Source organism: Pedobacter sp. KACC 23697 (assembly GCF_045348445.1).
Classification (GTDB): Bacteria; Bacteroidota; Bacteroidia; order Sphingobacteriales; family Sphingobacteriaceae; genus Pedobacter.
Genome location: NZ_CP157485.1, coordinates 4,037,004 through 4,152,346 on the forward strand (window position 1 = coordinate 4,037,004; position 115,343 = coordinate 4,152,346).

At 38.9% G+C, this 115,343-nt stretch carries 95 protein-coding genes, 4 tRNA genes, 2 rRNA genes and 1 pseudogene (2 of these 102 cut by a window edge); 55 read left to right on the top strand and 47 right to left on the bottom strand.

Translation table 11 applies throughout. From position 1 onward, the window contains the following. The 7 genes from ABEG20_RS16200 to ABEG20_RS16230 all read left to right on the top strand — a co-directional run. A protein-coding gene (locus ABEG20_RS16200) for a TonB-dependent receptor domain-containing protein (RefSeq protein ID WP_406824320.1) crosses the window boundary here: on the top strand, positions 1-125 show its final stretch. 2,314 nt of this gene lie to the left of the window's left edge; only the last 125 of its 2,439 coding nucleotides appear in the window; the start codon falls outside the window, past its left edge; the stop codon is at positions 123-125. A 61-nt stretch (positions 126-186) separates the two neighbouring features. Continuing rightward, positions 187-897 (top strand): DUF4198 domain-containing protein, encoded by a 711-nt coding sequence (locus ABEG20_RS16205; protein WP_406824321.1) that lies wholly within the window; start codon positions 187-189, stop codon positions 895-897. 73 nt (positions 898-970) lie between these two features. Beyond that, positions 971-2,188, top strand: coding sequence for a PepSY-associated TM helix domain-containing protein (locus ABEG20_RS16210; protein WP_406824322.1), 1,218 nt, complete (start codon positions 971-973; stop codon positions 2,186-2,188). A gap of 8 nt (positions 2,189-2,196) precedes the next feature. Then, positions 2,197-3,135 (top strand): DUF6607 family protein, encoded by a 939-nt coding sequence (locus ABEG20_RS16215; RefSeq protein ID WP_406824323.1) that lies wholly within the window; start codon positions 2,197-2,199, stop codon positions 3,133-3,135. 234 nt (positions 3,136-3,369) lie between these two features. Further along, the gene (locus ABEG20_RS16220; protein ID WP_406824324.1) at positions 3,370-4,509 is read left to right on the top strand and encodes a M28 family metallopeptidase; all 1,140 of its coding nucleotides are present in this window, start codon (positions 3,370-3,372) and stop codon (positions 4,507-4,509) included. Positions 4,510-4,679: 170 nt separating this feature from the next. Then, complete coding sequence (locus tag ABEG20_RS16225) at positions 4,680-5,759, top strand: DUF5694 domain-containing protein (RefSeq protein ID WP_406824325.1); 1,080 nt, start codon at positions 4,680-4,682, stop codon at positions 5,757-5,759. 279 nt (positions 5,760-6,038) lie between these two features. Further along, complete coding sequence (locus tag ABEG20_RS16230) at positions 6,039-8,813, top strand: outer membrane beta-barrel protein (protein WP_406824326.1); 2,775 nt, start codon at positions 6,039-6,041, stop codon at positions 8,811-8,813. A 236-nt stretch (positions 8,814-9,049) separates the two neighbouring features. On the opposite strand, the gene ABEG20_RS16235 is transcribed toward ABEG20_RS16230, so the two are convergent. The 3 genes from ABEG20_RS16235 to ABEG20_RS16245 all read right to left on the bottom strand — a co-directional run bounded on the left by ABEG20_RS16235 (position 9,050) and on the right by ABEG20_RS16245 (position 11,697). Then, positions 9,050-9,736 (bottom strand): class I SAM-dependent methyltransferase, encoded by a 687-nt coding sequence (locus tag ABEG20_RS16235; protein ID WP_406824327.1) that lies wholly within the window; start codon positions 9,734-9,736, stop codon positions 9,050-9,052. A 269-nt stretch (positions 9,737-10,005) separates the two neighbouring features. Beyond that, a complete protein-coding gene (locus ABEG20_RS16240; protein WP_406824328.1) occupies positions 10,006-11,406 on the bottom strand; it encodes an MBL fold metallo-hydrolase RNA specificity domain-containing protein in 1,401 nt (466 codons plus the stop codon). A gap of 63 nt (positions 11,407-11,469) precedes the next feature. Then, positions 11,470-11,697, bottom strand: coding sequence for a YtxH domain-containing protein (locus ABEG20_RS16245; RefSeq protein WP_406824329.1), 228 nt, complete (start codon positions 11,695-11,697; stop codon positions 11,470-11,472). 79 nt (positions 11,698-11,776) lie between these two features. Between ABEG20_RS16245 and ABEG20_RS16250 the strand changes: the two genes are divergently transcribed. Next, the gene (locus ABEG20_RS16250; RefSeq protein ID WP_406824330.1) at positions 11,777-12,400 is read left to right on the top strand and encodes an HAD family hydrolase; all 624 of its coding nucleotides are present in this window, start codon (positions 11,777-11,779) and stop codon (positions 12,398-12,400) included. Positions 12,401-12,578: 178 nt separating this feature from the next. Here the strand turns inward: ABEG20_RS16250 and ABEG20_RS16255 are convergent, their stop codons facing one another. Further along, the gene (locus tag ABEG20_RS16255; protein WP_406824331.1) at positions 12,579-14,186 is read right to left on the bottom strand and encodes a DUF6600 domain-containing protein; all 1,608 of its coding nucleotides are present in this window, start codon (positions 14,184-14,186) and stop codon (positions 12,579-12,581) included. A gap of 278 nt (positions 14,187-14,464) precedes the next feature. On the opposite strand from ABEG20_RS16255, the gene ABEG20_RS16260 reads away from it, so the two are divergent. Then, positions 14,465-15,166 carry an SAM-dependent methyltransferase gene (locus ABEG20_RS16260; RefSeq protein WP_406824332.1) on the top strand — a complete coding sequence of 234 codons (702 nt, stop codon included), beginning with the start codon at positions 14,465-14,467 and terminating at the stop codon, positions 15,164-15,166. Positions 15,167-15,357: 191 nt separating this feature from the next. Continuing rightward, positions 15,358-15,537 (top strand): hypothetical protein, encoded by a 180-nt coding sequence (locus ABEG20_RS16265; protein ID WP_406824333.1) that lies wholly within the window; start codon positions 15,358-15,360, stop codon positions 15,535-15,537. 42 nt (positions 15,538-15,579) lie between these two features. Here ABEG20_RS16265 and ABEG20_RS16270 read toward each other — a convergent pair whose 3' ends face one another. After that, positions 15,580-15,873: a phage tail protein gene (locus tag ABEG20_RS16270; protein ID WP_406824334.1), complete on the bottom strand. Its 294-nt coding sequence runs from the start codon at positions 15,871-15,873 to the stop codon at positions 15,580-15,582. 241 nt (positions 15,874-16,114) lie between these two features. On the opposite strand from ABEG20_RS16270, the gene ABEG20_RS16275 reads away from it, so the two are divergent. Then, on the top strand, positions 16,115-16,876 hold the full coding sequence (locus tag ABEG20_RS16275) for a M57 family metalloprotease (RefSeq protein WP_406824335.1): 762 nt from the start codon (positions 16,115-16,117) through the stop codon (positions 16,874-16,876). 78 nt (positions 16,877-16,954) lie between these two features. Here ABEG20_RS16275 and ABEG20_RS16280 read toward each other — a convergent pair whose 3' ends face one another. Continuing rightward, entirely contained in the window at positions 16,955-17,626 is a 672-nt protein-coding gene (locus tag ABEG20_RS16280; protein WP_406824336.1) for an NAD-dependent epimerase/dehydratase family protein, read from the bottom strand. Between the two features lie 90 nt (positions 17,627-17,716). Continuing rightward, positions 17,717-19,852 carry a DPP IV N-terminal domain-containing protein gene (locus ABEG20_RS16285; protein WP_406824337.1) on the bottom strand — a complete coding sequence of 712 codons (2,136 nt, stop codon included), beginning with the start codon at positions 19,850-19,852 and terminating at the stop codon, positions 17,717-17,719. Positions 19,853-20,133: 281 nt separating this feature from the next. Here ABEG20_RS16285 and ABEG20_RS16290 point away from each other — a divergent pair, with 281 nt between their 5' ends. Both ABEG20_RS16290 and ABEG20_RS16295 read left to right on the top strand, forming a co-directional pair. Next, positions 20,134-21,141, top strand: coding sequence for an aldo/keto reductase (locus ABEG20_RS16290; RefSeq protein WP_406824338.1), 1,008 nt, complete (start codon positions 20,134-20,136; stop codon positions 21,139-21,141). 8 nt (positions 21,142-21,149) lie between these two features. Next, the gene (locus ABEG20_RS16295) at positions 21,150-22,037 is read left to right on the top strand and encodes a helix-turn-helix domain-containing protein (protein WP_406824339.1); all 888 of its coding nucleotides are present in this window, start codon (positions 21,150-21,152) and stop codon (positions 22,035-22,037) included. Between the two features lie 84 nt (positions 22,038-22,121). Here ABEG20_RS16295 and ABEG20_RS16300 read toward each other — a convergent pair whose 3' ends face one another. Beyond that, positions 22,122-23,078 (bottom strand): helix-turn-helix transcriptional regulator, encoded by a 957-nt coding sequence (locus ABEG20_RS16300; RefSeq protein WP_406824340.1) that lies wholly within the window; start codon positions 23,076-23,078, stop codon positions 22,122-22,124. 85 nt (positions 23,079-23,163) lie between these two features. Here ABEG20_RS16300 and ABEG20_RS16305 point away from each other — a divergent pair. Next, positions 23,164-24,295, top strand: a pseudogene (locus ABEG20_RS16305) (FAD-dependent oxidoreductase). A gap of 44 nt (positions 24,296-24,339) precedes the next feature. Here ABEG20_RS16305 and ABEG20_RS16310 read toward each other — a convergent pair. The 3 genes from ABEG20_RS16310 to ABEG20_RS16320 all read right to left on the bottom strand — a co-directional run bounded on the left by ABEG20_RS16310 (position 24,340) and on the right by ABEG20_RS16320 (position 26,511). Further along, positions 24,340-24,424 (bottom strand) — tRNA-Ser (locus ABEG20_RS16310). Positions 24,425-24,511: 87 nt separating this feature from the next. Continuing rightward, complete coding sequence (gene pyk / locus ABEG20_RS16315; RefSeq protein WP_406824341.1) at positions 24,512-25,942, bottom strand: pyruvate kinase; 1,431 nt, start codon at positions 25,940-25,942, stop codon at positions 24,512-24,514. Between the two features lie 149 nt (positions 25,943-26,091). Next, positions 26,092-26,511 carry an IPExxxVDY family protein gene (locus ABEG20_RS16320; protein WP_219076898.1) on the bottom strand — a complete coding sequence of 140 codons (420 nt, stop codon included), beginning with the start codon at positions 26,509-26,511 and terminating at the stop codon, positions 26,092-26,094. A 158-nt stretch (positions 26,512-26,669) separates the two neighbouring features. On the opposite strand from ABEG20_RS16320, the gene ABEG20_RS16325 reads away from it, so the two are divergent. The 3 genes from ABEG20_RS16325 (at position 26,670) to rnc (ending at position 29,004) form a co-directional block, all read left to right on the top strand. Continuing rightward, on the top strand, positions 26,670-26,906 hold the full coding sequence (locus ABEG20_RS16325; protein WP_008508386.1) for an acyl carrier protein: 237 nt from the start codon (positions 26,670-26,672) through the stop codon (positions 26,904-26,906). A 21-nt stretch (positions 26,907-26,927) separates the two neighbouring features. Further along, positions 26,928-28,181: a beta-ketoacyl-ACP synthase II gene (gene fabF / locus ABEG20_RS16330; protein ID WP_205057767.1), complete on the top strand. Its 1,254-nt coding sequence runs from the start codon at positions 26,928-26,930 to the stop codon at positions 28,179-28,181. A gap of 94 nt (positions 28,182-28,275) precedes the next feature. Further along, positions 28,276-29,004, top strand: coding sequence for a ribonuclease III (gene rnc / locus ABEG20_RS16335; protein WP_090984249.1), 729 nt, complete (start codon positions 28,276-28,278; stop codon positions 29,002-29,004). A 170-nt stretch (positions 29,005-29,174) separates the two neighbouring features. On the opposite strand, the gene ABEG20_RS16340 is transcribed toward rnc, so the two are convergent. Together ABEG20_RS16340 and ABEG20_RS16345 are read right to left on the bottom strand one after the other, a co-directional pair. After that, entirely contained in the window at positions 29,175-29,885 is a 711-nt protein-coding gene (locus tag ABEG20_RS16340) for a hypothetical protein (protein ID WP_406824342.1), read from the bottom strand. Further along, complete coding sequence (locus tag ABEG20_RS16345; protein ID WP_406824343.1) at positions 29,882-30,607, bottom strand: hypothetical protein; 726 nt, start codon at positions 30,605-30,607, stop codon at positions 29,882-29,884. The genes ABEG20_RS16340 and ABEG20_RS16345 overlap by 4 nt, the downstream gene beginning before the upstream one ends. A 635-nt stretch (positions 30,608-31,242) precedes the next feature. Between ABEG20_RS16345 and ABEG20_RS16350 the strand changes: the two genes are divergently transcribed. The 5 genes from ABEG20_RS16350 to ABEG20_RS16370 all read left to right on the top strand — a co-directional run bounded on the left by ABEG20_RS16350 (position 31,243) and on the right by ABEG20_RS16370 (position 35,581). Next, positions 31,243-32,106 carry a YicC/YloC family endoribonuclease gene (locus ABEG20_RS16350; RefSeq protein ID WP_406824344.1) on the top strand — a complete coding sequence of 288 codons (864 nt, stop codon included), beginning with the start codon at positions 31,243-31,245 and terminating at the stop codon, positions 32,104-32,106. Between the two features lie 58 nt (positions 32,107-32,164). Then, entirely contained in the window at positions 32,165-32,731 is a 567-nt protein-coding gene (gene gmk, locus ABEG20_RS16355) for a guanylate kinase (protein WP_406824345.1), read from the top strand. A gap of 129 nt (positions 32,732-32,860) precedes the next feature. Beyond that, the gene (gene nadD, locus ABEG20_RS16360) at positions 32,861-33,436 is read left to right on the top strand and encodes a nicotinate (nicotinamide) nucleotide adenylyltransferase (RefSeq protein WP_406824346.1); all 576 of its coding nucleotides are present in this window, start codon (positions 32,861-32,863) and stop codon (positions 33,434-33,436) included. A gap of 108 nt (positions 33,437-33,544) precedes the next feature. Further along, positions 33,545-35,245 carry a glycoside hydrolase family 3 protein gene (locus ABEG20_RS16365; protein ID WP_406824347.1) on the top strand — a complete coding sequence of 567 codons (1,701 nt, stop codon included), beginning with the start codon at positions 33,545-33,547 and terminating at the stop codon, positions 35,243-35,245. 126 nt (positions 35,246-35,371) lie between these two features. Then, entirely contained in the window at positions 35,372-35,581 is a 210-nt protein-coding gene (locus ABEG20_RS16370; protein ID WP_187591990.1) for a hypothetical protein, read from the top strand. A gap of 92 nt (positions 35,582-35,673) precedes the next feature. Here the strand turns inward: ABEG20_RS16370 and ABEG20_RS16375 are convergent, their stop codons facing one another. After that, entirely contained in the window at positions 35,674-36,207 is a 534-nt protein-coding gene (locus tag ABEG20_RS16375) for a thioredoxin family protein (protein ID WP_406824348.1), read from the bottom strand. Between the two features lie 242 nt (positions 36,208-36,449). Here ABEG20_RS16375 and ABEG20_RS16380 point away from each other — a divergent pair, with 242 nt between their 5' ends. From ABEG20_RS16380 to ABEG20_RS16425, 10 genes are all read left to right on the top strand, one after another. After that, the gene (locus tag ABEG20_RS16380) at positions 36,450-37,106 is read left to right on the top strand and encodes a TatD family hydrolase (protein ID WP_406824349.1); all 657 of its coding nucleotides are present in this window, start codon (positions 36,450-36,452) and stop codon (positions 37,104-37,106) included. Between the two features lie 46 nt (positions 37,107-37,152). After that, the gene (locus ABEG20_RS16385; protein WP_090982986.1) at positions 37,153-37,944 is read left to right on the top strand and encodes a ThiF family adenylyltransferase; all 792 of its coding nucleotides are present in this window, start codon (positions 37,153-37,155) and stop codon (positions 37,942-37,944) included. Between the two features lie 77 nt (positions 37,945-38,021). Beyond that, complete coding sequence (locus ABEG20_RS16390) at positions 38,022-41,240, top strand: UvrD-helicase domain-containing protein (protein WP_406824350.1); 3,219 nt, start codon at positions 38,022-38,024, stop codon at positions 41,238-41,240. A 7-nt stretch (positions 41,241-41,247) separates the two neighbouring features. Further along, on the top strand, positions 41,248-44,103 hold the full coding sequence (locus tag ABEG20_RS16395) for a PD-(D/E)XK nuclease family protein (RefSeq protein ID WP_406824351.1): 2,856 nt from the start codon (positions 41,248-41,250) through the stop codon (positions 44,101-44,103). 127 nt (positions 44,104-44,230) lie between these two features. Beyond that, positions 44,231-44,671, top strand: a complete 441-nt coding sequence (gene tnpA, locus ABEG20_RS16400; RefSeq protein WP_406824352.1) for an IS200/IS605 family transposase — start codon at positions 44,231-44,233, stop codon at positions 44,669-44,671. 2 nt (positions 44,672-44,673) lie between these two features. After that, complete coding sequence (locus tag ABEG20_RS16405; protein ID WP_406824353.1) at positions 44,674-45,231, top strand: GNAT family N-acetyltransferase; 558 nt, start codon at positions 44,674-44,676, stop codon at positions 45,229-45,231. A 325-nt stretch (positions 45,232-45,556) separates the two neighbouring features. Continuing rightward, positions 45,557-46,543 (top strand): pyruvate dehydrogenase complex E1 component subunit beta, encoded by a 987-nt coding sequence (locus ABEG20_RS16410; protein ID WP_406824354.1) that lies wholly within the window; start codon positions 45,557-45,559, stop codon positions 46,541-46,543. 203 nt (positions 46,544-46,746) lie between these two features. Beyond that, positions 46,747-47,319, top strand: a complete 573-nt coding sequence (locus ABEG20_RS16415; protein WP_406824355.1) for a pentapeptide repeat-containing protein — start codon at positions 46,747-46,749, stop codon at positions 47,317-47,319. 40 nt (positions 47,320-47,359) lie between these two features. After that, the gene (locus ABEG20_RS16420) at positions 47,360-47,734 is read left to right on the top strand and encodes an iron chaperone (RefSeq protein WP_406824356.1); all 375 of its coding nucleotides are present in this window, start codon (positions 47,360-47,362) and stop codon (positions 47,732-47,734) included. A gap of 320 nt (positions 47,735-48,054) precedes the next feature. After that, a complete protein-coding gene (locus tag ABEG20_RS16425; RefSeq protein ID WP_406824357.1) occupies positions 48,055-50,346 on the top strand; it encodes a Tex family protein in 2,292 nt (763 codons plus the stop codon). A gap of 125 nt (positions 50,347-50,471) precedes the next feature. Here the strand turns inward: ABEG20_RS16425 and ABEG20_RS16430 are convergent, their stop codons facing one another. Next, complete coding sequence (locus ABEG20_RS16430) at positions 50,472-50,927, bottom strand: hypothetical protein (RefSeq protein WP_406824358.1); 456 nt, start codon at positions 50,925-50,927, stop codon at positions 50,472-50,474. Between the two features lie 256 nt (positions 50,928-51,183). Then, the gene (locus ABEG20_RS16435) at positions 51,184-52,263 is read right to left on the bottom strand and encodes a mechanosensitive ion channel family protein (protein WP_406824359.1); all 1,080 of its coding nucleotides are present in this window, start codon (positions 52,261-52,263) and stop codon (positions 51,184-51,186) included. Positions 52,264-52,409: 146 nt separating this feature from the next. Here ABEG20_RS16435 and pnuC point away from each other — a divergent pair, with 146 nt between their 5' ends. Then, complete coding sequence (pnuC, locus tag ABEG20_RS16440) at positions 52,410-53,090, top strand: nicotinamide riboside transporter PnuC (protein ID WP_406824360.1); 681 nt, start codon at positions 52,410-52,412, stop codon at positions 53,088-53,090. A gap of 57 nt (positions 53,091-53,147) precedes the next feature. Continuing rightward, positions 53,148-53,681 carry an ORF6N domain-containing protein gene (locus tag ABEG20_RS16445; RefSeq protein WP_406824361.1) on the top strand — a complete coding sequence of 178 codons (534 nt, stop codon included), beginning with the start codon at positions 53,148-53,150 and terminating at the stop codon, positions 53,679-53,681. A gap of 346 nt (positions 53,682-54,027) precedes the next feature. On the opposite strand, the gene ABEG20_RS16450 is transcribed toward ABEG20_RS16445, so the two are convergent. Further along, positions 54,028-55,035, bottom strand: a complete 1,008-nt coding sequence (locus ABEG20_RS16450) for an IS110 family transposase (protein ID WP_406824362.1) — start codon at positions 55,033-55,035, stop codon at positions 54,028-54,030. Positions 55,036-55,469: 434 nt separating this feature from the next. Between ABEG20_RS16450 and rplM the strand changes: the two genes are divergently transcribed. The 9 genes from rplM to frr all read left to right on the top strand — a co-directional run bounded on the left by rplM (position 55,470) and on the right by frr (position 65,183). Then, positions 55,470-55,913, top strand: coding sequence for a 50S ribosomal protein L13 (rplM, locus tag ABEG20_RS16455; protein WP_039481184.1), 444 nt, complete (start codon positions 55,470-55,472; stop codon positions 55,911-55,913). A gap of 3 nt (positions 55,914-55,916) precedes the next feature. Next, on the top strand, positions 55,917-56,303 hold the full coding sequence (gene rpsI / locus ABEG20_RS16460) for a 30S ribosomal protein S9 (protein WP_039481187.1): 387 nt from the start codon (positions 55,917-55,919) through the stop codon (positions 56,301-56,303). 18 nt (positions 56,304-56,321) lie between these two features. Beyond that, a complete protein-coding gene (gene rpsB, locus ABEG20_RS16465; RefSeq protein WP_057931874.1) occupies positions 56,322-57,155 on the top strand; it encodes a 30S ribosomal protein S2 in 834 nt (277 codons plus the stop codon). 129 nt (positions 57,156-57,284) lie between these two features. Continuing rightward, a complete protein-coding gene (gene tsf / locus ABEG20_RS16470; protein WP_406824363.1) occupies positions 57,285-58,130 on the top strand; it encodes a translation elongation factor Ts in 846 nt (281 codons plus the stop codon). A 186-nt stretch (positions 58,131-58,316) separates the two neighbouring features. Beyond that, positions 58,317-59,408 carry an N-acetylglucosamine-6-phosphate deacetylase gene (gene nagA, locus ABEG20_RS16475; RefSeq protein ID WP_406824364.1) on the top strand — a complete coding sequence of 364 codons (1,092 nt, stop codon included), beginning with the start codon at positions 58,317-58,319 and terminating at the stop codon, positions 59,406-59,408. A gap of 10 nt (positions 59,409-59,418) precedes the next feature. Continuing rightward, a complete protein-coding gene (locus ABEG20_RS16480) occupies positions 59,419-60,381 on the top strand; it encodes an MBL fold metallo-hydrolase (protein ID WP_406824365.1) in 963 nt (320 codons plus the stop codon). Positions 60,382-60,436: 55 nt separating this feature from the next. Further along, a complete protein-coding gene (locus ABEG20_RS16485) occupies positions 60,437-63,706 on the top strand; it encodes a carboxypeptidase regulatory-like domain-containing protein (protein WP_406824366.1) in 3,270 nt (1,089 codons plus the stop codon). 169 nt (positions 63,707-63,875) lie between these two features. Further along, entirely contained in the window at positions 63,876-64,580 is a 705-nt protein-coding gene (pyrH, locus tag ABEG20_RS16490) for a UMP kinase (protein WP_335320882.1), read from the top strand. Between the two features lie 39 nt (positions 64,581-64,619). Beyond that, positions 64,620-65,183, top strand: a complete 564-nt coding sequence (gene frr, locus ABEG20_RS16495) for a ribosome recycling factor (protein WP_205057738.1) — start codon at positions 64,620-64,622, stop codon at positions 65,181-65,183. A gap of 58 nt (positions 65,184-65,241) precedes the next feature. Here the strand turns inward: frr and ABEG20_RS16500 are convergent, their stop codons facing one another. From ABEG20_RS16500 to ABEG20_RS16510, 3 genes are all read right to left on the bottom strand, one after another. Then, the gene (locus tag ABEG20_RS16500) at positions 65,242-66,267 is read right to left on the bottom strand and encodes a LacI family DNA-binding transcriptional regulator (protein WP_406824367.1); all 1,026 of its coding nucleotides are present in this window, start codon (positions 66,265-66,267) and stop codon (positions 65,242-65,244) included. Positions 66,268-66,712: 445 nt separating this feature from the next. Then, positions 66,713-66,857: transfer RNA gene (locus tag ABEG20_RS16505), tRNA-Asp, on the bottom strand. 71 nt (positions 66,858-66,928) lie between these two features. Further along, a tRNA-Asp gene (locus tag ABEG20_RS16510) sits at positions 66,929-67,046 on the bottom strand. Between the two features lie 155 nt (positions 67,047-67,201). Here ABEG20_RS16510 and ABEG20_RS16515 point away from each other — a divergent pair. Then, the gene (locus ABEG20_RS16515) at positions 67,202-67,678 is read left to right on the top strand and encodes an Lrp/AsnC ligand binding domain-containing protein (protein WP_025145395.1); all 477 of its coding nucleotides are present in this window, start codon (positions 67,202-67,204) and stop codon (positions 67,676-67,678) included. A gap of 555 nt (positions 67,679-68,233) precedes the next feature. Here the strand turns inward: ABEG20_RS16515 and feoB are convergent. The 6 genes from feoB to gcvH all read right to left on the bottom strand — a co-directional run bounded on the left by feoB (position 68,234) and on the right by gcvH (position 77,509). Then, positions 68,234-70,348 carry a ferrous iron transport protein B gene (feoB, locus tag ABEG20_RS16520; RefSeq protein ID WP_406827400.1) on the bottom strand — a complete coding sequence of 705 codons (2,115 nt, stop codon included), beginning with the start codon at positions 70,346-70,348 and terminating at the stop codon, positions 68,234-68,236. A 5-nt stretch (positions 70,349-70,353) separates the two neighbouring features. Then, positions 70,354-70,569 carry a FeoA family protein gene (locus ABEG20_RS16525; protein ID WP_055913318.1) on the bottom strand — a complete coding sequence of 72 codons (216 nt, stop codon included), beginning with the start codon at positions 70,567-70,569 and terminating at the stop codon, positions 70,354-70,356. A 98-nt stretch (positions 70,570-70,667) separates the two neighbouring features. Then, positions 70,668-73,427 (bottom strand): outer membrane beta-barrel protein, encoded by a 2,760-nt coding sequence (locus tag ABEG20_RS16530; protein ID WP_406824368.1) that lies wholly within the window; start codon positions 73,425-73,427, stop codon positions 70,668-70,670. A 228-nt stretch (positions 73,428-73,655) separates the two neighbouring features. Further along, positions 73,656-76,460, bottom strand: coding sequence for an outer membrane beta-barrel family protein (locus ABEG20_RS16535; protein WP_406824369.1), 2,805 nt, complete (start codon positions 76,458-76,460; stop codon positions 73,656-73,658). A 256-nt stretch (positions 76,461-76,716) separates the two neighbouring features. Continuing rightward, positions 76,717-77,118: a VanZ family protein gene (locus ABEG20_RS16540; RefSeq protein ID WP_406824370.1), complete on the bottom strand. Its 402-nt coding sequence runs from the start codon at positions 77,116-77,118 to the stop codon at positions 76,717-76,719. 10 nt (positions 77,119-77,128) lie between these two features. Further along, positions 77,129-77,509 (bottom strand): glycine cleavage system protein GcvH, encoded by a 381-nt coding sequence (gene gcvH / locus ABEG20_RS16545; RefSeq protein ID WP_406824371.1) that lies wholly within the window; start codon positions 77,507-77,509, stop codon positions 77,129-77,131. Positions 77,510-77,717: 208 nt separating this feature from the next. Between gcvH and ABEG20_RS16550 the strand changes: the two genes are divergently transcribed. Next, positions 77,718-78,134: a hypothetical protein gene (locus tag ABEG20_RS16550; RefSeq protein ID WP_406824372.1), complete on the top strand. Its 417-nt coding sequence runs from the start codon at positions 77,718-77,720 to the stop codon at positions 78,132-78,134. 7 nt (positions 78,135-78,141) lie between these two features. Here ABEG20_RS16550 and sprA read toward each other — a convergent pair whose 3' ends face one another. The 14 genes from sprA to ABEG20_RS16620 form a co-directional block, all read right to left on the bottom strand. Further along, a complete protein-coding gene (gene sprA, locus ABEG20_RS16555) occupies positions 78,142-85,341 on the bottom strand; it encodes a cell surface protein SprA (protein ID WP_406824373.1) in 7,200 nt (2,399 codons plus the stop codon). Between the two features lie 10 nt (positions 85,342-85,351). Then, the gene (gene ruvA, locus ABEG20_RS16560; protein WP_138818825.1) at positions 85,352-85,936 is read right to left on the bottom strand and encodes a Holliday junction branch migration protein RuvA; all 585 of its coding nucleotides are present in this window, start codon (positions 85,934-85,936) and stop codon (positions 85,352-85,354) included. Between the two features lie 6 nt (positions 85,937-85,942). Next, positions 85,943-88,264 carry an NADP-dependent malic enzyme gene (locus ABEG20_RS16565; protein WP_406824374.1) on the bottom strand — a complete coding sequence of 774 codons (2,322 nt, stop codon included), beginning with the start codon at positions 88,262-88,264 and terminating at the stop codon, positions 85,943-85,945. A gap of 271 nt (positions 88,265-88,535) precedes the next feature. Next, a complete protein-coding gene (locus ABEG20_RS16570) occupies positions 88,536-89,240 on the bottom strand; it encodes a hypothetical protein (RefSeq protein WP_406824375.1) in 705 nt (234 codons plus the stop codon). A 441-nt stretch (positions 89,241-89,681) separates the two neighbouring features. Then, a complete protein-coding gene (locus tag ABEG20_RS16575) occupies positions 89,682-91,085 on the bottom strand; it encodes a transglycosylase SLT domain-containing protein (RefSeq protein ID WP_406824376.1) in 1,404 nt (467 codons plus the stop codon). 204 nt (positions 91,086-91,289) lie between these two features. Next, positions 91,290-92,708: an Asp-tRNA(Asn)/Glu-tRNA(Gln) amidotransferase subunit GatA gene (gene gatA, locus ABEG20_RS16580; RefSeq protein WP_406824377.1), complete on the bottom strand. Its 1,419-nt coding sequence runs from the start codon at positions 92,706-92,708 to the stop codon at positions 91,290-91,292. An 18-nt stretch (positions 92,709-92,726) separates the two neighbouring features. After that, on the bottom strand, positions 92,727-92,927 hold the full coding sequence (locus ABEG20_RS16585) for a twin-arginine translocase TatA/TatE family subunit (protein WP_029986031.1): 201 nt from the start codon (positions 92,925-92,927) through the stop codon (positions 92,727-92,729). A 10-nt stretch (positions 92,928-92,937) separates the two neighbouring features. Continuing rightward, entirely contained in the window at positions 92,938-93,264 is a 327-nt protein-coding gene (locus ABEG20_RS16590) for a twin-arginine translocase TatA/TatE family subunit (RefSeq protein ID WP_406824378.1), read from the bottom strand. A gap of 79 nt (positions 93,265-93,343) precedes the next feature. Next, positions 93,344-94,639 carry a murein hydrolase activator EnvC family protein gene (locus tag ABEG20_RS16595; protein ID WP_406824379.1) on the bottom strand — a complete coding sequence of 432 codons (1,296 nt, stop codon included), beginning with the start codon at positions 94,637-94,639 and terminating at the stop codon, positions 93,344-93,346. Between the two features lie 179 nt (positions 94,640-94,818). Beyond that, complete coding sequence (locus ABEG20_RS16600; RefSeq protein WP_406824380.1) at positions 94,819-95,610, bottom strand: DUF4292 domain-containing protein; 792 nt, start codon at positions 95,608-95,610, stop codon at positions 94,819-94,821. Further along, complete coding sequence (locus ABEG20_RS16605; RefSeq protein WP_406824381.1) at positions 95,588-97,285, bottom strand: tetratricopeptide repeat protein; 1,698 nt, start codon at positions 97,283-97,285, stop codon at positions 95,588-95,590. Before ABEG20_RS16605 ends, ABEG20_RS16600 begins: the two co-directional genes overlap by 23 nt. A 33-nt stretch (positions 97,286-97,318) precedes the next feature. Continuing rightward, entirely contained in the window at positions 97,319-97,750 is a 432-nt protein-coding gene (gene dut / locus ABEG20_RS16610; protein ID WP_406824382.1) for a dUTP diphosphatase, read from the bottom strand. Between the two features lie 42 nt (positions 97,751-97,792). Continuing rightward, positions 97,793-99,271 carry a lipopolysaccharide biosynthesis protein gene (locus tag ABEG20_RS16615; protein WP_406824383.1) on the bottom strand — a complete coding sequence of 493 codons (1,479 nt, stop codon included), beginning with the start codon at positions 99,269-99,271 and terminating at the stop codon, positions 97,793-97,795. 69 nt (positions 99,272-99,340) lie between these two features. Continuing rightward, positions 99,341-99,613: an acylphosphatase gene (locus tag ABEG20_RS16620; RefSeq protein ID WP_406824384.1), complete on the bottom strand. Its 273-nt coding sequence runs from the start codon at positions 99,611-99,613 to the stop codon at positions 99,341-99,343. Positions 99,614-99,935: 322 nt separating this feature from the next. Here ABEG20_RS16620 and ABEG20_RS16625 point away from each other — a divergent pair, with 322 nt between their 5' ends. Next, a complete protein-coding gene (locus ABEG20_RS16625; protein ID WP_406824385.1) occupies positions 99,936-100,301 on the top strand; it encodes a hypothetical protein in 366 nt (121 codons plus the stop codon). A 122-nt stretch (positions 100,302-100,423) separates the two neighbouring features. On the opposite strand, the gene ABEG20_RS16630 is transcribed toward ABEG20_RS16625, so the two are convergent. The 3 genes from ABEG20_RS16630 to ABEG20_RS16640 form a co-directional block, all read right to left on the bottom strand. Next, positions 100,424-101,380: an NAD(P)H-dependent flavin oxidoreductase gene (locus ABEG20_RS16630; RefSeq protein WP_406824386.1), complete on the bottom strand. Its 957-nt coding sequence runs from the start codon at positions 101,378-101,380 to the stop codon at positions 100,424-100,426. A 227-nt stretch (positions 101,381-101,607) separates the two neighbouring features. Next, positions 101,608-102,774: an amidohydrolase family protein gene (locus ABEG20_RS16635; RefSeq protein ID WP_406824387.1), complete on the bottom strand. Its 1,167-nt coding sequence runs from the start codon at positions 102,772-102,774 to the stop codon at positions 101,608-101,610. Positions 102,775-102,894: 120 nt separating this feature from the next. Continuing rightward, positions 102,895-102,967: transfer RNA gene (locus tag ABEG20_RS16640), tRNA-Thr, on the bottom strand. A gap of 377 nt (positions 102,968-103,344) precedes the next feature. Here ABEG20_RS16640 and ABEG20_RS16645 point away from each other — a divergent pair. The 4 genes from ABEG20_RS16645 to ABEG20_RS16660 all read left to right on the top strand — a co-directional run bounded on the left by ABEG20_RS16645 (position 103,345) and on the right by ABEG20_RS16660 (position 105,841). Next, positions 103,345-103,659: a hypothetical protein gene (locus ABEG20_RS16645; RefSeq protein WP_090498049.1), complete on the top strand. Its 315-nt coding sequence runs from the start codon at positions 103,345-103,347 to the stop codon at positions 103,657-103,659. A gap of 78 nt (positions 103,660-103,737) precedes the next feature. Then, positions 103,738-104,049, top strand: a complete 312-nt coding sequence (locus ABEG20_RS16650) for a hypothetical protein (protein ID WP_090982910.1) — start codon at positions 103,738-103,740, stop codon at positions 104,047-104,049. A gap of 79 nt (positions 104,050-104,128) precedes the next feature. Beyond that, positions 104,129-104,440 carry a hypothetical protein gene (locus ABEG20_RS16655; RefSeq protein WP_406824388.1) on the top strand — a complete coding sequence of 104 codons (312 nt, stop codon included), beginning with the start codon at positions 104,129-104,131 and terminating at the stop codon, positions 104,438-104,440. A gap of 69 nt (positions 104,441-104,509) precedes the next feature. Further along, the gene (locus tag ABEG20_RS16660; RefSeq protein WP_406824389.1) at positions 104,510-105,841 is read left to right on the top strand and encodes a sigma-54-dependent transcriptional regulator; all 1,332 of its coding nucleotides are present in this window, start codon (positions 104,510-104,512) and stop codon (positions 105,839-105,841) included. Here the strand turns inward: ABEG20_RS16660 and ABEG20_RS16665 are convergent, their stop codons facing one another. Next, positions 105,842-108,319 carry an ATP-binding protein gene (locus ABEG20_RS16665; protein WP_406824390.1) on the bottom strand — a complete coding sequence of 826 codons (2,478 nt, stop codon included), beginning with the start codon at positions 108,317-108,319 and terminating at the stop codon, positions 105,842-105,844. 138 nt (positions 108,320-108,457) lie between these two features. On the opposite strand from ABEG20_RS16665, the gene ABEG20_RS16670 reads away from it, so the two are divergent. The 5 genes from ABEG20_RS16670 to rlmN all read left to right on the top strand — a co-directional run bounded on the left by ABEG20_RS16670 (position 108,458) and on the right by rlmN (position 112,681). After that, positions 108,458-109,147 carry a helix-turn-helix transcriptional regulator gene (locus ABEG20_RS16670; RefSeq protein ID WP_406824391.1) on the top strand — a complete coding sequence of 230 codons (690 nt, stop codon included), beginning with the start codon at positions 108,458-108,460 and terminating at the stop codon, positions 109,145-109,147. A gap of 185 nt (positions 109,148-109,332) precedes the next feature. Next, a complete protein-coding gene (locus ABEG20_RS16675) occupies positions 109,333-109,893 on the top strand; it encodes a DinB family protein (protein ID WP_406824392.1) in 561 nt (186 codons plus the stop codon). 296 nt (positions 109,894-110,189) lie between these two features. Continuing rightward, entirely contained in the window at positions 110,190-110,534 is a 345-nt protein-coding gene (locus tag ABEG20_RS16680; protein ID WP_406824393.1) for an NAD(P)H-dependent oxidoreductase, read from the top strand. 27 nt (positions 110,535-110,561) lie between these two features. Continuing rightward, entirely contained in the window at positions 110,562-111,536 is a 975-nt protein-coding gene (rluF, locus tag ABEG20_RS16685; protein WP_406824394.1) for a 23S rRNA pseudouridine(2604) synthase RluF, read from the top strand. Between the two features lie 89 nt (positions 111,537-111,625). Then, positions 111,626-112,681 carry a 23S rRNA (adenine(2503)-C(2))-methyltransferase RlmN gene (gene rlmN / locus ABEG20_RS16690; protein ID WP_406824395.1) on the top strand — a complete coding sequence of 352 codons (1,056 nt, stop codon included), beginning with the start codon at positions 111,626-111,628 and terminating at the stop codon, positions 112,679-112,681. Here rlmN and ABEG20_RS16695 read toward each other — a convergent pair. The 3 genes from ABEG20_RS16695 to ABEG20_RS16705 all read right to left on the bottom strand — a co-directional run. Then, complete coding sequence (locus ABEG20_RS16695; protein ID WP_406824396.1) at positions 112,659-113,306, bottom strand: hypothetical protein; 648 nt, start codon at positions 113,304-113,306, stop codon at positions 112,659-112,661. The two genes, rlmN and ABEG20_RS16695, sit on opposite strands and share 23 nt — an antisense overlap. 228 nt (positions 113,307-113,534) lie before the next feature. Then, positions 113,535-113,646, bottom strand: a 5S ribosomal RNA gene (gene rrf / locus ABEG20_RS16700). A gap of 127 nt (positions 113,647-113,773) precedes the next feature. Beyond that, positions 113,774-115,343 (bottom strand): 23S ribosomal RNA (locus ABEG20_RS16705) (it continues 1,305 nt past the right edge of the window).

The window sequence follows — 115,343 nt, forward strand, 5'->3', positions numbered from 1 at the left end:
ACCCCAGATTCAGGATCGGTGCCAAAGTAGATAATTTCACCAACCAAAAATACTGGACAGGTTACAGCACAATGAATCCTCAAGACCTGAGAACTTTTACTGGAAGTGTTACTTATAAATTCTAATAATATCCAATCGGGAGTATCTGGATCAGATCAGCTGCTCCCGGTTTTTAAAACCGAAAACATGAAAACTAAAATCGCATTACTGGCATTATCCCTTGCCTTTAGCATCTCGAATGTATTTGCACATGCCTTATGGATTGAAACAGCTTCAACAGGTAAAAAAGGGCAGCCTCAGGAAGTAAAAGTATTCTTCGGAGAATATGAAAGTAACGAACCGGATTCTGCGGCAAAATGGTTCAGCAACCTGAAAGAATTCAAATTGGTTTTAACGTCGCCCAATGGCAATACAAAAGTTTTAACGGTTTCGCCGGATTTACTTTTTTATAAAGCCAGTTTTACACCTGACCAGGAAGGTAATTACAAAATTTCTATTGTGCACGAGGTAGCTGCTATTTATGAAAAAGCAAAAATCGAGTACTATGCTTTTGCCGATGTTGCTGTTGGTACCTCCAAAATCAACACCACTTTTCCGGCCGGGGCTGCTTTAACGATCAGACCAGCCAAACACGTTTTAAAAGTTGGCGAAACGGCCGTTCATGAGGTTATTTACAATAATATGCCTTTCGCAGGCCAGAAATTAACCGTTGTTGGTCCGGATAAGAAAGGTAAACCTGCAGAAACCGATGCGCAGGGCAAATTTTCCTTTACACCAGCTGCAAAAGGAAATTACTTTATGGAAGCTTTTACAGAAGATAAAACACCTGGAAAACTGAACGGAAAGGATTACGAAAAAACATGGCATTTGGTAACCTATACTACCGAAGTTCAATAAACGGATTAACTCATTTTTTTTTACCGATTGGCCATCAAATCTGCCAATTGGTTCTTTTACTCCATACAGCTTAATGTCGCCCAGGAAACCGATACAAAAAAAAACAAATAAATCGCGGATCAGGAGTATCAGCGATTGGCTGCACTTGTGGCTGGGCATTGCTACCGGTCTTGTGGTTTTTCATTTGGGCATTACCGGCTGTATTTTTGCCTTTCAGAAAGAAATTACTGAGTTTATCCATAGAAAAGAATTTTTTGTTCAGGTACCGGCAAATCAAAAAACAATTTCGTTAAGTATATTGAAAGCAACCGCCGAAAAAACGTTGGGCGGAAAGAAAAAGATTACTTTTATATCAAGTTATACCCAGTCCGATCGGGCATGGGAATTTGGGGCTTACAAGCCCGGCAATCCTAAAGCATTTTGGTATTTCGATTCGATAGCTTATTACGACATTGTACTGATTAATCCATATACAGGTAAGGTTACATTAGTCTCCGATTACAGATACGAATTTTTCAGCATCATTAAAATGCTGCATTGGAGTTTTCTCATCAACCATCCCATTGGGCAGCAGGTTATTGGCTGGAGCACCCTTATTTTTGTTTTTCTTTTGATTTCAGGCATGGTAATGTGGTGGCCGAAAAACCTCAAGAAATCAAACTTCGATAAAAGTTTCAAAATCAAATGGAAAGCCAAATTTAAACGCATCAACTATGATATGCACAATGTACTTGGCTTTTATGTGATGACCATTTGTTTAATGCTCGCGTTAACCGGTCTGGTGTGGGCCTTTCAATGGTTCCAGAATACAGTTTATGTAGTGGCATCTGGCAGTACCTTACCTCCAAAAGCAATAGAAGCCCAATCAGATTCGACTAAAACCGTTAAAGCTATTCCTTTTGATGTAGCTTTTGAAACTGCACAAAAGATGTTTAAAAATGCAGAACGCATTGGAATGTCGCCAGCCGAAGGTGGTACAGCAACCATTTATGCAACCGGCTACAAAGGCAAAGAAACTTATTGGGATTTTGATGTTTTGCTTTTCGATCAGTATACCGGCAAATTACTGGCCCGTAAAAAACAAAGCGATAAAAACACAGGTGAGGCCCTTATCGGCATGAATTACGATATCCATGTTGGCGCTATTTTAGGCCTTCCCGGAAAAATAATGGCATTCTTTGCCAGTTTAATTGCTGCAAGTTTGCCTATAACCGGATTTATCATCTGGTGGGGCAAAAAGAAAAAGAAGAAAAATACCGCAGCTGCGGAAAATTACCCACAACCTAATTAATTACAAAAATGAAGTTATTGAACCTAATCTTCGTATTAACCGGTTTAATCACCCTTAATACTTATGCACAAACTAAAATAGATTCTCCAGAAGAAAAATTGGAAAAGGACAGAAAAGCAATAAAATCATTAGCTGGTTTTTATGAAGTGAATTTTAACTACGGTGAAGTTACCGCTCCGGACCCTAATTACAAATTCAGTAAGCCTTACGAAAGCCATGGCAATGAATGGGCCGAAATTATTGTTGATGAACCTAAAAGAATCGTGATCCAGCATATGCTGGCCATTAATGATACCACAGTAATTAAACACTGGCGCCAGGACTGGACTTATGAAGATACAGACATTATGCTTTATACCGAGGGTAATGCTTGGAAAAAAGGAAATTTAACACCAGCCGATGTGAAGGGCAAATGGACGCAGAAAGTTTATCAGGTTGATGATAGTCCGCGGTACCAGGGCTTTGGCACATGGAGCCATATTGGCGGGCATGATTCATGGTCAAGCGAAACCGATTCTCCGCTACCAAGAAGAGAATCAACTGTACGTAAAGATTATAATGTATTAAACCGTGGCAGCAGAATTACCCTTACCAAAAACGGCTGGATGTTTGAGCAGGACAATAAAAAAATTATACGCTCAGCCAGTGGTGATAAACTTTTAGCTATTGAAAAAGGTTACGAGGAATTTACCAAAATAGACCCTGAAACTTTCGCAAATGCACAAAAATGGTGGGCAAGCCAGAGTGCTTACTGGGCTGATGTACGTGGTGTTTGGGCCGATATTATTGGCGCGCAAAGCACATTTAAAATACAAACCGTGGCAAACGGGAAATTGCTTTACGAAACGCTTTTTAGCTTAGGCGATCAATCGATTAAAGAAAAATGGACTGCAAGCCAAAACAAAGAGAAAATTAAAGCAGCTCTACAGCCTTATCTGGTAAAGTAAAAAAAATCAATTTATAATCAATCGTTGATGTTTAACGGCAGAAGCTGTTAAACATCAACCTTCTTTTGTGTTTAAATCTGGCAGGTTTAAATTTAAAAATGTTTGCGCTCGTTTCCAAACAAGTGCATTAATAGCCATATTCTATCGTTTGTAAACGATATATATTCAACGCTCGTTAGAAACGAGCGATAGCGGAGTTCAATCAACAATAACTTTATTTTACTAAATTCCGCCATGAAAAAACTTTGGGCTATTATTTTTTTGTTTTTGGCTATCAACACTTTTGCGCAGGATTCTACCTATACCCGTAATGTGGTAAATACCCTTACCTCAAAAGCATTCTGGGGCAGGGGTTATACCAAAGATGGGATGAAAAAAGCGGCTGATTATATTGTCGATGCCTATCAAAAAATAGGCTTATCGCCAATGGGAACAGCATATAAACAGATGTTTAATTTTCCTGTAAATACTTTCCCCGGGAAAATGAAAGTAAGCATTAATGGCAAAAAACTCATTCCTGGCGAAGATTTCATTATAAATAATGAAAGTCCGGGTGTTAAACAAATATCGAAACTAACTCCGGTTGACAGCCTTAACTACCGCGCTACACCATCACTACAAGTTTTACTAAAAGATAAACTAACCTGGTCTGTAGCTACCGAGGTTGGAGATGTTACCACCATACAGCTTAATAAAAAGCGCTTCGCTGCCATCCCGAAAGAAATCAGCGTAGACATTGAAAACAAGTTTATCCCAAATTTTCAGGCAGCCAACATTTCTGGTTTAGTAAAAGGAACTAAATATCCTGATTCATTGTTCATCATTACCGCACATTATGATCACTTGGGTGGAATGGGGGCAGCTACCTATTTCCCAGGCGCAAACGATAATGCGGCTGGTGTGGCTACTTTACTGAGTCTCGCCAAATACTACGCCGCCAATCCCCAGCCCTACTCTATTGGTTTTATCTGTTTTGCTGGCGAAGAAGCTGGATTATTGGGATCAAGGTATTTTGTAGAAAATCCGCTGGTTCCCTTAGTTAACATAAAATTCCTCATTAACCTTGATTTAGTGGGTACAGGAGCAGCCGGGATGACAGTGGTTAATGCCTCTGTTTACCCTAAAGCCTTTGCACAGCTAAATGCCATTAATAATGAACATCATTATATTACCAAAATCAATCCGAGAGGTAAAGCGGCCAATAGCGATCATTATTTCTTTACTGAAAAAGGTGTACCTGCATTCTTCATTTATACACAGGGTGGTCCCTCTGCCTATCATGATATATTCGATAAACCCGAAACCTTACCACTTACCAAGTATAAAGATCTGTTTAAATTAATCGTTGGCTTTAATCAAAAACTGATGGAATAGCATCATTTCCGGTACGAAAACCCTAAACCGCTATTCAAACACATCATTTTGGATACTCAATCACTAATTCTCCTTTTCTCCGATTGGGATAATATTATAAGCCTTTGGGATAATTAAATTGAGCAGTAAAGCTTGTATCCTCATCTTTGGTTCAACAAAAACGAAACAAAATGATGAGAACTATTCAAAAACTTAGCTTTGCATTATTACTGCTAGTGGCATTTACCATTAAATTGAATGCCCAAAATCAAATCGAAATTGTTATAGTTGGCTCTGCCCACGACAATTCAAAATCGACCCTGAATTTTCAGGCGATAATCGATAAACTTAAAAATTTTAAGCCTGATATGGTTTTTGGCGAATACCTGCCAAAGGATGATTACAGTAAACTGGAAGAAAGTAACTGGGCAAAAGAATTGTTTAAAAAAGAACATGATTATCTGGAAAAATTAAATTCGGAATCCCCTAAAAACATTGATGCACAAATTAAAAAAGACCGGAAAGCACTCGCTAAATTTGCTTACTATCATAAAACAAGAATGAATTTAGCCGTTAATTATGCTAAAAACTGGGATAGAGGAAATGCTGATTATCAGATTTTTGTACTGGAGAACTATATGAAACAGCATTTCGGCAAAGAAGAACTGGCAACCTATACAAAGATGTTTGGCAGTACAGACTCGTTAAAAAAGATAGGTTTCTACAGACCGGGAAGCGAGTACAGCAAAATCTATTTCCCGCTTATTTATCAATTACAACAAGATCGTATTTATAATATGGATTGCCAAACCTATGATAAACCCTGGGGAGCGGCCTGGAGTAAAACAGACTCATTATACAAGATTTTAATCGGCAAAGCAAAAACCGATAGCAGTTCGCAGGAAGCTGCCACAGTTAAAGCCATAGAAAAATACTGGTCTTACAGTAAAGATGAAGCAAAGGTATTTAATGCTGATCCTTACGCAGGGATGAATACGGTAAAATATGGGGTTTTGGATGAGGCCTGGAACTTTTATGGCGGACCCCACTTTTATGGCTACACGGGTTTCCCAACTGAAACGGTAAAAGAGATGATTGCTCAATGGACTTTAAGAAACGAAGGAATGTGTAAAAATATCATCGAGCAGGCAAAAGCGCAAAAAGCAAAAAGGGTTGTAGTAGGTGTTGGCGCATCACACCGGAAGTGGATGGAGGAAATTTTAGCTAAAAACCCAGATGTAAAAATTATTAATTATAACGATCTGCACTAAATTAATAATAATAAGCTCAATCAGCCTCCTTGCCATGCAATGGGGCTTTTTTGTTTTCAAGTTTGTAATTTTTCCGTGGCTATTTGCAAATGCAGGATAATCAACATATTTTTAAACTAAAATATTAGTTATTTAATGCAGCATGCAACTTATAAGGGAATTTTGTGTCAGTCTTTATGAACAAACATCCAATCCATCACATTTTTGGTCCAGTTCATCACATTTATCGATTCCATAAAAAAATAGCCGATAATTTTAGGTTTCTTATTTAAACTGTACATGAAAAAAATCTTACTTTTTATTGCCTTTAGCCTGACAATATTTAACCTGTTTGCACAAAAAAACGGAAGCATTACCGGAATATTAGCCGATAGTGCCAACCACAAAACCACTTTAAATTATGCTACTGTTTCGGTTTATAAAGTTGGCGACAGCATATTAACTACTTATAAACTTTCAGATGATAAAGGCGTGTTTAAAATCAATGGTCTGCCCCCGAATGTAAAATACCGCCTGGTGATAACAGCCTGGCAATATGGAACTTTTAGAAAAGAAGTAGAACTAAGCACAGCCAATCCGGCTTTGAACCTCGGCACCCTTTACCTTTCTACAAAAGCGAATGATTTAAATGAAGTGTTCATTTCTGCAGAGCGCCCTCCGGTAATTGTACGTAAAGATACCATTGAATTTAATGCCGAATCTTTTAAAACCCTGCCATCTGCGGTGGTAGAAGATCTGTTAAAAAAGCTTCCGGGCGTGGCCATCGCGGCCGATGGTTCTATACAAGTTAACGGCAAAACAGTAAGCAGGATTTTAGTAGACGGAAAAGAGTTTTTTGGTGGTGACCAGCAGATTGCAACCAAAAACCTGCCGGCAAATATCATAGATAAGGTACAGGTAGTTGAAGATAAACAGGCTAAAAGACGCGCTCCCGATTTAACTGCAGCTGAAATTCCGCAGATTATCAATTTAAAACTGAAAAAAGCCATTAAAAAAGGTGCCTTCGGTAAACTATATGCCGGAGGAGGCTTAAAAGATTTATATCAGGCAGGTGGATTAATGAACTTTTTCAGGGATACTACGCAGGTAAGTATACTGGCTTATGGAAACAACATCAACCAGCCCGGCTTTAACCCTAATGATGTACAGCGGATAGGTGGATTTAACAGAAGCGGTGTCAACTCTATGATGATGAGTTCCAGCGGTTATTTTGAGTTTAACGGTATCAATTTTGGAGGAAGTAATAATGGTGTTCAAACTTCGTCCGGCGGTGGTTTTAATTTTAATACCATCAATAAAAAAGGGATCAAATTTAATACGCAGTATTTCTTCGGAAAGTCCAATAACCTTTTAGAGAAACTTTCCAACACCAACCAAACCCTTGGCACTGATCGTTTAATTACCAACGCCAATGAAAATACCACATCTCTTATTCTAAAGCATAATATTGGTGGAAAATTAGACTGGCAGATTGACTCGTTAACACAACTAACTATCGAGCCTGCAATGGTATTAAACTCCAATAATTCGATCAGTAAAATTTCTTCGAACAACAGCAATGCAAACAACCAGCTGATCAATACGCTCGAAAATCTGAATGATAGAAACAGTTCCGGTAATAAATATCAGCTAAGGGCCGATTTTAATAAGGATTTTAAAAAGGCCGGAAGATCTTTAAATATTGGCGCCGATATTTCTGCAACACCAAACCCTGTTACCAATTACAATAAAAGCAACAGTATTTTTTACCTCACGCCATCTACTTCAGAAATTGATCAGTTAAGACAAAATAATGTAGATAACTTCAGGTCTTACCTTTATGGCAACTACTCGGAACCGATCAGTAAAAAACTGAAATTTAAAGCCGATATCAATGGAAATATTATTAATAGCGAAAACGCATTAAGTACATTTTACCGTAATCCGGCTAACCAGCTATACGACATGGTGATACCGAATTTATCGCAAACCGTTAAACAAAATGGATTTAAAACCAATACAAACATTAGCCTTGGGTATAAACTTACTAAAGATTTATACCTTCAACCAGGGTTGGTACATAATTATATTTCGTTAAACAACCGTTTCACAAATGGTGCAGATATCGATCAACGTTATCATTTTATGTGGCCGACATTTCAATTAACTTATAAAATATTCCGATTTAATTATACAGCCAGTTTTACAGAGCCTAACGTGAGTTATCTCCAGCCGGTGGCAGACAATACAAATGCACTTTATATCAGAAATGGAAATCCCAATTTATTGCCAGCCCGTATGCAGAGTTTAAGTATGTATATGTATAAATACGACCCTAAAAACCTTATTAATTACAACTTATACGGCTATGGCAATTTCACCAAAAATGGCATAATTAACACTATTACCATCAATAATGGCGTTCAAACGGTTAATCCAATTAATATGAGCGGTATTTATAATTTTCAGGGTGGGGCTAACATTTCAAAAGATTTCCGGAAAGATAAAACGAGCTTAAAGGCTGGGCTAGGTTTCTGGGCTAATTTCGATCATACCCCGGTTATTGTTAACAATATCCTTAGCAATGCCAATGTTTTCTATGTTGGCCCAAATGGTAGCATCAGGTTAAGCTTGAACGATAAAGTAGAAATCAATCAATCGTACTCTATCAATTTAAACCGCAGTAAGTACAACGATAGTTTTTACACCAACATTAGCTACAATACCCATCAGAGTACCTCTGAACTGATTATCCGTTATCCTAAAAAAGTGGTTTTCGAAACGAGTTATGCTTTAACTATCAACGAGCAAAAAATTGCAGGTTATAACAATAATATTAAATTCTGGAATGCCGCGCTGACTTACCTGTTCATGAAAAATGACAGGGCCCAATTAAAATTTTCGGTAAACGATATTTTACAGAGCAACGTACGCAGAACCATCCAGATTACAGGCAACAGTGTTATTGATGCGCAAAGCAATAACCTGGGCAGATATGGGATGCTTACGCTTACTTACAATATCCAAAACTTTGGTCAAAAAGTTGGCGGAAGACAAACGTTTTTTAATTTTTAACTACCTTATCCTGAATGTAGTGAAGAGTTCTTTGCGCAGATTTAGTTTGCTGTCGTCAAAAGATTCTTCACGGCGTTCAGAATGACAGATTAATTTAATCGCTAAATTGAAATAATCACATAGATTGAATGTCATCCTGAGCCTGTCGAAGGACCTGCCTTAATACTGTGTATTTAGTAAGTATTTAAATTGCAATTTTTTAAGATTCTTCACGGCGTTCAGAATGACAGATTAGGTTATTGCGTTAATGTTAGTCTAACCAGATACTGATCTTCGCCATCATCAAAAATCAATTCAGCATTCCATCCTGTTTCTGCCGCAATCTGTTTAATGGTTTCTTCATCTACATAAATCCATTCGAACCAATTGCCTTTTTCGCCTTTATATTCATATTGGTAAGATACCTCGCCATAGTATTGATTTTGTGGTTTAGGCATATCTTCATACAAATAAGCAATATCAGAAGAATCGAAAATAACCTGCCCGTTAGGATTGATGAGGTCTTTTAGTTTAATCAAAAAAGCTTTAAAACCGGACAAAGTTCCTGATAAACCGATACCGTTCATCAGCATGATAATGGTATCGAATTTCTCCTGATAGGTAAAAATATCTTGTACAAATGCTTTTTTTACTCCACGGTCTTTCATAATGTTCACCGCAGCCTCTGAAATATCAATGGCCGTTACATCAATATTAAAGGCTTGCAGAAGTAAAGCATGACTGCCCACACCGGCACCAATATCCAATACCTTACCGGTGCACATATGCAAAGCCTGAAGCTCCAAAACGGGCATATCTTCATCATCACGGAAGAAAAATTCTAACGGCATTTCTTCAGGTTCTCCATAAGAATTATGCAACCATAGCGTATCTGCCCGACCCGTTCTGTAAATATCTGTTAGCGCTTTACCAAAAACATCCATAATGCAAAGATAGCGAAAATGGAAGATGTATAAATTGGATGATGGAAAAGGGATGATGGGAGATGGAAATTTTATGCTGAGGTAATAGGCCCCTGAAAGCGGCGAAAAATGATTAAAAATATCTATGGCAGGGATCTTAATTCATTATCCCCCATTAATGGTCATTTTAAAATTGCTTCTGAATTTGGTCGGGGTTTGCAATCCCTGTAGAAACAGATTTTACAAAAAGGTCTGGCGATAATTCCAGACCAACAGTTTTCATAATAATTTTACTCCAACTCAAATACCTGATGGTATTCTGGTATCGCAACATGTTTAAAACCATGATCTTTTAGTCTCGTAGCGAAATTTTGCTGTAATTCGTACTCCCCATGAACCAGAAACAACTGCTTTACCTTAGCCGGATCCTGACCTGATAGAAAATGTAATAAATCTTCATAATCGCCATGCGCACTCATCGATTTTATGGATTGTACTTCGGCTTTGACTTCATACTCCTGACGGAAAATCTCAACTACTTTCTGTCCGGCAATTAATTTACCACCCAGCGAGTTCGGTTCACAATAACCCACCATTAAGATGGTATTTTTTTGATTACTGATGTTATTTCTAATATGATGTTTCACCCGGCCTGCCTCTGCCATACCTGATGCAGAAATAATCACACAAGGTCGTGGATCAGCATTTAAAGCTTTCGATTCTTCTACGCTTTCGATGAAACGCAAGCCTTTAAAACCAAAGATATCCTGATCTACCTTTAAAATTTCTTTAACCCCATTATTGTATACTTCAGGATGGTTTTTAAGTATTTGAGTTGCCTTTGATGATAAAGGACTGTCTACGTAATAGGGAACATCAGGCAATTTACCTTTCAGTTCTAAACCATTTAGCGCATAAAGGAGTTCCTGTGTACGGCCTACGGCGAACGCTGGAATAATTACCTTACCTTTTTTTTGGTTACAGGTATTATTGATGATCTCCAAAAGCATATTTTCGATCGGATCGAGATCTTTATGCAAGGAATCGCCATAGGTTGATTCCATTAAGATGTAATCTGCCTGATCAAATTGTTGCGGGCTTTTTAGCAGTAAGTCGCCATAACGGCCAACATCGCCGGAAAAAGTAATTTTCGTAGATTTTCCATCTTCTGTAATGGTAAGATGTATGGCCGCACTCCCTAAAATGTGGCCTGCATCTGTAAATTTCAGATGAATTCCCTCCTCAATCTCAAAATCTTCTTCGTACTCCACAATCTTCATCTGTCCAACCGTTTTGGTAACATCATCTTCTGTATAAAGCGCTTCTTCCACTTCTTCGCCTTCGCCAAGATGACGGTTAGCGTATTCGGCATCCTGCATCTGGATTTTAGCAGAATCCATCATTAAAATACGGGCCAGGTCCATCGTGGCTGAAGTACAGAAAATATTCCCTTCAAATCCTTCAGCTACCAATTTTGGCAATAAACCACAATGATCGATATGTGCGTGTGATAAAATGAGATAGGTGATTTTTTTGGCATCAAAACCAAAATAGTCGTTTAATTTATCGGTAACATGCCCCATCCCCTGAAACAAGCCACAATCCAATAAAATCTGGGTACCGTTTTTTAAAGTAATGAGGTGCTTACTCCCCGTAACTGTACGGGCAGCACCATGAAAAGCAATATTCATTAAGATGTTGGTTAGAATATATATAGCATAAAAATGCCGGATATCTCCGGCACTTTCAATTCTTTACGCGTTTATTTCCGCTACTTTATCTTTAACCTTTTCTGCAACGCTTGTGGCTTTATCTGCCAAACCTGCTAATTTATCTTTTGAAGCATCTAAAAGATCAGCAAAAAAATCTGATACTTTATTTTTCAGATCGCTGCTCGAATCTGACGATAATGCTAATGCAATAGTTGCTCCTAATGCTGCTCCGGCTAATACGCCTACTATGATTTTTGTTTCTTTTTTCATGGTCTTATTGATTTACTTAATAAACATATTTAACCCACAGGTGTTTTTATTTTTTTCATCTTACAAAAACTAATCCATAATGAAGCGAATATTTTTTATCGACTTAGACAATACCATTTACTTTACCAGGCAGAACGAAGAACAATTGATGGGTGAATTATATCGTTTCTTAGAAAGCGTGGATTTAGGAATCTGCGAAGAAGATTTTAAACTAGCCAAACAGGAAATGCTGAGGACACCTTTTCTAAAAGTAGCTGAGAAATACCGTTTTAAGGAAGAAACAATGCCTGAAGTAATTTCTTACCTCCAAAACAGATCGGTAACCCAGCCTTTAAAACCGGGTGATGATTACCATTACATCAAAAGCTTGACCGGCAGAAAATTTATTGTAACAGCAGGCTTCCCAAAACAACAGCTGTCTAAAGTAAAAATGCTGGGTATTGCAGATGATTTTGAAGAAGTACACGTGGTAGATGTTTCGGCCACCAATAAGAAAAAAACCTTTGAAATGCTGATCAACCAGCATCAACTTAACCAAGATGATATTTTAATTATTGGCGATGACGCCGAATCGGAAATCAAATTTGGATTGGAACTGGGGATAACCACTTTTTTACTCGACCCCGAAAACCTGCATCCAAATGCAGAAAGCACTTTTAGGGGAAGTGATTTAAGTAGTCTTCATGCGGCAGCAGGGCAGTAATAAAATGAAGATCGTCATCTCGACTGGAACGCAGTGGAATGAAGAGATTTATCTTAATAGATTTAGCTTCGCTGAGCACTACGTGGTTCTCGACTTCGTTGCACTTCGCTCGAAATGACGTTAACTTTATTAGAATTACCGCATAAAAAAGTCCCGATTTTCATCGGGACTTACTATTTTATCCTCTGCCACCTCTTGATGGCCTTCCACCTTCACCACCACCCCTTTGTTGTGGCGCTTCTGATCTTCTTTGTTCCTGTCTCTGTTGCTGCTGCTGAGCTCTTTGTTGTTGTACCTGAGCATCACGTTGTGCCCTTTCTTGTTGTTGCTGCTGGGCTTGTTGTGCACGTTGCTGTTGCATCTGCTCATTACGTTGCTGCTGAACCTGAGCATCACGTTGCGCCCTTTCCTGTTGCTGCTGCTGGGCTTGTTGTGCGCGTTGCTGTTGCATCTGTTCATTACGCTGTTGCTGCATTTGCTCATTACGTTGCGCCCTTTCCTGTTGTTGCTGCTGGGCTTGCTGCGCGCGTTGCTGCTGCATTTGCTCATTTCGCTGTGCCCTTTGTTGTTCCATCTGAACACGTTGATCATCCTGACCTCGCTGTGGCTGCATATCGCGTTGGTTACGTTGTTGATCCATTCCCATGCGGTCTTGATTGCGTTGTTGTCTGATCTGATCTAAACGTTGCCGATCCTGACCACGATTTGCATTATCTTGTCTGTTACCATTATCAATTCCGTTGGTACCGCCACGGCTAATACGTCCGTTTGCATCCCTATTATAAGCCTCGCCCCTATTGTTTGGCTGATTGTTATCCCGGCCTACACCACCATTATTTCTATCAGGCTGCACAACATTACGGTTATCTCTCGATCCAAAACGGTTGTCGTTATTACCTGGATTACCGCCTCTTTGATCGCGATTGCTATACCCCTCGTTTCTTCCGCCCCTGCTAATACCGGCATTGCCTTGCTCAAATCTTCTTGGCGCAGCATTGCGGTTATCTACTACTGCATTACGGTCAGGTCTTGGCCTGTAAATCGATACCTCTCTGCCACCAACCCGGCTTGCACCAGGTCTTGAACTTGCGGCGTAACGATATACGGTTACGTCCCTGTTGGTTGCGCGCCTGATATCTTCAACCCTTGGCCCGCCATAATAACTTCTTCTGTTATACACATAAGTGTTATTGATAATGGTGGTATTGCGGATATATACGTTATTACGACCGTAATCATATCTTGGGAAAGTATTAATATAAATATTTCGCTGAGGGATAAAGTTCCAGCAGAACTCCGGCACCACGTAACGGCGGCCAAAGCTTAAATTGATGCTGATGCTCGGTGCCATAGGCGCCCATCCGTAATAGCCATCACCACTTCTCCAATCTACCCAGGCTGGTCCCCAATTGGTGTCGGGTAACCAGATCCATTGCCGGTAACTGTTAATTACCCAACGACCGTAATGGAAAGGTGCCCAGCCCCAGTCGTAATTAGAAACCCAGGTATTACCATATTCAGTCATTGCCCAGCGTCCGTTGGTATAATAAGGCCGGAATTCACTTTGATCTACGTCCGGGCGCCAAACATAACCATATTGCGGATCCTGTATCCAGGTGCCATAAGGCGAAAGTTCATCATAAAAAGTCTGTAGGGAAATATTGCCGGTACTGTAACCATCAGACTGGTAATCGTTTTGGTAGTCTTGTGCCCTGACAAGGGTTGTGGTTCCGGCAAGGAGCGAAAATAGCCCCAGCACAAGTGCCGTAGATTTCAGTGTTTTCATTTGTGTGTTTATTTTAATAACCTAATGTGTGTGTATCAATTAGAGAACCAAAAATACCAAAGGTTTAATATGCAAGCATAGTTTTTGGATTTTCCCTTGAATATGGCTATACAAGCCATATTTAACTAATATTTAACGTTTTAAGCCAAGTTTAATTGTGCAGAAAATAAGTCAGTTTAAAATAAAATTTGCTACACCTTTGCTTACAGAAGAGATTATATTGCCAGGTCTATCAGCTTTAGAACTTAAATTCTATTTATTGTGTGTATTTTTGTAACATGCAAAAAGGCACTTTATACCTTATTCCCGTACCATTGGCAGAAGAGGTAGCACATAAAACATTTACCCCTTATTTGGTAGACACGATTAACCAGATTGATACCTACATTGTAGAAAATAGTAAAACAGCACGTCGCTTTTTAAAAGAGGCAGGTTTAAAAACCCCACAAAAAGATCTGATTGTACACGATTATGGTAAGCATAACCGAACGGATTTAGGGCAGTTTTTTGTAGAGCTTACTGCGGGAAAAGATGTTGGTTTGATGAGTGAAGCAGGTTGCCCCGGCATTGCCGATCCTGGAGCGGATATTGTTGCAGAAGCACATAAACGCGGTATTAAGGTAATACCATTGGTCGGGCCAAGCTCTATTTTACTGGCCTTAATGGCGTCAGGTTTTAACGGACAAAGTTTCGCTTTTTGGGGTTATTTACCTATTGATAAAGAACAGCGTACCAAGCGGATTAAAGACCTGGATTTATCGGCAAGCCGTTACAAACAAACACAGATTTTTATCGAAACACCTTTCCGCAATAACCAGCTTTTTGAAGAAGTACTGAAAAGCTGTAAACCCAACACACAGGTTTGCATAGCCAGCAACCTCACCGCAGCAGATGAATTTATTAAAACACAAAGTGTTTACAACTGGCGTAAAGAGGAAATAGACCTCCATAAGAAGCCAACAATATTTTTGTTATACTAAGTTTCTTTGATCAAACGTCATTCCCTCGAAGGAGGGAATCTTAAAGCTTACTGCATTAAGATTCCCAATCAAGTTGGGAATGACGGACTACACCAGGGGAATATTAGAATTTGAAAAAATCAAAACATATCCCGCACCAGATTGGTTGTTAATTTAACGTTCTGTAATATTATTCACTAAATTTTATAATTATGAAAAATACGAGCACACCCAAAAACAACCCAACAGTTCAAGGAAGTTCAATAGCAGACCGGGCTAATCATGATGTGAAAACGGATAAAAAAATCCGGGGCATTACTAATGGCGGCGGGCAACGTTCAGACCAGACCTCAAATAAGGACAATCAAAGAAAATACGATAACAAGAAATAAAAAAAGGTGATGATCTTGTAAGATCATCACCTTTTTTTATCCTTAATCCCGAGGATGTGATGGATAGTACCCATCTGTACAAATGATGTATAGGACACCTTCTATTGACGGGAGTTTCGGCAATGCAAAATTTGACATTCCATCGCCACCATACCTTGTTTTAAGGATAGAAAACAACTTTATATTTTTACTGACCGATAGCAACGAGCCGTCACATATCGCAAATCCTTCTGGCGCATAATCACCAGCAAAAAGGCTTATTGCCCCTAGCATTGCATTCATAGCATGTTTATTTAGTTGGGTCAATACTACTAAAAAAAATAAAATGATTTTCATTTTAACCTATCACTGCTGAAAATATACCCTAACCCGCATTAAAGCACATCCTTCAACACCGTAACACATCTATTAAAAAAGGTATTCATGTAAATTATTAAATACAAAAACAGATTTAAACACTTACAATCAACACAGATCAAGTTTTCGTGTAAAATTTATTATTGACCTAAAATTTATGTAACAGGTTCTGTTACATTTGTTTCATCAGCTATTTAAGGATCAACTAACCTCTTTTACAATGAAAAAAAATCTAAAAAAAATCGCGATCGTAGCGATGGTTGCAGTAGTAATTGCTGCATGTAAAAAAAAACAAGAAACATTAACACCAGAACCACGAGAGAGTGTAAAAAATGCCGATAAGGTTTTACAGCACATTAAAAACCTGGGCTTCCCCGCGTCAAGTATTGTAGATAACGGAAATGAATACATCGTTGAAGAAGATATCGTATTTCCGAAGAATATGGAAATTACGGCCAGCAGTGCTGGACCAAAAACAGAGCAATATTATACCGGAAGTATTGTTAACAGCACTAAAAAGCTAAATATCAGGGTTTTTGTAGATGCATCCATGACTTCAATGAGCAGCGAAATTAATAGCGCCCTTGCACAATGGAATGGCGTATCGGGTTCTACACTCCGTTTTAATATTGTAACGGCAGCACCTTATGATATCCTGATCAAAGATGAAAATTTAGGTAATGGTGTTTGCGGCCAGGGCCAATTTCCATCAGGTGGAAGCGCAGGTGCTTTAATTAAAATCAACAAAAGTTATATCGCAGGAAACTCTTTTGCACAACGTGCAAGAACAATATGCCATGAGTTTGGACATTGTATTTCTTTCAGACATACCAATTGGGCTGCGCAGGGTGAATCTACTGCTACAAATGTTCCTGGAGTTACCGGAACAGATAGCCAATCACTGATGAACGGTGGTCAATGTGGATCGGGTGCAACCGTATTATCTCAAAAAGATAAAGACGCAACCGCAGTATTATATTAAAAACCCAAAACAATCATAACCTAAACTAAATCCTTAACCAGTTGAAAATAAGCTCGGGTACTTAAGCAGTACCTGAGCTTATTCTTTAGCTAAAGCAATGATATCTTTACCTTCTAAAGTCCGCCTTTCATCATGATGACTCAAAGTATTGATCATCGCCTGGCCAAGTTCAGCCATCGTACAGAAACCATTTGGATAAATAGCCCTGCCGACCGGAAATAACCAATTGATGTATTTATAAAACTGATGTGCATATTTTTGTCCTTTTAAAGGCTTAATAAATCCAGGACGGAAATTAAAAACTTGTTCGAAAGGTAATTTTGTTAAATCTTTTTCTGTTTTGCCTTTTACCTGTGCCCATCTTAAACGGCCATTTTCATTCGTCCCTCCACCGGAAACATAACAAAAAGTCATACCACTATTGAGCTTGCTCAACGTTTTTGCAACATGCATGGTCAGCATATAAGTCATTTTATAATAGGTTTCCGCATCAACTCCTATCGAAGTAATCCCTAAGCAAAAGAAACAGGCATTATAGCCAGACAACTGACTTTCGATCGCTGATAAATCAAAAAAATCGGAATGAATAATCTCCTTTAATTTTGGATGTGTATAACCACAGGGTTTGCGGTTGATTACTAAAACATGATCAATTTCAGTACTTTTTAAACATTGCATCAATACGCCTTCGCCAACCATTCCGGTTGCACCCGTAATGATTATATTATGCTGATTTCTGGTTTTTCCCATGATTAATTATTTACAGATTAAACCGCCAAGATGTAGCATTGTTTAATCCAATAAATAAAAAGAGCAAACTATTAATTTGCTCTTATAATGTTATCTTGCCGACGGCCCTTTCATCTGATAGTCTTTAGGTGGCTCTGCCCCTAATAGATGTTGAACAAAGTAATCCCAGCGGCGGCGCATCATGTATGGTGAATAAGAACCGTAACCGTGTGCACTATTCGGAAAAATAACCAGATCGAAAGATTTATTGGCCTTTTCTAATGCCTCTACAACTAAAAGTGTATTATATGGCGGCACATTATCGTCCATCATACCGTGTACCAACATCAATTTTCCTTTTAGGTTTTTAGCATAATTCTGGTTAGCCTGCGCTTCATAATCCGAATTTTCTACCAAACCATTGTAACGCTCGCCCCAGTCGTCCTCGTAGTTTCTATTGTCATGATTACCTGATTCGGAAATGCCTACTTTAAAGAAATCCGGGTAACGGAACATTGCCGCAGCCGTCGCAAAACCTCCGCCAGAATGCCCCCAGATACCTACCTTTGTCGTATCAATGGGATATTTTAATGAAAGCTGCCTGATGGCTGCAATCTGATCTGGTAAGGTATTCTCGGCCATATTGCCATAGCTCATATCATGGAAACTTTTAGAACGGTCAGGGTTACTGGTTCCTTCCATTACCACCACAATAAAACCCAATTCGGCCAAAGCCTGGTGATCGCCACGCGAAGCAACGAAAGCCCAGCTGCCTACACTACCGCCCTGCGGACCTGGATAAATATAATCGATAACAGGATATTTCTGGTTGGCATCCATTTTTGCTGGTGTAAAAACCAGACCATAAATATCGGTTTTACCATCTTTGGCTTTCACCGAAACCGGAGTTGGTGCTTTCCAGCCTGTAGCAGCTAACCTGGACACATCTGTTTTTTCTAAAGTATTGATCAGTTTACCACTGATACTTCTTAAAACAGTAACTGCAGGAACATCAGGCTGCGAATAACTATCTACAAAATATTCGAAAGATGGCGAAAATACAACCTGGTGATTGCCAAATTCTGGCGTTAAAAGGGTTAAATTCCTCCCATCGAAACCAATTTTATAGAGGTAACTGAAATAAGGATTACCTTTTTCGCGGCCATTGGCAAAGAAATAAAGTGTACGTGTCTTTTCATCAACCTTGATTAAACGTGTAACCACGAAATCGCCTTTGGTAATCTGGTTTTTTAATTTTCCATTAACAGAATCATATAAATACAGATGCCCCCAGTTATCCCTTTCCGAATACCAGATGATTTCTTTCGATGCAGGCAGATAACGCCAGTTAATCGCACCCTGACCAGATTCAAACTGTGTTTTTACGGTTTCTTCGAAAACTTCCCTTACCACGCCGGTTGTGGCATTAGCAATACGGAATTTTTCATTTTTATGATCTCGGGAAGTAGACACGAATGCCACTTCTGTACCATCAGCTTTCCAATCAATATCATCAAAAGTGCCGCTGCTTGAAATATCATCGCTTAAGGTGGCCCGATGTGGATCTGCAGGAATATTAAGTGAAACTACTTTTGGATTTTCTACATCAATGATTACTCTTCTAATTGTCGCGATCTGTTTATCGCCAGGCAAAGGATATTTCCAGGCTTTTAATGTTGGTGCTCCAACATTGGTTGTTACCAGGTACATATCTTTCGAATTCCGCTGATCTTGCTGAAAAGTAGCTATCTTTTTAGAATCAGGCGACCAACGCAAAATTGGGGCATCACTATGTTTCCAACCTGCATTATCGGTTGCGTAACCATAATCCTTAATGCCGTCAGTAGTTAAACGGGTTAATTTTCCAGTGGCTATATCCTTAACAAAAAGATTATAATCTTTAATCAATATTGTCTTTTTTCCATCAGGAGATAGTACTTCATTCCAGCTAAGCCCACGACGTGAGGAGGTTAAACTGCCTTTATAATCGGTAGTTAATGTTTTCGTTTTCTTTACCGGATCTACCAAAAAAGTCTGCTCAGTGCCATTAACTTTAGTGCTATACCAAAATTTATCACCCTCGAGCCAGTTGGGTTGCAAGCTGGCATGATCAATGTACTTTGCCGTATTGTAGCTCATCAAACTTTCTGCCCTTTCGTAATCTTTAATGGTTAAAGTTTTTTGTTGAGCATTTGCTGTAATGGCCAAAGCACAAGCCGTTACAGTAAACCAATATTTATTCATCATGTTAGTTAATCTTGCGATAAAAATAAGACTGTTTTGGCAAACGATTGGTATTAATCGTGATACAAAATGGCAGGCTTTTATCCCTAGCCTTCTAGCGAGAAGCAAAAAGATAATCAAATTGAACAATCGTTTTTGAACTATATTATTAAAGCGCGATAAGGCTACAGCAATGGCGCTGGTCTTAAAACTTACAAACTTTATAACGATAAATCATTCCTTGATTTGCTTACAAACTTCAGGGATTTGCATACATCAGCTCCATTTAGCTTGCTGATCTTTGGATGATGGAAATAAAACAAATGGCATTGGGCAACCAGGGTTTGGTTGTACCAATAATAGGATTGGGCTGTATGGGTATGACAGGCTTTGAAGAAGGACACATGTATGGCCCTGCAGATGAGCAGGAAGCTATTGCTACCATTCACCGTTCACTCGAACTGGGCGGTAATTTTTTAGATACTGCCGATCTGTACGGACCGCTGAAAAACGAACAACTTATCGCCAAGGCCATCAGCGGTAAACGAGATCAGTATATTCTGGCCACCAAGTTTGGCTGGGAAATCGATGACAACAATAAAGTAACCTGGACCATTAACGGTAAAAAGGATTATGTAAAGAAATCTTTAGAGCGTTCGTTAAAGCATCTGAATACCGATTATATCGATCTGTATTACCTGCACCGCCTGGATAAAAATACGCCGATTGAGGAAACAGTTGAAGCCATGGCAGAACTCGTTGCAGCAGGTAAAGTAGGCTACATAGGCCTGTCAGAAGTATCGTCTGAAACGGTTAGGCGGGCACACGCCGTACACCCGATTACATCTGTACAAAGCGAGTATTCTTTATTTGAGCGGACAGTGGAGGAGCGCGGGGTATTATCCACATTAAACGAGTTGGGTATCGGCTTTGTAGCCTACTCGCCATTGGGCCGTGGTTTTTTATCTGGGCAGATCAAAAGCGTCGATGACCTGCCGGAAAACGATTTCCGCAGGGCGATTCCACGTTTCCAGGGCGAAATGTTTGATAAGAATATCGAATTGGTTAGAGCGATTGAAGCCATGGCCGAAGCAAAAAACATTACCTCTTCGCAACTGGCTTTAGCCTGGATCATGAGCAAGGGTATTTTACCAATTCCGGGAACGAAACGCAGAAAGTACCTGGAACAAAACCTAGCAGCAACCACCATTGAATTAACTGCGTCAGATCTTTCGCAACTGGAAAATATCGTACCATTAGGTACAGATACCGGTGCGCCTTATGATGAGTTTAGTATGGGTTTAATTGATTAAATTTGTTTATGAACGCCATTAACTCCATATCAGCATTTCACCGATTGCTGTCATTGCCAGAACCCCGCCACCCACTGGTGAGTGTAATCAACCTGGCGCAAAGTGTTTTCCTGGAGGATGAAATCTGGAATGGCTTCGTTAACCGCTTTTATTGCGTGGCGCTTAAACGCGAAGCCAAAGGTAAGATCAGGTATGGGCAGCAGCATTATGATTACGACAAAGGCGTATTGAGTTTTACCGCACCCAACCAGGTGCAACAACTAGACCTGCAGAATATGGAATGCGGGTCTGGTTATCTCCTGATCTTCCACCCGGACTTTCTGTTACAGCATACATTGGCAAATAGTATTCATCAATATGGTTTTTTCGATTATGCGGTTAATGAAGCATTGCACCTGTCGGCAGGCGAAGAAGATGACCTGATTACCATCCTCCATAAAATTGATCAGGAATGCCGGCATATTGATAAACATACCCAGGAGATCATTCTTACACAGATCGAGAGCCTCTTAAAATATTCCAACCGTTTTTACGAGCGGCAGTTTTTGACCCGAAAGAATAATAATCTAGCACTTCTGACCAGGTTTGAACAGTTGATAGACGATTACTTTAACAGCGATGTAAATAGTTTACTCACTGTACACCATATTGCGGCAAAGATGAACCTATCGCCAAACTACCTGAGTGATCTGCTTCGGATTCATACCGGGCAAAACACACAACAGCATATTCACGAAAAACTCATTGCGAAAGCCAAAGAAAAACTTTCTACCACTAATCTTTCAGTCAGCGAAATCGCCTATGCCCTCGGCTTTGAACATGCGCAATCTTTCAGTACGTTATTTAAAAAGAAGACCAATTTATCGCCACTGGAGTTTCGCCAGGCTTTTAACTGATCAAAGGGGCAAGAAACAGAATTTGGCTCTTTTTGACTGTTCAGGCTTAGCGGCACAATGGATGATGAGGTTTTGAAATGCATTTTAGTTTGATTTCCTTAGTGAATAATGTTTAGGGTTCATGCCGATGTGCGCTTTAAATATTCTTGAAAAATGGCTGAGGTTTGTAAAACCCAATCGGTAACCAACGGCTGAAACAGATAGCTTGTCCTCGCTCAGCAAAAGAGCGGCTTCCTGCATTCTGAATTGCTGATAGTAACTAAAAATGCTATCGCCAAAAATTTGCCTGAATAAACGTTTCAGTTTAGTTGGGCTCATATGAGCATCAAGTGCGAGTTCTTTAATCACTGGTGGCGTTTCCAAATGTTCAAGGATCTGCTGTTTTACTCGGTAAATGGCTTGTATATCATGATTGTTTAAAGCATGTAATTGTTTTTCATCTCGGTTTTCCAGTTCCATCAACAGCCTGCAAATAAGTTCTTCCGCCTTTACCCGTAAAAAGAAAAGTTTAAATGTTTCATTGGCTGGTCCAGATAGGATTTCATCCACATTTTTTTGTAAAGAAGGATACATGATCTGTTCGAACAAAAGGGGGCGTTTATTCTGCAAAAGACCTTTCAAAACGGATGATTCTTGTGAGCCAGTAAACAAACCTTTTAAATAATTCGCATCAACTTCTATATTAATGGTAGCAGTATTGGTATGGATCGAAATTATGTCATCTGTATTGATACGGCTGGTGCCTATTAAAACCGAGGGACACTTGTGGGGTGACGAAGTTTCTGCTCTGGAGAATATATTTTGAAACTTGAAAAATATCATCTTCTTAGCGGGATTGACATCAGGATTTTGAATAATCACATCTTCATTAAGCTCATAGTTACTAATAAGCATACGTATGTGTTCATTAAAAACAAATCCGGTGCAATATCCGCTGCCAAATTGCGGAGGTATATCTAATCTTGTATTTTTTAGTTGTGTTCCCAATAAACGAGCTAATTTTTTCAGCACATGTGGAACCGTTTGATCTGTATTATTCATAAGGTCTTTTACGACTATTTTTATGTCTAATATAGATAATTTATACTGAATTGACCAAGTAACTTTGTACTATCAATTAAAGGTGATGATACTAAAAGAAAAAAAGGTGGCTATTATAGGCGCAGGGCCAGTTGGCCTCACCATGGCCATATTATTACAGCAAAAAGGCATTCAGGTAACTGTTTACGAAAGAGATAAAGATCCACAAGCCAGGATGGGGCGGTACGCTTGATTTGCACAAAGATTCAGGACAGGAAGTAATGAAAAAAGCCGGTTTACTGGAAAGTTATTACGCCATAGCAAAGCCTATGGGGATAATCATGACAGATGAAAGAGGAAAATTATTATTTACCAAACAGATTACACCTGAAAATCAATACGATAATCCTGAAATAAACAGAAATGACCTCAGAAAAATATTGCTAAACACTTTGAAACAGGATACGGTGGCTTGGGACAGAAAATGTAAAGAACTCAAGGTCTGCAATGAAAAATGGCGTTTACATTTTGAAAATGGAACGTCAGCAACCGCTGACCTTGTTATTGTGGCAAATGGCGGAATGTCTAAAATAAGAACATATGTTACCGATACAGTCGCTGAAAACACCGGAACGTTTATTATACAGGGAGATGTACCTCAACCCGAAATAAGTTGTCCTGAATTTTTCCAATTATGCAATGGTAAAAGATTAATGGCTGCCTACCAGGGCAATTTATTGGTTGCAAACCCAAATAACAATGGTGTATTAACCTATGGTATAATCTTTAAAAAGCCTGAAAATTGGGGTGATGTTCATAAGGGGTTAAATTTTCAGGATAAGGTTAGTATCCGAACATTTCTTTTAGACAGGTTTATGGATTGGAATGAACATTACATACAATTATTTTGCTCAACCTCATCGTTTTGGGGGTTGCCAACGAGAAAATCATCACTGGATAAACCCTGGAAAAAAGACCGTCCGCTGCCGATTACGCTTATCGGAGATGCTGCACATTTAATGCCCCCTTTTGCAGGTCAGGGTGTAAATACCGGGCTAATGGATGCATTAATTTTAGCAGATAATTTAACTGAAGGAAAATTTGAAGCCTTGGAAGATGCTATAAATGACTATGAAGAGCAAATGTTTATTTACGCCAACGAAGCACAACTTGCATCAGTCAGGAACGAAATAGAAATGCATCAGCCAAATTTCACCTTCGAAAAGTTTATCCATTAAGCTAATAAAGATAAAAGGGATAACTTTTCAATCATCCCTTTCAGCGGAGAGGGCGGGATTCGAACCCGCGGTACCTTGCAGTACACACGCTTTCCAAGCGTGCTCGATCGACCACTCTGACACCTCTCCGTATCGGATTGCAAAAATATATTTTTTATTGATAAAAAAAATGCCCCCGGTTAAAAATCGGGAGCATTTCTACCTAAAGATCAGAAATTAATCTATAACTGTAATTTTTAACATATTGGTTTTACCTTTTGCTTCCATCGGAATGGCAGCAGTATTGATGATAATATCACCTTGTTTTACCAATTTTTTGCTTTTTAAGAATTCGTTTACTTCAATAATGGTATTATCGGTACTTTCCCACTTATCATAGTAGAAACCTCTTACCCCCCAAAGTAAACTTACTGCATTTAATAATGCCCTGTTACTGGTAAAAATAAAGGTTAGGGCTTCCGGACGGTGGCTTGAAATTTCAAAAGCAGTATAACCACTTAACGTCATTGACACAATACCTACTGCATTGGTCTGTTTCGCTAAGAAACAAGCCGAATCGCAAATCGCATCGCTTAAGAAAGAAGGCGATTTTGGTTTTAAAAATTTATCAGGATGGAAAGGATAATTGTTCTCTTCAATGTTCTGGATAATTTTTTGCATGGTTTCGATAACGATGAGCGGGAATTCTCCAACTGAAGTTTCACCACTTAACATCACCGCATCAGCACCATCCAAGACAGAGTTGGCCACATCATTCACCTCTGCACGTGTGGGGCGGGGTGTAGTGATCATACTTTCTAACATCTGGGTAGCAACAATTACCGGTTTAGAAGCTGCTCTACATTTCGCAACAATCATTTTCTGCAGCAATGGAACCTCTTCCATCGGACATTCAACACCCAAATCGCCACGGGCAACCATAATACCATCAGTTGCCGCAATAATTTCGTCTATATTGGCAATAGCCTCTGGTTTTTCTATTTTGGCAATTACCCGGGCTGTTTTACCACGCTCAGCAATAATCTTTTTAAGTTCGATAATGTCTTCTGCCTTACGCACAAAAGATAAACCGATCCATTCTACATCGTTCTCTAAAACAAATTCTAAGTTTTCACGGTCTTCCGGCGTTAAAGAAGGGATAGAAACTTTAGTATTTGGCAGGTTAACCCCTTTTCTGGAAGTTAAAATTCCACCATGAACAATCTCACAAACAACTTCGTCTTTTAAATTGGTAGAAATCACTTTCATCTGAAGCTTTCCATCATCCAGAAGTATAATTTCGCCCGCCTGAACATCCTGAGGGAAGTTTTGGTAAGTAATATAAATACGTTCTTCGTTACCAATGCATTCGTTCGTTGTAATTACGGTAGTATTTCCGTTAATCAGGTTAATACCACCTTCTTTTACTAAACCGATACGGATTTTAGGACCTTGTAAATCGGCAAGAATACCAACGTTATATTCGTATTTTTTGTTTAAATCTCGGATGGTATCCAAAACGGCCTGGTGATCTGCTTGTGATCCGTGTGAAAAATTTAGACGGCAAACATCTAAACCTGCGTTAAACATACTATATAATACATCTGGTTTTGCTGATGCAGGCCCAAGCGTGGCAACAATTTTAGTTCTCGAATGAAAAGGTTTCATTTATTAATTGATTTTAGGAATGCAGTTTAAGAAAGCATTAATTATTATCTAAAATAATCAAACTGCATTAAATTTTATATATTTTGTTTTTTTGTTCTTTGTTTGTAACTGCCAAATATAGTGTATTTAATACACCATGTATATAATTTTTATATTACCAAATTTTCACGGCTCTTTAATTTGGCTGGATCTATCTTTGCAGCCACCTGGATATCAGGCAGTTTATTCAATCCGTTAATTAGATAATCCAAATCCTCCTTGTCAATAAATTCTTTAATGATAATAAAAAAATCGACTTTGCTCATCTCCGGAATCAGAAAACCATCGCTGCTTTTATTGCAGATTAAGTAGTATTCGACCTCACCCTGCTCTACAAAAAAATAATATTTGGAAAAAGACCAGGCTGGTTCATCAATATTAAAAAATATTTCGTGGTCCTCTATTTTTTCAAATTGAGTGTTTAGCCGGGTATTAATTTTGTGGCAAAGCACATAGTCTTTTAGGGGGGCTGTGATCGCAATCAGTATAAAATCAAGGTCTAAGGTAAGTTTTAGGTAAGTCTTATTCAAAGCGAAATAAATTATTTACAGAACGAAATTAAAAAACTAATTCTATATTCGCTGTGTTATTGAGATACCAAAATTACATATCGAAATAAAAACATTTGAAAATTGTAAGAATTTATTTTTCTTTGCACAGAATTATTTAACCATTAAATTATAAAATTATGTCTGATATTGCTTCAAGAGTTAAGGCTATTATCGTAGAAAAACTAGGTGTTGACGAAAGCGAAGTTACGCCAGAGGCTTCATTCACTAACGATTTAGGTGCAGATTCTTTAGATACCGTAGAATTGATTATGGAATTTGAAAAAGAATTCAATGTAGCTATTCCTGATGATCAGGCTGAAACCATCGGTACAGTTGGCCAGGCAATTGCTTATTTGGAAAAAAACGTTAAATAGAATTACGCTTTTTCAGTATAAATGGAATTAAAAAGAGTAGTAGTAACAGGGTTGGGTGCGCTCACTCCTATAGGCAATAATGTTCCCGATTTTTGGGAAGGGTTGACTAACGGGGTGAGTGGCGCTGCTCCTATTAAAGGTTTTGATACTGAAAAATTCAAAACCAAATTCGCATGCGAGGTTAAAAATTTTAATCCTGAAGACTTTTTGGAAAAAAAAGAAGCCCGCAAGCTAGATCCGTTTGTACAATATGCTCTGGTAGCAACAGATGAGGCTGTTAAAGATGGTGGGTTTGATTTCGAAAAATTAGATACCAACCGGATTGGCGTAATCTGGGGTGCGGGCATAGGTGGATTGAAAACTTTCCTGGATGAGATTTCTAATTTCGCGAAGGGAGATGGTACGCCAAGATACAATCCATTTTTTATTCCTAAAATGATCGTTGATATTGCTCCGGGCCATATTTCGATCAAATATGGCCTGCGTGGGCCAAATTTTGCAACTGTTTCGGCATGTGCTTCTTCAACAAACGCCATGATTGATGCCTTTAACTACATCCGTTTGGGTATGGCTGATGTTATTATCAGCGGCGGTTCTGAAGCAATTATCAATGAAGCAGGTATGGGTGGTTTTAATGCCATGCATGCATTATCAACACGTAATGAAGATCCGGCAACCGCATCACGCCCTTTTGACAAAGATCGCGATGGTTTTGTAGCTGGTGAAGGTGCAGGAACTATTATTTTAGAAGAACTTGAACACGCTAAAGCAAGAGGTGCAAAAATTTATGCAGAACTTGTTGGCGGTGGAATGAGTGCCGATGCCAATCACATCACAGCACCGCATCCTGAAGGTTTAGGCGCTAGAATGGTAATGACCAATGCACTAAAAGATGCAGGTTTAACAACTGCTGATATAGATTATATCAATGTACACGGTACTTCTACGCCACTTGGCGATATTAGTGAAACCAAAGCCATTGGTACATTATTTGGTGAAGACGCCTATCGTTTAAATATTAGCTCAACCAAATCGATGACTGGCCACCTTTTGGGTGCAGCCGGAGCTATTGAAGCTATTGCAGCAATTCTCGCCGTTAAAAATGATATTGTTCCTCCAACAATCAATCATTTTACAGACGATCCTGCATTTGATCCTAAATTGAATTTTACCTTTAATAAAGCGCAACAACGTACTGTTAGAGCTGCTTTAAGTAATACATTCGGTTTTGGTGGCCATAATGCTTCTGTTATTTTCAAGAAATACGAAGACTAATTACAACAGCACAGGTATATAATTTTGTATGCTAATTAAAAATAGATAACTTAGTTAAATATGCTAATTAGCCGTTAATTGTGTTATTTATTTAATGCCGATATTAAAATTATATAAACTGTATCTTTCTCCTGAAAAGGAGTTTGTTAAAAAGCTGAAAAATATTTTAGGCTTTGTTCCAGGTAATGTAACGCTTTATAAAATGGCGTTCAGACATCGTTCTGCGGCAAAAATTCTAAAAAATGGAAGCAGGAGCAGCAACGAACGCCTGGAATTTTTAGGCGATGCTGTTCTTGGTTCTGTAATTGCAGAGTTGCTCTTTAAACACTATCCGTACAAAGAAGAAGGTTTTTTAACCGAAATGCGTTCAAAGATCGTAAACAGAGCTAATTTAAACCAGTTGGCAAAAAAAATTGGTTTTGATAAGCTTATCCAGTTCGATCAGCGTTCCGTTAGCATCCAAACCAAACATAACTCGATGTTGGGAGATGCTTTTGAAGCTATTGTTGGTGCTATTTACATGGATAAAGGATACAACTTTACCAAAGAGTTTTTATTGCGCAGAATTGTAAAACCGCATATCGATATCCATACCCTTGAACTTACTGAAACCAATTTTAAAAGTAAATTAATTGAGTGGTGCCAGCGCCATGGTAAGGATGTATTATTCGAACTGGCTGAAAATGGCGAAGGTGAAAGCACTAAACTATTTACCATTAGCGCAGTAGTAGAAGGCGAAAAAGTGGGCACTGGAAGAGATTATAATAAGAAAAATGCAGAAAAGCTTGCAGCAGAAAAAGCTTGTGAAATGCTTAGTATTTAGCAGGTAATTAGTTCAATGGTCATTAGTTTATTAGTAACTGCAAATCGCTAACTGAAAATTGTATCTTACTTAATCGGTTAACTAAAATCTAAACTCCAGATTGGATCATAAGCAATTGCCAACTTCAAACTCTAAATTACTTAACGAACTCCAGACTAAGGACGAAAAAACTACTTCCCCTTTCCCAGCGTGTCTGTAAATTTCTTTGAAGATTCTTTAATATACTTGATGTAATCGTAACTGTTCCAGTACTGCGCTTTATCAAAACCAGGACGACAATTGAGCATGTATTTTTCCAAAGTATCGCCTCTTAATTCGGTATTATTTTTAATGATGCTTTGATTAAAGTATACATCAATCTGCGATTGTTTAATTTCATTATCGGCGTACCTGCTAAATCTCCTGGCATTTTTAGGATCAGTGCCAAAAAGATTATATAGCGCATTTAACGGACTAAATATAGCCGACAAAACCGTTGTTTTACCGCCGTTGTAAACCCCCTTATTTTTAAACTCGCGCTTTATTTCATCTAAATCCTGTTTTTTGGTATTTCCTCTAATGGTTACATCATCTAAAGTGGTACTTCCCCTAATCAGATAAACAACCAGATCTTTTTCGCTGTTCACCACAACACGCTGATCGATCAGATCGCGCTTAATAACCAACAGTGTATCACCAATTTTAGCTTTAAGCTGGAACATCCCGATATCATTACTGCCTACCCCTATTCCGGTACGCAGGTTGGTAATTTCAGATAAGGCAATCCTGATATTTGAACCTTTCTCAATAACCACACCTCTGATAATAAATTCTTGGGCCTTTGCGACAAAGCCAATTGAAGTAAAAACGAAAAGTATGATGACAAATTTTAAATTTTTCATTGCGTAGCTATTTTGTGCTTCAGGGTATCAGTATATTTTTTAGCCGACTCTTTAATGTATTTAACCGCGTCATAATTGCTCCAATTAATGGTCATGTTCCGTGTTGGGTAATAATCGAGCAGAAATTTGTCGAGGTCTTTCCCGGTTAATGTGGTATTGTTCGAAACTAAAGTTTTATTAAAAAACTTGTCTACCTCGATCAAACTTAGTTCCTTTTTATAATAACGGTTAAATTTACGCGCTCTTGCTGGTGTTTTCCCAAATAGCTCGTAAAAAAATGTTATTGGGCTACCACCAAGAGGATTTAATAAGATTAACGGCGGTTTGCCAGCAAAGAAAGAACCGTTATGTTTCAAATCACGCTTAATATCTTCCATCTCCTGTTTCCTGGTCTGCCCTTTAACCGTCACCTCCGCTAAAGTTGTACTGCCCCTAACCAAAAAAATAACCAGGTCATCGTCTGTCTTAACAACGACTTTTTGATCAATTAAGTTTTTTTTCTGAATAAGAAGCGTATCGCCAATTTTGGCCTTTAACTGAAACATGCCAATATCATTACTAGTTGTGCCCAATTTACTGTGGGTGTTAGTAACATTAGCCAGGGCAATGCGGACATTAGAACCTTTTTCAACCACCACACCTTTCAGCACAAAATCCTGCGCCTTCAGTTTTAAGCCCATTGTTAAAATGATGAGTAAAAGAATAATTTTCAAATGCTTCATTATGCTAAACGGGCAAGTTAAATGATCAGATAGCGTGGGTTAGCATTCTATTTCGACTGCAAATAGTTTTTGCTGTTTCCTTTTTCCCAACCCTACATCCTGACCAGAAAAACACCAGCTTCATTGATAAAGTTTGAAAACCCTCCTATTTAGAATATTTTGTAAAATTAACATTTGTTAACCTAGCAAACTGTTAAATAACGTTAATCTATGAAAAACTATTGGCTGTTTTATTTACTATTTGGCAATTGTATTCTTTCTGCTTATACCCATAATTTTCCTTTTATCAACAGCATGAAGTTTTTAAGGAGGAAGAAAATCTCTTTTTGTTTTCTAAGTAAGGTCCACTACCTTTAGGTTTAGGAATAGAGTTTTTGCACATATAAGCAACAGCCCCTGCCAAAAGCAGCCATACTTTGTGTCTAAACCTGATCCGATACCCACCGGATGAAATGAAAAGCCCACAGCGCAGCGAGGACTTGTAAGGAAAAGCAGGGCTGCAATCCCCGAAGAAATACTGAACGCTGGTTTTCTAATTATAAAGCTATTTTATCCTACCAGTCTAAGTCTGGGTCTATGACCATTATTATTTCTCCTTTCAGCTTAAAACCCTATCTTTGCGCATGATAAAATCCATGACAGGATACGGCTTAGCAACAGCCGATTATGCAAACGCAAAGTATAGTGTCGAAATCAAATCGCTCAACAGTAAATTCCTGGAGCTGAATTTAAAATATCCTAAAGCTTTTTCTGATAAAGAGTTGATTCTGCGCAACATCTGCAGCAAAGATATCGAACGTGGAAAAGTAAGTTTAAGCATTAATATAGAACGCACCAATGGCGAAGTTACCGGTGCTACCATTAATACAGCTTTATTGAGTCATTACTATCAGCAACTTGTTGCTGTTAACAACGAATTAGGTGCAGACAGTAGCAACTTACTACAAACAGCCTTAACCTTTCCGGATGTAATTAGTTATAAAGAAGAAAGTGTTAGCGACGATGAATGGAACCATCTTTACCAGATTTTTACTGAAGCCCTGGCTAACTTTAACCAATTCAGGGAAGATGAAGGCGCTGTTTTAAAGGCAGATTTAGAACTGCGGATTAAAAATATCCTGTCGTATTTTAAATCGGTAGAAGAACTGGAACCAAAAAGGATTTCGGCCATCCGCGATAAATTTAACCAGTTTTTAGAAGATGCGGTGGGCAAGGTAAATATTGACCAAAACCGTTTTGAGCAGGAATTGATCTATTACATCGATAAAATTGATATTACGGAAGAAAAAACACGTTTAAAAAGCCATTGCGATTATTTCTTACAAACTTTAGCAAGCAAAGAAGCAAACGGAAAAAAAATGGGTTTCATTTCGCAAGAAATAGGAAGAGAAATAAATACCATGGGCGCTAAAGCAAACGATGCGCAGATGCAGCAGTTTGTGGTAGGAATGAAAGAAGAATTAGAAAAGATAAAAGAACAATTACTGAATGTGTTGTAGCGTTAAGCGGAGCGCGATAAGTGCTCAACGCCAGACGCCAATCGCAAAACTTTTAAAAATGCAAGGCAAATTAATCATATTTTCAGCACCATCAGGAGCAGGTAAAACTACCATAGTACATCATTTATTAAAAAAGTTTCCTGAACTGAGCTTTTCTATTTCTGCCACCACGCGTGAGTCGAGAGGTAATGAACAACATGAAAACGATTACTATTTTATCAGTAAAGAAGAGTTTTTACACAAAGTTGCCCATCAGGAATTTGTAGAGTTTGAGGAAGTTTATAATGGTACATTTTACGGCACTTTACGCTCAGAAATAGAACGGATCTGGAATGAAGGTAAACACGTTATTTTCGATATAGATGTTGAAGGTGGCATCCGTTTAAAAAGAAAATATGAAGAAGATGCTTTGGCCATTTTTGTTCAGCCACCTTCATTAGAGGTGCTAAAAGAACGTTTAAGCGGTCGCGGGACAGATAGCCCGGAGAAATTACAGGAACGTTTTGTTAAAGCGGAGAAAGAATTGCTTTACGCAGATAAGTTTGATGTGATTTTAAAAAATTACGATCTGGCTACAGCTTGTGCTGAAGCAGAGCAGTTGGTTGGAGACTTCTTAAAGAAATAAAACCGTCATTGCGAACCGAAGCGATGGGAAAAGAGCAAAAGAGTGAAGCAATCTTTTTGCGAATTAGATTGCTTCGGCTCCCGCAGTCCTGCCTCGCAATGACGATCACAAATACTGAAAACCCTAAACATGAAAACCGGTCTTTTCTTCGGTTCGTATAACCCCATCCATACAGGCCATTTAATTATCGCCAATTATATGGCCAACCATACCGAACTGGATGAAGTATGGCTAGTGGTTTCTCCACATAATCCTTTAAAGGATAAAAGTGGTTTAACCAATATGTACGATCGTTTGGAAATGGCGAAACTGGCTACCGAAAATGCCGAGCATATCCGTGTTAGTGATATCGAATTTGCACTGCCACAGCCTTCCTTTACCATTGATACCCTAACCTATCTCCACGAAAAATATCCTGAAAAGGAATTTGTACTGATCATGGGTGCTGATAACCTCGTTTCTTTAAAAAAATGGAAGAACTATGAGGTGCTGTTAAAAAATTACCATATTTATGTATATCCCCGCCCTGGAGCAGATGTAAGCGAATGGGAAGACCATCCGGCTATTACTTTTACAAATACCCCTTTAATGGAAATATCCTCCACTTTTATACGAAAGGCTATTAAAGAGAAAAAAAATGTGCAGTTTTTCCTTCCAGATAAAGTAATCGACTTTATCGATGGAAAAGGGATGTACCGATCTTAATCGGCAATACTTTTTTAAACCTACTGTATTAAATCGATTACTTGGACGGGTTTTTGTTCAATACTGCTTTGGTTTATTAATTTTGCAGACCTGATACAATAAAAACAAGTGAAAAAAAATCTTTTTATACTCATTTCCCTCTGCGGAGCTGCGTTTTCGGGCAGCGCACAACAAAAATCCTATTTAGAAATGTTAGCCAATCAACCCAAATGGGTCGATTCGGTTTTTAATAAACTAAACCGTAGAGAGCGTATTGCGCAGATGTTCTTTGTTAGGGCACACACCAATCTGGGCCAAAAATATACCGATTCGGTTGGCGAGGTGATAAAAAAAGAACAATTGGGTGGTGTGATCTTTTTTCAGGGTGGCCCGGGCAGGCAGGTTTTAGCCACTAATGCCTATCAGAAACTGAGCAGAGTACCACTTATTATAGCAAACGACGGAGAATGGGGTTTGGGTATGCGTTTAGACAGCACCATTTCTTATCCCTACCAAATGACCTTGGGCGCCATACAAAACAAGGAGTTATTGTATAAAATGGGTTTGGAAGTGGCCAAAGATTATAAGCGGATGGGGATGCAGATGAATCTGGCTCCAGACGCGGATATTAACAATAACCCCAAAAACCCGGTAATCAACTATCGTTCGTTCGGCGAAAACAAATATAATGTGGCAAGTAAAGTTGCATCCTACATGAAAGGTATGCAAGATGGTGGTTTATTAACTACACTGAAACACTTCCCTGGTCATGGCGATACTGATGTAGATTCACATTACGATTTACCACAGCTTACGTTCTCTGCCACACGTTTGGACACTTTAGAGATGTATCCATTTAAAGAACTGATAAAACAAGGCGCATCTGGAGTAATGATTGCACACATGAACATTCCTTCTTTAGATAATACGCCAAATTTACCCTCTACACTCTCCAAGCCTATTGTTACCGGTATTTTAAAGCAGAAACTAGGCTTTAAAGGATTAATCATTTCGGACGCCATGGACATGAAAGGCGTGGTCAAATACTTTAAAAACGGAGAAGCTGATTTGATGGGGATTATTGCAGGTAATGATATCATCGAACTTTCAGAAAACAGCGATCGAGCCATTAAACTGGTGCGTAAAGCAGTAAGGCATAATCGTGTAAGTATGGCTGAGATTGACCAAAGCGTGCGTAAAATATTAACGGCAAAGTATTGGGCCGGTCTGGCCAAACGCGATACTATTGTAACCAAGGGCATTATTGCAGGAGTTAATCGCACTGCAAGCAATGCATTAGTACAGGAACTGGCCAATGCATCAGTAACTTTGCTAAAAGGTAAGGATTATATTAAACGCCTTATCCCGATCAGAAGAACGGCCATTATCAGCATCGGTGTACCTTCGGTTACCACTTTCCAAAAAGAGGTTTCGAAAGGATATTATAACTCTGTTTATTATGTGTTGGATAAAGATGCAAGTGCCGCACAGATTTCGAACATTGCCCGCGAAATCAGCGCATTTGATCAGGTAATTGTCGGCATTCACGATAGCAGGTCAAGACCAGCGAATAACATGCCGCTGAATGCAGGTGTTAAGAATTTTATTAAAGAACTATCGGCTAAAAATGCTGTTTTTGCCTTATTTGCCAATCCATATAACCTGGCGGGCTTATCCGGATTAGAAAACAGCAAAGGTTTAGTAGTAGCCTATCAAAAAGAAGATTTTATGCAAATTTCGGCTGCTGCTGTAATTAATAACCGCATGGTACCTACCGGTAAGTTACCAGTAAGTGTAGCACCGTTTTATAAATTTGGTGAAGGTCTTTAACCTTCCCCAATTTGTCATTCTGAGCGCAGCGAAGAATCTTCGGAAGCCTCAGTCTTTTTTAACTTTAAGCTTTTCCCAAAACAATTTCATACTCAAAACGATTATCTAATATAAAATCTTAAAGTTATGATAGATCCAGAAGACGACAATTATTCGAACGATCCTAACGATGCTTTACGCAGAGAGGATGATGTAGAAAATATCAATGAAATTAGTGGTGATGATACCAGTATCGAACACGATAAAGATCTGCTGGAGCAAGCGGATGAAGCTTCAAGAGCTTCTTATGAGTTAAACCTTGATGATGAGGTAGACGAAGACGAATTAGACGATTAAAAAGAAAGCCTTTCAGATTTAAAAATCCGAAAGGCTTTCTTAATTAGATTCTGCGGTTCGGCCTTAAACCTCATGCCGTCTACCTTAAACCGCTACTTAGCTTTGGCTTTATAAGTTTCAGGATCAACAGCTGCTCTTGTCCACCCTTTTAAAAATGAGGTAATCTTCTTTACATCATGCCCTACTTTCTTTTTACCGTTAGCGCCAACTTCTTCCGTTTCTAAATAGGACGAATTTTCGATGTGCAATACTTTGCCCTTTCCGTCCAAAACTAAGAATACCGGAAAACCAAAACGTTGAGGATAGCCTAAACCAGCCAGAACACTTTCGTTTTTATTTTCAGGACTATAATTAACCAACACCGTTTCAAAATTGTCGTTGATGTATTTTTTCAGCGTTGCTGTGCTATCCACCAGATGATGAAAGGCTATACACCAGGTGCACCAGTTACCGCCAACCTGTAACAGAACATGCTTATTTTCTTTAGCTGCTTTTGCAACCGCAGCGGCAATATCCGCTTTAGCATCGGCCTGTGGGTTGTAAATGTGAACGCCTTCTTTTTTTGACTGGCTAAAAGCCGCGGTCGAAATTAATATAGCAGTCAATAAAATAACTAATTTTTTCATGATTTTCAGAATAATAAACAAAAGTAATAAAGTCTACAGTTTTAATAGATTATTCGCAAATTCTTTACAGAGGAGAAACATTCATTGGTCATTGGTCATTGGTCATTGGTCATTGGTCATTGGTCATTGGTCATTGGTCATTAATGGAATTTGCTTTTTTACAAAAGGTTTAAAACCAATTGCATTTTTCCGTTGTCCATTTTACATCGTCCATTTTACATTTGTCTATCTTTGTATCAGAAATGGATTACCTAGATATACATACCCATAAAGTTTCCACCCAACCTGGCGTAACCAGTATTCAAAGTTTGTCGTTAACCAGTGATATCTTTTTGGCCATGCCTAAAACCAAGCCGATTTCTGTTGGGCTGCATCCCTGGTTTGCAAAAATTGATCATCTCGACCAGCAGATGAAGTATCTTAGTGTCGTGGCCAATCAAACAAATGTGAAACAAATTGGTGAATGTGGTTTAGATCGATTGAGGGGCGAAAACCTGGAGAATCAGCTAATAATTCTGGAAAAACAGATTGAATTGGCAGAAAAGATCAAAAAACCTTTGATTTTGCATTGTGTTAAATGTTTCGCTGAATTAATAGCGATTAAAGATCGGTTAAAAGTTGAAGTACCCATGATCATTCATGGCTTTAATAAAAATGAAGAACTTGGCAAACAACTACTGGACAAGGGATTTCTACTTTCCTTTGGGTTGACTGCCTTGAAGCAAAACTCCGGTGCCGCAAAACTGATTCAAAGTACCGATCATTTTTTTCTGGAAACGGATGACGCTGCTATTTCGATCGGGGAAATTTACCGGGCAGCAGCCATTTTAAAAAAATGTAGTGTAGATGAACTCAAAGCTCGTATTTTTACAGACTGGAATAAACTAAATTTAATATAGCGCTGTCATTCTGAGCCTGTCGAAGAATACAGCTAAATACACAAATATGTCTGATGTTAGCTGGCTTTCGCGCTCTGCCCTGCTTGTTGGTAATGATGGTATAGATAAACTCCAATCAAAACATGTTCTCGTGATCGGTTTAGGTGGCGTGGGTTCTTTTGCCGCCGAATTTATCTGCCGTTCAGGAATTGGAGAAATGACCATTGTTGATGGTGATGTGGTTGATCCGACAAACCGGAACAGGCAGCTACCTGCTTTGGCAACCAATCATGGTGTTAGCAAGGCTGCCATTATGCAGGAACGTTTATTATCCATAAATCCCGAATTAAAACTGCATGTGGTCAATACCTTTCTTACTCCAGAGAAATGCAGGGAAATTTTAGAAGCCGATTTCGATTACATTATGGATTGCATTGATAGTGTAATGCCTAAAATTACACTATTAGGAACGGCATTAGAAAAAAATATTCCCATTGTAAGTTCAATGGGTGCTGGTGGTAAAATGGATCCAACACGATTAAGGATTACATTACTCCCTGATACTTATCAATGTGTTTTTGCCAGTTATGTGCGTAAACGGCTAAATAAACTTGCTAATGCGGCAAAAATAAAAGCTGTTTTCTCCACCGAAGAAATGGATAAAAATTCTATGATCATGACTGATGGGAGCAACTTTAAACGCTCCGCCTATGGTACAGTTTCTTATCTGCCAGCAGCATTTGGCGGGGCATGTGCATCGGTGGTTATCCGCGATTTGCTTGGCCTTCCTATTGAAATGGCCGAACGCCCTGCAAGGATCAGCCATAAAACATTAGCCAAAAAGAAGAAAAAACCGTAAACAGGTGTATTGTTGATATCATGATTTCGGAAAAATTTTAAATTGTTGTAAGTTTAAATTCCGAGAAATATCACATTATGCCCCAGCCCCTCAAAATTCTTCAAGCCTCTGCAGGTTCCGGTAAAACATTCAGTTTAACCGCACATTATCTTACACTGCTATTTAGTGGCGACAATAAATACCGCGAAATTTTGGCCGTAACCTTCACCAATAAAGCCACGGAGGAAATGAAAACCAGGATTTTAGAGGTATTATTAGGATTGGCAAAGGGAAATCCATCAAAAAAAATAGATGACTATCGGAAACTTATCCTGGTTGCCTATCCGATATTAAGTCCGCAGGAATTGCAGTTTAAAGCAGATCAGATATACCGTAAAATCCTGCACGATTACAGCCGTTTTTCGGTGAGCACCATTGATGGTTTTGTTCAAAAAGTAATCCGTGGCTTTGCCTTTGAGTTGGGCCTCAATGCCGATTATAATTTAGAAATGAATTATGACAAGGTGAAAGATGATCTGGTAAATAAACTGGATGAAGCTTTAGATCATAACCAACAGCTTTTACAATGGATTATTGATCTGGCTATCGAACGCATTAGCGATAACAAGAGCTGGAACTATAAATTCGAACTTTATAACCTGATTGGTGAAATATTTTCCGAACGTTTCCAGATTTTTGAAGATGCGGTAAACACGCTTGGTTTAGAAAACATTGATGAACTATTTAAAAAGTACATCAACATTACCAAGGAAGAGATTAAAAATTTCGAAGAAGAACTGGTTTCGCTGGCAACAGAGGCAAATGAAGTTTTAAATGTAATCGGGGTGGAAACCGAGCACCTGAAGGGAAAATCGAGAAGTCCGCTGGCTAAAATTATTCTCGTGGCCAGGGGCGATTTTTCAAAGATCGAACCCATTTTTAACCTGATTGATGAACCCGATGAATGGTTTCAGAAAAATGTAAATTTCCCTGAGGCTTATGATACGGTAAATCCGATACTAAAAAAGTTAAAAACGCATTATGTAGCACATTTACCAAACTATAGTCTGGCTATTGCTTTTAATAAAAATCTGTATTATTTAAGGCTGATGCAGGAGATCGCCATGCTTTTAAAAGAGTACAGGGCCGAAAACGATAACCTGCTGATCAGTGATGCGCAAAAGCTGATTTCGGGAATTACAGAAGATGCCGGAGACAATCCGTCTTTTATCTGGGAAAAAGTTGGCAACCGTTACCGCAATTTTCTGTTCGATGAATTTCAGGATACTTCTACCAGTCAGTGGGGTAGCTTTAAATCCCTGTTAACCAATGCCATGGCCACTCCGAGCCAGGATCTCATTGATCACCTGATTGTTGGCGACACCAAACAATCCATTTACCGCTGGCGCAATGGCGATTGGAACATCTTGCATAAACACGCCAGATTAGATGTTGGTGCAGAAAATGTATTGGAAGAAAGTTTAGCCGAGAATTACCGGAGTGCCGAAAATATCATCACGTTCAATAATTTCCTTTACAAGGCCATTCCCCTAACCTTGCAGAACGAACTGAACGAAAATCTGGCTACCAAACCTGAAAGCATTTCCAAATGGTGGCAAGAACAAAATTACCAACAAATTATTACTGATATTTATAGTGGCTCTACCCAGAACTTTGCGACCAACACCTTAAAAGGTGGAACGATCAAGATTAAAAAGTTTGGTAAAGATCATGCACCAAATGAAACCCGTTTTACCGAAACTGTTTTTAGGGATATTGCATTAGATAATATTGTAGAAGAAATAAATGACCTCAAAAACGAACAGCAATATGCACTAAAAGATATCGCCATTTTGGTCCGATCGAACAGCGAAGCTTTATTAACTGTTAAAAAATTAATGGAGCACAACTTGCCTGTTTTGTCGGGCGATGCGTTATTGATTTCGAACAACCGGGCCATACAGCTCATCATTAACACCTTAAAAGTGCTGATTGGTTTAGAAACGCAAACGGCTCTTTATAAAGCCAATTGTATTGCACTTTATCATTCTTTGCACGAAAAAGATATTGATGCCACTTATTACCTTAACCTCACCAATAGACCACTCCATACACTTACAGCAGTTTTGCCCGTTGTTTTATGCGAAAACTGGCAAAGTTGGCTACAGCTTCCCTTGCCTGAACTGGTAGAGATATTAATTGAAAGTTACGGCTTAAAAAATCTCACCACCAACTTACCTTACCTGCTTGCTTTTAGAGATCTGACAGCCTCTGCTGCAAAACTTGGAGAAAAAGGAATCATTTCATTTTTAACCTGGTGGGAAGAGGATGGTATTAAAAAGTCATTGCCTTCGCCAGAAGGTGCTGATGCTATACAGATTATTACCATTCACAAATCGAAAGGTTTAGCTTTCAGGGCTGTTTTTGTGCCTTTTTGCAATTGGGAAATCAAAGGTAAACCCAATGGTACTTTCTGGGTATCTTCAGAAGAAACGGTTTATAAGGAACTGAAAGGAATTCCTTTGAAATATAATGAAGCATTAGCCGATTCTGCCATTGCAAAGGCTTATTATGAAGAACTGCTTTATAACAATATGGATGCACTGAATATGCTCTATGTAGCCACTACACGATCCAAAGATTATCTCTATATAGCTACAATGGCTAAAAAGGAATTGAAATTATCCAATATGGGCGATGTTATCAATTTCACTTTTGATGAACAGTTTGATGAAAACGGCGTATATGAAATTGTAGATCCTGTAATTATTGAAAGTAAGACGGAAGAATCGAATTTCATAAATTTAAGTAGTTATCCAACCACAACACGCTTATCTGAACTTTACATCCCATCAGAAGACAAACACTTAAAACATCTGGTGAATATTGAAAAATCAGGGAGAAAAGGCTCTTTACTGCACGATATCCTGGCCAGCGCCAGCACACAGAAAGAAGTTGATGATTACACCTCCAACCTGGTTTTGCAGGGCATTATCAAAGAAGAAGAAAAGCAGAAATTAACCTCATCCGCACTTGAAGTATTGGAACACCCTGAGCTTAAAGAGATCTTAGGTAAGGCAAGCGAAAGCATTGTAGAAAAAAATATTATCGATACCAATGGGAAACTGCACCGTCCTGACCGGGTTTTGATCAACAACGATGAGGTGATTATCCTTGACTATAAATTTACCCTGGAGGAAAGCGACAAACACATCGAACAGGTAAATAACTACAGGTTTTTGCTTACTGGAATGGGTTATCAGAATATCAAAACTTATCTTTTTTACGCGGTTAAAGGTAAATTGAAATTAGTATAGTATGCAGATGAAACCATTTTTACAGGAAGTTGCCGAAGATTTAGTTGCCCGGTTTGGAAATCAGCTGGAAAACTGCGCCATCGTTTTCAATAATAAACGACCATCGGCTTATTTACAAAAACACTTTGCCGATATTATCGGCAAACCATTTTTCAGTCCGTCTTTTTTTACCATACAGGAGTTCTTTGCCAGTTCTACCAGTTATAAAATAGCCGATTTTTACCTGCAGTTTTTTACTCTACACAAAATTTATAACCAACTGCTCACAGAAGAAAAGCTGGAAAATATATCAAGTCACAAGTTTTTTCCTTTGGCAAAAATCATATTAAGCGATTTCAACCAGATTGATGCCGACCTGGTAGATGCCGAGAAATTATACCGCGATCTGGAAGATATTTCGGTGATTAATCAGGATTTTGATTATTTAAGCCCGGAGCAATATGAGTTTCTTTCCCAATTCTGGACTTCTTATTCGGAAGGAAAACATAAAAAACAGCAGGAACTGTTTATCAAGATGTGGCGCAGGATGCCTAAGCTTTACCATAAATATCACGCTACGCTTAAAGAGCAGGGCTATTTAACCAATGGCTCGGTTTACCGTTATCTGGCCGATGATATCACCAATCACCAGGAATTTATTTCGAATTTTGATAAGGGTAAGATTATTTTCGTTGGATTTAATGCTTTGAGCAGTGCAGAAGCCAAAATATTTATCCAGTTACAGGAAGCTGGTAAAGCATTGTTTTATTTCGATGCCGACACGTATTATTTAGACGATATTTCGCAGGAAGCAGGTTTATTTCTGCGCAAAAACATCAACCAGCTTGGCCTGAAAAATGAATTTTCAGGAAAGGAAAGTTTATTGAAATCTGCCCGGCATCATGTAAATGTTTTTAAGGTTCAGGGACAATCTGCACAGGCCAAAATTCTGAACAATATCTTAGCAGAAGATTATACCACAGCAGAAACTGTTGGAAAAACAGTTGTAGTTTTGGCAGATGAGAGCCTGTTGATCCCTACCCTGCAAACGATCCCCACTCACCTGAATGGGAAAGAGATTGACCTCAACGTCACAATGGGTTTTGCTTTATCAACCTCCAGTATTTTTGGTTTGGTTGATTTGTGGCTGGCGAGTCAGCTGGAGATTTTGCAACGGGATAAAGTAAGTTACAAAAACGTAGAAGCTTTTTTAACACACCCATTAACAGGCCTTACCCAAAAAATGCGGGATAAAATTTTAACCGCATTGTTGGAAGAAAACCAGGTAGAGATTGATCACAAACGCCTTTTACGTCAAAGCGGGCTTTTTGAGGCTTTTTATAAAAAAATCGACGATCCGCAGCATGTGGTCACCAATTTACTGGATGTTCTGGATTATGTGTTAACCCGGTTATCCAACGCAAAAACACTCAAAAAAATCGATGCAGAATTATTTGTAAAAACCATACAAGAATTAAACAGGCTGCACGATACTTTTAGCAGCCACATCGGCAAAGAAGAAATTCCCTTCGTCATTTACCTCGTTCAAAAATCATTGCAGTCTATTGCAGTACCACTTTCAGGCGACCCTTTGAATGGCATACAGGTAATGGGATTACTTGAAACCCGGAACCTAAATTTCGATAAAGTGGTGATTTTAGGCTTTAATGAAGGTATTATCCCTAAATCATCCATTGGCAATAGTTTTATTCCAGATTCTATACGCCGCGTTTATGGCTTACCGGTTCTGGAAAATCTTGATGCCATTTCAGCCTATATGGTATACCGCCTATTACAGCGGGCCAACAATATCAATTTTGTCTATAATAGCTTAACAGATGAATCTACTTCGGGTGAAGCCAGCAGAATCTTAAAGCAACTGGAGTACGAAAGCGGTTTCGAATTTACTTATAATGAGCTTAATCTGGAAGTAAAAACCGAGCCTTTTAAAGAAGTAAAGATCGAGAAGGCCAACAATGCATTTATCCAGGAAACACTTCAAAAATATCTTGATAAAAAAAAGGTGCTTTCACCTTCTGCACTTACGCAATACATTTCCAATCCGATAGATTTCTTTTTCAATTATATCGCGGGTATTAAAGAGCCTAAAGAGATCAGTGCTGTGGTAGAAGCCAACGAAATCGGCTCCATTCTGCACAAAGTGATGGAATATTTTTACGAGGATTTAAGGTCTGGTGAAATTACTGCAGCGCATATTAAAGAGAAACGCAAACAGATTCCCAAGCTGATACAAAAAGCCTTTAACGCGGTCATGTTCAAAAACCCTGATATGATCATGGAATACAAAGGCATGCAAAAGGTTATTTTATCTATTGTAGAGGCCTATGTAAATATTATTTTAAATCAGGACGAAGCGCAAACTCCATTTACGATTATCAGCCTAGAGCAAAAGGTAGAGGCCGAGATCAGTTTCCCGCTAAGGGGAAAAGAAGCCAGTGTTAAAATTTTTGGTTTTATCGATCGTGTTGATGTTAAGGATGGCGTGACCAAAATTATTGATTATAAAACCGGTAGCGACAAGCTAACTTTTAAAGATGTTCCGGAATTATTTAATTCTGACGGCAAACATATTAATAAAGCGTTAATACAAACCTTATTATACACTTATGCTTACGAACAGTTTTCGGGCAAAAGTTTTGTAGAGCCAAATCTTTATGTGGTAAAAACCATGAGTGCAGATGGCGTTTGGTTTAAATCGGGCAGGCAAAATCTATCAGGAGCCTATTTAGAAGAGATTAAACCAGAATTTCTTGACGAATTAAGGAAAAAACTGACTGAACTTTTTGAAGCCCCGTATTTTGTGGCCAGTAAAGTGGAGGATAACTACAAATATTCTATTTATAAAACTTTATTTGGGAAGTAATTCTCATTGATTGGCTGAAGCCAATGGCAATGAATAGGAAGATATAAATAGATAATTGCATTTCTTCGCAGGCTGCTTTAGCGGACTGCAAAAATTCCTTATATTTAGATTAATCAAACCATGAATTATGTCGTATATAAGAATTTGGGTTCACCTAGTGTTCTCAACCAAGAACCGACATCCCTATTTAACAAAAAACATTCGTTATAAAATTCAAAAGCACATTATGGAAAATTGCAGAGAGAAATCTATTTTTCTACAGGCAATTAATGGGTATACTGAACATATGCACTGCCTAGTATCTTTAGGAAGAGAACAAACTATTGCAAAAGTAGCTCAGCTAATAAAAGGAGAATCCTCATTCTGGATCAATAAAAATATGCTAACAGAAACACCTTTTATGTGGCAAGATGATTATTTCGCTGTATCAGTTAGCGAATCTGGTTTGCAAGCTGTCACCAACTACATCAAAAATCAAGAGCTTCATCATGCAAGAAAATCATTTGAATTTGAAGTCAAAGAGTTTGCAGATAAGTATGGTTTTTCTTTAGAAAAAGATGATCTTTAAAAATGCTAACCTTAAATTTCACAAAATTCCCTGTACTGGAAACCAAACGCTTAATCCTTCGCGAACATGATCTTGCAGACGCCGAAGCGCTCTTTGCCATGCGGACCAACGAAACGGTAATGAAATATATCGACAGGGAAAGACCGGAAGATATTTTTGAAGTCAAAGATTTTATTTCCCGTTTTAGAAATGGTTATGAAAATGGGGATAACCTGGCCTGGGTAATTGCCTTAAAAGATAAGCCCAACCAAATGATTGGCTCGATAGGATATTGGCGCACCGATTTTGCCAACCACCGGGCAGAAATTGGCTATATGTTACATCCTGATTATTGGCGGCAGGGAATTATTTCAGAAGCCTTAAAGCGAACGATCGATTTTGGTTTTAATGATGTTAATCTGCATACCATCAGTGCAAACATCAATGTAGAAAACGACGCTTCAAGACAGATGCTGATCAAACATGGTTTTGTAAAAGAAGCGCGTTTCAAACAAGACTATTATTTTAGGGGCCAGTTTCTGGATAGCGAGATTTATGGATTATTAAATCCGAATCACTAAATCGATTATTCGGTCAAAAAATTTCACAGGATCAATTTAGCTTCGCTAAATAATGGTCGTTGTCGATTTCTTGACACTTGGCTTAGCTGACGATATTTCTGGAGTAGTTATATTTCGGGAAAAGCGTAAGGTTTGATACATTAAGCTAATCAAAAACCCAATTGCCCAATAATATTTCTCCTTACAAAGAATTAACAAAAAATACGCTTAAAAAAACGTTAAATAATCAGCCAAAACACTTATAATTATTACAAAACATAGGCATTTTAGCCTTTGGTTTCAAAGCGATTAATAATTATATTTGCCACCGTTATTAAAATTTACAATGAGAGAAATCCAATTTAGAGAAGCACTACGCGAAGCCATGAGCGAAGAAATGCGTAAAGATGACCGCGTTTTTTTATTAGGTGAAGAAGTAGCAGAATATAACGGGGCATACAAAGTAAGTCAGGGTATGCTTGATGAATTTGGTGCAAAAAGAATTATCGATACCCCTATTGCCGAATTAGGTTTCGCGGGTATTGCAACTGGTGCAGCTACAGCTGGCCTTATTCCAATTGTAGAATTCATGACATTTAACTTCTCTTTAGTTGCGATCGATCAGATTATCAACGGAGCGGCTAAAATTTTATCCATGAGCGGTGGCCAGTTTTCATGCCCTATGGTTTTCCGTGGTCCAACAGGTAATGCAGGCCAGTTAGGTGCACAACACTCTCAAAATTTCGAGAACTGGTACGCTAACACACCAGGTTTAAAAGTGGTGGTTCCGGCTACACCTTATGATGCAAAAGGTTTATTAAAGCAGTCGATAATTGATCCGGATCCTGTTATTTTCATGGAATCGGAAGTAATGTATGGTGATAAAGGCGATGTTCCTGCTGAAGAATATTATATCGAACTTGGTAAAGCCAAAGTAACTAAAGAAGGTACTGATGTCACAATTGTTACTTTTGGTAAAATGTTAACACGTGTGGTAAACCCTGCGGTAGAAGAATTAACCAAAGAAGGAATCAATGTTGAAGTGATCGATTTACGTACCGTACGTCCTATCGATTACGATACCATCATTGCTTCTGTAAAGAAAACGAACCGTTTGGTTGTGGTAGAAGAAGCCTGGCCATTAGCTTCGCTTTCTGGCGAGATTGCCTTTATGGTACAAAAACAAGCATTTGATTATTTAGATGCGCCTGTTTTACGTATCACTTGTGCAGATGTTCCACTTCCATACTCTCCAACTTTAATCGCAGCCAGCTTACCAAATGCTGAACGTGTGGTTAAAGCGGTAAAAGAAGTAATGTACGTTAAAAAATAATTATCTGTCTAAGCATCGTCAAAAGACCAAAACATATAAAATCCTCCGAAGCAATTTGGGGGATTTTTTCATTTTAAACCTCTCAGGTTTAAAAACCAGCGAGGTTATGTTATTCCAAGAGCAAAATGCTCAGGTTAAATAAACCAATAGCAGCGGAAACCAAACTAATGTTTTTATCTTTGCTATGTCTATAAATTTTTCCCATGTCCGAGTACCTAGCCGATCAAACGTTCGAAAAAGCCAATTTTACTATACGTCCTCTTCCAAAAGCAGAATACGAGAACTGTAAATTCATCAATTGCGATTTTTCCGGTTCCGATTTAAGTGGTATGAAATTTTTAGATTGCCAATTCATTTCCTGCAATTTAAGTTTGGCAGGTTTAACCAAAACCTCTTTGATTGATGCGGGTTTTCAGGACTGCAAAATGCTCGGGTTGAGGTTCGATAATTGTCATGATTTCGGCCTGGCATTCAGTTTTAACAATTGCAAACTGGACCATTCGTCTTTTTACAAATTAAAACTGAAGAAAACGTCTTTTAAATCTTCTCAACTCCATGAAGTTGACTTTTCTGAAACCGATTTGGCAAATGCAACTTTTGAGAACTGTGATTTATTAAATGCTACTTTCGATAGGACTATCCTCGAAAAAGCAGATTTAAGAACGGCTTACCATTATTCAATAGATCCGGATAACAACAGGATTAAAAAGGCAAGGTTTTCTAAATCCGGACTTGCAGGACTGTTGCATAAATACGACATCCAGATTAGCGAATAGTTTCTGATAATTTGTAAATTCAGCTTACAAAAAATCAACTATGGAGCAACCTAAGCCAGAAAATATCGATCAGTACATCGCCAACTTTCCATTAGAAACACAAGAACTATTACAGCAAGTCCGCAAAACAATACACAAAGCTGTACCAGAGGCCAAAGAGGTAATCAGCTATGGAATGCCTGCCTTTAAACAAAATAGTGTGCTTGTGTATTTTGCAGCTTATGCAAAACATATCGGTTTTTACCCCACTGGCACTGGGATTGAAGCTTTTAAAGCTGAATTTGCCGATTATAAATGGAGCAAAGGCGCTGTTCAGTTTCCTTTAAATAAGCCTTTACCTTTTGACTTAATTACCAGAATTTCAAAATTTAAAGCAGAAAAGGATTTGGAGAAAACCATACCTAAGAAAAAGTAAGATACCTTATTTTTACCCTTGAAACCTCGATAGCAACAGGAATAAACCCCTGTTTTAGCTATCATACTGAAGATTAACCCACCATATAAAATCTATATAATTGAACAGGAGCATTTTTAAAATACCGCTGGCTGCGAACATAGAAAAAGCTAAAAGATATAGCTGATATTATAAATTCCTTATATCACTTAATCTTTAAAAGCCTGATACGCGAAGCCACTAATTACTCACAAATTTCGGTGGAAAACTTCACGTTAAAAATCATTAAATCCCGCAAATCCTGATTAGCTTTGCTTCTTTTTAATTTTACCCTTTAGGATATGTTAACCCACCATAAAATAATTGCAGCCGAATTAAAAGTTGCAGAAAAACAAGTAACCGCAACCATAAATCTATTAGATGAAGGCGCAACTGTTCCGTTTATTTCCCGGTACCGTAAAGAAGCAACCGGTAGTTTAGACGAGGTTGAGATAGCCGCAATCCGCGACCGGGTTTTGCAGTTGCGCGATCTGGACAAACGCCGCGAAGCGATTTTAAAATCGATGACCGAACTTGGCAAGTTAACACCGGAACTGGAAAAACAGATTAACGAAGCCGAAACCCTTTCACTTCTCGAAGACATTTACCTGCCTTATAAGCCGAAACGTAAAACACGCGCATCGGTTGCAAAAGAAAAGGGATTAGAACCTTTGGCCTTACAGATTTTTGAACAAAGCAGTTTCGACCTGGCTGCTGCAGCCGATAAATTTATCGATACCGAAAAAGGGGTAAACTCGCTGGATGAAGCTTTAGCTGGCGCGAGGGATATTATTGCTGAAATGATTGCTGAAAATGCAGAGGCACGCACCAAAATGAGAACCTATTTTCAGGAAAAAGCAATCTTTAAATCTGAAGTCATCAAAGGAAAAGAAGAAGAGGGTATTAAATATAAAGATTATTTCGAATGGACCGAGCCTGTTAAAACAGCTGCATCGCACCGTGTTTTGGCCATGCGCCGTGGCGAAAAGGAACTCATTTTAAGATTAGATGCACTTCCACCAGCTGAAGAGGCCGTTGCCATATTAGAAAACCAGTTTATTTTAAGCAATAATGCGGCTTCAAAACAGGTGCAGCAGGCTTTGGAAGATGGTTACAAACGATTGCTAGAGCCAGCCATGGAAACTGAGCTTCGGGTTTTCACTAAACAAAAAGCAGATGAAGAGGCCATCCGTGTTTTTGCCGAAAATGCACGTCAATTGTTGTTGGCGGCTCCGATGGGACAAAAAAACGTAATGGCAATAGATCCGGGTTTCCGTACAGGCTGTAAAGTGGTTTGTTTAGATAAACAAGGCCAGCTGTTAGAGAATACTGCAATTTATCCGCATACCGGACAAGGAAATGTAAAAAATGCCGAATTTACGATCCAGCAGCTTTGCGAAAAACACCATATTGAAGCCATAGCCATTGGTAACGGTACCGCAGGAAGAGAAACTGAAGCTTTTGTTCGGGCATTGAATTTACCACACATCACTGTTGTAATGGTTAATGAAAGCGGCGCTTCAATTTATTCAGCATCGGAAGTGGCCAGAGAGGAATTTCCTACACATGACATTACCGTTCGCGGCGCCGTTTCAATTGGTCGCCGTTTAATGGATCCATTGGCCGAACTGGTTAAAATTGATCCAAAGTCTATCGGCGTTGGGCAGTATCAGCATGATGTTGATCAAAATAAATTGCAGGCAAGTTTAGATGATACCGTAATCAGTGCCGTAAATGCGGTAGGAGTAGAATTAAATACCGCCTCCAAACAGATCTTGGCCTACGTTTCTGGTTTAGGACCAACTTTAGCCAAAAACATTGTTGATTACAGGAATACACATGGTGCTTTCAAGAACCGTGAAAGCTTAAAAAAGGTACCCCGGTTGGGCGATAAAGCTTACGAGCAGGCAGCAGGTTTCTTACGTATCCGCAATGCAGAAAATGTTTTGGATACCAGCGGTGTACACCCTGAACGTTATGCCGTAGTGGATAAAATGGCTAAAGACCTGGGCACTACCGTTACTGCGTTAATGAAAGATACACAATTACAAAAGCAGATTAAACTACAGCAATATGTAACAGACGAAATCGGTCTGCCAACATTAACTGATATTTTGAAAGAACTGGCTAAACCCGGACGCGATCCGCGCGAAGAGTTTGAGGCTTTTAGTTTTACCGATGGTATAAATGAGATTTCTGATTTGAGATCGGGGATGAAACTTCCGGGAATTGTAACCAACATTACGAATTTTGGAGCCTTTGTTGATATCGGCGTTCACCAGGATGGCTTAGTGCACACCAGTCAGCTGGCTAACCGTTTTGTCGCTAATCCAAATGATGTAGTAAAAGTGCATCAAAAAGTTGAAGTTACGGTGATGGAAGTTGATGTAGCCCGCAAAAGGATTTCATTATCAATGAAAACTGAAGTTGGTCCGAAGCCGGAGGTACGAAGGGAGTCAAAGGAGCAGAAACCTAAGCAGAATTTCAAATCAAACAATAATAACAAACCAAGCTTCAAGCCGCGTAATGAGCCAAAAGATGCTGATGGCGATTTACAGGAGAAATTGGCAAAGCTGAAAGGGATGTTCAAATAATATATTTTAAAAAGTGAGGCATTAATTTAACCAAATGACGGCTGAAAAGGATTAAATTATGATAGTTACTGAGGCGGCACAAACTTACCCTGTGCCGCCTCAGTGAGAGAAGTAACAAGAGCGTATTAATAATCGAACTGATGGGTATAATCCTTATTCACATCAACCGTAACACCGTCATCGTTGGTGACCACTTTGCCATCTATTTCCGCTTTATAGCTGATCTGATAACTGGCATTAAAGTTAATGCACTGCGCGCTGGCAGTAATTACATCAACAGGCAATACCGTCTCAATTACATAAGTTTTGGTATTTCCCGTAAAATCGTCTTTCCCTAAAGAGATAGCGGCTTCGTTGTTTCTGGTCACACCATTTACCTTCCAGATGGTTTTAGTGCCTTTAGTATCACCACCTACGATGACGAAAGAAACATAGTCGTCAGATGAGTTTACACCATTTGCAGTGATGGTAAATTTTGCGGTTTTACCATTTTTTGAGGGAGTGGTTTCTGAATCTTTTTTGCAAGAGAACAATAACGCTAAAACAAGCGCAAGGGATAGTAATTTTGAAGTTTTTCTCATAAATTTTAGTAATTTTCTTATTGCATGTACCAGAAAAATGCCAAAACCTATAACTATCCTCAAATTACCATATTTCAGGTAAGGACAATTACCTATTTTTAAGTAGTTTTTAATGTGTTTTATCTACTTTAACAGCCGGTACAATAAAAATTGTCCTAATTATTATTGCAAATTACTGATTTTTAAAATCAGATGTTATAAGCTTAGCAGGTACCCCAAAGGGATCAATGAGTTTGCTGTCTTAGATGGTGAAAAACTACAAATGCGTAAACTTATCCCGATATTCCAATCTTTTTTTAGGTAAACTATCAGGATAATCATTCTGAATAAAAGCAATCATGGCTTCCCTCACGTAGCACCTTAAATCAAAAGCCTTGGATGAATTGGAAGCACTCATCAAAAAACGCACTTCGATGGTGCCATCTTTAGTACTGTCGGTAACCTGAACAACATTGACCCGTTTATCCCACAATGGGTTTGCGTTGAGCAATCTGGTTAATTCCTGTCTCATCGGTTCTATCGGAATAGTATAATCAAGATATAAAAAAACTGTCCCAAGCAGATCAGCCGAAACACGTGTCCAGTTTTGGAAAGGCTTTTCGATAAAATAGGTAATTGGCAGGATTAGCCGTCGCTGATCCCAGATATTCACCACTACATAAGTCAGGGTAATTTCCTCTACTTTACCCCACTCACCTTCCACAATCAACACATCATCAATTCTTATGGGCTGGGTAAAGGCAATCTGAAAACCTGCCAATAAATTGCCAAGTGATTTCTGCGCTGCGAAACCTATGATAATCCCCCCTATGCCGACGCCAGTAAGCAACCCCGCTCCGATTTTTCGCATACTTTCAAAACTCAACAAAATAATGGCAACAGTAATCAAAATAATGAGCGAAACAATAAACTTTCGAACAAACTGCAGCTGCGTTCTTATTTTTCGCTCTTTTAGGTTATTTTCTTTGTTTAGATCATACTTCAGATAAAAATAATCCTCCAAAACGTTAATTGTCCGAACCAAAATAAGCGCAAAAACAATGGTTAAGGCAATTTCCATTGCTTTGTTTATTGGAAGACGATAGGTTGGCGCCATCTCCATCAGCGTTAAGGAGAAATTAAGAAACAATAAGGGTATTAAAAAAGCAACAGGTCTGTTTAAGTGCTTTACCGTCGATTTTATAATGATAAAATCCCACCAACGAGAAAGCAGCATAAAAGTTTTGTGAATGATAAACCTGATTAAAATACCTAGAGATACCGCTACCAAACCAATAATGAGGTTCTTAAAAAACAAAGGGATAGGATAACCGAAAATCTGGTCGAGATATTGCATAAACGAAATTTGCTGGTTAGTAATTTTGGCGATTAGCCACTTGACATTTTTATAACAGCTATATTTTTGGATTGTTTGCCATTAGAAAACCAATAGATGAAAATAAATTATTTACATTAGCATTTATACGTTACCCATAAATACACATGGATTTTTTCGATGCCCAAAGTATATTTTTCACCGCTCTAGACTATAAATTGAGTTATTTAGAATTCTTTGCTGTTATTACCGGGATCGTTTCTGTTATATTGTCAGCAAAAGCTAGTGTCTGGAGCTGGCCTATGGGTATCATAAATGTATTTTTATCGGCTTTTCTATATTATCAAAGCCAGCTTTATCCCGATATGTTTTTAATGGTTTTCTTTTTTGTAACCAACATAATGGGTTGGTGGCGTTGGACAAACCCAAAGCCCGAAGAAGAAGATAAAAACAAGGAGCTTAAAATCAGTTTTATGCCACTACGGCAATTTCTGTATTTATTAGCCTTTGGCATTATTGGCACATTATTGATAGGTACATTGGCCAGTCAGCTCCACAATTGGCTTCCCCTATTATTTAATTTGCCCAGTGCTTACCCGTTTATTGATTCATTTATTTTTGTGATGAGCGTGATCACTACTTTTTTAATGATTCAGAAAAGAGTGGAATGCTGGATCATCTGGTTGATTATTGATGTTGTAGCTACATATCTCTATTTCTTAAAAGGAATTAAATTTATGGGAATTGAATATTTCATTTTTACCGTTATTGCAGGCTTTGCGCTATGGAACTGGATTACGGAATACAAGCGTTACAGCCATACCGCACTGACAGCGAAAAATTTATAGCGTTGATTTTGCTCAGACAAAACTATTTTAGTATCTTGAGTGTAAATCCAAAATGATATGACAGCGAAACAAATGCTTCCTATCATCCCTGACAATATTGTAGTTAATAAAATTTACGAGCTGAGAGGCCTACAAGTGATGCTGGATAGTGATTTAGCTGAACTTTATGGTGTAGAGACTAAACGCCTTAATGAGCAAGTTAGCAGAAATCCAGATCGATTTCCTGAAGATTTCATGTTTCAACTTACTGACGAAGAGTGGTTAAACTTGAAGTCGCAATTTGCGACTTCAAGTTGGGGAGGAAGAAGAAAACTTCCTTTTGTTTTTACCGAACATGGCATATTAATGCTTTCGAGTGTATTAAACAGTAAGCAAGCCATTCAAGTGAATATTCAAATTGTAAGGATTTTCTCCCGAATACGGCAATTTGTTGTTGAGAATGGTGAGCTCAAACTAGAAATCGAAGAAATTAAGCAAAAAGTAAGCAATCAGGATAAAAACATCGAACTGGTTTTTACCTATCTGGATAAACTCATTGATCAGAAAACCGGACCAAGAAAAAGGATTGGTTATATGCCTGACGATTTGTAAGAGATAACATTAATATGCACTTTACCCCTAACGTTTAATAATTGTACTAACCGGTTTTCTTTTAACCGGGGTTGCAGCGATATCTTTTTTGTTTTGCCTGGACAAATTAATAGCGCTGAGGCAAGAAATTTGTTAAAGCTTCAAAAAAACAAAAAAGATTTAGCGAAAAGGTACTGTCTTAAAAAGCAAATAAAAGCTTATAAAAATTTAGCTTTTGAGAAGCATTAATTTAAATGCTTTCCATTTGTGAAACAGTGCCATAACTTTACCTTTGTTTTAGTGAAAACTTCCTTCTGGAATTTTATCATGTGTAGCTCTGGATTTTTCTGGAGCTATTATTTTTTTCTCAATAATTGAATTGGGGATTGTATCTCTGCTCATTTTTCCAAAGATGGTACATCATTACCAGCAGTTTCTTTTGCACGGCAACATAGCCTTTCATTTTAAATCCAGTCCGCTCAAAAACTCTTTCATAAAGGCTTTTAAATTGTGGCTGGTCGTCCCTTACCGCGCAAAATGCTGGCATAAACAGAATTCTTCTAATTCGGGAATTCCCCTTTTTTGAATTTTTTGTTTTTCCGATGTGTTTGCCCGATTGGTTTTCTATCACATCGTAACCTGAATATTTTACCAGGGATGCCGAATTTTTAAACAGTGTAAAGCCATTAGTTTCAGCTACGATTACGCAAAAAGATAGCAGGTTAATCCCTTTTATTGCTGTAATGTTTTCGTAATGAAGATTTAAGACCTTGTCTGTTTTAACAAGCTTTTCCATTGCCATCTCCATTTCTGCTACTTGTTGCTCAAGCAGTTTTATCGTTTTGTTCAGTTGTTTTATAACTTCTTTACTTTGGAACTGGGCATGTTTCAGTGCCTCAAGCTGGTTAGCCATAACATTGATAGTCTCTCTTAAGTTTTGATGCTGACGCGTATAGTGCCTGAGTTCATACAGTTTCTCACTGCCGGGAACCCAAGGCTCCAGGTTCTTTTCTGCACCAATTTTAGCAAGGCCTTTGGCATCTATACTGTCATTTTTAGAGTTTGATCCATCTGCCTGTAGGTACTTTTTAGCCTTATTTGGTAATAAAATACTTAACACCAGGCCTTTGGAATGCAGAAGCCACGCAAGCTGTTCATGGTACACACCAGTGGCCTCCATTACGATACGCAGGGGCAGCTCTTCTTTCTGGTGCTGCTTGATCCAGGATAAAAAATCTTTAAAACCAATAGGGTTGTTGGATAATTTACGGCTGGATTTTACAGTTACTTTCTGGCTGCTGTCTATGACCGACAAACAGCAATGAAAATCTTTTTTTGAGACATCAATTCCGATAGAGTACTTTAAATTCAGCATACCTTTAATTATTTAGATAGAAATAATCAATAATCTCTCTTAGTTTTTGCTCATGATATAGATGATCCAAATACAGTGAAATGGTCAATAGGTACTGTTCAAACTTTAAGAAATAAAAAAGGGAGGGTGATCCTTTTACATCAACATCGGTTAATCCCGTGTACAGCCCGACCACAAATTTTTCTCCCTCTTTTGATTATTTTTATTATAAAGGTAAAGATATGAGCCCGACTGGAACAACCCGAAGAGCCACAGGTTTTGTTTTACAAAAAAGCACCAATTAGATTACCACATCGCTGCGCCCTTCGCAATGAATATAATTTTATATCAAAAATTTTCACTCCAACTATTTGATAATAAAAGTATTCTATCTATCTTTGCAGTCCCAAATTTAATGGGAATAATAAATTGTTTAATAAATTAAATACAAGCAAGTGAATACGTTAAGTTACAAAACTGTCTCGGCCAATGCTAAAACTGTAAACAAACAGTGGATTGTTGTTGATGCGGAAGGCGAGATTTTGGGGCGCTTGTCATCGAAGATCGCTATGATCATCCGTGGTAAAAACAAGCCTGAGTACACCCCACACGTAGACTGCGGAGATAACGTTATCGTTATTAATGCAGACAAGGTTAAATTGACAGGAAACAAATTCAGCGAAAAGCAATATGTTTCTTACACTGGTTATCCAGGTGGTCAACGTTTTATTTCTCCTAAGGAGTTAATGGCGAAACACCCTCAACGTGTAATCGAGAAAGCGGTACGTGGTATGTTACCGAAAACTAAATTGGGTAAAAAACTTTACACCAATCTTTTTGTGTATGCTGGTGCAAACCACCCTCATGCAGCTCAATCTCCAAAAACCATTAAACTTTAAGAAATGTCAGTTACTAACACTTCAGGAAGAAGAAAAACAGCTGTTGCACGTATCTACTTAAAAGATGGTGCTGGCGCAATTACCGTTAACGGTAAAGATCACAAAGAATATTTCCCTACTTTACCTTTACAATATATCGTAAACCAAAGTTTAGAAGTTGCTGAACTTGCCGGTCGTTATGATATCACCGTAAACGTACAAGGTGGTGGCGTAAAAGGACAAGCAGAAGCTGTTCGTTTAGCTATTGCTAAAGCGATTGTTGAACTAGATGCGGAGAAAAAACCTGCATTACGTGCTAAAGGCCTAATGACGCGTGATATGCGTATGGTTGAGCGTAAAAAACCAGGACGTGCTAAAGCCCGTAAGAAATTCCAATTCAGTAAACGTTAATCACAGGAGGCAACAACAATGGCAAGAACAACTTATCAAGACTTATTGGATGCAGGTGTACACTTTGGTCACCTTACCCGTAAATGGAATCCAAAAATGGCTCCTTACATTTTCATGGAGCGTAATGGAATTCACATTATAGATTTAAATAAAACTTTAACTAAAACTGAAGAAGCTGCGGCAGCGATTAAACAAATCGTAAAATCAGGTCGTAAAGTATTATTTGTATCAACAAAAAAACAAGCAAAAGGAATCGTAGCTGAACAAGCTAAAAAAGTAAATATGCCTTTCGTAACCGAGCGTTGGTTAGGTGGTATGTTAACGAACTTTGCAACTGTTCGCAAGTCAATCAAAAAGATGTCTAACATCGATAAAATGACTAAAGACGGTACTTATTCGATCTTATCTAAAAAAGAGCGTTTAATGATCCAACGTGAGCGTATTAAATTAGAATCACTTTTAGGTGGTATTGCTGATTTAAACCGTTTACCTGCGGCTTTATTCTTAATCGACGTTAAAAAAGAGCACATCGCGGTAACTGAAGCGTTAAAATTAAACATCCCTACTTTTGCGATGGTTGATACTAACTCTGACCCTTCTAACATCGATTTCCCAATCCCTGCGAATGATGATGCTACAAAATCCATCTCTTTAATTACCGATGTAATTATCAAAGCGATTGAAGAAGGTTTAGACGAGCGTAAACGCGAAAAAGATGACGAAGCAGAAAAAGAAGCAGTAGCCGCTAAAGCTGCAGCTGATGCGCCTGAAGCGAAAGAGCCAAGACGTAAAAAAGCTGCTGAAGCAGAAGTTGAAGCGTCAGCATCAGAAGAAACTAAAACAGAAGAATAGTCATATTTTTTAATTGCAGGTTACTGGTTTCAGGTTTTAAGTTGGCTTAACATGAGTTTAACTTGGCGCTTGTAACTTGTAACCTGTAATTGTTATAACAAGATTGTAAAATTTAAAAAAGGAAATAAAATGTCTACAGTACAAATTACTGCCGCAGATGTAAATAAACTACGCCAACAAACTGGTGCTGGTATGATGGATTGCAAAAAAGCTTTATTAGAAGCTAATGGCGATTTCGAAGCTGCTGTTGATTTATTACGTAAAAAAGGTCAAAAAGTATCTGCTGCCCGTTCTGGTAATGCGACTTCTGAAGGCTTGGTATCAATCGCTGTTTCAGCAGATGGTACTAACGGTAAATTAGTTGCTTTGGCTTGTGAAACTGAACCGGTTTCTAAAGTTGAAGATTTCCGTAATTTAGCTCAGGCTGTTTTAGCGGCTGCAGTTGCCAACAATCCTGCTACTACTGAAGAATTATCAGCAATTACTTTAGAAGATGGACGTACAGTTGCTGAAACCATCACTGAATTAACCGGTAAAATCGGAGAGAAAATCGTTATCCAGGAGTATGCAAATATATCTGGTGAAAAAATCGTTTCTTATATCCACTCTAACGGTAAAATGGGCGTATTAGTAGTATTTGAAGGTGCTAATGGCGCAGATATTACTGAAGCTGGTAAAGATGTTGCGATGCAAATTGCTGCAATGAACCCGGTTGCCGTTGATAAAGACGGTGTTGATCCGGCTACTATCGAACGCGAAATCGAGATTGCTAAAGATGTTATCCGTCAGGAAGGCAAACCAGAAGAAATGGTTGAGAAAATTGCTGCTGGTAAATTAAACAAATTCTATAAAGACAGTACATTATTAAACCAGGAGTTCGTTAAAGACGGTTCTATGGATGTTCGTAAATTTTTAGATAATACGGCTAAAGGTTTAACAGTATCTGCTTTCAAACGCGTACAATTAGGTGCATAAGCATTTATAAAACATATTTAAAAGCCTCAAGAAATTGGGGCTTTTTTTATGCCTTGTAAATCCGGGTAATGAACATCATTCCGGTAGCAATTATCATTTTGGAAATATCAGCTGAATGATAGCCTCTTTATACGGTTACAATATTTAACTTTGAATGTATCGCTAAATCTACTCAAACATTTTAATATGCCTAAAGTAATCCACAATGCATCCTATTTTCAGGACAACATCTTAATAAAAAACCATGACATCGCAATTGATGGTGTGCGCATTTCAGGCATTAGCGAAAGTAACATTAAAGAAAATGTGTCTAAGCTGGTTATACCCGGTTTTATAGACTTACAGATTTATGGTGCAGGCGACAGGTTATTCTCTGCCGATCCAACTATCGAGTCATTAACCATCATGGAAGACGACCTGCTCAAAAAAGGGACTACAGGCTTTTTAGCTTGTATGGCAACAAATTCACCAGAAGTTTTTGATGAGTGCATCAAGGCCGCTAAAGCACATCGATCAAGTGCAAAAAATTGCCTCGGACTACACCTGGAAGGCCCGTTTTTGAATCCAAAACGTTTAGGCGCGCATGTACCTGCATTTGTAAGAAGGGCTTCGCTTGATGAGATTAAAAAACTAATTGATTTTGGAGATGGTGTGATTAAAATGATAACCATTGCCCCAGAGTTACAGGATGAAGAAGTAATTCAATACCTGTTAGATAATGGCGTGGTGGTTTCGCTTGGGCATAGCAATGCGACTTTCGAAGAAGCTACGGTCGCTTATAATAAAGGCATCCAAACCACTACCCACCTTTTTAATGCCATGAGCCCAATCCATCATCGCGAGCCTGGAATACCAACTGCAGTTTTTAGTCATAATAAGGCTGTAGCCAGTATTATCGCCGATGGGCAGCATGTAGATTTTGAAGTGATTAAATTTGCCAAGAAAATATTAAAAGAACGTTTATTTCTTATTACCGATGCCGTAACGACATGTTCAACAGGACCTTATCAACATATAAAAAAAGGAAACAAATTTGTCATGCCCGACGGCACACTATCAGGTTCGTCGCTTACGATGTTAGAAGCTGTTAAAAACTGTGTATTACATTGCGATATCAGTTTAAATGAAGCGATAAAAATGGGAACCTTGTATCCCGCCAGATTAATCGGCATTGAAAACCTGAGCACCAGCATAGAAACCGGGCAACAGGCAAACCTATTGATCATGGATGATCACTTAAATTTAAAAGAGGTTATATTTAAAGGTGAAACGATATAATTCATTTACCATGTTCAAAAAAATATTGTCTATTCTGTTGTTCTTACCATTTTATGCCGTTAATTCCTGGGGACAGCAACCAAATAAAGCTTTTACCATCATACCACTCGGCGTGAAGGGAGGCGATGATGAGAGTAATCTATCCTCTTACATGATCGCACCCCAAGGCAGCACTAAATATATCTGTCTTGATGCAGGTACCATAAATGCCGGCATCCAAAAGGCAATTGATCATAAATCGCTTAAAGGAATAAGTGAAGAAATTCAACGCAAACAGATTAAAGGCTATTTGATTTCACATGCACATTTAGATCATGTAGCAGGTTTAATAATCAATTCGCCCGCAGATACTGCAAAAAACATCTATGGTATCCCTTCCGTACTTAGCATTTTAAGAGATAAATATTTTACCTGGGATGCCTGGGCAAATTTTGCCAATGAGGGTGAAAAACCTCAGTTAAAAAAGTATACTTATTTCCCACTGACAGAAGGTAATACCTATCACCTGGAAGGCACAGAAATGGAAGTAAAAGCTTTTGAACTGAGCCATGGTAATCCTTATAAAAGTACTGCTTTTCTCATCAGCCATGATGATAGCAATGTACTTTATCTGGGAGATACCGGTGCCGATGAAATTGAGCATTCGGATAAACTCCGTAAATTATGGCAAACAATAGCTCCTTTAATTAATTCCGGTAAGTTAAAGGCCATATTCCTGGAGGTGTCTTTCCCGAATGAACAGCCCGACAAACAGTTGTTTGGGCATCTTACACCGAGGCTTTTCTTCAGTGAACTGTCTAAAATTGAAGCTTTAACCAATGAAAAAGCATTTAAGAAAGTTTCGTTTATTGTAACGCATACCAAACCGCCACTTCAATCTGCAGAAAAAGTAAAACAACAATTGATTTCAGGGAATACAAAAGGCTTAAAATTAATCTTCCCTGAACAAGGTAGGCGCCTAACAATTAATTAATATAAACAAAACATAAGCAGCAATATGTCAGTGTATTTTTGTCAAAAAAAGACTGATGAAAAGAATTATATTATTAATAACTGTTGTGTTTGCCATAACCGTTAATGGCTTCGCCCAGGGGGTTACAACGGCATCATTTATTGGTACAGTTAAAGATCAAAAAGGGGTAATACCAGGCGCAACGGTTACTGCGGTGCACATTCCATCGGGCACTAAATACGCAACCCTAACCCGGGCAGATGGCCGGTACAACTTACCAAACGTACGCGTAGGCGGGCCATATACTGTCAAGATAAGCTATATTGGGTACAATGAGTTGGTTAAAGAAAACCTAAATACAACCATTGGAGAAGATTTAAGGGTTGATGCCACATTAACCGAAACATCGCAAAACTTAGCCGATGTTACGGTAAAAGGAACTCAGGATAAAGTGATCAATTCATCCAGAACCGGAGCCAGAGAAACCATTACCCGACAGCAGATTGATAATTTACCGACAATTAGTCGTTCACTATCAGATTTTACCAAATTAACGCCTTCGGCAAATTCTACGACAGTTGGTGGCTTAAGTTTTGGCGGAAGAAGTGGTTCTTATAACAACTTAACAGTTGATGGCGCCTTATTTAACAATTCATTTGGCTTATCAGGCAGTTTAGGCGGTCAGGCTAACTCACAACCGATTTCCCTGGACGCGATTGAGCAGATCCAGGTAGATATTGCTCCTTACGATGTGCGTCAGGGATCTTTTACCGGGGCTGGGATCAATACTATAGTAAAATCAGGAACCAACAATTTTAAAGGTTCTGCCTATTACTACACCAGAGGTACTAATTTAACAGGTTATTCTGCTGGCGTTACTAAAATACCAGTAGTAGATTTTGATTATAACCAACGTGGTTTGAATATTGGGGGACCGATTATTAAAGATAAATTATTCTTTTTTGTATCCGGTGAACAGGAAAGGATCAGTACACCTGCAACATCATTCGTAGCATCCAGACCGGGTATATCTGGTGCCAATGTTTCAGCTGCAGACGCGGCTACATTAGATAAACTATCAAACTATTTAATGAGCAAATACAATTATGCTACAGGTCCGTACGAAAATTATCCCTACAAAACGCAGAGCGACAAAATAACAGCAAAGATAGACTGGAACATCAATGCCAATAATACTTTAAGCGCCAAGTATTTCTATTTAAAGTCGAACAGACAGGTTGTGGCCAGTGGATCGGGCATCCCGGCAGGTTTAAATGGTAGCCGTTCGCCATCTTCAACCTCCATGCCTTACTTCGGGTCGAGTTATACGATTAACAATAACTTTAATATTGGCATAGTAGAGCTAAACACCCGGATTGGGAACAGCATGTCGAACAAATTAACATTGGGTTATTCTGCCTTGAGGGATTTTCGGGCTTCAAATGGCGCTGAATTGCCAATGGTTGATATTGGTAATGGAAACGGTGGTATTTTAACCAGTTTCGGTTATGAGGTTTTTACGGCAAACAACCTGTTAAACTCTGATATCTATCAGTTTTCTGACGATTTCTCCATTTACGCCGGTAAACACGAAATTACCATTGGTACGAGTAACCAGCTAAATAAATTTTTAAACGGCTTTGCTCCGAATTACAACGGTCTGTATTATTTTAAAACTGCTGACGATTTTATGAATAATGCGCCGGCTGTAAGTTATTCATACCGTAATTCTGCATTGGCAGATGGATCATTTCCTTTCGCTAAAATGTCATCGTACAATTTAAGTTTATATGCACAGGATAAATATCAGGTAAGCGATAATTTTAAATTAACTTACGGTATCAGGGCTGATTATACCTATTTCCCTACAAAACTGGATCCTAATCCAAATTTAGCGGCTTTAACCTTCCAGAATGGTTTGCAGGTAGATATCTCCAAATTCCCGAACAAAAAATTATTATTCTCGCCACGCGTAGGCTTCAACTATGATGTTTTTGGTGATAAAACCACACAGTTACGCGGAGGTACAGGAATTTTTACCGGTCAGGTACCTTATGTATGGATCTCTAACCAGGCTTCTAACACCGGAACATTGTTTAGCTCAAGTACCGTTTCAACAGCTGGCGATCCACGTTTGATTTTTAATCCCAACGTAAATGCCAACCGTCCTGCTCCAGGCACTGTAAATGCTAATACGTCATATGAAGTAGATGCCACATCAAAGGATTTTAAATACCCTCAAATCTGGAGAACGAACGTAGCAGTTGATCAGAAGTTACCCATGGGTATTATTGCTACTTTAGAAGCTTCATACACAAAAGATATAAATGCAGTTAATTTTTCGAATGCAGCATTGCCTAACAATTCAACTGGTTTAATTACCCTTCCAGGTATTGAAGGACAACAGCGTTATACTGCAAAATCTACACAAACGGGTAATACAGCAGCAAATCCATCCATATCGCCCTTTATTTATATGCAAAATACCAAAAAAGGCTATTCCTATTTCATCACAGGGCAGTTGCAAAAAGCTTTTTTTAATGGATTTAATGCAAGTGTAGCCTATACTTATAGTCAGTCTAAATCTGTAAATGATGGTGGCTCTACTGCAAGTTCAATCTGGTCGCAAAGGGCAATTGCGGGTGATGCCAATTCAGATGTTTTAGCCAATACTAATTTTATTCAGCCAAACAGGATTATCGCTTCCTTAAGCTATAAAAAAGAGTATTTTAAACATGCAGCTACTACAATTGGCTTAATTTTCGAATCGGCAAATAACGGCGCATTCAGTTACGTTTCATCTGGCGATATCAATAACGACGGTGGCGCAAACGATCTGGTTTATATCCCGAAAAGTCAGGGCGACATCATCCTGGTTCCTGATTTCGCTGGCGATACACGCACTTCAGCCCAGACTTGGAATCAGCTAAATGCTTACATCAGTCAGGATAGTTATTTAAGCAAACACAGAGGCGAATTTGCTAAGAGAAACGGCGCAATCATGTCGTACTTTAAAAGAGCCGATCTGCACGTTGCACAGGATTTCTTCGTTGGCCAGAAAGGGAAAAGAAATACGCTGCAGTTTACACTTGATATCATCAACCTTGGCAATATGTTGAATAGTGATTGGGGCTTATATCAGACACCAAATATTCCATTATCAACTTACAATACCGCAGTATTACTAGCCTTTAAAGGTGTTGATGCTACAACAGGGAAACCTACTTATTCCTTCCCTTATCAGGATAAAGCCAACCTGGTACCATATAGTACCACCTATAAAAACATAACCGATCAGATCTCAAGATGGCAGGCACAATTCGGAGTCCGTTATATCTTTAACTAATAAAGGGATTTTCATTGTATTCGGTGATAAATTAAAATACGATAACGATAGGAGCAATATTTCTACACATTGCTCCTTTTTCTTAAAATCAGTATTTCTATTTAAATATTTACATCAATTATTAAAAACCATAGCCAGGTATTAAAAAATTGTTAATATTTTTGGGGCCATGAAATATAAACGCATCCTACTTAAGCTTAGTGGAGAATCACTAATGGGCGAAAAACAGTATGGTATTGATAATGAACGCGTTAAGCAATACGCTGAAGATATTAAAGCCGTACACGATAAAGGTTTAGAAATCGCAATCGTAATTGGAGGAGGAAATATTTTTAGAGGTCTGAGTGCCGAAAAAAGCGGGATGGACAGGGCACAGGCCGATTACATGGGCATGTTGGCCACGGTCATCAACTCTATGGCCTTGCAAGATGCTTTAGAAAAAGTTGGCATTAAAACCCGCTTACTTACCGCCATTAAAATGGAGCAGATCTGTGAGCCATTTATCCGCAGAAGAGCTGTTCGACATTTAGAAAAAGGCCGCGTGGTTATTTTTGGTGCAGGAACCGGAAACCCGTATTTCACAACTGATTCTGCTGCAGCTTTACGTGCTATAGAAATCAAAGCTGATGTTGTGCTAAAAGGAACGCGTGTTGATGGAATATATACGGCTGATCCTGAAAAAGATCCATTGGCCACTAAATACGAGGAAATTTCTTTTAGAGAAGTGTACGATAAAGGCCTTAATGTAATGGACATGACAGCCTTTACCCTTTGCGAAGAAAACCAATTGCCGATTATTGTGTTTGATATGAACAAACATGGCAATTTCATGAAAATCGCTAGTGGCGAACCTATTGGAACTTTGGTTAAATAAGGAATAAAAATTATTATTTTTGTAGAAATACACACAATTATGAACGACCTCATACAATTACAATTAATGGATGCTCAATCTGCAATGGAGAGAGCTATCGATCATTGTGAATCTGAATTAACTAAAATCAGGGCTGGTAAAGCATCGGCTGGAATGTTGGATGGTATTTTCGTTGATTATTATGGCGCAGCTACAGCATTATCACAGGTAGCCAGTATCAATACGCCTGATGCCAGAACCATTGTTATCCAACCTTGGGAGAAATCACTTTTAACCCCAATAGAAAAAGCTATTCAGGTGGCTAATATTGGTATCAACCCACAAAATGATGGTATTGTAATCCGCCTGGTTGTACCGCCCTTAACAGAAGAACGCAGAAAAGACTTGGTGAGAAAAGTGAAAGAAGAAGCCGAAAGAGGCCGCATTACCGTTCGTAACATCCGTAAAGACGCCAATACCAAAATTCAAAAATTAAAGGGCGAAGGCGTTTCTGACGACGAAATTAAAACAGGTGAAGGCGAAGTGCAAAAATTAACCGATGCTTATATCATCAAAGTTGATAAACATGCCGAAGCTAAAGAAAAAGATGTAATGACAGTTTAACCTGTATAAATTGCAAACAGATCGGGAACGGATTTACATCTATTCCCTTTTTTGTGCCTTATTTCTTTGCACTTGAACCCCTGATGTTTAGGACTGTAGGTAATGATACCTGTGTATTTTCGATAGACTTTCCAGCTTTTTTCAGCTTTTTCAATAAAATCTTCATCACATTTTCTGCAATAGACTCAAGAGGCTGTGCTATAGCCGTAACCGGGGGCTCACAAAATTCGAGTATTTCGAAATCATCAAAAGAAACAACAGCAATGTCTTGGTGAATTTTGACACCTAATTTTCTAAAAGTTCTTAATCCATCCAAACAAATATAGTTAGCGGCAAAAACTACCGCATCAAGCTGCTTATTTGCCTTAAAAAACTCGATCATTTCCTCAATTGATGCTGCAGAGTTTACATATTTAATCTTCTTTACAATTGCTGGCAAGTTATATTTTCCGACAGCATTTTCGTAGCCAGCCAGTCGGTCAACCATTTGTTGCTGAACAGTATCAATGCTTACAAAACCTATATTTTTATAATTATTTTTAATCAGATGCTCAGTGGCTTCATAACAACTGTTATGATTATCGATAATGACATAATCTGTTTTAACATCCTGTACATACCGATCAAACAGTACTACCGGAGCATCAGTCTGAATCAATTTTTTGACTTCTTCCTCCAGTCCCTCAGGTAGGGCCATAATATAACCATCAACATGCCTGTCTTTAAAAATCTGCAGCAGTTCTATTGCTTTTTCAGTATCGTTTCGGGTACTGCTAAAAAGGATTTTATAGCCAAGGCTAGAAGCAATTTCATCAATCCGCCGTGCTATGCCGGCAAAAAAAGGCTCAGAAATATCATCCACCAAGAAACCTATTATTTTTGTTTTACCTGTTCTTAAACTTGTGGCGAGGGCATTAGGCTGATAATTTAATTCAGCCACAAGGTCTAAAACCTTTTTAGTAAGCGATTCGCTAATATTCTTTTCCCTTGCCTTTCCATTAATCACAAAAGACACCGTGGTAATGGAGATATTTAATTGTTTAGCGATATCTTTAATTGAAATGCGTTTCTTGATCACAGGCATAAACGAAAAAATTTGAGGGGTAAGATAACAATATATCACAAATATATGATGGATATGAAAAAACTTAAATTCGTAAGTACTGAACTCTGATAAATGTGCATCTTGAAAAACTTTAAATATGATAAAAACTGAGCCTGTATTACATGAAAACAATCGATATCTTTCCAGCTTTTCTGATCTTTTTCTTTTTACACACTATTTATATGAAGAATAGAGGTAATCCGAAAAATGAGTGATTTAGAAAAACAAATAGCACGCATGATTTATCTGATTAATTACAGATATAAATAATAAGCAATTAAGCGGCCTGTTAAATAGCATCCGCTTTTTAAGTTGCTTCTGGAAATATTGCCATGATGAACGCCAAGAAACAACCGGAAGTTATAAAAAAAGAGCAACCTATCCAGGATTGCTCGATTAACTAACTTATTATTCATAAAAAATGCTGTTGGGGAAGGAGTCGAACCTTCAAGGGGTAGTTAGCTACAGTTCAAAAAATTAATTTGTGGTCAACCCAATAAACTGCGTTTGTCCCATTATTCCCCACCACCGAGACAAGGAGGCGTGTCTGCCAATTTCACCACCCAACATTTCAAAAGTTAACAGTTTTCAATTTCCAATTTTCAGTTTTAAACTGCTAACTGTAAATTGCCAACTGAACTGGCTGTAGGGGAAGGAATCGAACCTTCAAGGAGTGGTTAGTACCGAAAACCGGTATATTCCCATTATTCTCCGCCACCGAGACAAGGAGGTGTGTCTGCCTGTTTCACCACCCTACATTATGTTTGCAATTTTGAAAGAACATTTCCTTTTTGTTAATTGCTTGATACAAATGTAAAGGAACAACCAATACCTTGCAAATATTTTAAACATTTAATTTTATTTTTATAATATTGATAAATTTTACTAAATTCGCTTATCATAATTCAAAAATATGCTTAAAAAAGACAATTCCAATTTAGAAATTGACAACCTCGATATCGATATATTAAAGCAATTGATGCAGGATGCCACGAAACCTTATACAGAAATCGCTAAAGATCTGATTGTTTCTGGCGGAACAATACACGTTAGGATGAAGAAACTGCAGGAAATGGGCATCATTAAGGGCTCTCATCTCATCATAGATCCACAAAAGGCCGGATATGATATTTGCGCCTTTCTAGGTATCTACCTTGAAAAAGGAATACAGTATAAGGATGCGGTTGCGCAATTGAGCAAAATTAAAGAAGTGGTAGAATTACATTATACTACCGGCGCCTACAGCATGTTTGCCAAAATTATATGCAGAGACACCAATCATTTACGCCATGTGTTAAATGAAGAAATACAGGCCGTAAACGGCATACAACGTACAGAAACTTTAATATCACTGGAAGAAAGCATTAAGCGGCAGATTGAACTGGGGTAAGCGGAAAGACTAAAGCGGAGAGATTAGAGGTGAAAGCCATCATCCGTATAATCACACCTGAGTTTGGATGACGGGATATGTATGATATGATAAAAACCTTTAGCGATTTTATTTGAAAATGAACGTTCAGCAGGATTTCGGGAACAGCAGCCCCGTTATCCGCTATAGCCCCGAATTACAATCGGGGGCTGCCGCTGCTACCGGGTTTAGAAACAGAGATTGGTGCAGCTAAGTACCCAGCCAAAAAATAGCTCCACCTGATGGACTACCTAGACCCGATCCTGTAACTATCGGATGGAGTGAACACGAAGCCGCAGGCAAAGTAAAACGGAAAACGAAAAGCAAACTCAAATAACTATATAAGCATTGCTCTCCTAATCTTAATAATCATATTTACAAGGAGCCTTCGACTACATTAAGGTAGACAAGTACCAAAATTACGTTGCTATATAAAGTTATACATTCTACTATAGCGCAGTCTTAAATTTCCTGGAGAGAAATTTATCTTTCAGACTTCTTGACTGCGTTGCACGCCGCTCGAAATGACGGACTTATTTATTTCAGCAGCTGATAAGCAACCAGTGCGGCAACATAAGCCATAGCGGTCATATAAGCCAATTGAATTACGGGCCATTTCCAACCTTTGGTTTCCCGGTAAACAATAGCAACTGTACTCATACATTGCATGGCAAAAGCATAAAAAAGCATCAATGAAATACCTGTAGCAAAAGTGTAAACAGGCAAACCCGTACGGTTATTAACCGAAGCCGACATACGCGCCCGTATAGTTGAGGTATCTTCATCACCACCATCAACACTATAAATGGTTGCCATGGTGCCTACAAAGGCCTCACGGGCAGCAAAAGAGGTAATTAAACCAATACCAATCTTCCAATCGTAACCCAAAGGACGGATGACAGGTTCAATCGCATGACCAAGAATACCCACATAAGAGTTTTCCAACTTCTCGGTAGCGACCAGGGTTTTTAGGTGATCTGTATTTTTTGAAGTATCGGCCAATGCCGTTTCATATTTTTTATCAATGCTTTCAAAGCGGTTTCCAGGTCCGAAAGAAGCCATTACCCAAAGGATGATGGAAATGGCGATAATTACTTTACCAGCCTCAAACACAAAGGTTTTCGATTTCTCGTACATGGTATAGAACACATTTTTCCACCTTGGCATACGGTAAACCGGCAATTCCATGATGAAATACGATCTTTCTTTCGTTTTGATAATAAATTTCATCACCCATGCTACCAGCACCGCAGCAATAATACCCACCAGGTACATCACCATTAGCGCTAAGCCTTGCAGGTTAAAAATACCCAGCACGGTCCGTGAAGGGATAATTAAGGAAATGATTAAAATATATACCGGGAGTCTTGCCGAGCAGCTTACCAACGGTGTAACCATAATGGTAATCATTCTATCCTTCCAGTTTTCAATATTTCTTGCCGCCATGATAGATGGAACAGCACAGGCTAAACCACCGATCATGGGCACTACTGATTTACCGTTAAGTCCAACTTTACTCATTACTTTATCCATCATAAAGGTGACACGGGCCATATACCCAGTATCTTCCAAGATGGATATAAATGCAAAAAGAATCGCAATCTGCGGTATAAAAACAAAAATACCGCCTAAACCTGCAATTACACCATCCAATAACAAATCGGTAAGCATACCTGCCGGTAAATATTCATGTCCAATGCTGGTTATCAAACCAAAACCAGTCTCAATCCACTCCATCGGATAGGATGACCAGGCAAATATCGCATTGAAAATTACAAAGAGGATCAGCAAGAAAATAGCAAATCCCCAAACCTTATGCGTTAAAACAGCATCTAATTTATCACTGAAAGAAAATTTCTTTTCTGTCGCTTGATCAATAACCACATCAGACAATATAGTGCTGAGATGTTTATATCTGGCAATGGTTTCTGCTGCCTGAATTTTAGCAGATTCGAAATGGTGAGATTGTTCAATCCCTTCAATTTCTTCCTGTTCTTTTTCGGTAAAGAAGGTTAAATGCTCGTGTTGATGCAATACCTGCAGCGCATAATAATCGTTCTCGGAATTAAGCTTGGTTTTTATGGCATTAATCGCTTCCGGAGCCAGAAAGTTCACATCTATATCCTGATACTGGGTAGCAATTTTATTGGTATTGGCAATGGCCTGTTTCAGTTTATCGATTCCGATGTTATTTCTTGCTGAAATAGAAACCACCTGGATCCCCAATTTTTCAGACAGTTTATTCAGGTTAATCTCAATCCCCTGCTTGGTAGAAAGATCGATCATATTAAGCGCCAAAATGATCGGAATTCCTAAATCTGCCACCTGAGAATATAAAAGCATGTTTCGCTTTAGATTCGTAGCATCAGCAATGAGTACAATAACATCAGGATGGCTGTTGTTTTTTTTATCGGCAAGCACCTGAAAAACGATGCTTTCATCAGCACTTTTCGGATATAAGCTATATGTTCCGGGTAAATCGATGATCTCTGCTTCTTTATCGTCTGCGAGTTTTGTAAAACCCGTTTTCTTATCCACAGTGATGCCTGGAAAGTTTCCGATTTTTTGATTTAACCCTGTTAAACGATTAAATAAAGTAGATTTACCTGTATTGGGATTACCAACTAATGCAACTTTAATATCCAAACCCAGCTTTTTTATTGAATAATAATAACATCGGCTTCGCTTTTACGCAAGCAAAGCTGATATCCAGCTACACGGATCGCCATAGGATCGCCCAGAGGGGCGAAACGTTCTACTTCTACTACCTCGCCCGGTAAGCAGCCCATTTCCATTAACTTTACAGACATATCTAAATCTGTAAAAGCTACAATTGTTCCCTTTTCTCCTACTTTTAGGTGCGACAGCTTCATGTGCTAAATTTGGCGCAAGTTAACCTTTCTTTAGATTTATTCCAAATAAGATATCCCGGTGTATGATATAAATTATCCAGCTTTTACCGAAAAATGATCTAATTTCGTTGTCTGCCTCCGCCAAAACCATCGCCACCGTTATTAGCACGGCCTCTGCCTCCATCACCGCCTTCTCTAATCATGTTTTTACCGCCCATCCGATTTAAGGAATAGGTAAATGAAAACATGAAATAACGCCGCAATACGTTATAACTTTCATCACGTATAGTGTTATTATTGGCCGTACGGCTTACACCCTGGTTCTCGTTCAGTAAATCATTTACTGCAGCTTTAAAAGTACCACGGTTTTTAAAAAATTGTTTGCTTATGTACGAATTTACCAAAGTAAAGTGGGTATCGAAATCCTCTCCCCTGCCCGTATTCTGATTATAATCTGCATCTACTGACCATCGGATATCGCCCGGAAACATATAGCTGACACTGATATTTGGACTAAAAGTATAATAACGTGTGTTGGAACCGGATTGAACGGAATAGGTAGCCCTATTTATTGAGCCATTTACACCAGCAGTTAAATCGAGTTTATCCAAATTGGAAACCAAACGATAACCGTTGTTAATGGACCAGCTATTGGTGATGTTTTTTAAGGTATTGGTAAAGTTTACATCCCGGTTGTAGTTACCACTGATGTTGATGTGGAAATTAAGCTTATTTTCTGCCATGATGGGCAAACTTAGTGAGGAGGATAATGCCCCGGCATAAACACCATTTACATTTACGGGCAGCACAGCAAATTTACCCTGGTTAACCCCACTTTCGATCAAGCTGCTGCTATTGGCAATTTTGTTGGATGTTTGGGTGAGGTTTACATTTACAAATAAAGATCTGTTTTTGCCAGGCGTAAACGTGTTGTAGGCAATGCGCAAGTTATTGTTGAATTCGGGCCTTAAATCAGGATTTCCCAATGGGATACTTTGTGTATTGGTGTTGTTCGGAATAGGCTGTAACTGCTGTATAGTGGGCTGGTTGGTACTGCCGCGATAATTGAATACCAAACGTTTGCTATTGCTAAAATTATACCTGAACATGGCAGATGGTGTATAGTTAAATACATTCTGTTTTAATATGAATCCCCGGGAAATGTTATCGTTTTTACGATCGGTGTTCTGAACGGCCATCCCCACATTCCAGATGTATTTCTTTGCCGTTTTATTAAAACTGAAACCAGCGGCATTGGTTAAAATGGTATTTTCGTAAACGTTACTCAATGAATCATTCAGTAAATCATAATTTAGCGTAACTGGGTTAAAATCGTAGGTAAAACGCTCAGAGGTATTGTGGTTATAGCCGTTCTGATAATTAAATTCCAGGCTAAGTGTTTTATTTAACGGCTCTGTATAAACCAGCCTGGTATTCTGACTGATAGATTCGCTTTCCTGATCATTGAGTTGGTTGATTATCTTTTCTGTTTTAACATTATCTTTTTCGCGCGTTTCGGGATTGTAATTATAATTATCTGCGTCGTTATTGTTAATGTTGGTGTTAAAGTTCAGCGACAATGTTCTTCCGCGACGTATAAACTTTTTGCGTAATAGCATATTGTTACTGATAGCGGGCGATGTGTTATGGTTGGTTAACCGCTGAGAACCGCTGGTATTATAGGTACCGAAATCGCGGGTATAAATACTGCTGTTTTGGCTTTCATTATTGGTATAACTTAAATTCGGCTGGATGCGCAACGAAGTGAGCGAATCTAGTTTGGTATCGACCATAAAGTTTAAACGGTGGTTTAAACGATTGGAAGTATTGGTCTGGCTATTATTAAAAACGGTGGTTACATCACCCAAAAGATTCTGGGTAACACTGTTTCTTAAAATCAGGTTATCAGATTTGTTAACGAAATAACTGAAATTAATTTCAGTTTGATCGGCATACACATCCGAAAAGTTAACCCCACCGGCTTTGGTATCGGTAATACCGCTACGCCCCCCATTACCACCGCCCAGGCCACCGCCAAAATTTTGCCTGTTCACATTATTAAACTGAGCGACTACACTCAATCGCTTATCCTGATTAAAATGGTTGATATTTGCATTCACATCATAGCGGTCGTTAGAACCATAACCGCCTGTACTGTTCCCGAAATAGCCGTTTTTCTTCTCTTTCTTGGTGGTGATATTTATGATTTTAGTTCTAGAGCCATCATCAATCCCGGTAAACTGTGCCTGATCGGAAAGTTCATCAATAATCTGGATTTTATCGATCATATCGGCAGGGAGGTTTTTAGTGGCCAGCAAGGGATCGTTCCCAAAAAACTCTTTACCATCTACCCTAACTTTGGTAATCGTTTCGCCCTGGGCTTTAACTGTACCGGCCTTATCCACCTCTACACCAGGTAATTTCTTTAATAAATCTTCTACTACAGCATTCTCTACCACTTTAAATGAGCTCGCATTAAACTCAAGGGTATCCTTTTTTACTATAATTGGCGGAATTTCTGCTTTAATATCTACTGTTTGAAGATCAATTGCTCCCCCTTCCAAAACAATATCTGCCAGGGTTACATCTGCCTGATCAGCCGTAATGGTAAAATCTTTAGTGGCATTCTTTAAACCCAAATAAGCGGCATATAATCTGTATTTTCCTGGCTTTAAATTCTTAAAAACAAACTTCCCATCTTCCGAGGTATTTACCGCACCTACCGTACTCGAATCTGACAGATTTTTGAGCGCCAAAGAAGCATAGTCAATTGGTTTTTTATCTGTTGACTGAATAACCCTTCCGCTAACAGAACCCGTTTTCTGGGCATACACGTAAAAAGATGATAAAATAAGTAGGAGCGTAAAAATTTGTTTCATTCGGTTACTTTGGTTTATAACATAGAGACGGCAGACCTTCATAAAGGTTTATTTGCCTTGAGTAACATTTGAAATACATAAATGTCAATTATACATTTAATCCTAAGGTTTGGGTATCGGCCGCTGAGACCGACCGGCAGAAAAAGTTGTAAAACAAAAAAGTCCGGGTTAAAACCGGACTTTTATTATCTTATTGGTGATCGGTGAGCTACCGACCATTGAAAAAGATTACATCCTTGGACGGCCACCACCACCGCCGCCGCGTTGGCCGGGCATCTGCATATCGCCACTCATGTTTCTACCACCAATACGCGTTAACGAATAGGTGAAAGAGAACATATAATAACGCCTCAATACATTGGAAGTTAAATCAACAATTGAAGTGCCTGTAGCGGTCCTGCTCACACCCGTATTTTGGTTAAGTGCATCATTTACTGAAAATTTAAATGTTCCTCTATTTTTAAAAAACTGACGGCTGATGTAAGGATTAAGAATGGTATATTCCTGGTTAAATAAATCACCCCCACCAAAATTTCTGAAATAATCGATATCTATGGCCAACCTGATATTGGCCGGTAGTACATAGCTGACATCAAAACTTGGATTGATGGTATAATACTGTGTATTGGATGATGGTCTCGCAGAAAAAGTAGAGTTGGTATAACTTCCGGTTATGCCTCCTGTTAAATCAAATTTATCAACATTGGTAACCAATTTATAACCGTTTGAAATGGTGTAACTATTGGTTACATTTTTTACCAGATCAGTACTCATTTGATCTGCAATAAAATTCACATTTCTATTATACGAGCCGTTCCCGGAAATATTCAGCGTTAGTTTACGTTCTGCCATTAAGGGTAAAGACCAGGTTGCATTAGCGTTACCAGCATAAACGCCATCCACATTGATATAACTGATCTGTTGAACACCACCTGACAAGGGTATAACCGTATTTCCAATGGCGTTAAATGTTTGGGTAAGGTTTAAACCCGCAAAGAAAAACCGGCCATTTTCGATATTAAAGTTGTTAAAATTAATCCTCAACTGGTTATTGAATGAGGGTTTTAATGACGGATTACCAACATAACGGGTTTGAGCATTGGTATTATCCGGTATCGGCTGGATCTGATCAATAGTTGGCTGGTTGGTTGAGCCACGGTAATTGATGAATAAACGCTTGCGGTTACTAAAATTATACCTGAACTGTGCAGATGGCGTAATATTGATAAAATTCTGGGTACGTTTCAAACCCGTAGTTAAATTGGTATTTACCCTATTGGTCTGTTGAGCAGCTACACCAATATTCCAGTTGTATTTTTTCTCGGTTGTGGTTAAACTTACACCTGCGGCATTGGTTAAAGTACGGTTATTATAGATATTGGAAAATTCATTATCCACTTCATCATACTGCATCGTTAGCGGATTATAGTTAAATACATCCCTTTGCGAATCGCTATTTGAATAACCGTTCTGATAGTTAACCTCCACACTCAGGGTCTTGTTTAGCGGCTCGGTATAAACCAACCTGGTGGTATTATTTATGGAATGGCTGCTCGTATTGTTCAACTGATTGGTAATGGTATCTCTTGTTGTTGTTCCTTCCGTAATTTTATCGTTTCTATAGTTGAGGTTCGTCCCATCGTTATCGTTTATGTTAGTATTTACATTTAATGATAGTGTACGACCCCTCCGTTTAAAGCTCTTTCGGATCAATAAATTATTGCCAATGGTAGGCGTAGCAGCAGTTGTGGTGTTACGCTGGGTACCAATGGTTGTGCCATCATCCAGTATTCTGGTATAGCTATTCAAATTGTTTCCATCAGTTTCAGTATAAGCCAAACTCGGCTGTATTTTAACAGACAAAGATGGGTCGATCTTGGTATCGACCATAAAATTGAACCTATGGTTAAGCCGATCAGAAGTATTATTTATCGCTTCATCAATGTTATTGGTACCACCTGCAAGGTTCTGCGTATTAGAGTTCTGGATAATTTCTGAATTTGCCTTATTAAAGAAATAACTGGCCTGAAACTGGGTACCATCTTTATAAGTGTCAGCAAAGTTTAATCCTGCCGCGTTGGTAGTCGTGATCCCGCCGCTTCCGCCAGAACTACTTCCACCACCGGCGCCAAATCCACCACGGCCACCGCCGCCACCGAAGCCATTACCTACACCTCCGCCCTGTCCAAAGTTCTGCTTGTTCACGTTGTTAAACTGACCGATAAAACTAATCTGCCTGTCTTCATCAAACTTATTTACATTCAGGCTCGCGTCATAACGATCGTTAGAACCATAACCTACGGTACTGTTACCAAAATAGCCGTGTTTCATGCCATTTTTGGTGGTGATGTTCAAAATCTTGTTTCTTGTTCCATCATCAATACCGGTAAACTGGGCCTGTTCAGATAATTCATCGATGACCTGAATCTTATCTACCATATCGGCAGGAAGATTTTTGGTGGCCAGTAACGGATCGTTACCAAAAAATTCTTTACCATCAACCTTTACTTTAGTAATGGTTTCGCCCTGGGCTTTCACGCTACCATCTTTTGCTACCTCCACCCCAGGAACCTTTTTCAGAAGATCCTCTACCACGGCATTTTCACGTACTTTAATGGATTTGGCATCAAACTCTAACGTATCTTTCTTTACCACAATCGGGATCGTAGCAGTTACATTAACCGTATTCAAATCAACACCATCATCACTCATCGCAATTTCGCCAGCATTAACAGCTGCCTTAGCCACCTCTATATCTTTAGTTGCTGTTTTTAAACCTAAAAAGGCTGAATAAATCCTATACTTACCCGGCGCTATGGCTTTAAAAGTAAAACTTCCATCAGGATTGGTTTGACCAGATGCCACAACACTTGAATCTTTTAAACTTTTAATCGCGATTGTTGCAAAATCAACTGGCTTTTTATCTTTTGCGTTAATTACTTTTCCACTTACAGAACCCGTATTTTGCGCATGGGCGAGGTAACCACAAAATAGAAAAACAATAAATATTACAGACTGAACGTTTCTTTTCATCAAAAATTAGATATTATAATAAAACTAAGCTATCAGACTGTAGAAAAACCTAAAGGTTTGTTAAGGTGTGTTAAAAGCTTGGTAACATTTTAAATACAGCCTAAAAAAAATTGTGGGATGAGGAAGGAAAACAGACCAATAGGTAAGTTATTTTTGGGCTGACGGATAGCTTTTGTAATATACTTTCGGGCAATTACAGTTCTTTTTAAAAATACTGCAACCGCTTAAACATATGGCCAGAACCACACAGATGATATTAACTTTTCTTCTCATTGAAATTTAATTTATGGAGCAATACATAACTAAAAACCGCCATTGATGCGCCCAGCATATCGCAGCCAAAATCCCACCATTCTGCAGAGCGGTAGGTAAAAACTTTCCATTGCAGTAACTCTATCCCGCCACCGATTATGGCGTTGATGAGCAAAATTTTAAAAATGGTAAATGTTCTGAAAGCGTAGGTATGCTGATATTTAATCTTGCCAAAAAAGAGCAGGACTGATAAGACAAAGAAAAAGCCCATGTGGGTCATTTTATCAAAGCCTTCGAAGAAAAAGCCACTTTTCCCAACGGAATCGGAAATGTGCATATTACAAAACACCAAAACAACAACTGTCCAGAGAATGGCCCATTTTTGCTGTTTTAGTGTTTCGTACAAAATATCAGAATTAAGCGCCAACCAGTTCCTGGTAAGCTTCTGCTGTTAATAAACCATCAACTTCAGCCGCGTCAGCTAAAGAAACTTTAACCATCCAACCTTTTCCGTAAGGATCAGCATTAACCAATTCTGGATTGTCATTTAATTCAGCATTAACTTCTAATACCGTTCCGGTAATTGGCATGTATAAATCAGACACGGTTTTAACGGCTTCTACAGTACCAAAAACTTCTTCTTTTGCCACTTCGCTACCTACAGTGTTAATGTCAACATAAACAATATCACCTAATTCGCGCTGTGCAAAATCGGTTACGCCAATATAAGCTTCGTTACCTTCAACTCTAACCCACTCGTGGTCTTTAGTGTACTTTAATTCTGATGGAAAATTCATTATTTTATATGTTTTTGAAAATAAGTTATCGATTAAATCACGTTTGCTAAATGTTTATACGATTTCTGCTTCAAAAATACAATTTAGTTTATCCATTCGCAATGGCTGAAAAATTAACTTATCAGAAAAACAAAATGTTTTCATCGGTTTATCAATGGATATTAAACTTAAAAATTTTATGTATATTGAATGATAAATTAACCTCAATATGAAGTCTTCCATTATTTATACTTTAAAAGTATGCATTGCAACGCTGCTTGTTTCTGTTCCGGTAACCATGGCAATCGGTTTCGGCTATATCGGATTCATCATGCTGATTAAGCCCCCAAATTATAATTTCAGTTTTAACCTACCCTTTACCCATTTATTTATCTTTATAACTATAGTTGCTGCGCTTATTACGATAAGTCATCAGCTGAAAGAAAAACAGGGCTATAAAAGCTTTATCAATGACAGGCCGATAGCACATTCAATTATACTATTTCTATTGTTTCTGCTGATCAGCGGAAACATGCATTTCATCAGTTTTGATTACCTGTTGTTCAGCTATGCCCCTATGTTTTTTACGACCTATCTATTTAGCAGAATATTCTCTGCACAAAAAAATAATTCTTTAATTGTTTAGGCTATTTTTAATTCAACGTAAACCTTAAACTAAAACCGAAATTACTGAACGAAGTATTAAAGGTTTGTGAGGTATAAGGCTTTGTAATATTCGAATCGTAAAATAACTTGATATTAAATTTCTGATTCAACACGTAATCTACACTTGGCCTTAAGGTAATATTCTTTGCTCCAGAAGATACTTCAGCCTCGGTTACATCAGCACGGTAAATAACGGTTTTGTTATCACGGATGGCCACATCCAGTTTAAAATCCATATTGTTATCCATTTTCAGGCTTTTGAACCATCCAAACGGGAAGCGGAATTTGTTGGTGCGGTAGCCCAGGCCCAACACCATATTATTTTCTGATAATTGCGCCAACTGACTGTTTGATAAGCTAAGGCCCAACAAACGCGATCGGTTTAATTCGAAAGAAGCGGTGAGGTTATTTTTAAACCGGGTATCAACACCAACCAATGGAGAAAAATATTCAGAAATGGTTACCTGGGCAAACTGATATTCCGGTAAAAAATTATTATTTACATCCCTGCTGCTCACGGCACCATTGGTTTCCTGGTAACGCAACAAAGTATTAAAGCCATTGATATTATAGGTTGAACGATAGCCATGACGGATATCAACAGATGAAAATTTATCAGCAATGAAAGGAATACGGGTTAAGCCGCTATAAGTTAAACTCCAGTTTGGAAGTGGTATTTTAGGGAAAGCATTCATTTTCGTTTTACCGGCATCTTTGCCCGAATAAGCAGCCATAAAAGCAGAAATAATTACATCCTGGCTTTCTTTACTGTAACCATCTGCATAACCGCCGTTAATGCCGCCAGAATTTGGGTTTTCAGCGCCCAGCCTTCTCGAAATAATCATCCTGTTGGCCATAAACTGATTAAATAGTCCAGAAATAATTGTAGCGTTGCTTTCTTTAAATGCTGTACCGAGCGCAATGTACGATACGCTATAATCGCCCGTGGTAATTGCACTCAGATTCTCAAACGACGATACACTGGCCACATACCTAAAATTGGTACTGAAATTTCTGGTTTGTGCTTTGTTTGCTTTTAAAGTAATCCGTAGATCTTTAAAAGGCTCCAGCAAACCGGTAAACTGAAAATCCTCGCGCAGTGTATTTACATATAACTGGTTCTGTAAGGTATCAGTTGTTAACCAGCCATTGCCAAGTGCCATCTCGCGGATATCGCGCTGACTACCAAAAACAAAACCTAAACCTGGTGCACCAGTAGCCCTATCGAGGCCAAAAAACTGCGTTGTTGGCATATAACCCGGCAGGAAAATACCTTTTGTTTGCACAAAACTGGCATTAACATTTTTTAAACTGGTTAAAATATTGATAAAAAAGTTCTTCGCTTTGTTCCCATCCTGATCATTGCCCGCATTTCTGATGAAGCCAAATTTGTTGTATAGCGTAGTCAGGTTTAATGTTGGGTTTACCTGAACTGTTCTACTGTTTTGTACCGTATTGCCCAAATTGATATTCGGATCACGTAAGGTAGAAAGCGGCTCCGTTTGCCAGTTAAAGTTGGTACCATAACGGGTTTTTACGGTCATCCAGTTTAGTCCGGGTATTTTATCAATCGGTAGATTATAGGTAACATTTAAGTTGTGGTTATAATCGGTTGTACGCCCTAAGCGTTTTAGGTTCTGCCAAACGGTATCACGTTTTATGCCATCAATTCTTCCATCAGGTTCATCAATAATCGAATAATTTGTGGCATTAAAATCCAACTGTAACGAACGGGTAAGGTTCCATGCTATACCATAAACACGGCTCATGGTAAAGTTTTTATTAAAAGTAGTACCATATCCACTCTGGTACAGCCCGATGGTATTATTCGGATCGTTATTACGTAGGGTATTTTCTGAATATAAACGGTCTACATCAATCCTGAAATTAATGGCACTTGGGAAAATACTAAAGTTAAAATCCCTTAACAAAGCCAGCATGTTCGATTTTATAATTTTTTCAAAAGGCGCTATTGTTTTGGCCTCTTTTGAATAACTGTACTGTAGCGATGCCCTGTAGGTATTCTGAATGCTGTTTTGATTAATAAAATCGCGATGATTATACTGGGTATAAGCATAACTTGCAGCAAAATTTTCAATATCCCAAAGTTGGGCAGGTTTACTGGTACTGGTACGTTCTTTTCTAACGTTGGTAAAGTTGATGCCCCTTCTAATGGTGTAATCCTGTGCAAAGTTTAAAATAGAATCTTTTTGTTCTTTGGTAGATTGCGATAAGGCATTTTTCAGCTCGATATCCGGTGTCCTCGGATTGTATTGTGGTGTAGAAACCTGTTTAGAGTAACTCACAAACATCGGGATTTTTACCCCAGATTTTTGCGGCAGGAACTTGCCCAATTCCATCGCTGAAGAAACATCGAGCAATACATTGTCTGCACGGTTCCGCTCGCTTACTTTCGAATCGATAGATCCAAAACCAATGGTAGATTTACTTCCGGAAATATTTACATCAGCAAAGTCGGCCAGCTTTAAGTTCAATCTTCCGGTAGCTGCCCAACCGCCTCTTTCATCAAATTCAGTTAATCTTAATTCGTTAAACCAAACCAGTGCATTTTTATCAAGGCCATCATCATTTCGTTCATCATTGGCAGCACGGAGCGGATTTTTAACCCCTACCATGTATACCCTAACCTTGCTCATATCAGGTTGCCCTTTAACAATAATTGTTCTCGTTCCATCGGTATAGGTAAACGGTACATTTGTAGGCCACGGCTGTCCGTTAGCTTGCTTGGCCACGTTACGGGCCAGCTTTGCATTTTGAAAAAGCGTTAGGTTAATGTCCATCCTATTGGCTTCAGGCCAGATGGCATCAGCATCTCTTGTACCTGGATTGGTTACCTTTAACGGAATTACATACTCATAATAATTATCCTGGTTATCGGTCCCGATCCGTAAGAATGCTGCAACATCATTATCATTTAAAATCTGGTTATTAACCGCTTCAGCATGAATAAACATTTCCAAATGTTTGTAAGATCTGAAATCGCTGTAGGCGGTTTTAAATGCCGCTCTACCATAACCGTCTCTTAACGATTTTACGATAACCGATAATGATTGCTCATTTAAACGTGTATCGCCACGATAATTGCTATAGTCACGCTCACGAAGAATACCTGGCGGCGTAACATACGGAATTGGTGAACGTTTTCCGTTTTCTTCGATGTTTACGGTCGAAACTTCAATGGTAGAATTATCAGGCGTAAGTGCAGGTAAAGATGGATCTACAATTACCTGCGAAGCCTGGTTGGCAGCATTAAACTCCCTCCATTCCCCACGGATCAGTTGCAACTTCGCGAAACGCATGATGGCAGTATCCGCAAAATTGGTCATAAACATCCTAAAGAAACGGATCGATTTAAAATCCTGGATACCGCCTACCCGATCTTGATACTGGCTGATCGGAATCCGGAATTGATACCAAGAAACAGCCTGCGTATTTCCATTGGCCAGTTTTACCTGCGAGGTTACTTTATCGGTAATAAAATTCTGCCCAACATTTAAATCTCCCGGACGCATTGAAACTTTATACTGAAAATACTCATCACTTTGCGTCATGTTATTATCGCGGTTGATGTCTTCCCCATCAGGTAATGAAGTAGAAGCAGAGTTTTCAAGTCCCAATTCTTCCTGCGACTGTTGCGAAGTTTTGGAGTTCCCTTCTGTTCCGTTATATTTTTCGTAGCGTTTAAGAATACCTGCATTAATCTGATCTAGTGCCGGTCCCCTGAAATAGGTATAGTTATCTGATGATGGATCGGCATCAAGAGCCGTTGAAGCTGTTGCATTCAGTTGTGATTTAATCTGAGCAATTGCTGCAGCAAATTTGATCTTTTCATCAGCATCTGATAATCCGTCCAAACCTACATCCTGTGCCCTGCGCGAATTGGGATTGTTATCGAAAGCCTGCACAACGGGCTGCAGTTTCGGCACACGCCCCCAAACGGTTTCATCGTATTTGCTCGGATCGTTTGTATCTGGCAAACCATTTTCTAATGATTTTCTACCGTCTTTAAGAATATCTTCTGATATATTACCCAGGTTGAAATAGATATCACCACCGGCTGAATTTGGTTTATAAATAAATGGATCCATTACCCAAAACTCGATAAAGCCAACATTTAAGGCTTCAAAATCGTTGGTTTCGATCTTACGCTGGAAACCGCCCCAACTGTTTCTGGGCTGCAATAAACTACCATCTGGCCTAAAATCAGTGGTACGGAAATTGTAAGGGCCCCTAACCGTTGGATAATAGGCTACATCCAAAGTGGTAATGTTTAGAGCCTGTCCGGTTGCGGTTTCCTTAAATGGAAAAACTTCCTGTTCAATTACCTCTCTTACATAATGATTGGAAAGTTCTGTTCGGTTGCCCCTGATATTGGCAGGCGTGGTAGAAGCTGCCGAATTATAAAAAGTTGGATCGATGTTGTAAAAAGCGATTCTTGCCCGGTTATAACCGTATGATAAATCGTTAGATTTATTAAATTCCGGAAAAAGCTGCGGTGTACCCGATAGCTGCCAGGCTATTGCACTTTTTAAATCGATTACCGATCTGGACGCTTCAAAGTCATCTAAATAACTTACCCCATTTTTACTACCTGCAAAATTCAGCGCCCTTGGGTGACCAGGGATGAGTTGAGCAAATTCGCCATAAAATGTTACACTTGATGGTGCCTTGGTTGAAATGAACGGAAGTTTATCAACCAGTTTTGTTAAAAACCTTGACGGTGAACTATAGTTAATATCTGCTCCCCAAATGGTATTCGAAATCGGTTCTTCGCCAATGTTCACCTTTTGGGTTAAAGGTTTTTCGGTCAGGTTCATGATGGTACCTCCAAGGTTCAGTTTATTGTTTACACGATAATCTAAACGGGTTCCGAAAAGTGAACGTTGCTGCAGACCAAAAGTTTCGCTATTTTCTGTAGTAATCCTAATCGGTTGACCGGATACTAAAAGTGCCTGGTTGATGATGCTTACACGGCCGCCCTGATAATCAACTGTAAAATCTACGCCCTCCGTTAGTGGCATTGTTCCTGCAAAAACCTTTACCGATCCTTCCGGAACATTAATGGCATTTAAGCTGAACTCAGAAGAAATATCAGACTGGTAATTTACCTTAATGGTATACCTGTTCTGGTTTTGAAAAAGCTGCCTGGCGATGGTTTGTGTCGAATCGTAAAGCGCGGTAAAGGTATATTTGTTGATCAATGCCTGCTCGCTCGGCAAAAATTTTGCTGCCAGATCTTTACCAAAGGGTTCGATCACAGGAAAAATAATTCTTCCATTTGCCGGATCGATGGTGATATATCCCGAATTGGTATTGGTAACCAATGAGGTCTGCCCATTGCTACCTACCCCGAACATACTGGCCTGGTTGGCATTGCTTGCCGTAGAATAAGATCCAAAAGCGTTGTTGGCGGCTACAAAATCGAAAACTCCATCTGGTCTCCGCTCATTTTGCTGATTGAGGCGATCGAATTCGGTTAAGGCAATCCACTGCTTATTAGCGGTATTCTGGCCTTCGGTCATTACGGGATTATCCACTCCGGTTTCGTTATCAATGCGGTAAATATCCAGTTTAAAATTCTGACTGCTGATTTGGTACCCACCGATAGAGTAAATATTTTTCATCATCAGATCCCATGTTGGCAGCTGGATCTTGGTCGTTTCGTTCTTTAATAATTTTGCATAAAGCATTTTAGGATTAGCCGCATCAAAAGAAATATCGGTAGAGAACTCACCAACCTGATACTCCACACCATTATAGGTATAGCGATAGGCAACGGCTAATACCTCATCAGCATTTAAAGGGTTGTTTAATGATACATAACCCAGTTGTGGCTGGAAAGTAAATTCGCGATCTGTTAACTTTCTGGCATAAACCAATTTAGCAAAATTATCGGTATTGCTGGTGTTAGCTGGTGTTGTTTGGAAGAAAGAAAGAACTGCATTAGAATTTGTTTGCCTGATGGCACCGCCCTGATAAGCATTTAACTGCGAGATCAGGTTGTTTGATTGTTGTGGGAAACCGGTAGCAGTGGTTCCTGCCGGCAGACCAGAAGTCCCTCCGGTAATTAAATTATTGTTAAAGGGCACATTTTCACCCAAATCCATCAAACCCAGTACATCTCTGGAGTCTGTTGTATTTCCTGCTTTATTGGTAATCCAGACTTCGATTTTGGTAATCTGGATGGGGGAAGTAATAATGGGTGCGTTAGCCAGGTTTTTGTTATAATTATTTCTGAAATATTGCGACAGAAAATAGTGTTTATTGGCTTCATAACTATCAATACTTAATGTAGTGGTATTTTGCTGCGCGCCATTTGTAATTTTAATCTCTCTTGATTGCGACTTTTGTTGTGTGTAAACACTCGTTACGTTTAAACGCCCAAATTTGAGCTGTGTTTTTATACCAAAAAGTGCCTGTGTTCCGGTAATTAATGAGGTATTTAACGGCAGGCTTACATTACCCGCTTCTATTTTTTGAATAATATCGTCTACGCCACCTGTATAATCCAGTTTGATCTGGTTTTCAAAATCAAACTGTGCTTCGGTATTGTAATTACTTTTGATTTTTAGCTTGGTACCAATATTTCCAACCAGATCCATCTGGATCCTTTGGTTAAAATCGAAATTGGTCTGTACCCTTTGCCTTTCGTTAAAAAGAGGGTTTTCATTTTTATTAATCCTACCCAAAAAAGTAAGTTCGGCCTCTCCGCGTGGCTGGATATCAATCGTTGTGCCGCCGAAAAGTTTTTCAAAAGCTTTGCTATTTACCTGGATTTTTGGAATAATGCCCGTGCTTCTGTAATCGCTCACTTCAGCATTGGAAATGCTACGCCAGTTCCCCCTTTTTATTTCGCTGTTTACCAGTCGCTGGTACTCATCAATAGTTAAATATTGGGTATTCAGTACAAAATTTTCACCGATCAGTTCTTTAAGAATATAACGTTTATTCTTGGCATCGTATTCTACAACACGTTTTAAATTACTTGGGGCTGGGTAAAATGGGTTAACTGCAGGATTAAGCCCTAATTGTTCTTTTTCGCGTAAGCTGAAATTATTTTTCGGCTTAATAGTATCCGTTTTGCTTGGAACAACTTGAGAATAAGCAGTTTGATAAGCAATTAAAAAGAGAGGAATGAGAAACAGAAATGTAGATATTCTCTTCAAAGGCGTTAATCTATAAAGTTTTCAAAGCTTGTTTAATTAGTTGCTCTACCGAAAGGCTTCCCTCTGTTACTTTTAATATCTGATCTATAGTTTTTTCGGCGGTTTGTTTGGCGAATCCGAGCATTACCAATGCTGATAACGCTTCATCTTTAACCGTATTGTGTTGAGGCATAGAAATTAATGAATCTGCCCCTTCTTTTTTTAATTTATCTTGCAGTTCTAAAACCAGGCGTTGTGCGGTTTTTGCACCTAAGCCTTTAATCCGCTGTATCAGTGGCAGATCTGCCTTAACAATTGCTGTTTGAATCTCAACCGGTGTGATGGAGGATAAAATCATCCTTCCAGTGTTCGGGCCAATACCCGATACCGAAATTAAATGTAAAAATAAACGGCGTTCGCCTTCATCAGCGAAGCCGTATAAGGTGTGTGCATCTTCTTTTACATGCAGCCAGGTATATAGTTTGCACCTTTCTGCATCGCCCAAAGCGCTGTAAGTATTTAACGAGATGTTTATATGATAGCCTATACCTCCGGCTTCAACCACAACATAAGCCGGGTTTTTAAATGTCAATCTACCATCAATATAGGCGTACATGTAGTGTTACTTTTTAGTTGTTTTCCCAAATATACCTTTTCGTTTCGATGTTGCAATTTCTTCTTTTGCTTGCACATCTACAACAGCTATGGTAACCATATTAACAATTTCGCGTACAGAACTGCCTAATTGAACAATATGAACAGGTTTATTCAGTCCTAAGAGGATCGGACCAACCGCTTCGGCGCCGCCAAGCTCTTGTAACAATTTGTATGCAATGTTTCCTGACTCTAGATTTGGGAAAACTAAAGTGTTGGCCGGAGCATCTGCCAGCGTGCTAAATGGAAAATTATCTTGCAACAGTTCGTTGTTGATGGCAAAGTTCCCCTGCATTTCGCCATCCACAACAATTTCCGGGTGGTTTTTATGAAGCAGTTTTACTGTTTCCCTTACTTTATTCGGGGTTATCCCATCGTTAGAGCCAAAGTTTGAATACGATAATAAGGCAATGCGTGGTTTAATATTAAACTGTTTAACAGATTTATCAATCAACAAGGTGATATCTACCAATTCTTCTGCCGTTGGATCTACGTTTACAGTGGTATCGCCAAAGAAAACAGGACCTTTTTTGGTCATCATCATATACATACCTGCAACGCGTTTAACACCTGGCTCTACACCGATGACCTGAAGGGCAGGTTTAATAGTGGCACCATAATTTTTTGTCAAACCAGAAATCATTGCATCGGCCTCACCAAATTCAACCATCGAAGCACCGTAATAGTTCCGGTCTCTCAATAGTTTTGTGGCATCGCGCATCGAAGAAACCCCTTTGCGCTGGCGTTTTTTGAAAAGTGCTTCTGCATATTGCTGGGTTTTTTCAGGATTCTGCATCTGATCGATGATCTCTACTCCCCCAAGCTCCAAAGCATGCTCATCAATAATCGCTTGTATTTTTTCCCGGTTTCCCAAAAGGATAGGGATGGCAATATTCTCATCTTTTACAATCTGGGCAGCTTTTAAAATTTTATAATTATCAGCCTCTGCAAATACCACCCGTTTAGGATCCATTTTCGCTTTGGTTGTTACCGCTCTCATAATGGCATCATCCAAACCTAAACGTTTTCTTAATTCTTCATTGTAGGCATCCCAATCGGTAATAATTTTTCGGGCCACCCCGCTTTCTATTGCGGCTTTTGCCACAGCAGTTGATACTTCGGTAATTAAACGAAAATCAACAGGCTTTGGAATGATATAATCCCTTCCAAATTTTAAGTTACGTGCATTATAAGCCAGGTTAACTGCTTCCGGAACTGATTTTTTGGCCAGTTCGGCAATTGCCTTAACCGCAGCTATTTTCATGGCTTCGTTAATACTGGTTGCCCGAACATCAAGCGCACCGCGAAAAATATAAGGGAAACCCAGTACGTTGTTTACCTGGTTCGGATAATCAGACCGGCCTGTGGCCATGATCAGATCTTTACGGGTTTTGATGGCCAGCTCGTAGGCAATTTCCGGATTGGGGTTCGCCATGGCGAAAACAATTGGATTTTTGGCCATCCCCAATAACATATCGGGAGAAATCACGTTTGCTGCCGAAAGTCCGATAAAAACATCAGCCCCTTTCATGGCCTCTCCAATATTAGCAATATCTTTTCTGGTGGTGGCGAAACTCATGCGGATATCATCCAGGTCGGTACGGTGGATATCAATTAGCCCATTGATATCAAACATGACCAGGTTCTCTTTTTTAACCCCTAAGCTCAGGTACATTTTAGAGCACGAAACTGCGGCAGCACCCGCTCCGCTCACCACAACCTTGATTTTATCTATTTTCTTTTTCTGGATTTCGCAGGCATTCAATAATGCTGCGCCAGAAATAATGGCTGTTCCATGCTGATCATCGTGCATTACAGGAATATTCATCTCCTGTTTTAAACGTCGCTCGATCTCGAAACACTCCGGAGCCTTAATATCTTCCAGATTAATTCCCCCGAAAGTTGGCTCCAAAGCTTTAACAATTTTTACAAAATCATCTACATTTTCGGTATCCAGTTCCAGATCAAATACATCGATATCAGAAAATATTTTAAATAAAAGGCCTTTGCCTTCCATTACGGGTTTACCGGCTTCGGGACCAATATTGCCCAGGCCTAAAACGGCAGTTCCGTTACTGATTACGGCAACTAAATTACCTTTAGCGGTATATTTATAAACATCCTCTTTATTGTTTGCTATTTTTAAACAAGGCTCTGCAACTCCTGGAGAGTATGCCAGGGTTAAATCCCTTTGCGATGTTGTTGGTTTAGTAGGTACTACTTGTATTTTTCCCGGACGGCCTTGCGAGTGGTAATCCAGCGCATCTTGCTTTCTATTCGTATTACTCATTAAGTAACTTATTAGTGACGGCGCAAAGGTACAATTCTTTTAATTGGCATAAAACAAATATGAGTGTAAAATAGGATAACAGTAAAGATCATCAATCTTTGGAGAAACATTTCTGTAAAAAGTAAATGATTGAGACAGGAAGAATAGTTATAGTTACCTATTAAGATGTATAAAACGAAAGCGAGCTACACTAATCTTAGGGGAGCTCGCTTAATGAAAGGTCTGAATTAAAATTCGGTTTTAATTACTTTAAAGATTTTAATTAAAAATATTATTGTATGGAAAATGGTTCCTGACTGATTCCACGCAAAAAGCCATTATATCTACCATTGTCATATCTTTTTCTTTCTGCGGATTGACCAAAGTCTGTTTGAGCCCAAATTCTATATTGATTTTTCAAACATTGAACATTACCATCTTGTGAAGTAGCATTTTTAATTTGAATCGGATTTGGAGCGGTACCAACATTAACTAACCTCAATCCTTTATCAAGATAGGTATTACCTGAGATAAAGTTTGGATCGCTGGCCGTATAAGGCGAAACATACGAAATTGCGCCGGAGGCATTATTCTGAAATTTAAGAACAAAAGCCCATTCACCTGTAGGAACGTAAGAAAGAGCCAATTCATTTTTATGCAGTGTCCAGTAATAAACACCGTCCTGATATCCGTCCCACCACCCTGCATCGTAAGGTTGATCATTTGTTACTTTGTACCAAAATTCCTCAGCTGCATATTCTGACTTAACAATCGGACTTGTTTTTAGATCATCCGTCATATAATAGGTTGTAGGATTGCATACCGGGTCATCTGTCACTGAATTGGCATTTATATTGCCTTTAATAACGCCACTTTTAACGAGTTGAGATGACTTACCCTCCCCTTCAACTTTTTCATTCTTCTTACACGATTGAATACTAATTGCTGCAGATAATAATGCGGCCATACTTAAGAACATTAATTTTGTTTTTTTCATAGCTTTTTGATTATGTGATATATTTGCCGAATAATAGTGAATAAATTTTAAATTACAAACTAAACATTTAATTTACGACAATTAAAAAAACAAAAAATAACAGCAAATACCACGAAATCGACAACAAACAGACGAAACTAAATACTACAATTTGAAACCTAGTTTACCGGCTACCGCTAACTAAATATCATTACAAGGAAAAATATACTTATGGGAGACATAAGTTCTTTTTTTGAATTTTCTTATACCGATGTAAATGAGCCAATAGATGTAAGAAACAGGAACTGTTGAGAAGCCGAAAGTAAAAAACCTACACTAGTTCGATTGCTATAGTGATTTATAAAGGGATCGAATTACTATCATCAAGTTGCCTGAAATAGATCTTTCTCCTACAGTAGAGTGACGATCAAATTAAATCATTTGGCAGAACAAAATTCTAATCTATCCTTTACTAATTTTCAGCACCATCCCAACCTGCAAACCTGCTTTTGATAAATGGTTATCTCTTCTGATACTTTGAACGGTAGCTCCATCAAATTTTTCTGCAATTTCTGATAAGGTATCGCCCGTTTTCACTTTGTAACTTAAAAACGATGATGGTGCTTTTAATGGTATACGGTTTTTAGCATAAATCTTTAATTTTTGTCCGGGCACCAGCATTTTGCTTTTTAAACCGTTCCAAACTCTTAAATCTTGTACTTCTACACCATATTTATCGGCAACCGTTGTTAAACTTTGTCCTGAGCTTACTTTATGATAAACTACTGTTGATGTAGCTATGCCAATATTCTTTTTCTTTCTTAAATCCCTTACATCATCGGTACTGGCCGCTACCACTTTCATGTCGACATCCACTTCGTGGTTGTTCAGCACATCGTAAATACCTGCGTAATCGATATCCCTTAACTTAGGCATTACAATACGTTTAGGTTCATCATCCGTACCGTTAACAATCTTTTTCTTGTACGACGGGTTTAAGGCCAAAATAGCTTGTTCTTCAATATTAAGCGCTTTGGCCAGGGTAGCTAAAGATACAAACCGGGTAGTTTGCACAGTATCGGTTTTCAAGAACATGCTAGATGCCTGTGCCGTAATCTGGTGTTTGTGGGAATAATTCATCACATAAACCGCAGCAATAAATGCAGGAACATAATTTCTGGTTTCCTTAGGTAAAAACTGTCTGATTACCCAGAAATCCCTCGATCCCGCTTTATCAATAGCCCGGTTCACATTGCCCTTTCCGCAGTTATAAGCGGCAATGGCCAAAAGCCAGTCGCCAAGTTCTTCAAAAGCATCCCTAAAATAAGCTGCCGCAGCATAACTGGCCTGGATTGGGTCTTTGCGTTCATCTACAAAGTTATCCATCTTTAAACCATAGGCCTTGCCCGTGCCGAACATAAACTGCCAGATGCCTGTTGCGCCTACCCTGGAAATAGCATGCGGATTCATCTGCGATTCTACAATAGTCAGGTATTTTATTTCCTGCGGAATGTTATAGTCCTTTAAGGCTTTATCAAAAATCGGGAAGTAATAGCTCGATAAACCGATCATTTTACCGAACATATCTTTACGCTTGGCATAAATATCGATATACTGCTGAACGTATTCGTTGTACGGAAGTGGTACCGTTTTAGCTATAGAATCCAGCCTGAGTTTATAAATAAAGTTTTGCCCCATGCTCAATGGGTTTTCTGAAACAACAGGTACAGCTACGGTATCGGTATTGATAAAGATGTTGTTACGAATCTTTGGCAGGCTATCCAGTTTGAGCGTTTGCTGCGCAGAAGAGAAAGAAACATATCCTAAACAAGCACAAATTGATGCAAAAAGTAATTTTTTAATCATGGGCTATTGGTTCAAATTTTTATTAACCAGGGTTTGTATTCCTACAAACCTTACAGATTTCTTCTTTTTGCCACATAGGAGTTAGTGAAACCTGCGAACCTTCCAGACAATGCCTGGAAAGACAATTAATAAAATGTCACTGCCTTACTTAACGCTAATGCTTTTTTGCATTAAGGTTGCTCGTACTGATCAATGACGATAAAACTATGATAAAAATGCCTGAGAAAAAGCCAGAAGCTTATCTTCCTCAAAATGTTTGGCTGTAAATTGTATACTTAACGGTAAACCTGCCGCATTATTGCCTATTGGCAAAGCGATTGCCGGATTTCCGCTTAAAGAAGGTAGTACGGTAAAAATATCGGCCATGTACATCACCAGTGCATCCTGTAGATGATCACCTATTTTAAAAGCTGCTGTTGGTGCCACCGGAGAAAGGATTAAATCAAAATCCTGAAACAAACCATCCATTTTTTCTCTGATCAACCGACGCACCTGCTGCGCTTTTTGATAATAAGCATCGTAATATCCTGCACTTAAAACAAAAGTACCCAAAAGGATACGACGTTTAACTTCTTCGCCAAAACCTTCGGCGCGTGATAATTTATAAAGTTCATTCAGCGATTTCGCTTCCATATTGCGGTGTCCGTAATGAACGCCATCATAACGTGAAAGATTGGAAGAAGCTTCGGCCGTTGTTAAGATATAGTATGCCGGAACCAGATAATCCAGCAGATCAAAAGAAACATATTCCACAGTATGCCCATCAGCTTCGAGCTGCTCAATTGATTTTAAAATGGCGGATTTAATTTCCGGATCAAGTGCCTCGCTCTCCATCGTCTCCTTTAGTACCGCTACCTTATGTTTTTTACGCTCATTCAACTGAACAGGATAATCAGGCACTGCAAGAGGAGAAACTGTCGAATCGTAATCATCCGCACCGGCTAAAACCTGCAAAAGCAAAGCAGCATCTTCTACAGAAGAGGTAATGGGGCCAACCTGATCGAAAGAGGAAGCATAAGCAATCACACCATATCTTGAAATGCGCCCATAAGTAGGCTTAAGCCCAATCTGTCCGCAAAAAGCAGCCGGTTGTCTTACCGAACCACCGGTATCGGTACCCAGGGCCGACAAACACATATCGGCCTGCACAGCTACAGCCGAACCACCTGAAGAACCTCCTGGAACAAGCTCGGGATTTGCTGCGTTTTTAGCAGCCCCAAAGTATGAGGTTTCATTGGAACCGCCCATCGCAAACTCATCACAGTTTAAACGGCCTATAATAACGGCATCTTCCTGCAATAAACGTTGTACAACTGTAGAAGAATATGGAGATACGAAGCCATCGAGCATTTTGGATGATGCCGTAACGATATGGCCTTCATAACAGATATTATCTTTAATACCAATTACCATCCCTGCAAGTTTACCTGCAGTACCATTTTCTATCTTTTGCTGTACCGCTTTTGCTTGAACTTCTGCCGATAAAAAAAACACCTCATTAAATGCATTGAGGTGTTCATTATTTTCAATTTGCTTAAAATAATAAGCCAATAAATCGGGTAAAGTTAATTGCTTTTGCGAAATAAGGGTTTGAATCTCCTTCAGAGAGCTGTATTTCTTCAAAACTAAAAATTATTGCAATTAAACAGTTTTATCACGGTTAGACGGATCTACCTGATCGCCATCAACACCATCTTTACCATCTTTAAATTCTTTAACACCTTTACCCAAACCTCTCATCAGTTCAGGAATTTTTTTACCACCAAATAATAACAATACCACTACCGCAATAATGATAATTTCTGGTGTTCCAAGCATTGCTGCTATTGTTGTATTTAACATAACTTTTTGTTTAAACTTTTTCTTTGTCGGTTATAATTTTTTCGTCAGCTGGTTTAGTGGCTTCAGGATGCACTGCACCTGGCGTTACCTTTTCATCAACAGGTGTTTCTTCTGTTGGATGATGGCGCTGACTATGGTTTACCGCTGTTTCTTCTGCTTCCTCTTTATCCAGATCCATCGCATTGATATTTCTATGGATTTCACGCTTTACACCATCAGAGGCATCTTTAAACTCCCGGATCCCTTTCCCAAGCCCTCTTGCCAGTTCAGGTAATTTTTTACCGCCGAACAACAATAGAACTACTACTAAAATGAGTACGATCTCTGATCCCCCCATGTTTAAAAACTCTAATAACGTGCCTTGATACATCACTAATATAATTTATACAAATATATACATTTTAAAAACTATTCTTTTACTTACTGATCCAGGCCTCCGGATTTAAAGCGGCCTGCCCTCTTCTGATCTGAAACTTCAAAACCGCATCATCGCCGGTATTGGCAACAACCCCTATGGTTTGTTTGGTATCAACAGAATTACCCACACTTACACTAACCGATTTTAAATTCTGGTATACTGTAAAATATTCACCATGGTTGATCAGTACCACCGTTCTACCCATCATGACCTGTACAGCTGCAACTTTACCTGCAAATACTGCTCTAACTGCAGCCCCATCAGTTGTTGTAATATCCACGCCATCGTTGGTGTAACTTGCCTGGTCCAACTTATGCAATCCAAACCTTTCGGTTATGGTTCCTGTTGCTACCGGCCAAGGTAACCTTCCCCTGTTGTTTTCAAAACCTGCCGATAGTCTTGCCGTTTCTGGAGTTGCTGTCAGCAATTCTCCGGTCGATTTGGCTTTAGCAGTCGGTGTAGCAGGAGTTGCTGGCGCAGGTTTATTTTCTGCTTTGGCTTTAGCGGCAGCAATTCTTGCTTCTTCTGCTGCTTTCCTTCTCGCTTCTTCTGCAGCCTTTCTTCGTGCTTCTTCAATTGCACGCTGAATTGCAGCACTGATGGCCCTGTCTATCTGCGCCTGTTGTTTTTTGCGGCTGTTAATATCCTGCCTAAACTGCTTTTCGTCTTTGCTCAGCTTATTTAGCTCAACAGATTGTTTACTTTTATCTTGACTTAAACGTTCGCGCTCTCTTTCCTGTTCTTTCAGGAGGTCACTTTTTTCTCTTAGTGTTTTATCCAACACTTTAATCTTTCCGTTCAGGTCTTGCTGCGTATTTTCTATATAACCAGCCTGCTTTTTGCGGTACTGACTAAATTGCTGCAAATATTTGATCCGTTTATAGGCTTGATTAAAATCCTTTGCGGCGAAAATAAACATCATCTTATCATATGAGTTTCTGTTTCTTTGTGCAAAGCGGATCATGCCTGCATATTCTTTTTTAAGATCCCCTAACTGACCTTGTAATGTATGTACGGTATTTGTGTTCTGAGAGATTTGGTTATCCAGATTTTTTATTTCAGAGTTAATGGTACCGATTTTATCCTGGCGCAACCTAATCTGGGCATTTATGGTATTAATTTGCTGTATGGTAAGCTTTTTACCATTGGCCGTTTTATTCAAATTCTTTTGAAGCTGTTCAATTTCACGTTGTATAGCTTCTTTTTTCCTTCTGAGCTGGCTTTCAGTTTGTGCAACTGCAGAAAGCGTTAACACACTTAAAAAAAAGATAAATAGGAGTTTTTGTAGCTTCATTAAGCCAAAAGTATAAAATTTTTATAGTAAAAAGCATTAAAATTGAGATAGTATAGTCATAATTACTTATTGCAGAACCCTCTTCACTTAATCTTCATACAATGTAAAGATTGCCAAACCGCCTGTTGCAAAGCAGCAGATCTGTTTGTCAATACCATAAAATATTAACTGTAATTAAGTTATTTTATAACTGTAAACCGCTTTGGTACATTAAACGGAAAATCTACCGGAACATTGCCATCAATTTTTACAAACTGAAGATCAATATTTATGGTTTTCGCTTTAGATAGCGTTTTGATTTTCAAGGCACTGGGAAATAAAGATTCGTTTAATTTTTGATAGTCAGTATAGGTAACTTTTAAAGCCTGACCGTTCTTAGCATCATTTAAATTGGTTTCAGATACCTTGAAAAGTGTATTAAAAAGCAGTCTGTAGTCTAAAGCCGATTTGCTTCCGGAAACCACCCAAACACCATTTTCCTGTTTAACATCCGATGCTGCTGTTAAAAACTCTCCCATAGCATTGCCTGTTAAAATAGCCTGTAGCGTATTAAAATTAACCTGTTTATTGGTAAAATTGTAAATATAACTAAAAGGTTTTTTGAGGTATTCGCTTTTCATGCGGTTCATGATCTTGATGCTATCAGGCGTAATCAAAGCCCTCGCCACTTCTGCCATTCCACCTAATGCCGTAATGCTTACCCAAATGGTCTCCTTGTCCTTCATTTTGAAATTCATCGTCACATCATTTGCGTCGCCGGCAATATCCAAACTTGCTTTTGCTTTAAGCGAAAGCGTATTAAATTTAAGTTGTTTGCTATTTAATAAGGTTAAGGCTTCTGCTTTAGAATTATCTGTTTTGGTTTCCGTTTTGGTAGGCGGAGCCACTACAATTTCTTTTTTAGGTTTACATGCCGAAACAAAAATTACCGCTCCTAAAAGGAATACACTATTTAAAATATTTCTTTTCATTGATCTTTTTAATTAATACCTCTGATCCGTTTCCGGCCTCTTTTGCTTTTTGCCATTGGATTAATGCAGCATCTTTTTCGCCTTTCAGAAAAAGTATATCTCCATATCGCTCCAAGTAAACACCATTTTTATTGCTATTGTTTTGTAAGGCCTTTTCAATCCATGTTTTTGCCAGATCGTATTTCTGCTGTTTAAACAGAATGAAAGCATAAGTATCTGCAATTGAGGGGTTATTGGGCATGGCAAGGGCTGCAGTTTCGGCATATTTAGCTGCCTTTGTTAAATCGTCATTTCTTAATGCCAGATAATAGGCATAGTTATTCATGATGAGATAATTATCAGGCTCCAGCACGATGGCTTTTTCGAAAGCGGTTTTTGCCTGACCAAAATTATTCTGATTGATATAGAGATCGCCCTGAAGTGCGAAAATCTGTGCTTGCAGGCTTTTATTATCTACATCCAATTGTAGAGATATTTTTAAATTATTCTGGGCAGCATCATATTTACCGGTTTTAAACAAGGCATAGGCCATGTAATAATATAAACTGGCCTGATTGGGATAAATAGTTAATGCCTCATCGCCAACTTTTATAGCTTCATCATAGTGCCCAAGTAAGGTTTGAATGTTAATCACCTGTTCCCACACGATGTAAACCTGATCGTTAAGTTTTAATGCAGCTTGATATTGCAGCAATGCTTCTTTTAAGTTATTCTGCTGATAAAGTACATCGCCATAAAGTGCCAATGCTTTTGCTTCAGTTGGGTTTTTCTCTGCAACCAGCTTACTTAGCTCGGTTACATTTTTAGCTACAACGGGTTGGTTCAGTTTCGGAAAAAGTGCGGCAATAATCTTTAACTTTTCTGTAAATGGCATTTCATTGTTTTGGAAAGCCAATTTTAAGGAAGAAAATGCGGCCTCATCATTTTTCTGACTGCGGTAAATGTCGGCTAAAGCCAGGTTTACCTCAAAATTATTCGGTTCCAGCTGTTGGGCTTTTGTCAACACCTTTAATGCTTCCTGATCATTTCCTTTTTGCAAAAGTAAACCTGCAGCATATAAGTAATTCTTTACATCGGCCTGGTTGCCTTCCAATAATTTTACAATGTCACTTTCTGTAGCACTTCCATTTGCCTGAAAGCGTTTTCTGGCATTCGTCAGATCCCTTGAATCGCCAAATTTACCCTGGATCTCATCATAAGTTTTTTTAGCAGCATCCAACTGATTGGCCAAAAACTGCGCATTGGCCTTATCAAAATAATAGGCATCGTTTTCAGGATCGAGGCGGATCAGCTGGTTAAATACCCCGATCAGTTCGGGCATATTATTGGTGCGTTTATACACCTCGCCGAGTAAGCGCCAGTACCATAAGTTTCCAGCGTTTATTTTAATGGCCTGTTTGATGTGCTGTTCCGCTTCCAAAAGCTTATCTAGGCGTAAGTCTGCATTAGCCAGCTCGAAGTAGGCAGCATGGTTACCAGGGTCTAACCCAACAATTTTATTGAAATTTGTCGCGGCTACAACATAATTTTCAGACATTTTCTCCCTTAGTCCGGCAAAAAATAATTGCTTTACCACATTGCTATCGCGATTGGTAACCGGCGTAACCGTTCCCTGCCCAAAAGCCTGAAAGCTAAAAAAAGCAGCCCCGATAAGAAAATTTATTTTACGCCTCATATCCAAAAATTACTGCAAACTGTCAACTCCAAACTATTTCCCCGTATGTCCGTAACCGCCTTCGCCCCGTGCCGTTTCGCCCAGTGCTGTAACTGGCTGCCAGCTCACCGTTTCATGTTTGGCCACTACCATTTGGGCAATTCTATCGCCATTAACAATCTTGAAGTCTGTATCTGATAAATTTACCAATAAAACTTTTATTTCGCCACGGTAATCGGCATCTATTGTACCTGGTGAATTTACAATGCTGATGCCATGTTTATAGGCCAGGCCACTTCTTGGTCTGATCTGTGCTTCATAACCGATAGGCAGCTCAATAAACAGGCCTGTTGGCACCAATAAGCGCTGTAAAGGTTTGAGTACTATTTCTGCTGTGATGGCTGCCCTTAAATCCATTCCTGCAGCATGGGCAGTTTCGTACTGAGGAAGCGGGTGCCCGGATGTATTGATGATTTTTATTTCCATTTTTTCTGAGATGTGAGATTCGAGATGATTAATTCTGCTGATTTACTTCTTTAACATTTTCACTACATTATTCTTCTCAAAATAAAAAATACCCAGGAGAAATAGCACTAAAATGCCATTCCCGATGTAAATATTGCGTTTAAAAACCCAAAACGATAAGTATACCAATACAATAGAAACCAATATATAGATACTCATTGCTTTGAGTTTATAAGGAATAGGATAATGCTTTTGCCCAAGTAGATAAGAAATGACCATGATGATAAAATAGGCAAACATGGATACCCATGCAGACCCCATATAACTGAATTTAGGAATCAGGATAATGTTCATAATGATGGTGAAAACAGCGCCGACCAAAGAGATATATAGGCCATACCTGGTTTGATCGGATAAACGGTACCATACCGATAAATTCATATAAATACCTAAACATACATAACCGAACAACAAAAACGGAACGGCGTTAAGCCCCACCCAATACCTTGAATTGATGAAATATTTGATGATTTCGATATTTGCTGTTAAGCCTACAAAAAGGATGGATAAAGCAAGTATAAAGTAATACAGGATATTGGCATAGGTCTGCTTTGCATTGGCATTTTTAGCATGACTAAAGAAAAAAGGTTCGGCACCCAATCTAAAAGCCGTATTAAAAATACTAATGAAGATGGCCAGCTTACATACGGCTCCATAAATACCAACATCATGGTTGGCAATATTTTCCGGCAGGTATTTACCCAATAAAATTTTGTCTAAATTTTCATTGATGATAAATGATAAATTAGCCACAAGCACGGGCCAGCTATAGCCCAGCATATTATTGAATAAGCTTTTATTAAACTTAAACTGAATTTCTAAAAACTGCGGAATAAGCATCAGTAGCGTGACGATGCTCGCGATTAAATTAGCTACGAATACATAACCCACCCAGCGGCCTTTATACCATGAAGTGAACCACCCGTTCAATATATCATGTTTGATGAGGAATGGGATCACGTAAATGAACACCAGATTTAAACCCACAAACGTGCCTATATTGAGAAACTTAATTAAGCTATATTTAAAGGGCTTACCATCTGCCCTTAATTTGGCAAACGGAATTACACTGATGGCATCTACAAATAAAATCCACGCAAAATAATTGACGTAAGATTTTTGATCTGCCAATTCCGCGATGTTTCCATCTAAAGTATACCTGGCCAGGAAATCGGAAAAAATTAATGCAGTGATTAAAAACAGGGTGGATATAAAAGCGATTACCAAAAAGCTGTTGTTGTACACTTCCTGTTTCCGATCCTCATGTTTATTTAAATACCTGAAAAACGTAGTTTCCATCCCAAAAGCCAATATTGGATTGATGATGGACACATAACTGAACATTTTGGTGAAAACTCCATAAACGCCCGGGGCGAAAACACCGGTGTAAACAGGCGTTAAAATAAAATTGAACAACCGCGAAAAAATGGTACTGATACCATAAATCATAGTTTGCCCAAGAAACTTTTTATATACAGACATTTGTTTTAATCAGGATAAAAGTATCAGGTATCAAGATATTTAGATTACTATTGAGTAGTCTTGCTACAGCTACTTTCTTAAAACTTCAAAATTACGATAGTTTTTTACTTCGCCGTCGCTTACCACCACATTTTCTACACGCGAGCGGTCAGGCCCTTCATGGCACCAGTTTACAAATTCTTCCAAAAAGATTTCTTCACCTTCTGCTTCGATATAAACCGATCCGTCTTTTTCGTTCCTTACAAAACCATTTACCATCATCTGGTTGGCAATAATTTTAGTCGTTTCTCTAAAGCCTACGCCCTGCACTTTACCTGTTACTGTTATATTGAGATGTTTCATCTGCTGTTGTAAAGTTGAAATGTTTACAGTTGCAAAGGTAAACGAATTATCACAATTCTTTAACACCTGTTAATGCAGGTACCGAACTGACTTAACCATACTTATACAATTTGGTTAAATTTTTAATCTATTGCTGATATGAATGTTATTAAGTCAAAACTGCCAGTTATACGCTACTGGCAGACTTCAGTCTTTAAATTTTTATAAAAAAAGAGATAATTCGCCGCTATACAAAATTATAATTAGACTGGTTATCATTAACACTAATTTTTCCGGAATAGGTTAACATTTAGGTAATTTGGATTTTAAAACCGAGAAGATAATGAGTGTACATATAGGGTTGATGATCTGGAAGGAAATGAAGACAAAAGAGATTCCCATTTCCATATTTGCAGAAAAAATGGCCATCAGCAAAAGCAAGGCACAGGAAATCATCAATAGTGCTACCCTTGATGTTTCTTTACTGGCCACCGTGAGCGAGGTGCTGGGCTACAATTTTTTTAGTTATTACGAAAAGGGTAAATTGTTTTCCGAACTCAGTAAAAAGGAAACACAGGCATCGGCAGAAGAAATTAAAAGACTAAAAAGCCTGTTAAGTGAGAAAAACAAAACGATCGAACTTAAAGATAAAATGATCCAAAACCTTTCACATACCGTTTCTTTACTTGAAAAAGTCCAATACCGTTAATTTGGAAGCCTTTAATTGTTGTGGCATAAATCATTCAAAGAATAACAACACTACCAATCATTCATCTGTCCTAAATATAATAGAGATGGCGAGATAAGCCTTAATTATAATATACTATTGATTTAGATACCCAATTTGTTTTGCATTTGTGCAAGCTGGGCTATTTTTACTTTAAACTCCTGCCATATTTCATCAAGGATAACTCCTGCAGGCTTGATTTCTTTCAGCATAGCCGAAACCTGACCGATTTCGAGTTCGCCATTTTCCATATCACCTTCAAACATCCCCAATTTTGCTCTTGCATGGCCCAAAAGTTCTGCCAGCTCATTCCGGCTTGCGCCTTCAGTCTCAGCATTGGCGATAGCATCGGCAAATTCATTCTTCAATAACCTTACCGGAACCAGTTTTTTCATGGCCAGTTTAGTATCTCCTTCAGTAGCAGCAATAATTTTATTTTTGAATGCTTCGTGTGCGGATGATTCTTCGGCCACCGCAAAAGCTGAACCGATTTGAACCGCATCTGCACCCAGGGCAAATGCAGCCAGCATGGCTTTACCACTCGCTATGCCCCCAGCCGCGATGACCGGAATTTTAACCTTCTCTTTAATCATCGGGATTAAACACATAGTCGTGGTTTCTTCTCTTCCATTATGACCTCCCGCCTCAAAACCCTCGGCAACAATCGCATCAACACCAGCTTCCTGGGCTTTTATGGCAAATTTTGTATTTGCAATCACATGAACAACAGTAACACCTCTTTCTTTTAAAAAACTGGTCCATGTGGCAGGGTTGCCGGCAGAAGAAAATACAATTTTTACATCCTCCTCAATTACTACATCTATAATTTCCTTGATATTAGGATAGAGCAATGGAATATTAACACCAAATGGCTGATGAGTAGCCAATTTGCATTTTTGAATATGCGATCTTAAAACTTCAGGATACATCGAACCTGCTCCAATGATGCCCAGGCCTCCTGCATTAGAAACTGCTGAAGCCAGTCTCCAGCCACTGCACCAAACCATGCCGGCCTGGACAATGGGATATTTAATATTGAAAAGTTTACAGATGGGATTCATAAGGAATTTACTTTATAAATAGTTGGCAAATTATTGAATATCACTTATTCCGAAAAGATTCTATATAACTCTAAAATCGCATTAAACAAATTGAAATCATCCCCTTATACATTAAAAAAAGCTACTTTTTTATGTATAAGGCAGAAGCAGCATTAAAACTCAGGACCAAATAAAATGACTCTTCAAAACAAGCGATTTTTAAGGTGATTAAAGAATGAGTATTTTCTTTAAATCAGCCGCTGTACTTTATCGCTTTCAATTTTAAAATTGGCAGAAAGCTGAATTAAATTCAATCCTGGCTTTTTACCAACATCTATTGTACCCATTTGCTGATCAAGCTCCAAAAATTCTGCTCCGTTTATGGTTGCCCAGCTCAGCAGTTTTTCAAAAGGAACCTGTTTGTATTTCTGTAAAGTGAGCATTTCCGACAGAATATTAAGTTGATGGTTGCTGGCCAAACTATCTGTTCCCAGGGTGATCTTTACATTTTCGTCCATTAACAGCTCAACATCAGGTAAAGCATTTTCTATATATAAATTGGCCTGCGGACAAAGGCACCAGTATAAATTCGGGTTATTCGCTTCCGCAAATGTAATGTCAGCTTTGTTTGAAACGGTATTGTGCACCAATAAAGCTTTCTGTTCCTTGATATAAGGCAGCCAGCTTTGTAATGATGTTTTATGGGTTGGCCCGAAGAAATTGATGTCCAGTCCTAAAAATTGATAGAGAACTAAAAATCCACCTGTTTTATTTTCGAAAAAAGCATTTTCATTGTCCGTCTCCTGATTGTGGACACTTATAAAGCTATTATCTTTTTCTGCATCTTCCCTTATTAATTCGAATAATGCCGGAGATACTGAATAAGGTGCATGCGGAACAATAGATACGGGCAGTGGTTTAAAATCCTGCTTAATTCCCTTTACATTATCCATTATGGCACCGGCCCTTTCGGGATTAAAACCCATGGCCTCTACAAAGGTATGGTAATGGATTTTACTATTCTCTTTTACTTCTTTAGACAAAATTTGATTAGAAATATCACCAACAGCAACAATTCCATTATCGAACATTTCCTGGTCGGCTGCATACATAGCCGCTTTAATCTCTGCGATATCGCCCTGTCTGCTTTTAATAATTTGCTGTACAAATTCTACCAAACCCGTTTGCTCCGGGATTTGACCTAACATATGCGATAATTCTAAATGGCAATGGGTATTAATAAAGCCTGGAACGATTGCCCCTTTATATTTTACTATATCCAAATTAAGGCTTTCGGCTTCTTCTCTGGTTAACACTCCTTCAATTTCGTCCGCTGGATTTACAACTACCACTCCGTTTTTCAATGGTGGGGAGGAAACAGGAAAGATCCAATCAGCTGAAAAATATTTTAACATATCGCAAATTAGCGGAATAACGGGAGCAAATAAAATATTTTTCTGTGGCAGACCTATTTTGATGCAGAAATCATTTTTGAAATTAATTCTAAAGAAACTGGAAATGTGGGAAAGAAAAAGAGCCTCCTATCGGAATCGAACCAATGACCTACTGATTACAAGTCAGTTGCTCTACCAGCTGAGCTAAGGAGGCTTTAATCGGGCTGCAATGATAGAAAAAATTCTTCTTTTTTTCAAAAATTGAAATTTATTTTTTCTGATGTGCTGACAGAAGGTAACGGACAGCTAAAAGAACTCTGGAGGTGCAATAGTTAACAATTTCACTTTGAAGGATTTTAAAATCCGCAGGATCTGACGGTAATAAAACAATAGCACACTGCCAAGCCAGAGGTAAATAGCTGCTAAACTTGTAGTCATTCACTACAAAGTGTAGACAAACTCCACATTGTTAATACTTTGGCACAACAATAATTAACTGAATATCAAATACTTAATCAGAACACTTCATTTGGCATCATTATGAAACATTAGCAAGTATTGTTACACAAATTAAATTTTAAAATATATACTATGAAAAAGTTCGTTTTAGCAGCTACAGTATTAGCATTAGCAGGATTCTCAACAGTAAAAGCAAGTGAAGTAAAAGATTTTAAAACTACTGCAATTGTTGCAGTTCAGGATAGCGCGGTGAAAACGCCGGTTAAGTTGGAAGAACTTCCTGAGCCAGTTACCACAGCATTAAAATCTGATGCTTACAAAGGATGGACCGCTACAGAAGCCTGGTCGGTAAAAGAGGGTACTAAAGAGTATTATTTAATCAATGTGAAAAAAGAAGCCGAAACTGGTTCAGTTAAAATTGATAAAGACGGTAAGCCAGTTCAATAAATAAAATCAATTAGCGCTCTATAATTAACGAGTATTTAACGTAACGTGAGTTACAAAACATATTTAAAACATCTTATCATGAAAAAGATCATTTTAGCCGCTACTTTAGCATTCGCAGGATTTACAGCCGTACAGGCAAGTGAAGTAAATACAATCAAAAATGCTGCAATTGTTGCCGTTCAGGATAGTGCAGTAAAAACTCCGGTTAAACTGGAAGAATTACCTGAGCCAGTAACCACCGCATTAAAATCTGATGCTTATAAAGGTTGGACCGCTACTGAAGCCTGGTCGGTAAAAGAGGGTACTAAAGAGTACTATTTAATCAACGTGAAAAAAGAAGCAGAAACTGGTTCTGTTAAAATTGATAAAGACGGTAAACCGGTTCAATAGAGTAAGATCGATTAGCGCTCTGTAATTAATCAGTATTTAATGTAACGCGAGTTACCAAACATATTTAAAACATCATATCATGAAAAAGATCATTTTAGCCGCTACTTTAGCATTCGCAGGATTCACAGCAGTACAGGCAAGTGAAGTAAATACAATCAAAAACGGTGCAATTATTGCAGTTCAGGATAGTGCAGTAAAAACTCCGGTTAAACTGGAAGAATTACCTGAGCCGGTAACCACCGCATTAAAATCTGATGCTTACAAAGGATGGACCGCTACAGAAGCCTGGTCGGTAAAAGAGGGTACTAAAGAATATTACTTAATCAATGTTAAAAAAGAAGCAGAAACTGGTTCTGTTAAAATTGATAAAGACGGTAAGCCCGTACAATAAAACCCAAATAATTACATCTACCTATGATAAGAAAGCCGGATTATGTCCGGCTTTTCTTATTTTTGTTACATGGCGAGAATCCTGATTTTAGAAGACGATACCACATTTGCCCAATTACTTGACGGTTTTTTAACCAAAAACGGTCACGAGATTACCCTCGTAACACAAGTAAAGCAATCATTTAAGCAAGTTGAAAGCAATACATTCGATTTACTTTTAATAGATTACCGCCTGCCGGATGGAACCGGATTTGAAGTGCTTACCCATCTTCGCGATTTCGGTCTTTCTATTCCGGTAATCATCATGACCAGCTTTAATGATGTGCGTACAGCGGTAAAATCTATTCAATTAGGTGCGTTTGATTACATTACCAAACCAGTTAATCCAGATGAGCTATTAATGGTGATCAAAAATTCTTTGACTAAAAAGGATTTAAAAAGTGTTGAACCAAAAGAAGTAAACAGCGATTTTATAAAGGGAAAAAGTGCCATTGCAGATAAGCTGTATGAGCATATTAATTTGGTAGCCCCCACAGACATGTCGGTAATTATACAGGGCGAAAGTGGCACAGGGAAAGAATTTGCTGCCAGAACCCTGCACCAGCAGAGCAAACGTGCTGATCAACCTTTCGTTGCCATAGATTGCGGTGCATTATCCAAAGATTTAGCGGCCAGTGAATTATTTGGACATGTTAAAGGCGCATTTACAGGGGCATTAAATGATAAAAAGGGCCAGTTTGAGGCGGCCAATGGCGGAACTTTATTTTTAGATGAAGTGGGCAATCTCAGTTACGAAGTGCAGATTAAATTGCTCAGGGCCTTACAGGAAAGGGTGATCCAGCCTTTGGGCAGTACCAAACAGATTCCCGTTAATGTCCGCATCATTACAGCAACCAATGATGATCTGTCCAATAGTATGCAACAGGGAGAATTTAGAGAAGATTTATATCATCGTTTAAATGAATTTAAAATCCAACTTCCGCCGTTGCGGGATAGGGGTGGAGATTTAGAACTGTTTATTAACCACTTTATAACTTTATCAAACCGCGATTTAGGCCGGAATGTTAAAAGTGTTTCTGCTGAAGCGAAAGCATTATTGTTGAGTTACGATTGGCCTGGAAATCTCCGCGAGCTTAGCAATGTGATTAAAAGAATGGTTTTACTGAGCCAGGGCGATATTGCCCAGATTAATGCCTTACCTGATGAAATGATGATTTCTGTAAATCAGCAATCGGCCCCGGGTAATTCATCCGATCTCAAAGCTGTTAATGAGCAAAATGAAAAAGCATTGATTACCGAAACACTGATCAAAGTAAGATATAACAAATCGAAAGCGGCAAAAATTTTAAATATTGACAGGAAAACGTTGTATGCTAAAATGGAACGCTATGGGATAGAATAATTATTCGGCATTAGCATAGTCGATTTTTTCTATAAAGGCAATTAAATTATCCAGTTCTTTGATCTGCGATAACACATCAGATTTAATATTTTCTGTTAATCCTTTTTCTGCTATCTCCAATTCCAAGGTTCTAAGGGCATTGGCTAATGTTTTCGAGCCCATCTGCGCGGTACGTCCTGCAAGGCGGTGCACCAATAACCTACTTTTATCCTGATCGTTTTCATCCAGGTGCTTTTTAATTTCGGCTGCATCATCGATTGAATCCTGCTTAAAACGGGTAATGATTTTTTCCAGTAGCTGCTGATCGCCAAAAGTCATTTTTTCAATAGAAGAAAAATCAAATTCGGGCTGGTTTGTTAATATTTCTGTTTTATCAAAAATAGACAGGATATCAACCGCTCTAAACGGTTTCATAATTAGTCCATCAAAACCCTCGCTCAAAACCATTTCGCGCTCTTCGGGCAACACCTGTGCAGTAATGGCATAAAATTTAATATTTTGCGGCAATTTCTTTTTTAATAAGTGGCAAAGTTCGAAACCTGTCATTTCAGGCATTCGCATATCAATCAAAACATATTTTAAATCGGCCTCGGGTTCAGTATGAAGCATATCTGCCACCCGGGTAAAACTTCTGTAAGGGATTTTATTTTTCTGAAAAATCATTCCACATAAATCCAGGATAAGTTTGTCGTCATCAATTACCCACACCATACCTGGGTTTACAATGGCATAATGCGCTAAATCTAAATCATCATTTATACGTTCGGTGGTATTTTCATATTTGATATAAATATTAAATGTGGTACCAATGCCCGGTTTGCTTTTTACGTAAATCCTTCCTCCCTGTGCTTCAATCAAAGATTTAACAATAGGAAGGCCCAAACCGGTACCGGCCGGATTAAGAACATATTTTTCAGGAGATTCTATCTGCTCAAATTCATTAAATATCTTCGGAATATCTTTTTCCTCAAAACCGATTCCGGTATCCTGTACCATAAAATGAAAGTGCAGATCCTCTCCTTGCTTTTTGTAAGATACAATAAGCTTAATTTCGCCTTTCAAAGTAAATTTTACCGCGTTACCCAATAAGTTAAACAAAATTTGCTTTAGCCTGAAAGCATCACCCTTTACGAATTCTAACTCAGCAAGATCAAATGCTGTGTTCAATTGGAGTAACTTCTGTTCTGCCAGTGGCCGCATGACCGAAACAACCTCATCCAAAGCTTTTCGGATATTGAATACCTGGTTATTGAAACTAAACTCTCCTGAAGTAATCCGGTTATAGTCCAATACCTCGTTAACAATCTGAAGTAAATGGATGGAAGATTGGTAAATGGCATCTACATCTTTTTTATTGGGAACATCCTGTTGGGTAATCAGTTCGGCATAACCTAAAATAGACTGTAGCGGAGTTCTGATTTCATGGCTCATGTTTGACAGGAACCGCTGTTTTGCTTTACCATGGTACTCGGCCTCATCTTTAGCCAGTTCCAATTCTTTTCTATATCTGTTGCTTTTGGTGATGTCTGCCAAAATCAAATACAGCAAAATAACCGTTAACAGAAAAAAGATAATAATAATGGTTGTAATCTGGGTAATTCCATCATTCACTACTTCTTTAGCCTGGATACCGTTCAAATCTACCTGAGCTACCGCTTGTCCCTCAACCTCTCTTAAAATCTGTAGTATTTTGGCGGTTAGGGCATTACTAGCACTTGATAAATCGGCCTCCCGCTTTAAAAATTTCTGGCTTTTCTGACGTTGTTCCAGCTCGATATTTTTTAACGAACCCGTCATACTTTTCATGATACTATCTTCAGCTTTTGCATTTAAAGTATCGCGTTTAACCTTAAACTCTTCATTAATAATTTTATATACATCCGATTTTTTCTTGCCAAAAAGTTTACTCAAAAATCCCCTCGATTTTTGTTCTTCTTCAGGTGCAACGGTAGTAGTTGATGTGGTTGTTTCCGTAGTTAATACAGCGCTATCCGTTTGCCTGCTGCGTGTAGCCACCAACTCATTCAATTTCTTAACCTCATCAGAAAAAGATTTGGTGTTCACCAGTGTTTCTCTCACCTTCAGGTAGTTCACAAATTGCTTATCGCGATCGGATAGCAAACTTTTGATCGATTTTATCCTTGCCAACTGCGCAGAATCTCCACGGTATAACTTACGTAATGTATCTAAACTTGATCTTAACCTACGCGATTCTTTAAGAAAACTATAAGTACCCTGTTTGTTAAAAGCCTCATCACGTTGCAATTGATCCAATCTGGCTATCTTATGCGAAAGGTCATTAACAATCCTTAACCGATCATTCGGTGCAGAAATTTCTTCAACGGTATCTAGCATCCTCGTAAAGGCAAACTTACTGATTCCCCATGCCAGGAGCAGCGCAAAACAGGCAAACAGAAAACCGATGATCACTTTACCTTTAATTGCCCGGAAGAATCTTTTTTGAATAACAGCCGCCATTGATTTAGATTATATAGGGTATCCATTGTAACAACGGTTTAACCTAAAGAATTGATATGCATTTATCTTTTACAAATAACGTACCACAAGAAAAGTTGATTAAAAAACTTTAATTTTAATCACCTCAAAAAATAAACTATGAACCGCATAGACCGCCTTTTCGGAATTTTAACCCTGCTCCAATCCAGAAAATACATTACCGCAGAGAAAATTGCAGAACGGTTTGATATGAGTGTGCGTACCGTTTATCGTGATATTAAAGCATTAGGCGAACAGGGAATACCGGTAAGTTTTGAACAGCATAAAGGTTATTACCTGGTACAGGGTTATTTCCTGCCACCTGTATCCTTTAATATGGATGAGGCTAATGCTCTGCTATTGGTTGAAAGTTTAGTGAGTGGATTTGCCGATAATTCTATCCGTGCCCATTATGCCACGGCTTTGACTAAAGTAAAGGCGGTATTAAAAACCGGCCAGAAGGAAAAGCTGGAAACTTTAAATCAACATATTAAATTGCAAATACCGGCACGGTTAAGTTTTAATTTCGAATACCTGTCGATTATTCAGCACGCCATTGCCGAAAAACAACTCATTGAATTGAACTATAAAAACAATAAGGAAGAAATGAGCAAACGGGAAGTTGAGCCCATTGGTCTTATTTTCTATGCTTTTAGCTGGCATTTAATTGCCTGGTGTCACCATCGGAATGAATATCGGGATTTTAACCTGACGAGGATAATCTGCCTTAAAAACCTGGGGATCCCTTTCAAAAAAATGCAGCACATGCCTTTAAGTGATTATATGCATTTACTTCCGGTAAATTATTAAGCCCTACATTTCGGTTCAATTAAAATCCCCATCATCTTGACTGAAGCGCAGAGAAATGGAGAGATCTATGCTTAATAGATTTCTCGGCTCCGCCCGAAATGACGACCTCTTATAAATTATTTTTTACGCTGCCATAGGGTTGTCAGTGGCCTGTATTTTCTTCGTGTAAACAAACCTCAAAGATCATGAACATTGCTGATTTATTACTGATGGAATTACACACGGCAGAAAAAACAAAACAGAAGAATATGGATATTATTAATTTATTATTAAAGGAACTAGAAGCCGAATTTAACATCACAAAAAAGTTCCTGGCTATTCTGCCCGCAGATAAGTTTGACTGGGCACCACATGAAAAAAGCATGAAAATGAAATCGCTTGTGGTTCATATTACCGACCTGCCACGCTGGGTTTCATTGGCTTTAACGACAGATGGATTAGATTTTGAAACTGAACCCTACACAGAACCTCCTGTAGAAAGCAGTGATGACCTGGTTAAAATTTTGGAAAAAAATTATGCAGCAGGAAAAGCAGCTTTAGAAAAAGCTGACGAATCTGATTTGAACGGGCGTTGGGTATTGAGTATGGGCAAACAGGTTTTAGCCGATTATTCTAAATATGAAACCATCCGTCATTCACTTAGCCAGACCACTCACCACAGGGCACAATTAGGTGTTTACTTAAGGTTATTGAATATTCCTGTTCCGGGAAGTTATGGACCAAGTGCAGATGATCAAAACTTTTAACTCGTAATACATTCAAATTAGGCTATCGAAACCTCGTGCGTTTTGATGGCCATTTTAAAATGACTACCTAATTATGAGACCATCTTGATAGTATATTTTGACTTTGCTAGATTTAGTCATGAAAAAAATATGGGCAATTTCAGGCAGTACGAAAGCAATATCAACTAATTCACTTTATATAACAGCTATCTCTCGGCTCCTAGGCGAAGACTTTGCAGTAACAAACTTTCCATCCATTGCAGAGATTCCACATTTCAATCCTGATTTAGATTCGGTAGATCCACCGCAGATTGTTCATGATCTTCGTAAAAAGCATCCACTTGGCAGATGGCATCATCATTTCTACACCCGAATATGCTATGGGGCTACCCGGCTCGTTAGAAAACCTGCTCGATTGGACGGTAAGTGTCGCGTCATTGTCCGGCAAATCTGTTTTAGTACTTGTTGCTTCTACACAGGGTGAAAAAGCCTATCAATCCTTAATAGATATTTTGACCGTACTTGAGGCTAAAATATCTTCACAGCTCATTCCCTTCGCAAAAGCTAGAATTAATCATAATGCAGAAATTACAGATTTCGAAACTTTAACAAAGCTTAAAAGTACTGTTCATGCATTTGTTGCTACTGTTGAGAATGGATAACACAATTTATTTCCGTAAAATTGCATCATGAACAATAATGCTGCCACCCGTTTAAATAAATTCATCAGCGAAAGCGGATTATGTTCACGCCGTGAAGCTGACCGTTATATTGAAAAGGGTACTGTTTTTATTAACGGAAAAAGGGCTAAGGTTGGCGATCAGGTTTTTGCAGGCGATAAAGTGATGGTAAACGGCCATAATATCGAGCCTAAAGAAGAAAGTAATTTCATCCTGCTGGCTTTTAACAAACCTGTTGGCATTACCAGTACTACCGAAGGCAGCGTACGCGATAATATTGTCGATTACATTAACCATAGTGAAAGAATATTTCCCATTGGCCGGTTGGATAAAGATTCGTCAGGTCTGATCTTCCTCACCAATAATGGCGATATCGTTAACAAAATTTTAAGGGCAGGGAATAAACACGAAAAGGAATACGTAGTTACGGTTAATAAACCCATAACCGAAGATTTTATTTTCGAGATGGGTAATGGTGTTCCTGTTTTGGGCGTAAATACACGCAAATGTAAGGTGCGCCAGATCAGTACCTTTGTTTTTAATATTACCTTAATTCAAGGTTTAAACAGGCAAATTAGAAGAATGTGCGAGCATTTTGGCTACGAAGTAACCAAACTCGAGCGTACACGCATCATGAATATCAGCCTTAAAGGCATCCCCACGGGAGAATTTAGGGAACTGACCGAGGAAGAGGTGAAAGCCATTACGAAGAGTATTGAAAATTCGTCTTCTGAGGCTAAGCCCAAATCAAAAAGTACCAGCAAGAAAAAAACAGACACCTGGGAGGAAATTCCGGAACTTAGGGAAGAGCAGCCTAAAAAAGTGTTCAAACCTAAACACGGTATCAAAAAATCTACTGGCAAAAAAACAGCTGGTCATTCAGGCGCAAAACCTAGTGGTAAAAGTAATAACGCGAACAGAAATTCGAGATCAGCAAAAGGTAAACCTGCAAGTAAGTCAAACACAAGAGGCAGAGGAAGATAAGCTAACCAATTGTAAAATTTGGCCTAATCTAACGACCTTTTACCGTTCGCCTTTTTACCTTCTATCTTTTTTAAGTACCTTTGCAACAAATGGTAACAGCAAAAAAAACCGATATTCGTGCATTAGATCTACCTCAATTACAACAACATCTTGTAGCCATGCAACAGCCTGCTTTTAGGGCCAAGCAAATTTATCAGTGGCTTTGGGAGAAATCGGCAACGAGTTTTGAGGAGATGAGCAATCTTTCTAAAGATCTCCGTAAGGTATTGAACGAAACCTTTGCCATTAACGCCGTTCAGGTCAACAACTCTCAGTTCAGTAACGACCATACCATAAAAAATACTTTCAGATTAGCTGATGGCAATATTGTAGAGGGCGTTTTAATTCCTCTGGAAGATCGCATGACGGCTTGTGTGAGCTCTCAGGTAGGCTGCAGTTTAACCTGTAAGTTTTGTGCAACCGGTTATATGGACCGTAAGCGTAATTTAAACGCTGACGAGATCTATGATCAGGTAGTATTAATTGATAAACAGGCAAAACAGAATTATAACAATCCCCTCACCAATATTGTGTATATGGGTATGGGCGAACCGCTTCTAAATTATGCCAATGTATTAAAGTCTATCGAACGTATTACTGCGCCCGATGGCTTAAACATGAGCTACAAACGCATCACTGTTTCTACTGCCGGTATTGCCAAAATGATCAAAAAATTGGGAGATGATGGGGCTAAATTTAATCTGGCACTATCATTACACGCCGCTGATGATAAAAAGCGTAATGAGATCATGCCTATAAACGAAGCCAATTCTTTAAAAGCACTCGCAGAAGCCTTAAAATACTATTTTGCCAAAACCAAAAATCCAGTCACCTACGAGTACATCGTTTTTAACCATTTTAACGATGAAATTTCTGATGCGATGGATTTGGCTAAATTTTGTAAACATATACCCTGTAAAGTAAATCTGATAGAATATAATCCTATTTCTTTTGCCGATTTCACCAATGCAGAAGGAGATAAAATTGATGCCTTTTCTAATTATTTAAAAAGCCAGGGGATTAATACCAACATCCGCCGTAGCCGTGGTAAAGATATTGACGCCGCTTGTGGGCAATTGGCAGTTAAGGAAGAAGCCAACGCTTAAGCCGTATAACAACAGCATTGTTAATTACAATCTCTTTCATTTTTTGAAGCGCAGTTTCCTGTGCATTTAGGTGGGGTCCGGTCCTGCTGTCGGTTTTACTCCCATCAGGGCTATTTAACCCGGCACCGAAGAAGAATAACAACGTAAGATGAATAAACGATGATGGAATGTGCTGTGCGGAGATCAGCGTAATGGGATAATCCCTTAACTTTTCTGTACTCCCCGATAGTGTAAAAACATTCTGGTTTTGAAGCGCAGTTTCCTGTGTGTATGGGCTGGGGCCTGTCCTGCTGTACGCTTTATCCTTTTGGGAAACCTGATCTGTTAGGCACAGATTAACCCGCCCAAAAGGGATGCCGCTCCCATCAGGGCTATTTAACCCGGGACCGAAGAAGAATAACAACGTAAGATGGATAAACGATGATGGAATGTGCTGTGCGGAGATCAGCGTAATGGAATAATCCCTTAACTTTTCTGCACTCCACGATAGTGTAAAAACATTCTGGTTTTGAAGCGCAGTTTCCTGTGTGTATGGGCTGGGTCCTGTCCTGCTGTACGCTTTATCCTTTTGGGAAACCTGATCTGTTAGGCAAATTAACCCGCCCAAAAGGGATGCCGCTCCCATCAGGGCTATTTAACCTGGGACCGAAGAAGAATAGCAACTTAAGATGGATAAACGATGATGGACTGGTCTCTGTGGATATCCGTGTGTTCGGCGGATACAGCTAACTTGACTTTCCTTAACCCCTCAATGGTGTGAAACCGCCCTATGCCCCATGCGCTTCGCCCGCTGCCCAAACCCCTGTAAACGAAGAAAACCCTTCAACATTTCTGCTGAAGGGTTTCTTTTAAGATCTGGCACCGACCTACTCTCCCACGTGTTACCGCAGTACCATCGGCTCTGGTGGGCTTAACTTCTCTGTTCGGAATGGGAAGAGGTGGACACCACCGATATAGGCACCTGAATATTTTTAATGTTGAGCGGTTGGCGTTTCGCGTCAGGCGTTTACCGCTGTACGCTCAGCGCTATACGCTAAACAGTGACATATTATTGAAAGAAGTTAGTTTGAAGAACAAACAACAGTCTGTTTGCTTTGAAAGCTTCGGATGATTAGTACTACTCGACTGTGCTGTCACCAGCTTTACATCTGTAGCCTATCAACGTAGTAGTCTGCTACGGTCCTATATGGAATTCTCATCTCGTGGCTAGTTTCGCACTTAGATGCTTTCAGCGCTTATCTATTCCCAGCGTAGCTACTCTGCAATGCCCCTGGCGGAACAACAGATTCACTAGAGGCTGGTCCAACCCGGTCCTCTCGTACTAAGGTCAGCCCCACTCAAAATTCCTACGCCCACAACAGATAGGGACCGAACTGTCTCGCGACGTTCTGAACCCAGCTCGCGTGCCACTTTAATCGGCGAACAGCCGAACCCTTGGGACCTTCTCCAGCCCCAGGATGTGACGAGCCGACATCGAGGTGCCAAACCTCCCCGTCGATATGAGCTCTTGGGGGAGATCAGCCTGTTATCCCCAGCGTACCTTTTATCCTTTGAGCGATGGCCCTTCCATGCAGAACCACCGGATCACTATATCCGTCTTTCGACCCTGATCGACCTGTATGTCTCACAGTCAAGCAAGCTTATGCTATTGCACTCCGCGTACGGTTACCAAGCGTACTGAGCTTACCTTTGAAAGCCTCCGTTACCTTTTTGGAGGCGACCACCCCAGTCAAACTACCCATCAAACAATGTCTCCCTCTTTGAAGGATTAGACACCGAATACAGAAAGGGTGGTATTTCAACGTTGGCTCCACGACGCCTAGCGACGCCGCTTCAAAGCCTCCCACCTATCCTACACATCCTGTATCCAATGTCAATGTTAAATTGTAGTGAAGGTGCATGGGGTCTTTCCGTCCCGTTGCGGGTACCCGGCGTCTTCACCGGGACCACAATTTCACCGAGCTCATGGCTGAGACAGCGCCCAGATCGTTACACCATTCGTGCAGGTCGGAACTTACCCGACAAGGAATTTCGCTACCTTAGGACCGTTATAGTTACGGCCGCCGTTTACTGGGGCTTCGATTCAATGCTTCTCTTACGATGACATCCCCTCTTAACCTTCCAGCACCGGGCAGGTGTCAGGCCTTATACCTCATCTTTCGATTTTGCAAAGCCATGTGTTTTTGTTAAACAGTCGCCTGGGCCTTTTCACTGCGGCTGACATTACTGCCAGCGCCCCTTCTCCCGAAGTTACAGGGCCATTTTGCCGAGTTCCTTAGCCATGATTCACTCGAGCACCTTAGAATCCTCTTCCCGGATACCTGTGTCGGTTTGCGGTACGGGTTTTTATAACCTGAAGCTTAGCGGTTTTTCTTGGAAGTCTGATTACCTGCTCTATCCACGCACCCGAAGGCTTGCGGTACTATCAGCGCTCAGCTAGATCGGCGGATTTGCCTACCGTTCTAATACCTACAGCCTTTAACGATCTATTCCGTCAGATCGCGGCAGTGTCACTACTCCGTCCCCACATCGCAGTTATAAAAAGTACGGGAATATTAACCCGTTGTCCATCGAATTTCCCCTTCGGGTTCTCCTTAGGTCCCGACTAACCCTGATCCGATTAGCGTTGATCAGGAAACCTTATCCTTTCGGTGGGCGGGTT

Bases quoted from the DNA above. Each gene is read 5' to 3' on its own strand.
- ABEG20_RS16625 (WP_406824385.1), top strand. From the start codon at position 99,936: ATGAGTGTACATATAGGGTTGATGATCTGGAAGGAAATGAAGACAAAA.
- gcvH (WP_406824371.1), bottom strand. From the start codon at position 77,509: ATGAATTTTCCATCAGAATTAAAGTACACTAAAGACCACGAGTGGGTT.
- ABEG20_RS16295 (WP_406824339.1), top strand. From the start codon at position 21,150: ATGAACGCCATTAACTCCATATCAGCATTTCACCGATTGCTGTCATTG.
- ABEG20_RS16480 (WP_406824365.1), top strand. From the start codon at position 59,419: ATGTTCAAAAAAATATTGTCTATTCTGTTGTTCTTACCATTTTATGCC.
- rlmN (WP_406824395.1), top strand. From the start codon at position 111,626: ATGGTAACAGCAAAAAAAACCGATATTCGTGCATTAGATCTACCTCAA.
- ABEG20_RS16390 (WP_406824350.1), top strand. From the start codon at position 38,022: ATGCCCCAGCCCCTCAAAATTCTTCAAGCCTCTGCAGGTTCCGGTAAA.
- ABEG20_RS16695 (WP_406824396.1), bottom strand. From the start codon at position 113,306: ATGGGAGCGGCATCCCTTTTGGGCGGGTTAATTTGCCTAACAGATCAG.
- ABEG20_RS16620 (WP_406824384.1), bottom strand. From the start codon at position 99,613: ATGAAACATCTCAATATAACAGTAACAGGTAAAGTGCAGGGCGTAGGC.
- ABEG20_RS16665 (WP_406824390.1), bottom strand. From the start codon at position 108,319: ATGGCGGCTGTTATTCAAAAAAGATTCTTCCGGGCAATTAAAGGTAAA.
- nagA (WP_406824364.1), top strand. From the start codon at position 58,317: ATGCCTAAAGTAATCCACAATGCATCCTATTTTCAGGACAACATCTTA.
- ABEG20_RS16565 (WP_406824374.1), bottom strand. From the start codon at position 88,264: ATGAGTAATACGAATAGAAAGCAAGATGCGCTGGATTACCACTCGCAA.
- ABEG20_RS16235 (WP_406824327.1), bottom strand. From the start codon at position 9,736: ATGGATGTTTTTGGTAAAGCGCTAACAGATATTTACAGAACGGGTCGG.
- ABEG20_RS16415 (WP_406824355.1), top strand. From the start codon at position 46,747: ATGTCCGAGTACCTAGCCGATCAAACGTTCGAAAAAGCCAATTTTACT.
- ABEG20_RS16225 (WP_406824325.1), top strand. From the start codon at position 4,680: ATGATGAGAACTATTCAAAAACTTAGCTTTGCATTATTACTGCTAGTG.
- ABEG20_RS16345 (WP_406824343.1), bottom strand. From the start codon at position 30,607: ATGAAGCATTTGAAAATTATTCTTTTACTCATCATTTTAACAATGGGC.
- ABEG20_RS16585 (WP_029986031.1), bottom strand. From the start codon at position 92,927: ATGTTAAATACAACAATAGCAGCAATGCTTGGAACACCAGAAATTATC.
- ABEG20_RS16485 (WP_406824366.1), top strand. From the start codon at position 60,437: ATGAAAAGAATTATATTATTAATAACTGTTGTGTTTGCCATAACCGTT.
- ABEG20_RS16525 (WP_055913318.1), bottom strand. From the start codon at position 70,569: ATGAAGCTGTCGCACCTAAAAGTAGGAGAAAAGGGAACAATTGTAGCT.
- ABEG20_RS16435 (WP_406824359.1), bottom strand. From the start codon at position 52,263: ATGCAATATCTCGACCAGATTTTCGGTTATCCTATCCCTTTGTTTTTT.
- ABEG20_RS16375 (WP_406824348.1), bottom strand. From the start codon at position 36,207: ATGAAAAAATTAGTTATTTTATTGACTGCTATATTAATTTCGACCGCG.
- rpsB (WP_057931874.1), top strand. From the start codon at position 56,322: ATGGCAAGAACAACTTATCAAGACTTATTGGATGCAGGTGTACACTTT.
- ABEG20_RS16660 (WP_406824389.1), top strand. From the start codon at position 104,510: ATGGCGAGAATCCTGATTTTAGAAGACGATACCACATTTGCCCAATTA.
- ABEG20_RS16635 (WP_406824387.1), bottom strand. From the start codon at position 102,774: ATGTTAAAATATTTTTCAGCTGATTGGATCTTTCCTGTTTCCTCCCCA.
- ABEG20_RS16670 (WP_406824391.1), top strand. From the start codon at position 108,458: ATGAACCGCATAGACCGCCTTTTCGGAATTTTAACCCTGCTCCAATCC.
- ABEG20_RS16410 (WP_406824354.1), top strand. From the start codon at position 45,557: ATGAGAGAAATCCAATTTAGAGAAGCACTACGCGAAGCCATGAGCGAA.
- ABEG20_RS16570 (WP_406824375.1), bottom strand. From the start codon at position 89,240: ATGAAAAAAACAAAATTAATGTTCTTAAGTATGGCCGCATTATTATCT.
- ABEG20_RS16680 (WP_406824393.1), top strand. From the start codon at position 110,190: ATGATCTTCGTAAAAAGCATCCACTTGGCAGATGGCATCATCATTTCT.
- ABEG20_RS16385 (WP_090982986.1), top strand. From the start codon at position 37,153: ATGTCTGATGTTAGCTGGCTTTCGCGCTCTGCCCTGCTTGTTGGTAAT.
- ABEG20_RS16550 (WP_406824372.1), top strand. From the start codon at position 77,718: ATGAAGTCTTCCATTATTTATACTTTAAAAGTATGCATTGCAACGCTG.
- ABEG20_RS16230 (WP_406824326.1), top strand. From the start codon at position 6,039: ATGAAAAAAATCTTACTTTTTATTGCCTTTAGCCTGACAATATTTAAC.
- ABEG20_RS16245 (WP_406824329.1), bottom strand. From the start codon at position 11,697: ATGAAAAAAGAAACAAAAATCATAGTAGGCGTATTAGCCGGAGCAGCA.
- ABEG20_RS16595 (WP_406824379.1), bottom strand. From the start codon at position 94,639: ATGAAGCTACAAAAACTCCTATTTATCTTTTTTTTAAGTGTGTTAACG.
- tsf (WP_406824363.1), top strand. From the start codon at position 57,285: ATGTCTACAGTACAAATTACTGCCGCAGATGTAAATAAACTACGCCAA.
- ABEG20_RS16655 (WP_406824388.1), top strand. From the start codon at position 104,129: ATGAAAAAGATCATTTTAGCCGCTACTTTAGCATTCGCAGGATTCACA.
- ABEG20_RS16630 (WP_406824386.1), bottom strand. From the start codon at position 101,380: ATGAATCCCATCTGTAAACTTTTCAATATTAAATATCCCATTGTCCAG.
- ABEG20_RS16240 (WP_406824328.1), bottom strand. From the start codon at position 11,406: ATGAATATTGCTTTTCATGGTGCTGCCCGTACAGTTACGGGGAGTAAG.
- ABEG20_RS16340 (WP_406824342.1), bottom strand. From the start codon at position 29,885: ATGAAAAATTTAAAATTTGTCATCATACTTTTCGTTTTTACTTCAATT.
- pyk (WP_406824341.1), bottom strand. From the start codon at position 25,942: ATGAAACCTTTTCATTCGAGAACTAAAATTGTTGCCACGCTTGGGCCT.
- ABEG20_RS16675 (WP_406824392.1), top strand. From the start codon at position 109,333: ATGAACATTGCTGATTTATTACTGATGGAATTACACACGGCAGAAAAA.
- ABEG20_RS16265 (WP_406824333.1), top strand. From the start codon at position 15,358: ATGAAAAATACGAGCACACCCAAAAACAACCCAACAGTTCAAGGAAGT.
- ABEG20_RS16405 (WP_406824353.1), top strand. From the start codon at position 44,674: ATGCTAACCTTAAATTTCACAAAATTCCCTGTACTGGAAACCAAACGC.
- ABEG20_RS16445 (WP_406824361.1), top strand. From the start codon at position 53,148: ATGACAGCGAAACAAATGCTTCCTATCATCCCTGACAATATTGTAGTT.
- ABEG20_RS16205 (WP_406824321.1), top strand. From the start codon at position 187: ATGAAAACTAAAATCGCATTACTGGCATTATCCCTTGCCTTTAGCATC.
- ABEG20_RS16500 (WP_406824367.1), bottom strand. From the start codon at position 66,267: ATGCCTGTGATCAAGAAACGCATTTCAATTAAAGATATCGCTAAACAA.
- ABEG20_RS16350 (WP_406824344.1), top strand. From the start codon at position 31,243: ATGACAGGATACGGCTTAGCAACAGCCGATTATGCAAACGCAAAGTAT.
- ABEG20_RS16300 (WP_406824340.1), bottom strand. From the start codon at position 23,078: ATGAATAATACAGATCAAACGGTTCCACATGTGCTGAAAAAATTAGCT.
- rpsI (WP_039481187.1), top strand. From the start codon at position 55,917: ATGTCAGTTACTAACACTTCAGGAAGAAGAAAAACAGCTGTTGCACGT.
- ABEG20_RS16370 (WP_187591990.1), top strand. From the start codon at position 35,372: ATGATAGATCCAGAAGACGACAATTATTCGAACGATCCTAACGATGCT.
- ABEG20_RS16590 (WP_406824378.1), bottom strand. From the start codon at position 93,264: ATGGGGGGATCAGAGATCGTACTCATTTTAGTAGTAGTTCTATTGTTG.
- ABEG20_RS16425 (WP_406824357.1), top strand. From the start codon at position 48,055: ATGTTAACCCACCATAAAATAATTGCAGCCGAATTAAAAGTTGCAGAA.
- ABEG20_RS16575 (WP_406824376.1), bottom strand. From the start codon at position 91,085: ATGATTAAAAAATTACTTTTTGCATCAATTTGTGCTTGTTTAGGATAT.
- ABEG20_RS16430 (WP_406824358.1), bottom strand. From the start codon at position 50,927: ATGAGAAAAACTTCAAAATTACTATCCCTTGCGCTTGTTTTAGCGTTA.
- ABEG20_RS16280 (WP_406824336.1), bottom strand. From the start codon at position 17,626: ATGGGAAAAACCAGAAATCAGCATAATATAATCATTACGGGTGCAACC.
- ABEG20_RS16250 (WP_406824330.1), top strand. From the start codon at position 11,777: ATGAAGCGAATATTTTTTATCGACTTAGACAATACCATTTACTTTACC.
- ABEG20_RS16515 (WP_025145395.1), top strand. From the start codon at position 67,202: ATGCTTAAAAAAGACAATTCCAATTTAGAAATTGACAACCTCGATATC.
- ABEG20_RS16530 (WP_406824368.1), bottom strand. From the start codon at position 73,427: ATGAAACAAATTTTTACGCTCCTACTTATTTTATCATCTTTTTACGTG.
- ABEG20_RS16645 (WP_090498049.1), top strand. From the start codon at position 103,345: ATGAAAAAGTTCGTTTTAGCAGCTACAGTATTAGCATTAGCAGGATTC.
- ABEG20_RS16215 (WP_406824323.1), top strand. From the start codon at position 2,197: ATGAAGTTATTGAACCTAATCTTCGTATTAACCGGTTTAATCACCCTT.
- ABEG20_RS16220 (WP_406824324.1), top strand. From the start codon at position 3,370: ATGAAAAAACTTTGGGCTATTATTTTTTTGTTTTTGGCTATCAACACT.
- ABEG20_RS16450 (WP_406824362.1), bottom strand. From the start codon at position 55,035: ATGCTGAATTTAAAGTACTCTATCGGAATTGATGTCTCAAAAAAAGAT.
- ABEG20_RS16420 (WP_406824356.1), top strand. From the start codon at position 47,360: ATGGAGCAACCTAAGCCAGAAAATATCGATCAGTACATCGCCAACTTT.
- dut (WP_406824382.1), bottom strand. From the start codon at position 97,750: ATGGAAATAAAAATCATCAATACATCCGGGCACCCGCTTCCTCAGTAC.
- ABEG20_RS16260 (WP_406824332.1), top strand. From the start codon at position 14,465: ATGCAAAAAGGCACTTTATACCTTATTCCCGTACCATTGGCAGAAGAG.
- ABEG20_RS16615 (WP_406824383.1), bottom strand. From the start codon at position 99,271: ATGTCTGTATATAAAAAGTTTCTTGGGCAAACTATGATTTATGGTATC.
- ABEG20_RS16395 (WP_406824351.1), top strand. From the start codon at position 41,248: ATGAAACCATTTTTACAGGAAGTTGCCGAAGATTTAGTTGCCCGGTTT.
- ABEG20_RS16285 (WP_406824337.1), bottom strand. From the start codon at position 19,852: ATGATGAATAAATATTGGTTTACTGTAACGGCTTGTGCTTTGGCCATT.
- nadD (WP_406824346.1), top strand. From the start codon at position 32,861: ATGAAAACCGGTCTTTTCTTCGGTTCGTATAACCCCATCCATACAGGC.
- ABEG20_RS16255 (WP_406824331.1), bottom strand. From the start codon at position 14,186: ATGAAAACACTGAAATCTACGGCACTTGTGCTGGGGCTATTTTCGCTC.
- ABEG20_RS16600 (WP_406824380.1), bottom strand. From the start codon at position 95,610: ATGAAAAGAAATATTTTAAATAGTGTATTCCTTTTAGGAGCGGTAATT.
- rluF (WP_406824394.1), top strand. From the start codon at position 110,562: ATGAACAATAATGCTGCCACCCGTTTAAATAAATTCATCAGCGAAAGC.
- ABEG20_RS16650 (WP_090982910.1), top strand. From the start codon at position 103,738: ATGAAAAAGATCATTTTAGCCGCTACTTTAGCATTCGCAGGATTTACA.
- ABEG20_RS16270 (WP_406824334.1), bottom strand. From the start codon at position 15,873: ATGAAAATCATTTTATTTTTTTTAGTAGTATTGACCCAACTAAATAAA.
- ABEG20_RS16290 (WP_406824338.1), top strand. From the start codon at position 20,134: ATGATGGAAATAAAACAAATGGCATTGGGCAACCAGGGTTTGGTTGTA.
- ABEG20_RS16380 (WP_406824349.1), top strand. From the start codon at position 36,450: ATGGATTACCTAGATATACATACCCATAAAGTTTCCACCCAACCTGGC.
- ABEG20_RS16535 (WP_406824369.1), bottom strand. From the start codon at position 76,460: ATGAAAAGAAACGTTCAGTCTGTAATATTTATTGTTTTTCTATTTTGT.
- rnc (WP_090984249.1), top strand. From the start codon at position 28,276: ATGCCGATATTAAAATTATATAAACTGTATCTTTCTCCTGAAAAGGAG.
- tnpA (WP_406824352.1), top strand. From the start codon at position 44,231: ATGTCGTATATAAGAATTTGGGTTCACCTAGTGTTCTCAACCAAGAAC.
- ABEG20_RS16210 (WP_406824322.1), top strand. From the start codon at position 971: ATGTCGCCCAGGAAACCGATACAAAAAAAAACAAATAAATCGCGGATC.
- ABEG20_RS16325 (WP_008508386.1), top strand. From the start codon at position 26,670: ATGTCTGATATTGCTTCAAGAGTTAAGGCTATTATCGTAGAAAAACTA.
- ruvA (WP_138818825.1), bottom strand. From the start codon at position 85,936: ATGTACGCCTATATTGATGGTAGATTGACATTTAAAAACCCGGCTTAT.
- frr (WP_205057738.1), top strand. From the start codon at position 64,620: ATGAACGACCTCATACAATTACAATTAATGGATGCTCAATCTGCAATG.
- pnuC (WP_406824360.1), top strand. From the start codon at position 52,410: ATGGATTTTTTCGATGCCCAAAGTATATTTTTCACCGCTCTAGACTAT.
- ABEG20_RS16605 (WP_406824381.1), bottom strand. From the start codon at position 97,285: ATGAGGCGTAAAATAAATTTTCTTATCGGGGCTGCTTTTTTTAGCTTT.
- fabF (WP_205057767.1), top strand. From the start codon at position 26,928: ATGGAATTAAAAAGAGTAGTAGTAACAGGGTTGGGTGCGCTCACTCCT.
- pyrH (WP_335320882.1), top strand. From the start codon at position 63,876: ATGAAATATAAACGCATCCTACTTAAGCTTAGTGGAGAATCACTAATG.
- gmk (WP_406824345.1), top strand. From the start codon at position 32,165: ATGCAAGGCAAATTAATCATATTTTCAGCACCATCAGGAGCAGGTAAA.
- ABEG20_RS16275 (WP_406824335.1), top strand. From the start codon at position 16,115: ATGAAAAAAAATCTAAAAAAAATCGCGATCGTAGCGATGGTTGCAGTA.